We start from the raw sequence: 93,958 nt of genomic DNA on the forward strand, positions 1-93,958 counted from the left end.
CTTCGCCGAGGCGCCCCCGCAGTGGTGGCACCGCACTGTCGTCGGAACCCGTTTCTGGAGGCGTATTCATGTCACACCGTCCGCCGAGTTCTCTGCCCGGCCGCCGCGGGGTACTGCGCGGTTCGCTCGCCGCTTCGGCCGCGCTCGCGCTGCCCGCCGTGGGCGCCGCCGCCGCTCCGGCCTTCGCCCTGTCGGGTCGCCCGAAGGCGGCGTGGGGCGTTCAGGCAGGCGACGTAGGCGCGCACTCGGGGCTGATCTGGACGCGCTCGGACCGCCCCGCCCGCATGATCGTGGAGACCTCGGCGACGGAGTCGTTCCGCCGGTCCACCAGGTGGCACGGGCCGCTGATCGGCGCGGGCACGGACTTCACCGGCACCACCCGCCTGCGCGGCCTGCCGCCGGGCGAGCAGATCCACTACCGCGTGGTGCTCGCCGACCCCGACGACCCCCGCCGCACGGGAGAACCCGTCACCGGCACCTTCCGCACCACCCCCGTGGGCCGCCGCGACGGGGTGCGCTTCCTGTGGTCGGGCGACATCGCGGGCCAGGGCTGGGGCATCAACCCGGACATCGGCGGCTACCGCGTGTACGAGGACATGCGTGGCCTGAACCCGGACTTCTTCCTGTGCAGCGGCGACAACATCTACGCCGACGGCCCGATCCTGCCGAGCGTCACGCTGCCCGACGGCCGGGTGTGGCGGAACGTCACGACCGAGGAGAAGTCGAAGGTCGCCGAGACGCTGGCCGAGTTCCGCGGCGCGTTCCGCTACAACCTCCTCGACGAGAACGTGCGCCGCTTCAACGCGCAGGTGCCCTCGATCGTCCAGTGGGACGACCACGAGGTGCACAACAACTGGTACCCGGGCCAGATCCTGGACGACGCCCGTTACACGGAGAAGGACACGAACGTCCTCGCCGCGCGCTCCCTGCGGGCGTTCAGCGAGTACTTCCCCGTCTCCACGCTGCCGCCGGGCGACGACGAGGGCCGCGTGTACCGGGTCCTGCGGCAGGGGCCCCTGCTCGATGTGTTCGTGCTCGACATGCGCTCGTACCGCAACGCCAACTCCCCGGGCCGGCAGCCCGACGACGCGACCGGGATCCTCGGCGCGCGGCAGCTGGCCTGGCTGAAGCGTGAGCTGTCGCGGTCGCGGGCCGTCTGGAAGGTGATCGCCTCCGACATGCCGCTCGGCCTGGTGGTCGCCGACGGCGCGGTGAACTTCGAGGCCGTCGCGCAGGGCGATCCGGGAGCGCCGCTCGGACGCGAGCTGCAGATCGCGGAGCTGCTGCGGCACATCAAGCACGACCGGATCACGGGCACGCTGTGGCTCACCGCGGACGTGCACTACACGTCGGCGCAGCACTACGACCCCTCGCGCGCCGCGTTCCAGGACTTCGAGCCGTTCTGGGAGTTCGTCTCCGGCCCGCTGGCGGCGGGTGGTTTCCAGGCGGTGAAGCTGGACGGCACGTTCGGCCCCGAGCAGAAGTTCATCAAGGCGCCGGACCGGGCCAACACCTCGCCGATGGAGACCCCGCAATACTTCGGCGAGGTCGACATCGACGGCGGAAGCGGCGAACTGACCGTACGGCTGCGGCAGGAGGGCGGAGACGTGCTGTTCACGAAGGTGCTTCAGCCGGGGCGCGTCGGCCAGTAGAGGCGAAGGCGATACAAAGGGGACATAAGCAGTCTTTACCCATCGGTCACAAAGCGTTCGTGATCACGCAACACCGTTCCTTCACAGTGGCTGCATGAGTCCAGACATGTCTGATGTGAGGCGGACCAGGAACGGCCGCCCTGTCCACCACTGGCGGCGCGACGTCGTCGAGCTCGCCGCCCTGTTCACGGCCGTGGCCGTCGCGGACGCCGTGGCGAACCTCGTCGGTCACGGCCCCGACGGCCCCGCGCTGCTCGCCATCTCGGCGGTCGTGCTCCTCGCCACGGCCGGCTTCCACACATGGTGGGCACGCCGCCACAACCACGCACCCCCGACAGGCGATACCGACGCCCGACGGCTCCCCACGGAGCGCGCCGGGCAGTCGGAACAGCCCGACACAGAGGTCCCCACGGGCGCCGGCCCGCAGGCGACGGACCAGGCCGCGGCGACCTCGCTGTGGCGCATGCGGACGACGGTCCGTGACGAACCGGGGTCGCTCGCGGCCCTGTGCACGGCGCTCGCCCCGCTGCGGGTCGACATCCTCAGCCTCCAGACGCATCCGCTGGGCGAAGGCACCGTGGACGAGTTCCTGCTGCGCGCGCCGCTGGACCTGCCCGCCGCCGAACTCAGCCGGGTCGTCTCCCTGGCCGGCGGCTCCGGCACCTGGATGGAGCGCGCCGACGCCCACGACCTCGTGGACGCGCCCACCCGCATCCTCGGTCTCGCCACGCGCACGGCTCTGGACGCGGCGGAACTCCCGCTGGCGCTGCGCCAGTTGCTCGGCCGGTGCACCATCCGGTCGCTGCCGGCCACGACGATGAGCGGCGCAAGGACAGAGGCCGCGCCGGTGGAGGGGGCACTCGAAGGGACCGTGATCCGGCTCCGGGCCCCGGAAGGCGGCGTGATCACCGTGGAGCGGCCGTATCTGCCGTTCACGCCCACCGAGTTCGCGCGCGCCCGCGCTCTGGTCGAGCTGGACACGCGGCTCGGCCCGCGCATCCCGCGCAGCCAGGACGTCCTGACGCTTCCCGAGGGCAACGCGATCACCGTGCGCCGGGCCGACTCGAACGACGTGGAGGCGGCCAAGGCGATGCAGGAGCGGTGCTCCCGCGCGACCTTGAGCAAGCGCTACCACGGGCCCGTCGGCGACGCGGACCGCTACCTCAACCACCTGCTCAGCCCCCGCTTCGGCCGCACACTCGCCGCGCAGACCGCGTCGGGCCGCATCGTCGCCCTCGGGCATCTTCTGTGGGACGGCGACGAGACGGAGATCGCGCTGCTCGTCGAGGACGACTGGCAGCGCCGCGGCATCGGCACGGAGCTGCTCGGCCGCCTCGTGGCGATGGCGGCCGAGGCGGGCTGCGAGAGCGTGTACGCCGTGACCCAGGCGTCCAACACCGGGATGGTCGCCGCGATGCGCGGCCTCGGGCTGCCCCTCGACTACCAGATCGAGGAGGGCACGCTGGTGATCACGGCGCGCCTGGAGGCGACCCCGGTCAGGTCGCGGCTGCCGTACGACGCGCCCCGCGCGGCGTACGAGCAGGCCGACCGGCACTGAGGGCCGGGACCGGCCGGGACCGGCTCCCCACGAGCCGGCCCGGACCGGTCCCCTCCTTTTTCCGGCCGGTCCGGGCACGTTCGTCCACGTCACTCCGGCACCCGTAGGCGCCGTCCCGCCAGGTCACTCCGGCACCCGCACCCGCGCCTCGGTCGCACGCCCCGTACCACCGACCGGCGCCCCCAGCGCCCGGTCCAGGTCCGCCCACAGGTCCTCGACGTCCTCAAGACCCACCGACAGCCGCAGCAGCCGGTCGCTCACGCCGGCCGACCTGCGGTCGCCGGCGTCGACGATGCGGTGGCTGATGGACGCCGGGTGCTGGATGAGCGAGTCGACGCTGCCGAGGCTGACGGCCGGGGTGACCAGCCGGACCGTGCGGATCACCTCGTGCGGATCGCCCACGGTCTCGAAGGCGACCATCGCGCCGCCGATCCGCGGATAGTGCACGCGCGCGATCCGCGGGTCAGCGGACAGCCGCGCCGCCAGTTCGGCCGCCGTCGCGGACGCCGCCGTGACCCGCACCGGCAGCGTCGCGAGGCCGCGCAGCAGCAGATAGCCGGCGAGCGGATGCAGCACCCCGCCCGTCGCGAACCGCACCTGGCGCAGCTGTCGCGCGAACGCCTCGTCGCAGGCCACGACCCCGCCCATGACGTCCCCGTGCCCGCCGAGGAACTTGGTCGCGCTGTGCAGCACCAGCCGCGCGCCGTGCTCGGCGGGCCGCTGGAGCACCGGTGTGGCGAAGGTGTTGTCGGCGAGGAGCGGCACCGTTCCGCAGGCGTGGGCCACGGCCCGCAGGTCGAGTTCGGCGAGCGTGGGATTGGCGGGTGACTCCACCATCACGAGCCCGGTGTCGGGTCGGATCGCGTCCGCGATGCCCGCCGGGTCCACCCAGGTCACCTCGGTGCCGAGCGCGCCCGCGGTGAGCAGATGGTCGCTGCATCCGTACAGCGGCCTGACGGCGACGACATGGCGCAGCCCGCCGCCGGCGCGTACGAGCAGCACCGCGGTGAGCGCGGCCATGCCGCTCGCGAAGGCGACCGCGCTCTCGGTCCCTTCGAGCCGGGCGAGCGCGGTCTCGAAGCGGCCGACGGTCGGGTTCCCGAGCCGTGCGTACACCGGCGGGCCCTCGTCGACGACACCATCCGCCGCGAACGCGTCGATACGCGCGGCCTCGCCGCGGCTGTCGTACGACGGGTAGGTGGTGGACAGGTCGATGGGCGGGGCGTGCAGGCCGAGTCCGGCGAGGTCGTCACGGCCGGCGTGCACGGCTTCGGTGGCCAGGGCCCGCCGGCGAGCGGGGTCCGGGTGCGTCCCTGCGTACAGGTCGTTTTCCATGGAAGTCAGCCTGAACAACGGCCGGGGTCCGTGGGACGAACCCCGTGCTACGTTCGGCCGATGGCTGATTCCGTCGTACTCGATCCGGTTGACCTGCACATACTGCGCCTCCTCCAGAACGATGCCCGCATCACCTACCGGGACCTCGGCGCTCAGGTCGGCGTCGCGCCGTCCACGTGCCTCGACCGCGTGACGCGGCTGCGCCGGTCCGGCGTGATCCTCGGGCATCAGCTGCGGCTCGACCCGGCGAAGCTGGGCCGCGGGCTCCAGGCGCTGCTCTCGGTGCAGGTGCGGCCGCACCGGCGCGAGCTGGTCGGCCCGTTCGTGGAGCGGATCCGGGCACTGCCGGAAGCGCGGTCGGTCTTCCATCTGACGGGCCCCGACGACTACTTGGTGCATGTCGCCGTGGGCGGCGCCGCCGACCTCCAGCGTCTCGTGCTCGACGAGTTCACCGCCCGCCGCGAGGTGGCGCGCGTCGAGACCCGGCTGATCTTCCAGCAGTGGGAGTGCGGCCCGCTGCTGCCCCCGTCGGCCGACGCCGTCGGGGAATCTTGATGACGCGGCCCCCCGACCCGTACGACGATGGCGGCATGCCAGATTCGTCAGCCACCACAGCAGCCGTCACCGGACCGCTCCCCCGCGAGGTCGCCGACGCCTACGTCGACGAGCTCATCGCCCTCGATCCCGTCACCGGCACCTACCTCGGTGTGCCCGAGAGCCACAGCAAGCTGCCCGACCTGTCACCCGCCGGTCACCACGCGCTGGCCGATCTCGCGCGGGCGACCCTCGCGCGACTCGACGAGGCGGAGCGCAGGCCCGGCGCCGACAGCGCGATCGAGCGCCGCTGCGGCCGGCTCCTGCGGGAGCGCCTCACGGCCGAACTCGCCGTGCACGACGCGGAGGAGAACCTGCGGGCCGTCACCAACCTGGGCGGGCCCGTCCACAACGTGCGGGAGGTGTTCACCCTCACGCCGACCGCGACGGACGCGGACTGGGCGGCCGTCGCGGAACGGCTGCGCGCCGTGCCGGGTGCGCTCGCCGGATACCGCGAGACGCTGTCGCTGGGCCTGGAGAAGAAGCTCCACGGTGGACCGCGGCCGACCGCCACGTTCATCGAGCAGCTCACCGAGTGGGCGGGCGAAGGACGCGGCTGGTTCGAGGACTTCACCGCGGACGGGCCCGACGCGCTGCGCGCCGAGCTGGACGCGGCGGGCAGCGCCGCGACGGCCGCGGTGGTCGAACTGCGCGACTGGATGCGCGAGGTGTACGCGCCGGCGATCGAAGGCTCGCCCGACACGGTGGGCCGCGAGAGGTACGCCCGCTGGTCGCGCTATTACAACGGCACGGACCTCGACCTGGACGAGGCGTACGCGTACGGCTGGGCGGAGTACCACCGCCTGCTCGCCGAGATGAGGACCGAGGCGGAGAAGATCCTGCCCGGCGCCGCGACACCGTGGGTGGCGCTCGCGCACCTCGACGAGCACGGCACGCACATCGAGGGCGTGGAGGAGGTGCAGCGCTGGCTCCAGAGCGTGATGGACGAGGCGATCGAGGCCCTCGACGGCGCGCACTTCGAACTCGCCGAGCGGGTACGGAAGGTGGAGTCCCGGATCGCGCCGGCCGGCAGCGCCGCGGCGCCCTACTACACGGCGCCGTCCGAGGACTTCACCCGGCCGGGGCGCACCTGGCTGCCGACGATGGGCCAGACCCGGTTCCCCGTCTACGACCTGGTCTCGACGTGGTACCACGAGGGCGTGCCCGGCCACCATCTCCAGCTCGCGCAGTGGACGCACGTCGCGGACAGCCTCTCGCGCTACCAGGCGAGCGTCGGCATGGTCAGCGCCAACGCCGAGGGCTGGGCGCTGTACGCGGAGCGCCTGATGGACGAGCTCGGCTTCCTCTCGGACCCCGAGCGGCGGCTCGGATATCTGGACGCGCAGATGATGCGCGCGGCCCGCGTCATCGTCGACATCGGCATGCATCTGGAACTGGAGATCCCGGCGGACTCGCCCTTCCACCCGGGCGAGCGGTGGACGCCCGCCCTGGCGCAGGAGTTCTTCGGGGCGCACAGCAGCCGGCCCGCGGACTTCGTGGAGAGCGAGCTGACCCGCTATCTGTCCATCCCCGGGCAGGCGATCGGCTACAAGCTGGGCGAGCGCGCGTGGCTGCTCGGCCGGGCGGGCGCGCAGGCCAGGCACGGGGACGCGTTCGACGCGAAGGCCTGGCACATGGCGGCGCTCTCGCAGGGGTCGCTCGGCCTCGACGACCTGGTCGACGAGCTGTCGCAGCTGTAACTCGGCTCCGGGCGGCGGCACTTGGGGCTGCCGCCCGCACCGCGTTCCGCTCGCGGTCGCGCTCAGCAGCCGCAGTCGTCCGAGTCGACCGGCGCCGTCAGCGGGTCGGCTTCGCGCCGCGCGGGCCCCTCCCACGTCTCGTACGCGAAGCCCTCCCGGGCCCAGTATTCGAAGCCGCCGAGCATCTCCTTGACCTGGAAACCGAGTTCGGCGAGGGCGAGGGCCGCGCGCGTGGCGCCGTTGCAGCCGGGACCCCAGCAGTACGTGACGACGAGCACCGCCTTGGCGAGGAGCCGTTCGGCCTGCTCGGCGATGAGCGCGGTGGGCAGGTGGACGGCACCGGGTACGTGTCCCTGGTCCCACGACGCGGTGGAGCGGGTGTCGATGACGACGAAACCCGGGTCGCCGCCGGCCGTGAGCGCCGAGGCCACGTCGGACACGTCGGCGTGGAAGGCGAGGCTCGCGCCGAAGTAGGCGGCGGCCGCGGCGGGGGACGCCGGGGGCACGCGGAGCACGGCGTTGGGGGTGACGGTGGTGGTCGCGGTCATGATGTCGGCCTCCCGGGCGGATCGCTGGGGGCCGCACGACCGTGCCGCCCTCGACCAGAAATCTACGGACCCTGGCGATCTTCCTGAAGTGACGATCCCCGGCATCCCTCTTGATCGGCCGGGGATGTCCCTGCTATTTCTGCCTCATGACCGGTGAATCCCCGTACACCCCCGATGCCACAGACTGGCGCATTCTCGACGTCCTCCAGCGCGAGGGCCGGGCGAGCTACGCCGAGCTCGCGCGGGCCGTCTCCATGTCCGCGAGCGCCGTCACCGAGCGGGTGCGGCGGCTGGAGGAGGCCGGGGTGATCGCGGGCTACGCGGCGGTGGTCGTCCCGGAACGGATCGGCCTGCCCATCCTGGCGTTCGTACGGCTGCGTTATCCGAACGGGCACTACAAGCCGTTCCACGACCTCGTCGAGGTGACGCCGGAGATCCTGGAGGCGCACCACGTCACGGGCGACGACTGCTTCGTCATCAAGGTCGCCGCGCGCTCGATGCAGCACCTGGAGGAGGTGTCCGGCAAGATCGGCGCACTCGGTTCGGTGACGACCAGCGTGGTCTACTCGTCCCCGCTGCCCCGGCGCCCGCTCGGCCACTGACCCGCCGGCGGGCGCGTGCTCAGGACCGCTGCCGTACGACGGACCCCGACCGCCCCTTCACGACCTCCAGCTGCGCGTGCACGCGGCGCCGCAGGTCGGCGACATGGCTGACGATGCCGACGCTGCGGTCCCGCTCGCGCAAGGAGTCCAGGACGTCGAGCACCTCGTCCAGAGTCTGGTCGTCGAGGCTGCCGAAGCCCTCGTCGATGAACAGGGTGTCGAGACGGACACCGCCCGCCTCGTCCGTGACGACGTCCGCGAGGCCGAGGGCGAGGGCGAGCGACGCGAAGAACGTCTCGCCACCGGAGAGTGTCGCGGTGTCCCGCTCGCGCCCCGTCCACGCGTCGACGACGTGCAGGCCGAGGCCCGAACGGCCGCGCCCCGTACGGCCGTCGGAGTGCACCAGCGTGTAGCGGCCGGAGGACATGCGGGCCAGCCGCGCGGTCGCGGCGGCCGCGACCTGTTCGAGCCGCGCCGCGAGGACGTAGGACTCCAGGCGCATCTTGCGCTCGTTGTCCGCGGACGTACCGGCGGCCAGGCCTGCCATGCGCGCCACGCGGTCGTACGCGGCGCGCAGTGGCGCGAGCCGCCGGACGGCCGTGGCGCAGCGGACGGAGAGCCGGTCGATCTCGGTGCAGCGGCGGGCCGCGTCGTCGCGCGCGGACGCCGCCTCGCGCACCCGCCGGTCGGCCGCCTCTGCGGCGTGCTGCGCCGCGGGCACATCGGCGGGCGCCTGCCGGGCCGCCGCCGCGGTGTCGTCCTCGGCGAGCACGGCGCGCACCGCGGCCTCCTCGGACTGGCGGCCGTCGAGCCGGTGCTGGAGTTCCCGGTGCCGGTCGTCGTCCAGGAGGGCGGCGCCGGCGGCCTGCGGCGTGTCGAACCCGGCGCGGAACGCCGCGTCGGCGAGTCGCGCGTCGGCGTCCTTGAGCCGCTTGGCGCAGTCGTCGGCGGCGCGGGCCGCGTCCGCGGCGGCCGTGAGCTGCGCCGCGAGGCGCTCCAGCTGCGCGGCGCGCGCGCCGACACTGGCCTCCGTCCCGCGTGCTTGCGCCAAGTCGCCCTCCAGGGCGCCCTGTTCGCGGTCGAAGCTCTCGCGCAGGGTGGCCCGGGCGACCGCGCGACGTGCGGCTTCCTGCTGTGCGGCGAGTCTGCGGTCGTGCTCGCCCTCGGCCTGACCGAGGGCCTCACGCGCGGCGTGCAGCCCGGAGGCGAGGCCGCGCGCCTCGGCGTGTCGCGCGCGCAACTCGTCGGCGGCCTCGGCGAGTTCCAGGGCGGATGTCTCTCCGGCGGCGGCCGTGGCGGCAGCGAGGGACTCGCGCACCGCGGCGAGCCGGCTCTCCTGCGCGGTGCGCGCGTCGTCCGCGCGGCGGTACGCGGCGAGGGCGGACTCCTCGGCGTCGCGGCCGACGTGCTCCGCGGTCTTGCGCATGGGGTCGGGGTGCTCGGTGGACCCGCAGACCGCGCAGCTCTCGCCGGGGACGAGCTGCGCGGCCAGCTCGGCCGCGATCCCGTTCAGCCGCTGTTCCTTGAGGCCGAGCCACAGCTCATGGGCGGCCGCGGCGTCCTCGCGGGCGCGCAGGGTACCGGCCTGGGCCTCGGCGGCTTCGGCGGTGAGCCGGTCGCGACGCCGGGAGGCCTCCAACTTCTGCTGAGCAGGCTCCAGTTGACCCGCAAGGTGCTCGGCGCGCGTCGCGGCGTCCTGCGCGGACTCGACGGCTTCCTGGAGCGTGGCCCGGGCGCTGTCCCAGCCGTCGAGCCAGCTCACCGCGTCCTGGAGCAGTTCGTCGTCGGCCCGCTCCTCGCGGTCGAGTTCGTGGCGTTGCCCGGCGAGTTCCGTCAGGCGCAGCTCGGCGCGCCTGGCGGACTCCAGGCCACCGAGCTCCTCGGCCGCCTTCCGCGCGGCGGAGGCGAGGCCCGCCGCGCCGGCGCCGTCGAACGACTCGGGCAGCGCGGCACGCGCGCGTGCGTCCTCGCTCGCGGCCCTGCCGTTCTCCCTCTCCGCCGCCTCACGCAGCGCGAGGGCGGGCGCGACGGCCTCGGCCTTGCGGCCCCGCGCCATGCGCTCCTGGACCCGCCGGTACTCATCGGCCCGTTCCTCCAGCCGGGCGGCCCGCTCCCGAGCCTCCTCGAACCGCCGCTGCAGCCTCTGCACTTCTTGTACGCCGGTCAGGTCGCGCTGCGCCTCGGTGCGGGCCGCGTCGGCGGCGGTCAGCGCGAGGTGCGCGACGGTGAGCCGCTCGCGAGCGGTGGAGCGGGCGACGGCGGCCCAGGTGAGGACGGAGTCGGCGAGCCCGGGGTCGCCGGGCGCGGCGTCGGCGGCGGGCAGTTCGACGATGTTTCCGGCGGCCTGCTGCATGCGGTGGGCGTCGGCGAGCAACTCGGCGTCGGCCGCGCGCACTTCGCTCTCGGCGGCACGACGCTGCTCGGCGAGGCGCTGCTCGGCCGCGGCGAAGCGGCGGGTGTCGAAGAGCCGGCCGAGGAGCTTGCCGCGGGCTTCGGCGTCGGCCCGCAGGAACCGTGCGAAGTCCCCCTGCGGCAGCAGGACGACCTGGCAGAACTGTTCCTTGCTCATGCCGAGGAGCTGGCTGATCTCCTCGCCGATCTCCTGGTGGGAGCGGCTGAGGTCCTTCCAGGTGCCCGCCGTGGCGTCGTACTCGCGCAGCCAGCTCTGGGCCTTGTCCGTGGTGGTGCCGGTGCCGCGCTTCTTGGGGCGCTCCCACGGGGGCTGCCGGGTCAGCTCCAGGCGGCGTCCCGCGACGGTGAGGTCGAGGGTGACCTCGGTGCGCGTGCCGGGCGCGGCGTGGTCGCTGCGCAGGGACGTGCCCTGACCGCTGCCCTGCCGGGCGCCGGGGACCGAGCCGTACAGGGCGTAGCAGACCGCGTCGAGGACGGAGGTCTTGCCGGCGCCCGTCGGGCCGTGCAGGAGGAAGAGGCCCGCCGAGGACAGGTCGTCGAAGTCGACTTCCTGGCTCTCCCCGAAGGGTCCGAAGGCGGTGATCCGCAGCCGGTGGAGCCTCATCGGGCGACCTCGCGCCGGGTGTCGTCGATCCGTACGGCGTCGAGTGCCTCACGCAGCACGGCGCGCTCGCGCTCGTCGGGCCCGGCACCGCGCACGTGGGTCACGAAGTCCTCCGCGATCTGCTGGTCGTCGCGCCCCTTGAGCCGCTGCGCGTAGGAGACGTCGGGGTCCTCGGGGGCGCGCTGCGGGTCGAAGGCGAGGCTGAGGGTGTGCGGGAACCGCTCGGTGAGGCGGGCCATGGGGTCGTCGGGCCGGACCGGGTCGGTGAGGGTGGCCTCGACCCACGCTTCCTCGTGCGCGGCGAGGTCCGGGCGCGCGAGGAGGTCCGCGAGGTCCCCGCGGATCCGGGCGAGCGGCCTGGGCACCGGGCAGTCGACGCGCTCGGCGCCGGCGAACCCGTCCGCGTCCAGGTCGACGAGCCACATGCTCTTGCGGTGGTCGGCCTCGGAGAAGGAGTACGGGAGCGGCGAGCCGGAGTAGCGCACGCGCTCCGAGATGACCTGGCTGCCGTGCAGATGGCCGAGCGCCACGTAGTCGACGCCGTCGAAGACGCCGGACGGGACGGCGGCGACTCCGCCGACGGTGATGTCGCGCTCGCTGTCGCTGGCCTCGCCGCCGGTGACGAAGGCGTGCGCGAGGACGACGGACCTGGTGCCGGGCGGGCGCTCGGCCAGATCGGCCCGCACCCGGTCCATGGCGGCGGCCAGGACGGCCTCGTGGCCCGGCTTCGACACCGCGAACTCGTCCTTCACCAGCGCCGGTTCGAGATAAGGGAGCCCGTAGAAGGCGACGTCACCGGCGGCGTCGGGGATCAGTACGGGGGTGGCACAGGCGCCGGGGGCGGTGCGCAGGTGGATGCCGGCGCGGCCGATGAGCCCGGCGCCGACGCCGAGGCGGCGCGCCGAGTCGTGGTTCCCGGAGATCATCACCGTGGGGATGCCCTGCTCGGCGAGGCGGTGCAGGGCGTCGTCGAACAGCTCGACCGCGGCGAGAGGCGGCACCGCGCGGTCGTACACGTCGCCCGACACGACCACAGCGTCGACGTCCCGCTCACGCACAGTCGCGATGAGGTGACCGATGAACTCGGCCTGGGCACCGAGCATGTTCACACGGTGGAACGCCCGGCCGAGATGCCAGTCGGAAGTGTGCAGAATTCTCATGGCATGACCCTGACCTGCACGTTTACCCCTACTGCACCTCTAAAGCCAGCACGAACCAGCTTGAGGCTCGGCGTCAACGCTCGCCACGCTAACGCATGTCGCCCCCGGACCCACCACTCACCTCAGATCAGCCTGGTTATTGAGAATTCTCTCCCGATGCCACCCCTCTCAATGCCGCCCGAGTGCACGGACAACGCCGTCCTGGTCGTCTCCGAGCTGGTCACGAACGCACTGCGGCACGCGGGAGGGCTCACCGCCCTGCGACTGGCCTCGGATCGCACCACGCTGGAGATCACTGTGCGGGATCCCAGCCACGCACCACCGCGCGAGCGCCCGCCGGATCTCGACGGGGCCGGGGGCGGCTTCGGCTGGCAGCTGGTCCGCTTCCTCTCCCCTACGGTCGCCGTCACCCCCTCGCGCCACAGGGGTGAGAGCGTACGAACCGTCCTCGCTCGTTGCCCCGCGTCGTGGAGGGCCGGGGCGGCCGGACAGGGCGGCACAGAGCGGACATGGTGGCGAGAGCTTCACTGACCGAGGGGTGGCTGGGAAGGAGCGCACCGCTGCCCGTCCGGGCAAGGAGGCCGCCAAGCCGGTGCCCCACACCGGCGAGCGACAGCGCGCCACCGCGGACCGTCCACGTGCCGCGGCGCCTGCAGGAACCGCGCGTGGACATCGCCAAGGCCAAGGAGCGGCTGGCCACGGAACTGGACCACGACCCGAGGTCAGGGAACTCGCCGAGCACCTCGACATCAGCGAGGACGAGGTCACCGAAGGTGTCGTCGCGGCCAACGGATATTCCGTCATTCGGGTCGGCCCCGACAGGTCAGAGGAAGCGGCGCATCGGTATGACGGACGCTTCCTTGAAGCGCTGGAGGGGCGAGCGCCGCTTCCAGCGGCCGGGCCTGATGGGCTCGCTGTGTTCGAGGTCTTGCGTGAAATGGTCCTCGAGTATCGCGGTGAAGGCAGGGTCCAGGACGGCGAGCATGACCTCTTCGTCGTGATCCAGGGAGCGGCGGTTGAAGTTCGTCGAGCCGACGAGTGCCATGGTGCGGTCGATGGTGACGACCTTGGTGTGGAGCATCGTGGGCTGGTACTGGAAAATCTTCACGCCGCAGGCGGTGAGGTCCTCGTAGTAGTGCTGCCCTGCCAACTGGCAGACTCTTTTGTCCGTGTGCGGGCCCGGCAGCAGGATCTCGACCTCGACCCCACGGCGGGCGGCGGCGCACAGCAGCTCGATGAAGTACGCGTCCGGTGCGAAGTAGGCGGTGGCCAGCCGGATTCGCTCCTCCGCCGACTCCAGCACCACGCGGAACAGGGTCTGCATGTCCTGCCAGCCGAAACTGGCCGAGCCCCGCACCACCTGCACGACCGCCCCGCCCTGCGGGGTATGGGCGCTGAACCGGTCTCGGTCGTCGAAGAGTTCGTCGTGGCACTCGGCCCAGTTCTGGGCGAAAGCGGCGGCCAGCCCGTCCACGGCCGGCCCGCGGACCTGGACGTGGGTGTCACGCCATTCGTTCGGGTTACGAGCATCTCCGCACCACTCCTCGGCGATGCCGACACCGCCGGTGAAGGCCGTCTCCTCATCGACCACCAGCACCTTGCGGTGGCAGCGGTGATTCTGCTTCAGGGGTGACAGATACAGTGGCTTGCGGAACCAGGCCACCTGCACACCGGCCCGGTCCATCGAATCCAGCTGGTCCTTCTCGATGAGCCGACTGCCGAATCCGTCCAGCAGCAGACGCACCCGCACTCCTTCGCGCGCCCTCTCCGCCAGCGCGTCGGCGAACTGCTGGGCGATCTCGCCCTTCCAGTACACGAACGTCATCATGTCGACTGTGTGCCGGGCAGACCGGATGCTGCCCAGCATGGCGCCGAAGATCTCGTCGCCGTTGCGGAGCGGGACCAGCGCGTTGCCTTCGGTCGCCGCGATGCCTGTGAGTCTCTCCAGCCGCCGTCTGAGCCTCTGGGCGCGCTCATCGAGGCCGGCAGCGACGTTTCCCTCCCTCGGGTGCGAAACGCTGGCTGCTTCCGCTCGCTCGGGCAATTCTGCGGGAGCACTCTCTGTGTATGTCATGGGTGCACCTTCCTGGACGGCGGCTCAGAAGACAAAGTGGACGGTGAGCCCCAGGGATTGCGTGCGCCTGCGGGGGGGCATGGCAGCCATGACTGTGCATCGTGGTCTCCCTGCACCGCGCATGGCAGTTGTCTCCGGCAGGCAAGAGACGCATTGACCTTGTCGATCGCCGCCCAAGTTGAGCCGGCGCGAGCTCCAACAGCCCGAGGAGTACTCGACGGGGCTGACTCCGCACAGCGGCGCACGACGCCTCGGTACGGGACCGGTGGCTGCGTCCCGGACAGTGATCGTCAGCCTGCTCAGGTCAGGTCTTCGCTCGCGGGAGTGGGGAGCGGTGCGGGCACGCCGAGGGCGAGCAGCGCGGTGTCGTCGTCGAGTCCGTCGCCGAAGCCGGCGAGCAGGCCGGCCAGGGCGGTGATCAGGGCCTGGGGTCCAACTGCGGGTTGTTCGGCGGCGAAGGCCCGCAGGGCGTCGTCGCCGTAGAGCTCACGCTTGGGCCCGGTACGGGCTTCGGTCAGTCCGTCTGTGTAGAGCAGCAGGGTGTCGCCGGGGAACAGGTGAGTGTGAGCGGCTGTGAACCGTGCCTCGGGCAGGACACCAATGAGCATGCCGCTGGGGGTGGGCAGGTAGTGCGCGGTGTTGTCGGCCCGTTGGATCAGTGCGGAGGGGTGGCCGCCGGAGGCCAGGTGCACTCTGACGTGTCCGCCACTGGGGTGGAGGACGCCGAAGATGGCGGTGCAGTAGCGGGGATCACCGCTCCGGTACCGCTCGTTCAGCACGGTGTTCAGGGTGGTCAGCACGGCGACCGGGTCCGGGTCGTGCAGGGCGGCCGCCCTCAGTGTGTAGCGGGTCAGAGAGGTGACCGCGGCGGCCTGAGGGCCTTTGCCGCACACGTCGCCGAGGAAGAACGCCCACCGGTCCTCGCCGAGGGGGAACAGGTCGTAGAAGTCTCCGCCGAGCAGATCCGGAGAGGCGGTGTGGTAGTAGGAGTCGGCCTCCAGGCCCGGAACCATGGGCAGTTCTGCGGGCAGCAGGCTCTGCTGAAGGACGGCGAGAGCTTCCTGGAGCCGCTCACGGTCGGCCTCGGCCTGCCGGCGCGCCTCCTCGGCCACCTGGCGAGCGCGGAGCAACTCGGTCTCGTAGGCGCGGCGGTTGCGGGCGTCGAAGATGGTGGTGCGGACAAGCATCGGTTCGCCGTCGTGGCTGGTCTTCACCGTCGAGGTGACGAGCACCGGCATCCGCTGCCCGTTGGCGGTCTTGATGTCGAGGGCGATACCGCCGACCTCACCGTTCATCTGCAGCAGGGGGGCGAAGTGCGTCTCGTGGTAGAGCTTCCCGCCCACGGTGAGCAGATCGGTGAACCGCATCCGACCGACCACCTCCCGCCTGGACAGGCCCAGCCACTCCAGCAAGGTGGTGTTGATCTTCGCGATGGTGCCGTCCATCAGAGTCGACAGGTAGCCGCACGGAGCCTGCTCGTACAGCTCCTCTGCGCTGTCCTCCAGGAGAGCGGTGAAGGCCACACCCGTGGCCTCCGCACCAGGATCCCGCCCCTGGTCCGGATCATGGTCGGTGCGGCGGCACATCACCGGGCCACTCGCATGAAGTCGGCGATCGCCTCAGCAGTGGCCTGCGGTGCACTCAGCTGCGGGCAGTGCCCCGTCGCCTCCAGCGTGACCAGGCGGCTGCCGGGGATCGCGGCGTGGACGAAGGCGCCGACCTCGCGGGGGGCGATCACGTCCTGCTTGCATTCCAGCACCAGCGTGGGCACCGCGACCGTCTTGAGGTCATCACGGCTGTCGGACAAGAACGTCGTACGGGCGAAGACCCGGGCCATGTCCGGGTCGGTCGCGCAGAACGACGCAGTCAGCTCCTTGCCGAGTTCCGGTTGGTCCACGTTGCCCATGATCGCCGGGGCCATCGCCGCCGACCAGCCCAGATAATTCGACTCCAACGACTCCAACAACTCATCGATGTCGTCCGCGCTGAACCCGCCCCGGTACCCGTCCTCGTCGATGTAGCAGGGCGACGGAGCCACCATCACCAGCCGGGAGAACCGCTGCGGTGCCTTGGCCGCTGCGAGAACCCCGACCACGGCACTGACCGAATGCCCCACGAAGGTCACTTCCCGCAGATCGAGCTCCTCGCAGATCTCGAGCACATCCAAGGCGTAGCCTCCCAGCGTGCTGTAGCGCTGCTCACTCCAGGCCGAAGGGTCCGAGTGGCCGGAGCCCACGTAATCGAAGAGCACCACCTGGAAGCCCTCGGCCAGCATGGGGACCATCAGGCGCCACATGTTCTGGTCACAGCCGAACCCATGCGCCAGCAGGAGCACAGGCCCGTCCTTGCGGCCGGTGACGGTGACGTTGTTTCTGCGACGAATGTCTGTGCCCTCCGCTGCCCTCTCACTCGGAGCGAGCGCGCCGAAGCAGCCGCCCCGGCCCGAATCGGCGACCGATCCGAAATCGCGGCCACGGGGAGTGGTGAAGGAGTGATCGTCCGTAGGCATGGAGTCCATTAAGGGCCTTCCTTGATATGGCTTGCTCAAGGAATTCCCGCCGGACAAGAGCCGTGCCGGGATCCAGGAGCGAGCCGAATGGAATGCGAAACACATCTGAGCGCACACAGTGAATCCGATACAGACACGAGCGTGAAATCAAGGGTCTCGAAACGGGTGCAGATTCCGGGCAGCCCTCGACCCAGGACAACATCGGCAGGCGATGTTGTTCCTACGCGTGACTCCACCACGCGAAATTTCCCACAATTCGGGACCACGTCCCCAACGATTCCGCCTCCGGCGCCGCAGAGTGCGCGTCGAATTCAGGCGGGAACGATGTTCTCGGCGGTCAGGCCCTTCTGGCCCGGCACGATGTCGAAGGTGACCCTCTGACCTTCGAGCAACTCACGGAAGCCGTCGGCCGAGATGTTCGAGAAGTGGGCGAACACATCGGCACCGCCGTCACCCTGCTCGATGAAACCGAAACCCTTTGCCGCGTTGAACCACTTCACAGTCCCAGACGCCATGTAATATCTCCTTCGGGGCAGTACGGCAGGACCCGCAAATGCACGGATACCGGGCCGCCGCGATGACACCCCTCCCGGAATGACCGGAAACACAAAAGCGCTCCCAACGGCTGAAAGTACCGTCAGAGGCGCTTGAATTTTGGGAACCAATACTGCAACCGGGATCGACAGTAGCATGCCATAGCGGCACTGTGAATAATGCGATCCCGTTCTTCTCGTCGCGATAAAAACACTCCGGGCACGGTGCGCTAAATCCTCACCTCACGGCCGTAGCTATCGATCCGTCCGGAGCACAACATTCAGGTAAGCGCGGTCGCCGTTCACGAACGGCTCAGCGCCGCCACCGTCCATATCCCCCGCCACCGGGCAGAACGACCGTCACGTGCCGCCATGGATGCGGGATCCGACGGGACCCGGCCGCACTCCCTCAGGACATCGCGAACCGGCCCTTCACCCCACCACACCCGACACGAACCCGAACGCCTCAGCAGTGGGGCGTTCGCCGACACCGACTGCACCAAGCACGTCGGACCTCGCCGCGCTGGGGGTGCCCGGAACGCTCTGCGTTCCGGGCACCCCCAGCGCGGCGGAAGCCTCGAAGTCCCTGGGCCGTTGCGGCCTGCTAACCGTCTGCGGCCGGGGCCGTGGGGCTCGCTGCTTCCGCGGCGCGCCGGTATTCGGCGTTGATGCGCTGGGCTTCTTCGAGCTGGTCCTCGAGGATGACGATGCGGCAGGCAGCCTCGATCGCGGTGCCTTGGTCTACGAGTTCCCGGGCACGGGCCGCGATGCGCAGCTGGTAGCGGGAGTAGCGGCGGCGGCCACCCTCGGAACGGAGCGGGGTGATCAGGCGCGCTTCGCCGAGGGCTCGCAGGAAGCCCTGGGTGGAGCCGATCATCTCGGCGGCCCGGCCCATCGTGTAGGCGGGGTAGTCGTCGTCATCGAGACGGCCGAACGAGTCGTCTGCGGTCATTTGCACCTCTCTCATGGAACGCGTGGAGGGGCCCCGATGCCTTTTGGCACCAGGGCCCCGAAGGAACTGCTACACCATCTGCCGGCCCTGATACTGCGCCGGCCTTCTGTTTCCGCGTGCCCACCCGGGAGGGGGCGGGAACTGCGGGGATCGCGTTTGCTTGACCGGAGACCACCTCACTTTCGATGTCCTGCGGTACCCGGGCTCAAGACTTGCGCCCGGGCGATCCTGATGGCGCCTGGCTCCTCCGTTCTTCCCTCTGGGATCACTTACTTGTCGATTTGGTACTGCGTACCGCTGGTACTACGCACTGCGGTGGCCTGCGACAGCGCCACTATCCGACAGCCAGCCCCGTCGCCGCTCATGCATCTGCCCCGGCTCGGAACCCCGCTGTCGAACTTCCCGGTGCGCGCGCCCGCAGCCGACGCCTTCACCGAGGTACTGCTCACTGACTTCACTGCTGGGCACTGCCACTGGGCTACTGCACCCGGCAGCCCCTGATCACTGCGGGCCACCCGGTCCGGTCGTCAGCCCCGTCGCCCGTACTGCAACCGCTCCGGCTTCGGAACTCCACCACCGCACCGTCCTGCGAACGGCACTTGCGTGTACTGCTTCCCGGCAGTTCGTATCTGCCAGGCCCTGCTGTCTCCCTGGGTACGTGAGAAACCATAATCAGCACACTGGCCAATGTCTACTCCAGCGAGCGTAGATTTCTGGGTGTTCTCCAGTGAGGTAATCAGCGTCGACCAGCAACGGCGGCAGGAGCGAACCCGTTACCAGTACCGCATCGTGCACATAGGCCCGTCGGCGGTGTGCGAGATACCTCAGCGACAGCGGCCTTCGACAAGAAACACGGGGGGAAGGGACAGGCACCGGTACGCAGGAAACCTGATCTGCGCCCCGTTCCACGGACCGTCGGACATGACGGCCGGCTACTCGCGTCTCGACACCTGCTCCGCCGCTCACGCGCCCCGCCCGCCGGAGCCGCTCACGCGTCCCCGTACGCCTCTCCCCCGAGCTCGAACTCCGCGGTGCCGGCGGTGACATCGGCCAGCCACGCGCGGAACGCGTCCACGTCGGCGTCCGGCAGACCGATCTCGATCATGACCGCCTCCCCGTAGTGGACGTCACGCACCTCACGTCCCGTGGACCGAAGGTCGTTCTGCACCTTGCCGGCGCGCTGGTGGTCGACGGTGACGGTGGCGAGCCGGAAGCGGCGCCGGGTGAGCGTGCCCAGCGCGTCGAGCGCCTCGCCGACCGCTCCTCCGTAGGCGCGGATGAGGCCGCCCGCGCCGAGCTTCACGCCTCCGTAGTAGCGGGTCACGACGGCGACGACGTAGCGCATCTCGCGGCGGGTGAGCATCTGGAGCATGGGGACGCCCGCCGTGCCGCCCGGTTCGCCGTCGTCGCTCGCCTTCTGCACGGAGGCGTCGGCGCCGATCACGTACGCGTAGCAGTTGTGGGACGCGGTGGGGTGCTCCTTGCGGATGCGCGCCACGAAGTCCTGGGCCTCGCGCTCGGTGGCCGCGGGCGCGAGCGCGCACAGGAACCGGGAGCGGTTGATCTCGGTCTCGTGCACGCCCTCACGGGCCACGGTGCGGTACTCGTCCTGCATCCGGCCAGCGTATGCCGCGTGCCGGGGTTCGCTCGCCCCCGCCCGTCGCCCGGGTCACGCGGTGGTGAATACTCGCTCGTCGTCGCGGGAAGCCGCGGGGCGAACGCCCCGCGGCTTCCCGCGCGCATGCACCCCCGGGTCCGTACCGGCACGACAGAAAGCAGTTCCGCCCATGACCGGCACGCAGACCGATCGCGCCGAAAGCACGGCTGTCCGGCCGCCGTCCCCACGATGGCGGTCCTGGCTCCTCGAAGGTCTGAGCGAGACGACGGCCCGGCATCCGGGCCCGCACGGCACACCGCCGGACGAACACAAGGGCCACACCTGGTGGCGGGTGATGTGCCTGACGGGTGTCGACTACTTCTCGACCCTGGGCTACCAGCCGGGCATCGCTGCGCTCGCCGCGGGACTCCTTTCCCCGCTGGCCACCCTCGTCCTGATCGCGCTCACGCTCGGCGGCGCGCTGCCGGTCTACCGCCGCGTCGCCAAGGAGTCCCCGCACGGCGAGGGTTCCATCGCGATGCTGGAGCGGCTCCTTCCGTGGTGGGCGGGGAAGCTGTTCGTCCTCGTGCTGCTCGGGTTCGCCGCCACGGACTTCATGATCACGATCACGCTGTCGGCGGCGGACGCCGCGGCGCACGTCGTCGAGAACCCCTTCGCGCCCGCCTCGCTCGACGGCGCGAACACCTGGATCACGCTGTTCCTGGTGGCGGGTCTCGGCGCGGTGTTCCTCAAGGGATTCCGTGAGGCGATACGGGTGGCGGTCGTGCTCGTCGCCCTCTATCTCGTACTGAACGTGGTCGTCCTCATCACCGCCGCGTGGCACGTCCTGACCGAGCCGGTGAAGATCGGCAACTGGTGGGACGCCATGACCGCCGCGCACTCCTCGCCCCTCGCGATGATCGGCGTGGCCCTCCTCGTCTTCCCGAAGCTGGCGCTCGGCATGTCCGGCTTCGAGACGGGCGTCGCCGTGATGCCGCAGGTGCGGGGCGACGCCACGGACACGTACGAGCGGCCCGCGGGCCGGGTGCGCGACACCCGCAAGCTGCTCACGACGGCCGCGCTGATCATGAGCGGTTTCCTGCTGCTCTCCAGCCTCGCGACGACGATCCTCATCCCCCAGTCCGCGTTCGAGAGCGGCGGCCCGGCCAACGGGCGAGCCCTCGCGTTCCTCGCGCACCAGTACCTGGGCGAGGGCTTCGGCACGGTGTACGACGTCTCGACCATCGCGATCCTGTGGTTCGCCGGAGCCTCCGCGCTCGCGGGGCTCCTCAACCTCGTGCCGCGCTACCTGCCGCGCTACGGCATGGCCCCGGAGTGGACGCGCGCGGTCCGCCCGCTGGTGCTGCTGTTCATGACGATCGCGGTCTTCATCACGCTCTGGTTCAACGCGAACGTGGACGACCAGAGCGGCGCGTACGCGACCGGTGTCCTGGTCCTGATGCTGTCGGCATCGTTCGCCTCGACGGTCGCGGTGCGTTCGCGCGGGCGCAAGGCCGCGACCGTCGGCTTCGGGGCGATCACCGCCGTGTTCGGGTACACGCTCGTCACGAACGTCATCGAGCGGCCCGACGGCATCAAGATCGCTCTCCTGTTCATCGTCGGGATCCTCCTCACCTCCTTCGCGTCGCGCGTGCACCGCGCCTTCGAACTGCGCGCGGGCGATGTCACGTTCGACGAGACGGCGGCGCGGATCGTCGACGAGGCCGCGGGCCACGGTCCGCTGCGCATCATCGCGAACGAGCCCGACGAGCACTCCACGGCCGAGTACCGCGTCAAGGAGTACAGCCAGCGCGAGCAGACCCACATCCCGGACGGACGGCCCGTCCTGTTCCTGGAGGTCTTCGTCCACGACTCGTCGGACTTCACCGCGCCGGTGGAGGTCCATGGCGACGAGAAACACGGCGTACGCCGCCTGCGCGTCCAGGGTGCGGGCGTGCCGAACACCATCGCGGCCGTCCTGATGACCCTGCGGGCCCGCACGGGCGAGGTGCCGCACGCGTACTTCAACTGGACCGAGGGGCACCCCGTCAGCCATCTGCTGCGCTTCCTGGTGTTCGGGGACGGCGAGGTCGCGCCGGTCACCCGCGAGGTGCTGCGCCGCGCCGAGCCCGACACCACCCTGCGGCCCCGCGTCCACGTGGGCTGACCTGAGCGCCCATCGCTCCGGAATAGGATGTGGCGCCCAGCGTGCGGGACGGAGGCGACGGGACATGACGCGGGACGTACACGACGGCCGGCGGCCGCGGCGCCGGGGGCAGGGCGAGCTGGAGGCCCAGGTCCTCGCGGCGCTGCGCGAGGCGCCGGGTCCCGTGACGGCGGCCTGGGTCCAGGAGCGGGTCGGCGGCGGCCTCGCCTACACGACCGTGGTGACGATCCTGACGCGGCTCCTCGCGAAGAGCGCGGTGACCCGCGCCCGGGACGGCCGCTCGTTCCTGTGGACACCGGCCGCCGACGGGGCGGCGCTCGCCGCTCTGCGGATGCGCAAGGTGCTCGACGGCGAGACGAACCGCGAGGCAGTCCTCGCCCGCTTCGTCTCCGCCCTGCCGCCCGGCGACGGACAACTGCTGCGGGATCTCCTCGGACTTCCCGACCGACGGGACGCCCGGCCGGACGAAGCCCCGGTCCCACGCGAGGTCTGAAGCGCCACTGACCGGGGAATCCCGCAGCGCACCGCCCTGTTGACCACGGAGAAAGCCCGTCGACCCCAGGAGGCAGCGCATGTACGGCGATCAGGAGACGGTCCGCAGGATCCTCACGGAGCTCGGTGACACCTGGGCGGTCGTGGGCCTCTCCTCGAACCGGGCGCGCGCCGCGTACGGCGTCGCCGAGGTCCTCCAGCACTTCGGCAAGCGCGTCGTCCCGGTCCACCCGAAGGCCGAGACGGTCCACGGCGAGCAGGGCTACGCGTCCCTCGACGAGATCCCGTTCAAGGTCGACGTGGTCGACGTCTTCGTCAACTCCCACCTCGCGGGCCAGGTCGCGGACGAGGCCCGCGCGATCGGCGCGGAGGCGGTCTGGTTCCAGCTCGGCGTGATCGACGAGGCGGCGTACGACCGCACGCGCGAGGCGGGACTTGCGATGGTCATGGACAAGTGCCCGGCGATCGAGATTCCCCGCCTGGGCTGACCGCCACATCCCGGTGACTGCCGCGCGCGAAGCGCCGGTTACGCGTCGCGCTGCGGCAGCGTGGTCCCTGGCAGCTCGTACTCGTCGCGGCGGCCGCACATGCCGTAGCCACCGCGCCGGGTGGGACCCGTGTCGTACGAGGACGATCCCGTGAGGTAGGCGGGGTCGCCGGATTCGAGGGCCGCGAGCTGGGTGCCGGTGCGCTCGGCGGTGGCCAGTGCGCCGGCCCGCCACAGCTCGCGCCAGGCGGGCACCTTGTCCCGGACGAGGCGGGCGGCGGCGCGCTGGAATTCCAGGTAAGGGCCTGCGTCGCCGGCCAACAGCGCCTCGCGCAGGGGCAGATAGCCCTCCACGGCGAGGTCACGCCGCCGCCGCGCAGCCGCCGCCGCCAGGGGTCCCGTCCGCGCCGGAAGTGCCGCTGCGGCGGCATACCGCTCCGGATCGGCGAGCACGTCGGGCGGAAAGGTGAAGACCGCGTCCCCGGCCTCCGGCAGACTGCTGTTCTGCATCAGGACGGTGATGCGCAGGTCGCCGCCCTGCACCATCCGGTGCACGGTGCCCGGCGTGAACCACGCCACCGAGCCCGCCTCCAGAGGGACTTCGCGGTAGCCGCCGGGGCTGAGCGTCTGGACGGCGCCGCGGCCGCCGGTGACGACGTAGGCCTCCGTGCACACGAGGTGCAGATGCGGGGTGCCGCCGCACACACCGTCGGCGGCTTCCCATTCGTAGGCGTTCAGGTGGGAGAGGCCGATGGCGCCGGGCAGGGGATGCGGGAAGTCGGTCGACGGGAGGGCGGGTTCGGAGAGCATCTGGGGGCTCCTCATCCAGGCCGGTCGGGGCGGTGTGACACAGGGCGGGAAAGCGCTTGCCCTTGGGAGGGAGCCTAAGCGCCCCGGTCCTCACCGGCACGCGATCGGCTCGATCGCCCCCGGCCATCGCTCCACGCCGCCCCCGGTCCGCACATACGCGTCGGACTTGTCGGCGGAGAGCCACAGTTGGCGCCGCCCGTCGCGGTATCCGGTGTCCGTGGCCCCGTCCGGCAGCCGCGTCCTCGGCGCGTACGAGGAGTGCAGGAGTTCGCGGGGCAGCGCGTGTTCGGGGTCCCGCAGGTACTGGCGGTCCCCGAGGTGGAGGAACTCCGCGGACTGCCAGTCGCAGTGCTCCGGTCCGGTCGCGCTGAAGATCTCGGAGGCGGGAACGGCGCGCCCGTCGCGGTCCGCCCACACCCGGATGTCGAGGTGGGCGCGGTCCCGGCGGGCGAACTCGGACGGATCGCACTGGGCGTACGTCTCCATACCCCAGCCCGGCCTGCGCGGCAGGTCCTTGGCGACGATCACGGCCACACGGGTGCGGCCGGCCACGTCGTACGAGTACAGGACACGGCGGCCCGCCTCGCGCTCGACGCGATAGCCGCGCCGCGGCAGGGACCGGGAGAACTCGTCGGTCACCAGCGCGTTCAGGGCCTGGTCCGGCGAGTCCGCGCCGTCCGACGCGCCCCAGCCGTCGTCCCCGCCGCCGCCCTGATAGGGCCGGCCCGCGCATTCGAGGGCGAGGACGGCGGCGCCCCCGCCCTGGACGTTGTCCTCGTCACCGTCGATGTCGGGCGCCTTCGCCTTGAGAGGGCCGCGGTAGGGGGCGGCCGGTGAGGAGCCGGTCACCACCAGACCCTCGGGAACTGCCGTGCCGCAGGCCGCAGTCGACACCAGCGACACCGACGCCGCGGCCAGCACGGCCACCGTCCGGATTCTCATGCCTCGCCCCACCCGTTTCCCCGCCCCTGCCCCGCGCCGCTGCGCGGAGCCGCTCCTCAGACGCGGCGGCCTCCGGGTTCGTTCACCGGGGGCGGGGTCAGTTCACGCCGAGCCCTTCGAGGACCACCGCGCCGGGCAGGTCGAGGAATGCCTTGCCGGGCACGATGAGCTTGCCGCGGCGCGTTCCGCTGCCGATCAGGACATGCGGCCGGTCGACGACGGCCGCGTCCACGAGGAGCGGCCAGTCTGCGGGCAGCCCGATCGGGGTGATGCCGCCGTACTCCATGCCCGTGACTCCGGTGGCCGTCTCCATGGGGGCGAACGACGCCTTGCGAACGCCCAGTTGACGGCGCACGGCTCCGTTGACGTCGACCCTGGTCCCGGAGAACACCAGGCACGCGGCGAGTGTCGTCTCGCCGCCGCGCTTACCGGCGACGACGACACAGTTCGCCGAATCTTCGAGCAGCTCGGGGCCGTACCGCTCGACGAACGTGGCCGTGTCCGCCCACTCGGGCTCGGTGTCGACGTGGAGCAGCTGCTCCGCCGGGACCGTGCCGTGCCAGTTACGTACGGCGTCGGCCACCGGGCCTGTCAGCAGGTCGAGCGCCTCGACAGCGGGGCGGACGTGGTCGAAATCTCCGATGGGTGCGCGCATGGCCGCACGCTAACAGCCGTCCGGGACGGGGGATCCGGGCGTCTCAGCGTACGGGCGGCACCGACACGGCCATGGTCATCTCCATCGCCTCCGCGCCGTCGTTGCGGTAGAAGTGCGAGGCGTCGGCCTCGAACGAGACGCTGGATCCGGCCGGCACGCGGTACTCGGCTCCGTCCACGACCAGGGTCAGCTCCCCGGCCGTCACATGGAGCAGCTCCACCGTGCCGGCGGGGTGCGGGTCGGAGCCGCTGCCGTCGCCCGGTTCCAGGTGCCAGTCCCACATCTCCAGAGGGCCGGGCGCCTCGGTCCCGGCGAGGAGGCGGTTGTAGCTGCCGCCGTCCGTGCTCCACAGGCGTACGGCCTGCTCGGGCGGGACGATGCGGACCTTCGGGCCCTGTTCGTAGTCGAGCAGGGTGGTGATGCTGATGCCGAGCGCGTCACCGATCTTGACGACGGTGCCGATGCTCGGGTTGGTGCGGGCCTGCTCGATCTGGATGAGCATGCCGCGACTGACTCCGGCTCGGGTGGCGAGACCGTCGAGGGTGAAGCCCCGCTCGGTGCGCCAGCGCTTGACGTTGCGGCCGAGGGACTGGGTCAGCAGATCGAGGTCCGACACATTCCGTCCAATATTTTGGATGACAGCGTTCAATTGATTGAACTAACGTGTGGTGCAACAAAGCATTCACCGATGTTCACCACACTGTACTGCGAGGCCGACCATGACAGCACTCTTCGCCCTGGCCACCAGCCTCCTGTGGGGCCTGGCCGACTTCGGCGGAGGGCTCCTCACCCGACGCACACCCGCGCTCACGGTCGTGGTGGTCTCGCAGGGCATCGCCGTCGCCGTGCTCGGCGCGATCGTGGCCGCGACCGGCGCCTGGAGCGAGGCGGGATCGCAGCTCTGGTTCGCCGTCGCGGCCGGTCTCGTCGGCCCGGTCGCCATGCTCGCCTTCTACAAGGCACTCGCCCTCGGCCCGATGGGCGTCGTCTCGCCCCTCGGCTCGCTCGGCGTCACCGTCCCCGTGGCCGTCGGCCTGGTGCTCGGGGAGCGTCCGGGACTGCTCCGGTTCGCGGGCATCGGCGTGGCCGTCGCAGGGGTGGTCCTGGCCGGCGGGCCGCAGTTCAGAGGCGCGCCCGTGCAGCGCCAGGCCGTCCTGCTCACGCTGCTCGCGGCGTTCGGCTTCGGTGCGGTGATGGCCCTGATCGCGGAGGCCTCGACGACCGTGTCGGGTCTGTTCCTGGCGCTCTTCGTGCAGCGGGTGACCAACGTGGCGGCGGGTGGCACGGCCCTGTACGTGTCCGTGCGGCGCGGCGGCCGCGCCCTTCCCGAGGACGGCGGAATGGCGGTCGTCCGTTCGGCGCTCCCGGCACTGGCGTTCGTGGGCCTCGCCGACGTGGCGGCCAACGGCACGTACGCGATGGCCGCGCAGCAGGGCCCGGTCACCGTGGCCGCCGTGCTCGCCTCGCTCTACCCCGTCGTCACGGCGCTGGCCGCGCGCGGCTTCCTCGGGGAGCGGCTGCGCGGGGTGCAGGCCGCGGGGGCGGGCCTCGCGCTGGTGGGCACGGTGCTGCTGGCGACGGGTTAGGCGGTGCCCGGCTGTACGCCCTCTGCGACCTCCTCGCTCTCTTCCAGGCCGGCGAGCGCGAGGAGCTGCTCGGAGGTGACCCCTTCGGGGATCGGGGCGGGGGCGGGCGTGCGCAGCGGCGGCTGCCACCCGTTCCTCTCGTCCCAGCTCCGTACGACCCTGGCGGGCGCGCCGGCCACCACCACGTGGTCCGGCACCTCGCCTCGTACGACGGCACCGGCGGCCACCACGACGTTCCGGCCGAGCCGCGCCCCCGGCAGGATCACCGCGCCGGTCCCGATCCAGCAGCCGGGCCCGATCTCCACGGGCTCCATCCGTGGCCACTGCTTGCCGATGGGCTGATGCGGGTCGTCGTACGAGTGGTTGGTCGAGGTCACGTAGACGTACGGCCCGAAGTAGCAGTCGCTGCCGATCGTGACCGTCGTGTCGGCGATGACATGGCTGCCGCGGCCGAGGACGACGCCGTCGCCTATGCGCAGGATCGGCTCGGCCCCGAGGTCGAGGTCGGGCATCAGGCCGGCGGTGAGAGTGACCTGTTCGGCGATGATGCAGTGCGCGCCGAGATGGATCCAGGGCTCACCGAAGACCGTGCCCTGCGGGAAGGCCAGCTTGGTGCCGTGTCCGAGGGATCCGAAGCGGTAGCGGCCGGGATGCGCGGCGGTCACCGCGCCCGCGCGCTGCGCCAGGCGCCAGCCCGCCTGCACCGCGCGATGGGCCAGGCGTCCGGTGAAGTCGCGGGATGAGAACGCGTTCCAGTTCTTCGGCACAGCCTCACGTTACTCAGCCGTACGCCCCCGTGCAGAGCCCTGGCCTGTGATCTTCGCCCCACGCGGCACCTGCTCAGGGCCGTCCCGTACGGTTCGCTCTGGCGTGGCACAGTCGGTGCGGAAGACGTAAGAGGAGACACAGCGATGGGCCAGCAGGCACTCATCACCGGGATCGGCGGCAAGGATCCGGAGCTTGACGACGAGGCGTTCGCCGCGCCGACCTCCGTCGTGATCGGCGAGGTCACCCTGCACGCCGGGGCGAGTGTCTGGTACGGCGCGGTGCTGCGCGCGGACTGCGGCCCCATCGTGCTCGGCGCCGACAGCAACATCCAGGACAACTGCACCGTGCACGTCGATCCCGGCTTCCCGGTGACGGTCGGCGAGCGGGTCTCCGTGGGACACAACGCGGTCCTGCACGGCTGCACCGTCGAGGACGACTGCCTCGTCGGCATGGGCGCCACGGTCCTCAACGGAGCGGTGATCGGCGCGGGGTCCCTGGTCGCCGCGCAGGCCCTTGTCCCACAGGGGATGCAGGTCCCGCCGGGTTCACTCGTCGCCGGCGTGCCCGCCAAGGTGAAGCGGCCACTGACGGACGAGGAGCGGGCGGGCATCACCCTGAACGGCACGCTCTACGTGGACCTGGCGAAGGCCCACCGCGCGGCGCACGAGGACAGCTGACCGGTCCGGTCAGTCGGCGGCCGGGACCGGCTCCGCCTCGGCCGCCGCCTTCTTCGCCTTGCGCCTGACGATCAGCATGGAGGCCACGCCGATCAGCACGGCCGCGCCCAGCCCGTAGTACGAGAACCGCTTGAGCCAGTCCTCGGCGACCACGCCGATGTAGTAGATGACGGCGGTCGTGCCGCCGGCCCAGATGACACCGCCGAGCAGGTTCGCAGTGAGGAACTTCCAGTACGGCATGTGCAGCACGCCCGCGAGCGGGCCCGCGAAGATGCGCAGCAGGGCGACGAAGCGGCCGAAGAAGACGGCCCACATGCCCCACTTCTCGAAGGAGCGCTCGGCGGTCGCGACATGCGCCTCGCCGAAGTGGCGCGGGAACTTCTTGCCGAGCCAGGCCAGCAGGGGGCGTCCGCCCTTGCGGCCGATGGCGTAGCCGATGGAGTCGCCGATGACGGCTCCCGCACTGGCGCAGGCGCCGAGGACGATCGGGTTGACGTCACCGTTCTGGGAGGACAACAGGGCCGCCGAGACGAGGACGATCTCGCCCGGCAGCGGGATGCCGAGGCTCTCGAGGCCGATGACCCCGGCCACCAGTGCGTAGACGGCGACCGCCGGTACCGTGTCGAGCCACTCCTGGACGTGCAACGCCGATTCCTCCCGTGTCGGTGGGCGTGTGCCCGGCGCGCGCTCCCCCGGGTGCGCACGCCGGGCAGCCTACCCGTTCAGGGGAAACGGAGATGTCCGGCTCAGCTGTTGGGGCGCAGGGTCCAGACGACCGTCATTTCCCCGGTCACCGCACCGTCGGCGCGCTGGATCGCGACCGTCACCGGGAACTCGGGACGCTCCCCCGCGTCGAGCTCGGCGACCACGTCTTCGGCCGGACGCCCGAGCGTGGCCGTCGCCGTGACGGGGCCCATGGCGAGCTTCTTGTACGCGATGTCGGCGCGTACCGCGAGTGGCACCGCCCGCGACAGCTGGTCCCCGAAGGCGGCGAGGACGATCGCGCCGCTCGCGGACTCGCCGAGCGTGAACATGGCTCCGGCGTGGGGTCCGCCGACGTGGTTGTGGTACTCGCTCTGGTCCGGCAGGGCCACTACGGCCTTCTCCGGCGTGGTCTCGAGGAATTCGATGTTCAGGGTCCGGGCCATCGGCACGGTGGCGGCGAGCATCTCGCCGATCGACATCTGGTCAGCGCTCATGGCCCGAGATGTTACCCACGAGTAGCGACCTTGGCCATCCTCGGCCCGGCAGTGGCTCTATCGTTGCTCGCCATGTGGCCAGGAGAGCAGGGTCCCGGGGGCGAGCAGAACCCGCAGGGCCGCCAACCGAATCCGTACCAGCAGCCGAACCCGTATCCGCAGCAGTCCGGACAGGAGGTCTGGAACGCGCCCACGATTCCCGCGGGTTCACCCCAGCCGTCGCCCGACCCCCCGAAGCGGAGCCGGACGGCTCTCATCGCCGTCGTGGTCGCGGCCGTGGTCGTCGTCGCGTCCGCGGTGACCGCGGTGCTCGTCCTCGGCGGCGACAAGGACAAGAAGGACGACGAGGCCGGACCCGGCCCCACGAAGCCCTCGGCAGCCGCGTCGAGCGCGACCGGGAATCCGCGCGCGGGCGGCGCGGTCGAGCCCACCGTGGACGGCTGGAAGACGGTGCTGAACAGCGACCACGGCCTGGCGTTCGACGTTCCCGCCACATGGCTGGTGAAGTCGAACGGCTGGGTCAACTGGGTCTCCAAGGACGGCGACCCGGAGGAGAAGCCGCTCATCGCCATGAGCAACCCGGCGTTCCTCAACGAGAAGTGGTGCGTGTCCGACGACGACAAGGACGGCAACGAGGAGGAGACCTCCCTCGGCGCGACCGGGTCGCGGGGGAACAACGGGGCCAAGAGCACGCAGGACGCCGCCACCGCGGACGCCACGACGTGGGTCTACGGCGCGTACACGCAGCCCGACAAGAAGAGCATCACCACGAAGCCGGCGGAGTCGTACACCACTGCGTCCGGCCTCAACGGCAGCCTGGTGACCGCCTCTTCGACGGGCGTGACGCAGAAGAAGCACGGCAAGTGCTCCTCCGACGGCAAGGCCACCGTGTTCGCCTTCAAGGACGCCGACGGCGACTTCACGTCCTGGTCGTTCGTCGGGCCCACGGGCGTCAAGGGCGAGGTGCCCGACTCCACGGTCAGGAAGATCCTCAGCACCGTGCGGCTCGTGGACGTCAGCGACTCCTGACACGCGGCGCGGTGACGAGGCCGCCGGCGAACCGTTGCACGTCCGGTACAGGGCGACGGTGCCGGCGGTTCTCCGGCCCTCTATTGTTGTGCGCCATGTGGCCAGGACAGCAGCCGCCCGGGGGCGAGCAGAACCCGCAGGACCAGAACCCGTACCAGCAGCCGGGGTACCAGCAACAGCCCAACCCCTATCAGCAGCCGGGCTACCAGCAGCAGCCCAATCCGTACCAGCAGCAGCCCGGGCAGCAGCCTCCCGGGCAGTGGGGTGCCCCGACGGTCCCGATGGGCGCTCCCCAGCCGCCGAGCGGCAACGGCGGCGGCAACAAGACGAAGATCACCGCGATCGTCGCGGCCGCGGCCGTCGTGGTCGCCGCCGGCGTGACCGCGTTCCTCGTGATCGGGGGCGACAAGCAGGACAAGGCGGACTCGAAGCCGTCCAAGCCCCCCACGAAGTCCGCCTCCAAGGACCCGAGCCCCGACGCGAGCGACGACGTCAACCCGCGCGACCCGTCGAACGCGCCGAAGGCGACGATTCCGGGCTGGCAGGTCGTCGTGAACCCGAAGTACGGGACCGCGTTCGACGTACCGGCGGACTGGGTCGTCAAGTCGGACGGCCTGATCACCGGCTTCGAGGACGCGAAGGACGAGACCGGCAAGCCCCTCATCACGATGTCCGCACCCGCGTTCCTCAAGGAGAAGTGGTGCACGTCCGACGACGACAAGGACGGCACCGTGGACGACAGCGCCCTCGCCGGGGCGGGCACCAAGGGGCAGAACGGCGCGAAGAACACTCAGGACGTCGCGCGCAACGACTCGGCGTGGTGGGTGTTCGGCGGCTACACCGACCAGAAGAACTCCTCGAAGAAGCTCCTGACGATCGGTAAGCCGAAGGACTTCACGACCGACTCCGGCGTCAAGGGCAGCGTGGCGACGACCACGTCGTCCGGCGTGCCGAAGACGGGCAAGTGCGACACGGACGGCAAGGCCACCGTGTTCGCCTTCAAGAACTCCCAGGGCGACTTCGTCTCCTGGACGTTCTACGGCGCCAAGGGCGTGAAGGACGAGGTCCCGGAGGCCACGGTGCAAAAGATCCTCAGCACCGTCCGCCTCCAGGGCGAGCCCAGCGTGGACTGAGCGGCACACAGCACAGCGCCCGGCCCGCCCCGTGAAGGGCGGGCCGGGCGCTGTGGAGCAGCATGATTCGGTCAGCGCAGGTAGACCCGGTAGACCCATCGGCCGGAGATCGCGTCCTCGGTCACCTTGCAACTGCCGATACACACCCACGGGTTGCCGGAGCTGTTGGTGCAGGCCCAGTAGGCGTGCACCGAGTTGTTCTTGTACACGTAGTCGATCACGGCCGCGTTCGCGGAGATAGAGGAGTGGACCGGCACCTTCTCCTCGGCGACCGTGTAGTCGTGGCTCGCCGGTGCGCACGTGGTCGCGGCCGCCGAAGCGGGCGTCGCCGCCACGACGGGGAGGGCGGCGGCGCCGGCGAGCGCGGCCGCGGCCAGCAGAGACGAGAAGTACTTCCGCATTTCATCCCTTTCCTCGAGAACCAACAGGTTCCCGGGGCAGATTTATCGTGAACATGACACGAAATTCATGATCAATCTAGCGGAGCGACCCGCCAGTAACAATCACGTTCGGCGAGGCGGAAAGAATCTCGTTTGGCAAGTCGGACCCGCTGCGGCGATAGTCCCTCAGTGACCTCTCCCGCCGCCTCCCCACTCAGACCCCGCCGACCCGCGTGGGCGGGCCGCAACTACAGCCTGCTGGCGGTGGCGGCGTTCGTGACGACACTCGGCAGCAATGGGGCGCTGATCGCGTCCGCGTTCGCGGTGCTCGAGACGGGGGGCGACGGTGGGGACGTCGGCCTCGTCGCCGCGTCACGCACTCTGACGCTCGTGCTGTTCCTGCTCGTCGGCGGAGCCGTCGCCGACCGGCTGCCGCGCCACCACGTGATGGTCGCGGCCAACGCGCTCAACTTCCTGTCCCAGGGCGCCTTCGCGCTGCTCGTCCTGACCGGCAGGCCCGAGCTGTGGCAGATGATGCTGCTCAGCGCGCTGGGCGGCACCGGGCAGGCCTTCTTCAACCCCGCGGCCGAAGGCATGCTGATGTCGTCGGTCACCAAGGATCAGGCGAGCCGCGCCTTCGCCCTCTTCCGCATGGCGATGTCGGGCGCGGCCGTGGGCGGCGCGGCGCTCGGCGGCGCCATGGTCGCGGCCATCGGACCCGGCTGGGTGCTCGCCGTGGACGCGGTCGCGTTCGCCGTGGCGGGAGCTCTGCGCTCGTTCCTCGACGTCAGCCATATCGCGCCACGTGAACCCGGCGGAGGCCTGCTCGCCGATATGCGGGACGGCTGGCAGGAGTTCATCGGCCGGCCGTGGCTGTGGAGCATCGTCGCGCAGTTCTCCGTCGTGGTGGCGGTGGTCGGCGCCGCCGACGCGGTCTTCGGCCCGCTCGTCGCCCGCGACTCCCTCGGCGGACCCGGCCCCTGGGGGCTCGCCCTCGGCGCCTTCGGCGTCGGAACCGTCGCCGGGGCGTTCCTGATGATGCGGTGGAGGCCGCGGCGGCTGCTGCTCGCCGGGACCCTGTGCGTGTTCCCGCTGGCTCTGCCCTCGGCGGCGCTCGCGGTACCCGTGCCGCTCGAAGTGCTCATCTGCGTGATGTTCGTGAGCGGCGTGACGATCGAGGTGTTCAGCGTCTCGTGGATGACGGCGCTGCACCAGGAGATCCCGGAGGACAAGCTCTCCCGGGTCTCCGCGTACGACTGGTTCGGCTCCGTCGCGATGGTGCCGGTCGCCACGGCGCTCGCGGGACCCGCGGAGGCGGCCTTCGGCCTGGCGCCCGCGCTGTGGGGCTGCGCGGCGCTCGTCGTCGTGGCCACGGGCGCGGTGCTGTTCGTGCCGGAGGTACGCCGGCTGACGCGCCGCCCCGACGCCGCCGCACAGCCCGCGCCGGAGCTCGTCTCAGCCGATGCCGAAGGAGCCGCCGGGCGGCTGGGGTGACGGCACCGCGTCCTCGTCCCGTACGGGCTTCGCGCTGCCGGTGAAGCGGCGCAGCTGAGAGCCGTGCTCGACGCGGGCCGGGAACGCGTCGGCCGCGGCGCTGCGGGCGAGCGCCGCGATGTCGAGCTCCTCGTGGGAGGCCACGAGAACGGTGTTCCCGAAGCGCCTGCCGCGCAGCACGGCGGGCTCCGCGATCAGCGCGAGATGCTCGAACACCAGGGAGAACGTGGCGAGTTGGGAGCGGAGGAAGCCGAAGGGCGTGCCGTCCGCGAGGTTCGCCGCGTAGACGCCCGTGGGGCGCAGGACCCGCTCGGCGGCCTCGGCGTAGGCCACGGTGGTCAGGTGGGCCGGGACGCGGGAGCCGCCGAAGACATCCGCCACCAGCACGTCGGCGCTGTCCGCGTCGGCCGACTCCAGCCAGGTGCGGGCGTCGGCCCCGTGGACGGTGATCGCCGCGCCGTCGGGGACGGGCAGGTGCTCGGCGACCAGGGCGAGCAGCCCGCTGTCCGACTCGACCACGTCCTGGCGCGAGCCCGGCCGCGTCGCCGTCACATAGCGCGGCAGGGTGAGCGCGCCACCGCCGAGGTGCAGCACGTCGAGCGGCTTGCCGGGTTCGGCCACACAGTCGAGGACGTGGCCGAGCCGGCGCGCGTACTCGAATTCGAGGTGCTCGGGCGCGTCCAGGTCGACGTACGACTGCGGGGCCCCGTCGACCGTGAGCAGCCAGGCCCTGCGCCGGTCCACGTCGGGCATCAGCTTGGCAGTGCCGTGATCGACGGTCCTGGTCACGGGTATCGGCTCGTCCACGCGTCCATTGTGCCGGGTGGCCGGGGCATCGGACGCCGCACGACGTTCGCCACCGCCTTCCTCAGCCCCACACCTCCGCCACCTCCGCCACATGCGCCGCTGCCTGTTCCCGCCCTGCTCGGGCCGACGGTGCACGGTGGGACGGGTCGAGGCTGTTGTGTCCCATCGCCTTCCTCGTGGTGCGGTTCGGGGTGATGAGGGTGACCCTCGCCCCGCCAGCGCTGAGGCGTTCGGCCTGAGAGCGGGCCGATTCGAGGGTGCCGCCGCCCGCTGCGACCGGAGCGATGATCACGATGCGGTCGTGGCCTTCGGCGAGGTGTGCGTTGGCCGGGGAGCGGACGCCGCCGTCGATCCAGCGGGCGTCGTCGATCGTGACCGGCGGCCAGACGCCCGGCACGGCGCAGCTGGCCGCGACGGCGTCGACCAGGCCGACGCCGCTGCCCCGGTCGAGGACACGGAACTCGCCGGTCGTCGCCCGTACCGCCGTCACCAGGAACGGCCGCTCGGGCCAGCTGTGGGAGACGAGCCGCCCCGCGATGACCTCGCGGCGCGTCGCCTCGTCCGGGGTGTCGGCGGCCAGCGCGATGTGCCCCGCCTTGCGGCCGAAGTCCTCAGGGGTGCGGGAGGTGAGCGCGGCACGGGCGTGACGGAGGGTGGCGGCGGGACCCAGGTGTCCGGTGATCTCCCCGACGGGCGCGGCGAGTTGGCGTTCGTACAGCTCGGCGGGGGTCAGCCGGCCGGAGGTGAGCTGGGCGCCGACGACGGAGCCCGCGGAGGTGCCGATCACGGTGTCGGCGTCCCACAGACCGGCGCCGGCCTCGGCGAGTCCGTACAGGATTCCGGAGATCCAGCCGATGCCGGAGAGGCCGCCGCCCCCGAGTACGAGTGCCCTGCCCGCCACTTGAGACCTCCACAACGACGCCGGCGTCCAGTGTGGCCGACGTGCGACCGCCCGCCTCCCGCGGGGTGCGGGAGGCGGGCGGTGCGGTTCAGCCGACGGAGCTGACGGTGCCCGCGCCGACCGTGCGCCCGCCCTCGCGGATCGCGAAGCCGAGGCCCGCCTCCAGGGGCATGTCACGGCCGAGCTCGACCGTCATCGTGACGGTGTCCCCGGGCCGGGCGACGGCGCTCTCGCCGAGGTCGACGTCACCGACGACGTCCGCGGTCCGCAGGTAGAACTGCGGGCGGTAGCCGGTCGCGACCGGTGTCGTGCGGCCTCCCTCGGCCGCCGAGAGGACGTACACCTGGGCCGTGAAGCGGCGGCTCGGGCTGACGCTGGCGGGCGCCGCGACGACGTCGCCGCGGCGGACCGCGTCGCGGGGCACTCCGCGCAGCAGGAGCGCCACGTTGTCCCCGGCCTGCGCCTCCTCCATGGGCTTGCCGAAGGTCTCCAGGCCGGTGACCACGGTCGCCGCCGCGTCGGTGTCCGCGCCGAAGATCTCGACGCGGTCGCCGACGCGCACCCTGCCGCGCTCGACGGCCCCGGTGACGACCGTGCCGCGCCCGGTGATGGTGAGTACGTTCTCCACCGGCAACAGGAACGGCGCGTCCACATACCGCTCGGGCATGGGCACGTACGTGTCCACGGCGTCGAGCAGCGCGTCGATCGCCCCGGTCCAACGGGGGTCGCCCTCAAGGGCCTTGAGCCCCGAGACCCGCACCACGGGGACGGAGTCGCCGCCGTATCCGTGCGCGGAGAGCAGCTCGCGGACCTCCAGCTCGACGAGGTCGGTGAGCTCCTCGTCCCCCGCGTCCGCCTTGTTCAGCGCGACGACGATGTGGTCGACGCCGACCTGGCGGGCGAGCAGGACGTGCTCGGCGGTCTGCGGCATGATCCCGTCGAGCGCGGAGACGACGAGGATCGCCCCGTCGAGCTGCGCGGCCCCGGTGACCATGTTCTTGACGTAGTCGGCGTGGCCGGGCATGTCGACGTGCGCGTAGTGGCGGGTGTCGGTCTCGTACTCGACGTGCGCGATGTTGATGGTGATGCCGCGGGCGGCCTCCTCCGGGGCGCGGTCGATGCGGTCGAAGGGCACGAACGTGCCGGCGCCGCGCTCGGCGAGGACCTTGGTGATGGCGGCGGTGAGGGTCGTCTTGCCGTGGTCGACGTGCCCCATGGTGCCGATGTTGAGGTGCGGCTTGGTGCGCACGTATGCCGTCTTGGGCATGGCTGGGTGGTTCCTCCCGGAACGTGTTCCTCAGCGGAACAGGGTGTGATGGCCTCCTTGATGAGGCGGGGACCCCGGAGTGCTACCGACCCTCCCCCTGCGGGGTCCGCCGGAATGTCCGGAGAGGGTCAGCTTCGGGCGCCGTCTGCTGCGGCGGCCAGGAAGACGGCAGCCTTCGCAGCGTCCGCGACTGCGGACGTGGCTGCGGGGAAGGCGTACCGGAACATGACGCCGATCATGGCCTACCGAACGGCGCAGGTCGAATGGTTTTCCGGCGGGCGGCGCGGCCCGGTCTCCGTTGAGGCGTACGGGAGTTCAGGGGCCTTGGCAGGGGCCTCAGGGGCCGATGTTCTTCAGCGCCTCGCGGACCGACAGGGGGGCGAGGCGGTCCCGGTGGGCGGCGACGAAGGCGCGTACGGCGTCCGGGTCGGTCTTCGCGTACTCACGCAGGCACCAGCCGACGGCCTTGCGGATGAAGAAGTCGGGGTGCGGGGCCTGCCGCAGGCAGTAGCCGAAGAGGCGCTCCGTGTCGGTCGTCTCCTTGCGGCGGAGCTGGTGCAGGAGCGCGGTGCGGGCGATCCACAGGTCGTCGTCCTCGATCCACGCGTCCATGTCGTTCGCCAGGCGCGGGTCGGCCGCGACGAGCGCGCCGACGACGTGCGCGGCGAGCAGGTCGACGGTGTCCCACCACGGGACCGTCGACACGAGGTGCCGCGCGACGGGCAGGAAGCCGGATGAGCAGCGGCCCGCGTACCGGCGCAGATAGTCGGCCGCGAAGTACGCGTACTCGCGCTCGGGCAGCTCCCAGCAGCGCAGCGCGAGCGCGGCGCAGTCTGTCTCGTCGGGGCGCGGGGTCCCGGCCAGGACGGTGCGCGACAGGGCGCGGCGGACGGGAGTGGTGAGACCGAGGAAGGGGGCCACGTCCTTCATGTACGCGCGCATCTGCCCGGCCCGCTCGGGGTCGGCCGCCGTGGGGTACACGGCGGTGAGCCGCTCCAGCAGGGTGTCGGCCAGCGCGCTGCGCGGGACTGTGACGGTCATGCGACACAACCCTACGGCGACCGTACATATTGGTCGGTTAGTCTCCCCGAATGCCCGACACCGTCGCGACCCGTCCCGAGGGACTCGCCGCCGCCCGGCCGGCGGGCCTTGCCCTGCGCTGCACCAGAGTTCTGCTCTCGCCATGGTCGCGTCTGTCGCTCCTGGTGGCGCTGCTCGCCGCGGGCGGGGCCACGGTGCTGCTCCTCCAGCCGCAGAAACTGCTCGCGGACGGCTGGCCGCCCCATATGACCGGCACCGCCGCGGTCGTCCTGTTCGGTGTGGCGTACGGGCTGTGCACGGTGGCTTTCGTCCCGCGGCCGCTGCTGAATCTCGCGGCGGGCGCGCTGTTCGGTTCGCAGCTCGGCACCCTGGCGTCGCTCGGCGGGACGGTGCTCGGCGCCGGCGTGGCGTTCGGGCTCGGCCGGGTGCTCGGCCAGGAGGCGCTGCGCCCTCTCGTGCGTGGCCGCTGGCTGAAGGCGGCGGACGGGCAGCTCAGCCGCCACGGCTTCCGGTCGATGCTGGCCGCGCGGCTCTTCCCTGGGGTGCCGTTCTGGGCGGCCAACTACTGCGCCGCGGTCTCGCGCATGCGGTGGGCACCGTTCCTGCTGGCCACGGCGATCGGCTCGGTCCCCAATACGGCGGCGTACGTCGTCGCCGGGGCCAGGGCCTCGACGCCGACGTCGCCCGCGTTCCTGATCGCGATGGGGTTCATCGCGCTGACCGGGCTCGCGGCGGCGGTGGTCGCGTGGTGCAAGCGCCACAGCCTCCGCGGCTGACGTGCCCCTGAAAACTCAGGCCCTCGAAGACTCAGGGCGCCTGACGTCTCAGAGCGCTTCCAGGACGGTCGCGTTGGCGAGTCCGCCGGCCTCGCACATCGTCTGGAGTGCGTAGCGTGCGCCGCGGGCGCGCATCGCGTGGACGAGGGTCGTCATCAGACGGGTGCCGCTCGCACCGAGCGGGTGGCCGAGCGCGATGGCGCCGCCGTGCACGTTCAGTTTCGCCGGGTCGGCGCCGGTCTCCTGGAGCCAGGCGAGGACGACGGCCGCGAACGCCTCGTTGACCTCGAACAGGTCGATGTCGCCCAGGTCGAGACCCGCCTTGCGCAGCACCTTCTCGGTGGCGGGGATGACGCCGGTCAGCATCAGGAGCGGGTCCGAGCCCGTGACGGCGAAGCTGTGGAGGCGGGCGAGCGGGCGCAGGCCGAGCCGGGCCGCGTTCTCGCTCGTGGTGATGAGGACGGCGGAGGCGCCGTCGTTGATCGGGCTCGCGTTGCCCGCGGTCACCGACCAGTCGATCTGCGGGAAGCGCTCGCCGAAGTGCGGGTCGTAGTAGGCGGGCTTGAGCCCGGCGAGGATCTCGGCGGTGGTGCCGGGGCGCACGGACTCGTCGCGGGTGACGCCTTCGAGGGGTGCGACCTCTGCGTCGAAGAGCCCGCTCGCCCAGGCCTGGGCGGCCTTGCGGTGCGATTCGACGGCGTAGGCGTCCATCATGTCGCGGGACAGCGACCACTTGGCGGCGATCAGTTCGGCGCTGACGCCCTGCGGGACCAGCCCTTCCGGGTAGCGCTCGGCGACGCCGGGGCCGAACGGGTCGGCGCCCTCGGGCACGTTCGACCACATCGGTACGCGGCTCATGGACTCCACTCCACCGGCGATCACCATGTCGTAGGCGCCGGAGATGACGCCCTGCGCGGCGAAGTGCACGGCCTGCTGGGACGAGCCGCACTGCCGGTCGACGGTCGTGGCGGGCACGGACTCCGGGAAGCCCGCCGACAGGACGGCGTACCGGGTGGTGTTCATGGCCTGCTCCGCGACCTGGTCGACCGTCCCGCCGATGACGTCGTCGATCTGGGCGGGGTCGATACCGGCCCGGTGGACGAGGGTGCGCAGGGTGTGGGCGAGCAGTTCGACGGGGTGGACGTGAGCGAGCGTCCCGTTCGGCTTGCCCTTGCCGACGGGGGTGCGTACGGCTTCGACGATGACTGCGTCACGCATGGTGCGGGCCTCCTTGGCCGACGGGTCGGTGCCCGGCACCGATTACCGGTGAGTAGGAAAACTGAACTCACCATAGCTCCGCAGGTTGGAAAAGCAAACCCTCCTTTACACTGATGCGCATGCCAGCTGCCAAGGACCCGCGCCCCTGCTCGATCGCCGACACGCTGGCCGTGGTCGGCGAGAAGCACTCCCTCCTGGTCCTGCGCGAGGTCTGCCTCGGCAACGGACGCTTCGACCAGCTGGTGCGCAACATCGGGGCGCCGCGCGACATCCTGGCGACGCGCCTGCGCCGCCTCGTCGACGCGGGCATCCTCAAGAAGGTCGCCTACCAGGAGCGCCCGCAGCGCTTCGAGTACCGGCCCACCACGGCGGGGCTCGAACTGGAGCCGGTCCTCATGACCCTCATGGCGTGGGGCGACCGTCATCTGCGCGACGACGGCGACCGCCCCATGGTGATCGAGCACACCTGCGGCAGCGAACTGGTCCCCGTCGTGACGTGCTCCGCGTGCGGCGACCCCGTCCACCACGAGGATCTGAGCGCCCATCCGCAGGTCCCGGGCTGGACCAAGGCGGGCCCGGCCGCGGCGTAGCCGCCGCCCGAGTGAAGAGGCCCTGTGGTCGTCTCTTCACACAAGGGCGCTACGCTGCCCCACGGCGGGCGCCCTTGCACCCCCGTACCCCTTTGATCCGTACGGCCTCGCCCGCCCGTCCGTCCTTCCTCCGTGTCCGCCCCCTGGCCTGCGCGTCTGCGGTCAGCTCACGTCAGCACTTGGATCGCGTAACTTCATGTCTTGGTTCGAATCATTCATCCTCGGACTCGTCCAGGGGCTGACCGAGTTCCTGCCCATCTCGTCGAGCGCGCATCTGCGGCTGACCGCGGCGTTCGCGGGCTGGCACGACCCGGGAGCCGCGTTCACGGCGATCACCCAGCTCGGCACGGAGACGGCGGTGGTGATCTACTTCCGCAAGGACATCGTGCGGATCATCTCCGCGTGGTTCCGCTCCCTCACGAACAAGGCACTGCGCAGCGACCACGACGCGCAGATGGGCTGGCTCGTGATCGTGGGCTCGATTCCGATCGGCGTGCTCGGTGTCACGTTCAAGGACCAGATCGAGGGCCCTTTCCGCGATCTGCGCCTGACCGCGACGACCCTCATCGTGATGGGTGTCATCCTCGGTGTCGCGGACCGTCTCGCCGCCCGCGACGAGGTCGGCGGCAAGCACCGCGCGGTGCGGGAGCGCAAGGGCCTCAAGGACCTGAGCGTCAAGGACGGCCTGATCTACGGCCTCTGCCAGGCCCTGGCCCTGATCCCCGGAGTCTCGCGCTCCGGAGCGACCATCAGCGGCGGCCTCCTCATGGGGTACACCCGTGAGGCCGCGGCCCGATACTCGTTCCTCCTCGCGATCCCCGCGGTCCTCGCATCCGGGCTCTTCGAGGTGAAGGACGCCGGGGCGGACGGTTCCGTCTCCTGGGGCCCGACCATCTTCGCGACGATCATCGCTTTCGGGGTCGGGTATGCCGTCATCGCATGGTTCATGAAGTTCATCTCGAGCAAGAGCTTCATGCCGTTCGTCTACTACCGGATCCTGCTCGGCATCGTGCTGATCGCGCTGGTGACGGCGGGCGTCCTGAGCCCGCACGCCGGGGAGTCGGCGGGCTGACCCCGCCCGGCCGGAGCCGGACGGGACCACCCCTCGCTCACTTCTCCCGCGCCTTCTCCCACGGCCAGCGCGCGTCGCCGCCCCGCTCGATGAGCGGAATCAGGCGGAACGCCTGGTCGGTGAGGCCGCCGAACGCGTGCCGGTGTGCGCCGCCCGAAGGGGTCGCACCCACCTTGTATCCGGCCATGTTCCACATGTAGACGGGCACGTCCCTCGGGACGAGCGCGTCGATCTCGGTCTCGGCCATGCCGCCGTGGCCCTGGGCGTTCGACGGGAACCAGCCCGGCCGGGTCTGTTCGTCGGTGACGACGATCACCCGGTCGTGCCCGGTGAAGTGCTTCTTCACCGCGGTCGGGATGTCCGTCCCGGAGATCTGCCCGAACTTCTCGACGAGCCGCAGCACGCTGCCCTCGCGCGGGTGGTCCAGGCGCCGGCTCTCCATCCCGAACTCGACGAGCGTCGGCACCTCCGCGCGCATCGCGAGGGCGGCGCCGAACACCGCCGCCTGCTCCGCGAGCGGGATGTCCGAGCGGTACGGCGTCGAGAATCCGTAGCCGGGGAACATCGACGGCGACCGGTCCACCAGGATCAGCGAGCGGCCGGGCAGCGCGGGCACACCGGCCAGCGAGTGAGCGAGCGCCCTCTCCAGAGCGTGCCCCCAGCGCAGCGACGGGGCGTGCTTGTACGCGGCCCAGAAGCGGAACGGGAACATACGCGAGCGGCGCACCTCGTCCGGGTCGGCGAACCGCGCCGCCACCCGCTGCGCGACCTCGTCCGAGACACCGGCCTCGTCGAAGTTGCGCAGGTTCCGGGCGAGAGCCATCAGGCCCATGGACGGGATGATCGCCTCCCACGCCGCCGCGTCCATCGGCCGCTGCAGCCAGCCCGCCACGGACTCCCACGTCATGCCCGCCTCGGCGAGCCGGCTGGTGTCCGTGGTGAGCAGCGTGTGGCGCTCCTGAACCGGTACGCGCATCAGCCGCTCGCGGGCGCGCAGGGTGCCCAGCCGCTCCGGGATCTCCTCGGCGCTGCCGTGCCGGCGGTCGAGGGCGTGCTGGAACAGGTCGCCCTGCCACGGCTTGTCGGCGGCGGGGGCCGGGTGCGTGAGGTTGAGGACGTCACCGAACCGGTAGCCCTTGGAGTCGGTGTCGTACTTGAGGAGGGAGCGCTCGTTGTAGAGCCGCTGGACGGCGTCGGCGATGCCGCGCTTGACGGGCTTCGGCAGGCGCCGGCCGTAGCGCCCGGTCCAGTAGCCGAGCAGTTCCCCCGGCTCGTCGGCGCGCTGGAGGACGGCGTCGACGACCTGCCGGGAGTGGCCGGGCTCGCCCGCGTCGATGCGGGCCCTGACGAATTCGGCGGCGCCGACGAGCGCGGCGGTCCGCATGTTCCCCTCGCCGCGCAGCCAGCCGAGCAGGCCCGCGGTCCACTCGGGGTCCTCCACGGCGAGCTGCCGTACGAGGGTGCTGTACCGGTCGTCGCGGTCGGCCGCGGACTCGTAGAAGGCGTCGGTGGCGACGAGATTCGAGACGGCGAGGAGGAACAGTTCACTGTGCGCGTCGCGCAAGTACCCGCTCGCGCCCTCGTACGTGCGCGCCCGCTCGCCCGTCACGGTGGCGATCGGCGACCGGCCCACCGGGCGGGTGCCGCGGGTGTTGAAGCGTGCCATGAGGCGGCCCCTCTCCGTGGAGGGGAGGCACCGCGTGCGGGCATGCCGAATCGGGGCGCGGCCCTGCTGGGTGCCTCCCGAGATCAAGTCGGTCCGCGGCGTGCGTTCACCACAAGAAGTAGCCGCGGACCTGCGCACCGGGAGGTGCGTGACGTGTGCTGCCCAGAGATCAAGATCGGTGCAGGTACAAGGTGCTCTACCGACTGAGCTACGCCGACCCGAAGCCGACGACGGGACTCGAACCCGCGACCACCCCATTGACAGTGGAAGTAACCCGCTCCTTCGCACCTGGGCATGCTGCAACTGTAGTGACGGGACACGACGCCGCCACCTGGTTTTTTCGCCGGGCCGGTCCGAACACGATCCCCCCAGAGGGCACTTGCCGGTGACCGACGGCCAAGTGATCGATGTTTACGATCACTTGGAGAATATGTTCCGTCGCTTAGGGTTCCCAGTAGGCGGCACGCACCCTAGCCTTACCGCATGCCGCTTAAGTGTTCGGATTCCGCGCGGTCTGCTGAGGAAGTCAACGAGCAGATCCGCGGGTTGTGGTTGCGCGCGGGTGGCCGGCTCTCCACCGAGCAGCGCGCACAGTACGCACGGCTCGTCACCGAGTGGGCGATCGCGGTCCGTACGGAGGTCGTCGAGGCCGCGGCCTGACGACCTGTCAATCCCCTGCCCTACCGGTTTGCCGGTCCGTGTCGGCCGGTCAGCGGACTTCGGCGTTCCAGCGCCAGGAGGTGAGCCGCTCCCTGCCGGGCAGTTCACCGCGCCCCGTCGCCCACAGCAACGTACGCCAGGGGTCGTCGCCCTGCGGTGCGTCGGGGAACAGGCGGGCGAGCGCCCGGGCGCAGAGGCCGGCGGGCGGGTTCCAGTCGAGGCCGAGGCCCTCGGCGATGTCCTGTGTGTGGACGAGTGTCTCCACGACGCCCATCGCGCCGAAGCCCGCGGGGTCCGAGAGGCCGAACACGTGGTGGGAACGGGTGTCGGGCTCAGCCGTCCGCACCATCGCGACCAGCAGGGCGCCGCTCGCGTCGAGCACCTGGAGCAGTCCCGCCGGGCCCGCGTCGCGGTTCGCGAAGATGACGTTCGCGGGACCGCCCGGCCTGCGGCGCGTCCAGTCGAACGGCACCTCGGTGTCCAACGGCGGCTTCGACGGGCCGAGTTGGGCCGCGTACGCGAACAGGTCGTCGGCCAGATGCTCGGCCGTCTCCCAGCAGTCCCACTCCAGCGAGCCGGCCTTGGCGCTCCAGTCGGCGGCCGGGGCCCGGCCGAAGGTGTCGACCGCGAGTCGCACGGAGTGCGCGAGGTCGTCGGCGGCGGTCTGTGAGGTGCTCTGCGGGGACATGCCGAGAAGGTATCAATGATCACTGTCGCGGCCTCTCCCCCGTCGCGCCCCTTGGATCTGCGGTGCCGGTACCCAAGACTGACTCAATGACACAGCGCGTAGAACTCGCCACCGTGATGGACCGACTCGCCATCGAGGAGCTGATCACCGACTACGCGGTGTCCGTGGACGACGGGGACTGGACGGCGTACCGCGGACTCTTCGGTCCGGACGGGCGCGCCGACTACCGGCGGGCCGGCGGCATCGAGGGCAGCGCGGCCGAGATCACCGAGTGGCTGACCCGGACGATGGAGCTGTTCCCGATGCGCCAGCATCTGATCGTCAACCGGCGCCTGCGCTTCGGCCGCCTCGACAACGACACCGGCGACACGGCCGACGTGCAGGCGGACTACATCAATCCGATGCGCTTCGCCGGCGCCGGCGCCGGTACCGCGTCGGATGCACCCTCCGGCGCACCCGACTTCGTGTGCGGCGGCCGCTATGCCTTCGCCCTGGTGCGGACGCACGCCGGCTGGCGGCTGCACGGGGTGACGGTGCACGAGAAATGGCGCCGCACCGAGGGCGCCGCGGCGGCCACCGCTTCCTGACGCGCGTGCCCTTCCGGCGCCCGCGGTCCACCGAGCCGTGCACCGTGCGCCCACCGATGCCCACTGTCAAAGATCGTCCCCGGCGCGCACACTGAACGTACGTACCGGGCGTCGGACGACGAGGGAGGCGACGCATGGACGGGTCGGACGAGAACGGTCGGTCGCACTCGTCGAGTACGACGCAGGCGTGGCAGTTATGGCCGGTGTCGGCGGTGCCGGCGTCGTGGGTGGCGCCCGCCGTGTCGTGGAAGGACATCGCTCCCCGTCTCGCGGCGTCCTCTTGGTGGCGCGGTGTCGCCGCCGTGTCCGCGGGCGCTCTGCCCGCCCTGGCGTTCCCCGCGCCGTCGCTGTGGTGGCTCGCGTACGTCGCGCTGGTGCCGTGGATGCTGCTGGCCCGTTCGGCCCCTACACCGCGCCGCTCGGCCCTCGACGGCTGGCTCGGCGGGCTCGGGTTCATGCTGTCGGTGCACCACTGGCTGCTGCCGAGCCTGCATGTGTTCACCGTCGTGATCGCGGCGCTGCTCGGCGCGCTGTGGGCGCCCTGGGGCAGGTTGCTGCGGCGGCTGCTCGGCGGCACGCCCACGCGCGGGCAGGTGGCGGCCGCTCTGGTCGCGGTGCCGTCGGCGTGGGTGATGGTCGAACTGGTCAGGTCCTGGCAGGGGTTGGGCGGGCCGTGGGGGCTCATCGGGTCGAGCCAGTGGCAGGTGCAGCCCGCCCTGCGGGTCGCGTCGGTGGGCGGGGTGTGGCTGGTCAGCCTGCTCGTCGTGGCGGTGAACACCGCCGTCACGGTCCTCCTCGTGGCGCGCGGTTCCCGTACCCCCGCCGTGGCGGGGCTCTTGGTGACGGCCACGGTGACGACGGTCTCCTGGGCCTGGGCCCCGCGCCCCGAACCGGCGGGCCGGGTCGGCGTCGCCGTCGTCCAGCCGGGCCCCATAGGCGGCGCCGACAGCGCGGAGAAGCGCTTCGACCGGGAGGAACAGCTGACCCGTGGTCTGGCCGGGCAGGGCGTCGACCTGGTGGTCTGGGGCGAGAGCAGTGTCGGCTTCGACTTCACTCAGCGGCCGGACCTGGCACGCCGGATCGCGGTGCTCTCCCGCGAGGTGGGCGCGGACATCCTGGTGAACGTGGACGCGCGGCGCGTCTCCCCCGGCGGTGCCCCCGGCATCTTCAAGAGCTCGGTCCTGGTGGGCCCGGACGGCCCCACGGGGCAGCGCTACGACAAGATGCGGCTCGTCCCCTTCGGCGAGTACATCCCGGCACGTGCCCTGCTCGGCTGGGCCACGTCGGTCGGCAAGGCCGCGGGCGAGGACCGGGTGAGCGGGACCCGGCAGGTCGTGATGGACGCGCGGTCCGCACGGGACAGCGACCTGCGGATCGGCCCGCTCGTGTGCTTCGAGTCGGCGTTCCCCGACATGACGCGGAGCCTCACGCGCGACGGGGCGCAGGTGCTGCTCGCGCAGTCCTCGACGTCGACGTTCCAGCACAGCTGGGCGCCCGAACAGCACGCGTCGCTCGCGGCCGTCCGCGCCGCGGAGACGGGCCGTCCGATGGTGCACGCGACGCTGACCGGGGTGTCCGCCGTGTACGGCCCGGACGGTTCACGCGTCGGCCCCTGGCTCGGCACGTCGGCGAGCGCGGCCCGCGTCTACCAGGTGCCGACGGCGCACGGGACGACGCTGTACGTGCGGTTCGGGGACTGGCCGGTGCACGCGGCCGTCACCGTGCTCGCCCTGCTGGGCGCGTCCGAGGCCGTCCGCCAGTTCAGGCGGCGAACCGCTGCACCTCACGTACAACCTGCTCGCACAGCACATGCGTCTCCAGCGCGTCCTTGGCACTGAGGATCTTGCCCGCGCGCACGCCGTCGAGGAAGCCCAGGACCACCTGCTCGATGCCGCGCTGGCGGGCCACCGGCACCCAGTCGCCGCGGCGGCGCACGGTCGGCTGGCCCTTGTGGTCGATGACTTCGGAGAGGTTGACGACCTGCCGCTTGGTGTCCTGCCCTGAGACCTCGAGGATCTCCTCGGTCGAGCCGCTGAGCCGGTTCATCACGCCGATCGCCGTGAAGCCGTCCCCGCCGAGCTGGAGCACCACGTGGTGCAGCAGGCCGTCCTCGACCCGGGCGCGCACGGACACGTCGTCGATCGGTCCGGGCACGAGGTAGCGCAGGGTGTCGACGACGTGGATGAAGTCGTCGAGGACGAGCGTGCGCGGTTCCTCGGGCAGCCCGATCCGGTTCTTCTGCATCAGGATCAGCTCGCGCGGGTGCTCGGCGCACTGCGTGTAGCCCGGCGCGTGACGGCGGTTGAAGCCGACGGCAAGGCTGACCCCGCGCTCCTCGGCGAGCTGCACGAGGCGTTGCGAGTCGGCGAGTTCGTAGGCGAGCGGCTTGTCGACATAGGTGGCGACGCCCGCTTCGAGCAGCCGGGTCACGATCTCGGGGTGGACGGCGGTCGGCGCGTGCACGAACGCCGCGTCGAGCCCCTGCGCGAGCAGCGCGTCCAGGTCGGTGTGCCGCTGCTCGGCTGGGATGTGGTGCGTGTCCCCGACCCGCTGGAGCGTCGCGGGTGTACGGGTCTGGAGGTGCAGCTCGACCCCCGGCAAAGTGGTGAGCACCGGCAGGTACGCCTTCTCCGCGATGTCTCCGAGTCCGATGCAGCCGACCTTCACGTCCGTGTTCTCCTCGCCCCGGGCCGCCTGTGTCCGGCTAGGCCCTCCGTGTCTGGGCAGCATACGGCCGCTGCGGGGGCCGCCAGTCCGCGATCTCGTCGAATCCGCGCAGCATGACGGCGGGTCCGGTCTTGTCGAGGGCGGCGATGAGTGTGTTGCGCAGCGCCATCGCCGGCCGGTTCCTGAGCAGGTTCACCCGGCCGACGCCGACGGCCTTGCGGGCGATGGCGGTCGTACGCGGCCTGCGTGCTGCGGTGTAGGCGGCCAGGCCGAGGGCGTCGGGGTGCTCGGGGTCGGCGTGGTGGGCGAGGACGACGGCGTCCTCGATGGCCTGGTTGCCGCCCTGGCCGAGGGTCGGGGGCATGGCGTGGGCCGCGTCACCGAGGAGTGCGATCCGGCCGCGGTGGAAGGCCGGCAGGGGTTCGGTGATGTGGTGGACGTCGTGACGCAGGATCTCGTCGGGCGCGGCCGCGCCGATGATCGCCGGGATCGGGTCGTGCCAGTCTCCGAAGCGGCGCAGCAGCTCGGCCTTCTCGCCGTCGGGGGCGTGTTCGCCGGCCGGGGCGACGGCGGCACCGTAGGCGTAGACCGTGCCGTCCGCGAAAGGGTGCGTGCCCCAGATCCGGCCGCGTCCCCAGGTCTCGTGCTGGGCGAAGGGCCTGCCGAGGGGCGGGACGAGGAGGCGCCAGGTGGTGAACCCGGCGTAGACCGCGCCGGGGTGGGCGGGGAAGAGGGCCGTGCGCACGGCGGACCTGATGCCGTCGGCGCCGACGACGAGTTCGGCCTCGCACGCGCCTTCCGGGGTGGTCACCCGGGCGGGGCGGGCCGGGTCGCCCGCGACGCCGGGGTCGGCGAGGGCCGCCGCGGACGCGGTGCGTACGACTCCGTCGGGGAGCCGGGACGCCAGCTTGTCGATCAGGGTCGCCCGGTGCAGGAGCACGAGGGAGCCGCCGAAACGCTCGGCGGCGGCTTTCGCGTCGGAGCGGGAGAGCCAGCGGCCGTTCGGGGTGCGCAGGCCGCCCTCGCCCTCCCAGGCGGCGAGGGACCGGATCTCGTCGCCGAGGCCGATGACGTCCAGGGCCCGCTGCGCGTTGGGGGCGAGGGAGATCCCCGACCCGACGGGCTTCAGCTCGGCGGCCCGCTCCAGGACGGTGACGTGCCAGCCGCGCAGGTGGAGCGCGACGGCCGCGGTGAGGCCGCCGATGCCGCCGCCCACGACGACGGCGCGGGGGCGCCGCCCGCGGCCGGCGGCGGCGCTCCGTGCTGTCGGTCGCGCGGGCGCTGCCGATCGCGTCGGCGTCTTGCCCGTCGAGTCGGTCGGTTCGGTGGGAACCGTTGATTCCGTCGGTTCGGCAGTCATGCTTCGCGCCCCTTACGTCACGTCCACAACGCCCGGCTCGGCCTGTCAACGCTCACTACACCTGTAGTGCGCTTGGCCTCGACGGTACTACACCTGTAGTTACGGCGGTAGGTTGTGACCATGTCCGTACGCACCAGCACCGTTGGCCCCACCGGCGCCACCGGCGCACCTCGCGCCGAAGTCATCGCCGACGCCGCGCTCGATCTGCTCGCCGAGCGCGGGATGCGGGGCCTGACGCACCGCGCGGTCGACGAGGCGGCGGGCCTGCCGCAGGGATCGACGTCGAACTACGCCCGGACCAGGCTCGCCCTCCTGGAGGCGACGGTCCGGCGCCTCGCCGTGCGCGAGTCACGGGTGCTCGCCGTGGACGAACTGCCGGATCCGGCCGGCGGGATCGACTCGCTCGTCGACGGTATGGCGCTCGCGCTGCACCGCTATCTGACGAACCACCCTCAACTGCTCATCTGCCGTTACGAGTTGGCGCTGGAGGCGACGCGGCGGCCGGAGCTGCGGGCATTCTTCGACGCGACGGGAGCGCAGTTCCACGAACCACTGACCGCGCTGCTGCGGGCCGCGGGGTCCCGGGATCCCGAGCGGCACACGCTGTCCCTGGTGGCCTGGTCCGAGGGGATCATGTTCTCGTGCGTGGCCGGGGCGTTCCACGCGTCGGCCCCGGACCTGGCGGGACTGCGGGAGGGGTTCGCGGAGCTGCTGCGCGGGATGCTCGACGCGTCGCCGTCCTGACCTGCGCGTCACCCGTGCGGGGCATCATCGGCCGACGGGCCCGCCAGGGGGCTCCGCAGCCGCCAGAGTGACGCGGGTGCATCGATCGACGACCTCAGCAGCGCTTCTGCTCACGGTGGCGGCCACGGCCGCCGCGGTGTCCGGTTGCGTGAGCGTACGGCAGCCGGAGCCTCCGGCCGCTTCCTCCGGCCCGTCGGCCGTCCCGGCGGCGCCCCGCCCCGACGGTCGGGCGAAGCCCCAGGTCGTGCAGGCGCCGGTGCGGGAGGCACTGGACAGGATGGGCCGGACGCCACCGCCCCACTCACCCTCGCCCGAACCCACGCGTCCACCACGCCCGCCCCAGCCCCCACGCCAGGAGGCACCCCAGCGGCCCGGCCCCGACCGCGCGGCCCGCCCGGCAGCACCTCCGCCGCGCCACCCGCACACGGCGGCCCCCGCGGCACCGGAAGTGCCGGGCGATGTGTGCGCACTGGGCAACCAGTACGGCAAGTGGAACCCGGACAGCCCAGAGGCCCGTATCTGCCGGGAGACGTACGGAGGATGAGGCGGACGGAGGACGTGAGGCGTGGAGGCGGATGACGCGGGGCGGCGAATCAAGCGGAGGCCGGTGAGGCATCAGGCGGCGGCCGCTGAGGAGCTGGCCGCCTACGAACTCCGTCTCGGCGGCCCCAGCGGCTCGCCCCCCGCGGGACCGCGCCCCGGACCCTCGCCACCCCCGGGCGGCATCGCCGCGACCCGCTGTTCCAGCCGGGCGATGGCCGCCCGTACGCCGTCCCCGTAACCGTCGTCCCCGAGCGCGCCCACCACGGCGCGCGCCTGCGTCAGATGGCTGCGGGCCGCATCGCCTCGGCCCAGCTTCACGTAGTCCGCCGCCAGATTGAGATGCAGCGAGGGGTAGAGCGCGCGGACCGCGAGCGACTGCTCGTGGCGTGCGAGCCGGGCCTCGCTCAGGCCCTCGGCGGCGGACAGGGCCCGCAGGTCCCACGCCAGCTCGTGGTCCGGGTCGTCCTGAGTGTCCGCCATGTAGTGCGCGAGCGTGCACCGGTGGAGGGCGTCGCCGTCCTCCCCGATCTCCGCCCACAGGCCCAGGTACCGGTCCCTGGCCTCCTCGCGGTCACCGGCGTGATGGAGCATGATCACCTGCCCGATCCGGGTCATCATGGCGTCATCCGCCGCCTGCTCCCGCTGCTCAGCCACAGGTCCTCCACGCTCGTATGCCGATCGTCCAAGCTGATAACGATTCCGACGCTATAGGCAGCCACTGACAATCCAGGTCAGGCGCGGGCGGGGGTCCCTCCGGGGACCGGGCGCTCACGGCCCCGGAGGGACGCGCACTTGGAGAGGCGCGCGCCCAGGAACGTCCGCCGAGGAACGTCCGCCCAAGAACGTCAGCCCAGGTTCGGAATGCGCCAGTCGATCGGCGTGTGACCCTGCACGGCCACCGCCTTGTCGATCTGCGTGAAGGGATGCGAGCCGAAGAACTTCTTCGCGGAGAGCGGCGAGGGGTGCGCGCCCTTCACGACGATGTGGCGCTCCTCGTCGATCAGAGGGAGCTTCTTCTGCGCGTAGTTCCCCCACAGGACGAACACGGCCGGGTCGGGCCGGTCGGCCACCGCGCGGATCACGGCGTCGGTGAACTTCTCCCAGCCCTTGCCCTTGTGCGAGTTGGCCTCGCCGGCCCGCACCGTCAGCACCGCGTTCAGCAGGAGGACGCCCTGCTCGGCCCACGGCATCAGATATCCGTTGTCAGGGACCGGGTGGCCGAGTTCCTCCTTCATCTCCTTGTAGATGTTCCGCAGGGAGGGCGGCGTCTTCACGCCGGGCCGCACGGAGAAGCACAGACCGTGCCCCTGGCCCTCCCCGTGGTACGGGTCCTGGCCGAGGACAAGGACCTTGACCTGGTCGTACGGGGTCGCTTCGAGCGCCGCGAAGACCTCCTCGCGCGGCGGGTAGACGGGACCCTTCGCGCGCTCCTCCTCGACGAACTCGGTGAGCTCCTTGAAGTAGGGCTTCTGCAGCTCCTCGCCGAGGACGCCGCGCCAGGACTCGGGCAGCATCGCGGTGTCGGTCACGTCAACAACCTCCGGGGTACGGTCACTTCACGGCCGTACGAGGCACGGCCGATGCACACCCCAGAACCTACCCGCGGCCACTGACAACGGGCCCCGGCGGCCCGCCTACCAGCTGGTCTTACGATGCAGCTCCCACATCATCATGATCGTCGACGGGTCGAGGGCCCGCTCGCCGCCCGCGATCTCCTCGCTCGCCGCGACGTACTGCTTGCCCTGCCACAGTGGCAGCAGCCGGGCGTCGTCGACGAGGATCTGCTGGGCGCGCCTGAACTGGCTCACCACGGCGGCACGGTCGGCCTCGCGACGTGACTGCGGCAGCAGGTCGTCGGTGATCTCCTTGGACGCATACGGCGTACCGAGCGCGTTCTGCTGACCGACGAAGGGCGCGATGAAGTTCTCCGCGTCCGGGAAGTCGGGGAACCAGCCGCGTCCGAAGACGGGGTACTCGCCCTTGCGGTACCCGGCCTCGAACGTCTTCCAGGGGCGTCCCTTGACTGTGACGTCGAAGAGGCCGGACGCGTCCAACTGCCGCTTGAGCTCGGTGAACTCGGCGCCGGTCGCGGACCCGTAGCGGTCGGTGGCGTACCAGAGGGTGAGCGGGACCGGGTCGGTGATGCCCGCCTTGGTGAGGATGTCCCTGGCCTTGGCCGCGTCCGGGTTGCCGAAGTCGTCGAAGAAGCCGGTCGTGTGCCCGGTCAGGCCCCTCGGGACCATCGAGTAGAGCGGTTCGACGGTGTCCTGGTAGACCTTGTGGGCGATCGCGCCCCGGTCGACGACCTGGGCGAGGGCCTTGCGGACGGCCGGCTTTCGGGCCCAGGGGTCCTTGGGGTTGAAGACCAGGTAGCTGATCTCCATGCCCGCGCCCTCGACGAGCTGGATGCCGTCCTTGGCCTGCTTGCCCTGAAGTCCCACGACGTCCGACGCGGCGAGCCCGCGGAACGTGGCGTCGATCTTCTTGGCGCGCAGGGCACCGACCATCGAGGCCGAGTCCTTGAAGTAGCGGATGGTGACGGCGCTGTTCTTCCGCTCGGCGAACCCGTCGTAGTGGTCGTTCTTGACGAGGACCGCCTTGTTGCCGTCGGTGTACGCGTCGAGTGCGTACGGCCCCGAGCCGGCGATCTTGCCGTCGTCGCGGACCGCGTCGGCCGGGTACTCGGCCGGGTCCACGATGGACATCGCCGGTGTCGCGAGCACGAAGGGGAAGGTCGCGTCGGGCTTGTTCAGGTTGAAGGTGACGTCCCGGTCGCCCTCGGTCTCGACCGACTTCAGGCTGCCGAGGAGCCCCTTGGGGCCGCCCTTGACGTCGATCCTGCTGATGCGGTCGATGGAGAACTTGACGGCCGCCGCGTCGAGTTTGTCGCCGTTCGAGAACTTCATGCCCTCGCGCAGCTTGCAGTGGTAGACGCGGTTGGAGGAATCGGTGAACTCGCAGCGCTCGGCGGCGTCGGGCTTCGGCTCGAAGGCGCCGGAGGGGAAGCTGACGAGGGTCTGGTAGACGTTCCTGAACAGCTCCCAGGAACCGTCCCAGGACGCGGCCGGGTCGAGGGTGCTCGGCGCGCTGGTGGTCCCCACGACGATGGGGTCGGTGTCGTCGGACTCTCCTGAGGACACCAGTCCGCATCCGGCGAGGAGCGATATGCACGTTATCGCCGCCAGTTGACGGGGGCCCTGGATCCAGTTGAACACGTGCGCGCTCCTCGATCGGCCATGCCACGGATCGGCAGACCATACCGCAGTGCCCCGCCGGGCCGACGAGGCGCTCCCGGCAGGGCACTTGACGTGGAGGCTTTGTCAGCTGACGCCCGCGTTGAGGAAGATCCCGCCGTCCACGACGAGGGTCTGCCCGGTGATCCAGTCGGACTGCTGCGAGGTCAGGAAGGCGGCGGCACCGCCGATGTCCTCGGGCACACCGAGCCGGGCCAGCGGGTAGGCGGCCGCGGCCTCCTCCTCGCGCCCCTCGTAGAGGGCCTGCGCGAACTTCGTCTTGACGACCGCCGGGGCGATGGCGTTGACCCGCACCTTGGGCGCGAACTCGTGCGCGAGCTGGACGGTCAGGTTGATCATCGCCGCCTTGCTCATGCCGTACGCGCCGATGAACGGGGACGGGGCGAGGCCCGCGACGGAGGCGATGTTGACGATCGCGCCGCCGTTCTCGCCCTGCCAGGCCTTCCACGTCTGCTGGGCGAAGCCGAGCGCGGAGACGACGTTGGTCTCGAAGACCTTGCGCGCCACGTTCAGGTCGAGTTCGGCGATGGGGCCGAACACCGGGTTCGTACCGGCGTTGTTGACCAGGAAGTCGACGCGGCCGAAAGCCTCCATGGTGCGCTCGACGGCGGCGGCCTGGTGCGCCTCGTCGTGGGCCTTGCCGGCGACGTAGATGACGCGGTCGGCGCCGAGATTCTCGACGGCCTCCTTGAGGGCGTCCTCGCCACGTCCGGTGATGCACACGCGGTCACCGCGGGCGACGAGCGCCTCGGCGACGCCGTAGCCGATGCCGCGGCTCGCGCCGGTGACGAGGGCGACCTTGCCGGAGAGCTCCGGGAGCTGGGATGAAGTCATGTCCGTTTCCCCCGGCCCTAGTTGAGCGGTCCGCCGGCGACGTACATGACCTGGCCGGAGACGAAGCCGGCCGCCTCACCGGTGAAGAAGGCGATGGCGTTGGCGATGTCGTCGGGCTTGCCCACGCGCTGGACGGGGATCTGCGTGGCGGCGGCGGCCTGGAACTCCTCGAAGCCCATGCCGACGCGCGCGGCGGTGGCGGCCGTCATCTCGGTGACGATGAAGCCGGGGGCGACGGCGTTCGCGGTGACGCCGAACTTGCCGAGCTCCTTGGCGAGGGTCTTGGTGAAGCCCTGCAGGCCGGCCTTGGCCGCCGAGTAGTTGACCTGGCCGCGGTTGCCGAGCGCCGACGACGAGGACAGGTTGACGATGCGGCCGAACTTGGCGTCCACCATGTGCTTCTGGACGGCCTTCGACATCAGGAACGCGCCGCGCAGGTGCACGTTCATGACGGTGTCCCAGTCCAGGGCGCTCATCTTGAACAGCAGGTTGTCGCGGAGCACGCCCGCGTTGTTGACGAGGATCGTCGGCGCGCCGAGCTCCTCGGCGATGCGCGCGACCGCGGCCTCGACCTGCGCCTCGTCGGCGACGTCGCAGCCGACCGCGAGGGCCTTGCCACCGGCGTCAGTGATCTTCTCGACGGTGTCCTTGCAGGCGGCCTCGTCGAGGTCGATCACGGCTACGGCGCGACCTTCGGCGGCCAGACGTACGGCGGTAGCGGCGCCGATGCCACGTGCGGCACCGGTGACGATCGCGACGCGCTGCTCAGTGGTGGACATGCTCTTCGGTCTCCTCGCCCTAGAGTGCGGTCCTCACGTCCCAACTCGGTGAGCGACCGCTTAGTACCCTGTGGACGTGACGCTAGAAGTCCTGGCACCCGGTGTCAACGTACCCACCGGGTGCCACTGATCACTCACCGCGAAGAGCCCACCACGAGGTCACCTCACGAGGAGGTCGAGAAGCCTGTTGACCTCGGCCTCGGGGTCCTCGGTGAGACCGGTGTGCACGGGTCCGGGCTGCACGACCGTGGAGCGCGGCGCGACCAGCCAGCGGAAGCGCCGGCCCGCGTCGTCGTCCGCCGCCTGCCCCGCGTCGCCGCCCCCTCGGCAGTGGCTCTCGACGGCGGCGAGCGAGGCGCGGACGCCGCTCACGTCCGCCTCGGGGTCGAGGGCGCGCAGCTTCGCCTCGTCGAGGTGAGTGAGCGCGCGGACGTAGGACTTGGCCCGGCAGTAGACGACCACACCGGCGTTGATCTGCTCCCCGCGCTCGACGCGCGGGACGACGCGCAGCAGCGCGTACTCGAAGACGTCTCTGGTGGTCGTGGTCACCGGGTACCGCCCTTCACGTTCGCCGCGCCGGTCAGCCAGCCCGGGGTGCGCGGGACGCGGCCGGGGTCCGGTGCGGGCAGGCCGATCCGCTCATGGATGGTCGCCGCGCGGGGCAGCAGCACGGCGGCGTACGCGCGCCGCACCGCGTCCGGGTCGTCGAAGCCCGGCTCGTCGGCGAGCCAGGCGTCGGGGACGTCGGCGGTGACTTCGGCGAGGAGTTCCTCGGTGAGCCGGGGCGCGAACTCCGCCGCTGCTGCCGCGACATCGGGCGCGAAGGGAGCGAGGGCGTGGTCGGAGGCGTCGTACGGGCGGGCCGCCGCGGCCTCGGCCCCGCGCCAGTTGTGGTGCCAGATCATGCTCGCACCGTGGTCGATGAGCCACAGGTCGCCGTGCCAGACCAGCATGTTGGGGTTGCGCCAGGACCGGTCGACGTTGTTGATCAGGGCGTCGAACCAGACGACTCGTCCCGCCTCAGCGGGAGCGACCTCGTAGGCGAGCGGGTCGAAGCCGAGCGCGCCGGAAAGGTAGCGCATCCCGAGGTTGACACCGCCGCTCGACTTGAGGAGGCCCTGCACCTCCTGGTCGGGCTCGCCGAGGCCGATCACGGGATCGAGTCCGATCCGTACGAGCCCGGGTACCCGGAGTCCGAGCCTTCGCGCGAGCCCCCCGCAGATCACCTCCGCGACGAGCGTCTTGCGGCCCTGTCCCGCACCGGTGAACTTCATGACGTACGGGGCGAGATCGTCGGCCTCGACGAGCCCGGGGAGCGATCCGCCCTCCCTCATGGGGGTGACATAGCGGGTCACGGTGACTTCACTCAGCAATTTTCCAGCCTCTACAGCCCGCTAGCCTTGTAATCAACGGCCAACTCCCGACGTGCACATCCCACCGGAGCCGACCGCGACCAACCCTGGGGAGAATCTGGGGAGTTCGGGCCGGCATGCCCCTCCCCCTGCCTTCCCAGCAGTCCGCCAATGACGGTGCGCCCCTCATTTCCTGCCTCCGGCGTGAAATGAGCATAGTAACCGAGCGTGATGGCCGACGAGGAGTGCCCGAGCCACTGCGCCGACGTCACGACGGACTCTCCCCGCCTCGAGCATGACCGAGGCGTAGGTGTGCCGCAGCACATGGAAGCCGTCATTCGGCGCTGCCTCCCACCGTCAAGGCTTCGCGCCTCGGCGCGTGGCGGGCGGTGGGAGCCTGCGTCGTCGGGGCCGAACGGTTCACTTTCCTGCGCTTGCCTGTGAGCCGCGCAAGGAGCGGAACGCGGCGCGGAGTTCGTCCGTGAAGAGGTCAGGGACCTCCCAGGCCGCGAAGTGGCCGCCGTTGCCGACCTGGTGGTAGTAGAACAGCTTGTGGTAGGCGCGCGAGGCCCAACTCCGCGGCGCCTGGTAGATCTCGCCGGGAAACACCGTGATGGCGGCGGGGAGGGACACCGACACGGCATTGAAGTTGTTGGCGTTGTTCTCCCAGTACAGGCGCGAGGAGGAGACCGCGGTGTTCGTGACCCAGTAGAGCGTGATGTCGTCGAGCATCTCGTCCTTGGTCAGGACGCGCTCCGGTTGGCCGCCGCTGTAGGTCCAGGCGGCGAACTTGTCGTACATCCAGGCGGCCAGTCCCGTCGGAGAATCCGTCAGTCCGTAGCCCTCGGTCTGGGGACGGGTGACCATCATGGCCGAGTAACCGGACCCGGTCTTGTAGAAGGCGGCCAGCTTCTCGTACGCGGCCTTCTCCTCCGGGCTCAGACCGCCCGGTACCGGGTCGCCGCAGGCTAGTTTCTCGGCTATGTCCGGCGGGACGGTGGCCGGGAAGTTCACATGGATGCCGAGCAGTCCCGGAGGCCGCTGTACGGCCATCTTGTCCGATATCACGGCGCCCCAGTCGCCACCCTGGGACACGTAGCGCTCGTATCCCAGTCGCTCCATCAGCACGGCCCAGGCGCGGGCGATGCGGTCGGGGTTCCACCCCGTGGTGGTCGGCCTTTCCGAGAAGCCGTAGCCGGGCATCGACGGTATGACGAGGTGAAAGGCGTCCTCGGCGCGTCCCCCGTGGGCCGTCGGGTTGCTGAGCGGCTCGATGACCTTCAGGAATTCCAGGATGGAGCCGGGCCAGCCGTGGGTCAGGATGATGGGGAGCGCGTTCGGATGGCGGGAGCGGACGTGGATGAAATGTATGTCCAGTCCGTCTATCTCCGTCATGTACTGCGGCAACGAGTTGAGTTTCTCCTCGATGTTCCGCCAGTTGTAGGTCGTCGCCCAGTAGTGGGCGAGTTCCTTCATGGTGGCCAACTGGACACCCTGGGACTGATCGCGAACCGTTTCCCGGTCGGGCCACCGTGTCGCGATGACACGCCGACGCAATTCGGCGAGATCCCTCTCCGGAATGTTCACGCGGAAGGGACGGATGCTCTGCCGCTCGCCCGCGGTGGCCGGCTTTCCGATGTTTTCCTTCCCGGTGTACGGCCGGCTCTGCAGCCCCAGAGACCCTGTCGCTGCCGCGGTGACGGCGGCGGCCGTTGCGGAGATGAACGTTCGGCGAGAGTGGGCACGGAGGAATTCGGGCATGACGGATCTCCTTGGTGCATCCCATCGATTCCGGAGGCGCCGAGTGCGCGAAAGGGCTGCATCCTCCACGACCGGTCTGCTCGTCGGTCTGAACGAGGATCGATGCCCGCGGGATCTCAGCTCTGAAGTCGCGTGCCCCGGGGTCACTCACGCGATACGATCGTCACTTTAAGTAACGGTACCTAGCTTGGAGTAATCGTGCAACTCGGGAGTGTGGGTTGCCCATGGGGGGCGGGTGCGATGCGTGGTCATCAACCCGGCCCATCTGTGCGGCCACTCCCTCGAGGCGATTGCGGCGGCACGGATTGCCGCTGAACACCCGGACACCGTTGCCCGATTGGTCCTGGTCGGCGGTCCAGAGATCACACCGTGGAACACGTCGCCACAGCGGCTTCGACGCGAACGCCATCACCCCGGCCGGCTGCTTCGCGCGATCCGCGACCTTCCCGATCGCGCCGGGTGGTTCTCTACATGCTGAAGGCTCTGGAAACCAGCGACCTCTCACGCGTGGGGCGCTCAGCTTGCCCCTCTGCAGAGCGGTGGGTCAGGTGAGCGCCGAGAAGTCGCTCATCGACGAGTTGGCGGAGCTCGCGGTGCGCCCGGTTGGCTTGACGACACCAGGAAAACCAGCCATTGTGGACTAAGACGACCGGTCATATTGACCGAATGTGACGTCTGCTCGCGGACGGCATTCGCGGACGGCATTCGCGGGCGGATCCGGCGTGCGAGCCACCTACGAGCAAGGAGTGCCATGTCCACGTACCGAGCGTTCGAGGTCACGGGGGCGCGGAAGTTCGAACTGGTGGAGCGTGAGAAGCAGGAGCCACCGCTGGGGCATGTGCGCCTGCGGGTCGAGGCATGCGGCGTCTGCCACTCCGATGTGGTGGCCGTCGAGGGGATGCGGCCCGACCCGTCCTCGCCGGTGGTTCCCGGGCACGAGGTCGTCGGCGTGATCGACGCGGTCGGTCCCGGGGTGACGACATGGCGGGTCGGTGAGCGGGTGGGCGTGGGATTCCTGGGCGGCCAGTGTGGCGTGTGCGAGTTCTGCCGGCGTGGCGACTTCGTCAACTGCGCGGACCAGCCGCAGACGGGCAGTGACGTCGACGGCGGGTATGCGGAGTCGATGATCGCCAGGGCCAGCGGCCTGGTCCGGATTCCTGAGGGGATCGGCTCGATCGACGCGGCGCCGCTGCTGTGCGCGGGACTGACGATGTTCAGTGCGCTCCGGCAGATCGAATCCGTCCCGGGCGCGCTGGTGGCCGTGCAGGGAATCGGCGGCCTTGGGCACCTGGGCGTGCAGTACGCGAACAAGCTCGGGTTCCGCGTCGCCGCGATCGCCCGGGGCACGGGGAAGGCGGAGTTGGCCAAGCGGCTCGGCGCCGACCACTACATCGACAGCTCCACCGAGGACGCCGGCGCGCAGTTGCAGAAGCTGGGCGGCGCGGCCGCGGTCGTCGCGACTGCCGCGAGCGGTGCCTCGATGTCGCCGCTGGTCACCGGACTGGCGCCGCGCGGCCGCATGGTGGTCGTCGGTGCCGCCGTCGACCCGGTCCAGGTGCAGACCACGGACTTGATCTTCGGCACCCGCACGGTCACCGGAAGCCTGACCGGCAGTTCCATCGACAACGAGGACAGCCTCCGGTTCGCCAAGGCCCGAGATGTCCGCCCGATGACCGAAGTCATGCCGCTCACCCAGGCGCCCGAGGCGTACGAGCGCATGATGTCCGGCGAAGCCCGTTTCCGTATCGTCCTGAATGTAGCGGTCCGACAATGAATGGGAACGGTGACCTCAAGGGTCTGACCATCGCCACACATGGCGGCCTCGACCGCTAGGACTCAATCGCGGCAGGGTGCTCGGTGGTCGCACTCTCGGGTCGTGGAACCGAAGAAGTACCCCGCACGCTCAGGCGAGCAGGGTGCCGAACGCCGTGTCGAAGAAGACCTCGTAGGAGTCTTCCGAATGCTCGGACCGGGCGGAGATGAGCGTCCCCTCCCAGGCGTTGAGGATGAACCGGGCGAGCGCCTTCGCGTCTGTGGTCGCCGCGACCTGGCCCGACTCCTGCGCCTGGGCGATCGCAACCGTGAGAGCCTGCGCCCAGCGCTCCAGGCTGACCCGTACCGCCTCGCGGATCACAGCGCTGTGGTCGGCCATCTCTGTGCCGAAGCCGCCGATGAGGCAGCCGCGCGAGAAATCCCGGCCGGTGTTCTCGTCACGGAGGAATTCGAAGTGCTGTCGCAGCCGGAGCAGCGGATCGACCGACGCGTCGGTGAGTTCCGAGAGTCGGCGGCTCTCACCGTACCGCTCCAGGGCCACCACGGCCAGCGCCTCCTTGCTCACGAAGTGGTTGTAGAACGACCCCTTCGGGACACCCGCGCTGTCGGTGATGTCCTTGACGCCCGCTGCGTTGAACCCGCGCGCGTGGAACTGCTCGACCGCCGCGTTGACGATCTCCTCACGCACACTCCTTCTGCCCACCAGGAGACTCCTTCCTGGCAATATGACCAACCATCTTAGAACATTACCATGCATGTTTTGTCGCCATTAGGCAGAAAATGACGGGGGGCCGAACACATCGTGCGGTCAACTCGCCTTGAGGACCCGAACGGCTCGTAGCAGCCCTACGACTGCATGACGACGGCCCCGTGGACTGCGCGCTCGGGCCGGTTGCTGCGGTGCCCCCTTCGACCGCGTCCGCGCCTCGCCACTCCTCGCGTCGACGAGCCAGAGCCCCGGACGCCCGTTCACACACCGCCACACCCCGGAAACGCCGACGTCCGGGTGACCATCCCGCAGAGCGGGCTCCCGCGGCGGTAGTTCTACGACTGAACGCTTCACAGGTGGCGGCCGCGCGGGCGCAGAACTGTTGAGGCCCCACCCCCGGAACCGCGCAGTTGTGAAAGGAACCCCAAGTGCCCGTACCTTCCACGATCGACCACCACGCCACCGGCTACAGCCTCGCGCACGCCTACTCCCTGGCCCAGTTGGCGGATCTGGCCTACAAGAGCGAGCCCGTCATCGAGGAGACGGCCCGGCAGTGGGGTTTCGACCGGGTACGTCATCACCACACCCGGTTCACACCGCCGTTCCCGTTGCAGGACACGCAGGCTTTCACCGTGGCCGGCGACCACATGATCATCATCGCGTTCCGGGGAACCGAACCGGCCCAGATCCGCGACTGGCTCTCCGATGCCACGACCCCGCCGTGGCCGGGGCCGGCGAAGACCGGCTACGTCCACTACGGCTTCGGTGAGGCGCTTCAATCCGTCTACCCGGCCGTGCAGGACACTCTCGCCGAGTTCCGTACCAACGGGCAGAGCGTGTGGCTGACCGGCCACAGCCTCGGCGGCGCCCTGGCCATGCTCGCCGGCGCCCGCCTCCACCTCGAAGACCCGAAGCTGACCGCCGACGGCATCTACACCTACGGCCAGCCCCGCACCTGCGACCGTCTCCTCGCCGCGGCCTGCAACAAGGGCCTGGCCAAACGCATCCACCGCTTCGTCAACAACAACGACATCGTCCCCCAGCTCCCACCCGAGCCCGCCTACACCCACGTCGACACGTTGCGCTACATCGACGCCTCCGGAAAGGTACGGGAGCCCATGACGCTCCTGGCGGGACTGACGGACCGGGCCAAGGGACTGACGGCCGACCCGTTCGCCCCGGCCGGCGACGGCGTCCGCGACCACTCGATCCTCAAATACATCGCCGCGCTCAAGAACAACCTCGGCTGAGCTCAACCCCGTTGCGCCGAGTGCTCGTGACCGACGACCTGCTCCACCAGTTCGTCGAAGCGAGGACATCAATGCAGGTCAGCAGCTTGGAGCCACCCGTTACGGCAGGTCACCGGGTTCGCTGGTCTCCTCGGCGACAACTGACCATGGCGGAGCCGGCCGTTTCAGAGCAACCGTCCACGCTGGATCACTCAGCGTGCGATGGACAGCGGTCGCCTTCGTGTCACCGCTGCCCGGTATGCATTGCCCCAGGTTGGGCGACGCATCATCGCCGTACGAAAGTCCGTCCGGCCTTGAACGTTCCGGCCTCGCGGCCCGTACGAGTTTGGGCCACCCCCTCTTGAACCGAAGGGAAACACCAGTAATGACCGCTTCGCAGGAGTCCGTGTCCGCCCCGACCCGCCGCACCGTCGTCGCGGCCGTGGGAGCCGCGGGCATCGCCGCCGCGCTCACCGCGTGCGGGAGCTCGGACGACTCGTCGTCCACCGAGCCGGCGGGGAACGGGGCCAAGGACGGCGCGGCCAAGGACGAGGCCGGAAAGGACGGGGCAGGAAAGGAACTCGCCAAGACCTCGGACATCCCCGTCGGCGGCGGAAAGATCTTCGGTGACGCCGGCGTGGTGGTCACGCAGCCGAAGAAGGGCGAGTTCAAGGCGTTCACGAACATCTGCACCCACAAGCAGTGCCCGGTCTCCGCGATCGACGGCGGCACGATCAACTGCCCCTGCCACGGCAGCAAGTTCTCCATCGAGGACGGCAGCGTGAAGCACCCGCCCGCCGCGCAGCCCCTGGCCGCCAAGGAGATCACCGTCTCGGGCGACTCGATCACGCTCGCGTAGCGACGCAGGCTCACCGGCCTCGGCGCGGGCGCTTCCAGCAGGTGAGCACGTCCTGTGTGGATGTCACGGTGGCGACGAGGGCGAGCGTGTTGCGGATCATCGCGGGGGTGTAGTCGGCAGGCACCCCCGCGATGGCGTCGGCGGGCACGGCGACGGTGTAGCCGCGGTTCACCGCGTCGAAGACGGCGTTCGGTATGGCGACGTTCGCCGAGACTCCGGTGACGATCAGCGTCCGGCAGCCGAGGTTGCGCAGCAGGGCGTCCACGTCGGTGCCCGCGATGGGCGAGAGGCCGTGCAGCCGGCGTACGACGATGTCCTCGTCCGCCACCTCGACGGGTGGCGCGATCCTGACGGATTCGGTGCCGGAGATCTGCTGCACGGGCAGCCGCGCGGCGGCACGGAACAGCCGTCCGTTGAGGTTGGCACCACGCCCGTCGGGCCGCCGCTCCGCCACCGCGTGCAGGACCTGCACGCCGCTCTCGTGGGCGCCCGAGACGAGTCGTGCCACATTGCCGAGCGCCCCGGACGACCTGACCTCCTCGGCGAGTTGGGGCAGGGCGCTGTCCGGTCCGACGACCCCCTGCTGGCACTCCACGGTCAGCAGCACCGTGGTGGCAGGATCGAGCAGTTCGGCGAGCTCTTCGTACGACGGCACGGGGTCCCCCTGTCGCAGGCGTCCTGAGCGGCGAGAGATTAGCCACCATTGCGCCATGGGGGAAGACACCGCATGCTTCTGATCTGACATACCGTCAGCCACAAGCCCGCGAAGGGGAGTACGCATGGCCGTCACACAGCGTCGGGGCCGCAGGATCATGATGACGCCGGCCGAGCTGGACGAGTTCCTGCAGTCCCAGCGCACCTGCCGCGTCGCCACGGTCTCGCGCGACGGCTCCCCGCACGCCAGCACCCTGTGGTTCGTATGGGACGGCGCCTGCCTGTGGCTGTACTCGATCACGCGCAGCCGCCGCTGGGCCGATCTCCTCAAGGACCCGCGGATCGCCGTCGTGATCGACGCGGGCGAGGAGTACGGGGAGCTGCGCGGCGCCGAGCTGTCCGGCACGGTGGAGTTCGTCGGGGAGAGCCCGCGCACCGGCGAGCCCGTACCCGAACTCGACGTCCCCGAGCGGCTGTTCGCCCGGAAGAACTTCGCGATGGACGAGATGGTCCACGACGGCCGGCACGCCTGGGCCCGGCTCACACCGGACAAGATCGCGTCGTGGGACTTCAGGAAGCTGGCGTCGCTCTAGCTCTCACTCGGGGAGCCTCCTCCTGGGGCGACGTCCCCGCCCAGGCTCGCGCCCACGCTCCGGAGTTCCTTCACCGCCGCCCTGATCGACGGCCGTCGGTCCGCGTCGGCCCGCCACACGACGTAGACGTGGCGGCGTACGCGCCGGCGCACCGGCACGGTCACCACCCCGTCCGGCACCGGATCGCGCCCGAGAAGCGGGGCCACGCACACACCGAGCCCGGCGGCGACGAGAGCGAGCTGGGTGTGGGTCTCGGCGGCGCGATGGGCGATGCGGGGCTCGACGCCCTTGGCGCGCAGCGTGAAGAGCAGCCACTCGTGGCAGAACTCGCCCTCGCCCCACGTGATCCACTCGTCGTCGGCGAAGTCCTCCAGGCCCACCTCGCGGCGCCCGGCGTGGGGGTGGTCCGCCGGCATCGCGACATCGGCGGGGTCGTCGAGGATCGCCGCCTTGACGAGGCCGTCGGGGAGCGGCATCGGCTTGTTGTACCAGTCGAGCACGACCGCCAGGTCGAGGTCGCCGCGCACGACCGCGGCGACCGCCAGTTCCGGCTCCAGCTCCTGCGAGCGCAGCCGCAGCCCCGGGTGCTTCGCGCGCAGGGCGGCGAGGGCGCGCGGGAAGAGTCCGCGGGCCGCCGTCGGGAACGCGGAGATCCGCAGCTCCCCCACGACCTGCCCGCGGTGCGCCTCCAGGTCGGACTGCGCGAGTTCGACCTGGGACAGGATCCGCCCTGCGTGCTCGGCGAGCAGCCGCCCGGCGTCGGTGAGGCGCACTCCCCTGCCGTTCTTGGCGAGCAGCTGCTGCCCGACCTCGCGTTCCAGCTTGGCCATCTGCTGCGAGACGGCGGACGTCGTGACGTGCAGACCTGCCGCGGCGCCGCTGACGGACCCGTGGCGGGCGAGTGCGTCGAGGGTGCGCAGGCGCTCCAGGTTCAACATGTAAGCGATGCTAAGCGATATCAGGCAACAGATCTCGCTTGTACTAAGAGGTTGTGGGGCGGCATCGTTACGCCCATGAGCACCGTCGCCTCCTCGTCGCCTCCTGCGACTCCGTCCCCCGCGCCTTCCGGCATCCCGTCCGAGTCCCCTGCCGCCACATCTTCCGAGAGCTTTGCCGAGACCTCTGCCCAGCCCCCTGCCGCCACGTCTCCCGAGACCTCTGCCGAGTCCCGTGCCGTCGCGCGGCCGCGCCGCGCTCTCGACTGGCGGGTCCGCTTCGGCGTCCTGTCGCTGATCTGGGGCTTCAGTTTTCTCCTCATCAAGGTCGGCACCGAGGGCTATGCGCCGTTCCAGGTGACGCTGGGCCGGCTCGCGTTCGGTACGGCGGTGCTCGCCGTGGCCATGGCCGTGAAGCGTCAGCGGCTGCCGCGCGGCATCCGGACGTGGGGGCACATCACGGTGGCGGCGCTCCTGCTGAACTCCCTGCCGTTCTCGCTGTTCGCATTCTCCGAGCAGACGATCCCGTCGACACTCGCCGGCATCTGCAACGCGACGTCACCGCTGTGGGGTATGGCCCTGTCGCTGGTGGCGCTCTCCGAGGACCGGCCCACGCGCCGCCGGGTCGCCGGGCTCGGCATCGGCTTCCTGGGTGTGCTCACGGTCCTCGGGGTGTGGCAGGGCTTCCACGGCCTGGACCTGGGCGGCACGGCGATGGCCCTGCTCGCCTCGCTGAGCTATCCCGTCGGCTGGATCTACCTGCGCCGCACGCTGGCGGGGACCGGCCACTCGAACCTCTCGCTCTCCGGCGCGCAGCTCCTGATGGCCACGATCCAACTGGCCGTCGTCACACCGGTGTTCACGACGCTCCCGGCTCACTTCCCGATCGTTCCCCTGCTCGCGATCGTCGCCCTGGGCGCGCTCGGCACCGGACTCGCCTTCCTCATCCAGTACGGCCTGGTGGCAGAGGTCGGCCCGACCACGGCGCAGATGGTCACGTACTTCATCCCGGTGATCGCGACGGCCGCGGGAGTCGCTCTGCTCGGCGAGTCCCTGACCTGGTCCACGCCGATCGGCGCGGTGATCGTGCTCGCGGGCGCGGCGCTCACCCAGTCCCGTGCGCGCGCCCCTCGGCCTTAGGGGCTCCCGTTCGGATCAGGCCGGGCTCGCGGGGCCTGGCCTGATCCGAACGAAAGACCCTGGCGCTCAGCCGTAACGGCGCGCGGGAGCCGGCCCGGTGGCGGACGCGACGGCGTCGGCCACCGGGCCGATGTCGTCCGAGCCGAGCGTGGACACGGTGATCCGCACCCCGGGTGCCGCCCCCATCCGGAAGCGCGCCCCGGGCGCGACGGCCCACCCGGCGTGCAGCAGCCGCGCGACCGCCCCCGTCTCGTCCGGCACGGGCACCCACACGTTCATGCCGCTGCGCCCGTGTGCCTCGACCCCGCGCTCGGCGAGGGCCGCGATGAGCGCGTCGCGCCGTCGCCCGTACGACGCGGCGACGGCACCGGTGTCCACCGCCCCCTCGGTCCACAGCCGCGCGACGGCCCGCTGAAGGATGCGGCTCACCCAGCCGGGGCCGAGGCGCTGGCGCCCCTGGACCCGGTCGACCGTGACGGCGTCACCCGTCAGCACGGCGATCCGCAGGTCGGGCCCGTGGGCCTTGGCGGCGGAACGGACGAACGCCCAGTGCCGCGTCACACCGGCCAGCGGATGCAGGGGCAGGTCGACGATCCCGTGGCCGTGGTCGTCCTCGATGAGCAGTACGTCCTTGTGGGCAGCCAGGACTTTGCGCAGCGCACGCGCGCGTGGCGCGGTGACGGCGGCGCCGGTGGGGTTCTGGGCGCGATCGGTGACCACGAGGGCCCGCGCCCCGGCGCTCAGGGCACGCTCCACCTCGTCGGGCAGCGGCCCGTCGTCGTCCACGCCGACCGGCACCGTGCGCAGCCCGAGCGCCGGGACCAGGTCGAGCAGGCTGCCCCAGCCCGGATCCTCGACGGCGACGGCGTCGCCCGGCTTCAGGTGCGCGGCAAGGACCCGCTCGATGGCGTCGAGGGAGCCCGACGCGGCGGCGACAGGACCCTCGGGGACCCCGTCCTCGTCGAAGGCCACGCGCGCGTGGCGTGCCAGCTCCGGCTCCAGAGGCCCGTCTCCGTAGAGGACGGGCGCCTTGTCGCCCTGCGCCGCCGCCCAGGCGAAGGCCTCGGCGAGCGGAGGCAGCAGGGCCGTATCGGGGTTGCCGTTCGAGACGTCGCGCACCCCGGCCGGCACATCGACGCGGATCCGCTCGCGGGCCGTCGTGGCCGGCTTGGACCGCACGCGGCTGCCGCGGCGCCCGGCGGTCTCGATCACTCCGCGCTCACGCAGCGTGCGATAGGCGGCCGCGACCGTATTGGGATTGACCCCGAGGCGCTGGGCCAACTCCCTCATCGGCGGCAGAAGTTCCCCTGGCTGCAGGTCACCTCCGCCCACCGCTCGCTCCACGCTGGCGGCGATATCCGCTGCACGCCGTCCTTCGATCGGATACTCTCCTAGCACAAAGCAGATTATGCACTAGTGCAATGGAGATTGCAATGAGCGTGGCATCCGAGCCCGGCACCGTCGCTTCCGGGGACGCCTCCGCCTCCTACCCGGCGACCGACCGCACCGTCCCGGCCCGCATGCGCGAGCGGACGTACTACGACCGTGAGCTGGTCCACTCGATACTCGACGAGGCGTACATCTGCCACCTCGGGTTCGTCCGTGACGACTCCCCCGTCGTCCTTCCGACCCTGTACGGCCGCGTCGGCGAGAGCCTCTACGTGCACGGTTCGACGGGGGCGCGTGTCCAGCGCATGGCGGGCGTCGCCGACCCCGGTCTCCAGGTGTGCCTGACGGTCACCCATGTCGACGGTCTGGTGCTCGCGCGCTCCGCCTTCCACCACTCGCTCAACTACCGCTCCGTGGTGGTGCACGGCCTCGCCCACCAGGTGACCGACCGCGACGAGAAGCGCACGGCGCTCGACGCGATCGTCGACCACGTGGTGCCGGGCCGTTCCCAGGACTCGCGTCCCGGGAACGACAAGGAACTCGCGGCGACGTCCGTCCTGCGCCTCGACCTCGCGGAGGTCTCCGCGCGGGTCCGTGCCGGCGGCCCGAACGACGACGACGAGGACCTCGGCCTGCCCTACTGGACCGGCGTCGTCCCGCTGACCAAGGGCCACGGCGCACCGATCCCGGCCGACGACCTCGCCCCGGGCATCGCGGTGCCGGACTACCTGACGGTTCTGTAGGGCGCGCTCCTACGGCATTTTCAGGGCGGACCTTCCCCGGTGAGCGTCGGCACGCGCACCGGGGAGCCCCGGTCCGGCTACCTCGCTCGCGCCTCGGCCACGGCGAGCCCGGTCACCGCGGCCAGCATCAGGAGTGTGCCCGCCACCGTCGGCACGGTCAGCCGCTCGCCGAGGAGCGCGACGGCGATGACGGCGGCGCTCACCGGTTCGAGCAGCATGATCACCGAGACGGTCGCGGACCTGACGACCGCGGCGCCCGAGAAGTACAGGGCGTAGGCGAGCGCAGTAGGTACTGACGCGATGTAGACCAGCATCCCCAGCACCTGGAGCGGCTGGGAGGTGTGCGGCACCAGGCCCTCCAGGGCGCCGAGCGGCAGCAGACTCGCCGCGGCGACGGCGAACGTCAGGACGGACGTGTCGAGTTGATCGCCGGAGCGGCCGTCCCGCCCGAACCACCGCGTCAGCAGTGTCATCACGGCGTACCCGGCCGCGGAGACCAGGGCCCAGGCGACCCCGGCGGGACGCACGGCCGCGCCCCCGCCGCCCAGCACGAGCACGGCGAGGCCGGCGAGCGCGCCCAGGACGGCCAGCAGCCCGCCGCCACCGAGTCGTTCGCCCATGAGCAGGCGCGCGCCGAGGGCGATGAGTACGGGTCCCGCGCCGAGAGTGACCACGGTGGCGACGGCGAGTCCGGTCGCCTGGACCCCCGCGAAGTACGCGGTCTGGAAGACGCTCAGGGCGATCCCGGTGACGGCGATCCGCACCGCTCTGCGCCGGCGCGGTTCGGCCACGGGCCGGGTCCGGCGCGGTCGCAGGGTCCGCGCCACGAGCAGCAGGGCGAGACCGCCCGCGCAGCGCCAGAACGACAGGGCGGCGGGGCCGAGGTCGCTGGCCCGGAAGACCAGCGAGGCGGCCGCGCCCGCGGTGCCCCAGGCGGCGCCTGCGACGACGAGGTAAAGGAGCCCGCGCCCTAGGGGCAGCAGCGGCGCTGCCCCTGCGGGCGACGTGATGGACGAGCGGTCGGCTGAGTCAGCCGCGACAGTGTGCGACACGTGGTTCTCCACGAAGAATGGCCTCCGCGCCCCATGGACGGGGGCGGGGCAGGGACACGGACTGTCGTCTGCGGGCAGCCGTGACCCGCTCGGGGCGTCCCGAGCCGGATCTTCGTCAGATGGGCCGCCGGAGGGCGATGCTCCGGGCGGCCACCGCCCGCGTTACGCGGCCGGGGGCGGAAGCACGAGTGCGCGCGAATGCATGAGCATGATCAACACCTTAGTTCGCGCTGCCGCGACGCGACAACGCCTCGTCCGGGGTCTGCGGGGAGTCGGCGGACTGCTGCGCCGCCTCGTCCGAGGCGGCCTTGTCCTGGAAGGCCTCACCGGCGCCGGCGACGGCGACGACCTCGGGCTTCGCCGGAGCCGACGACTGCGCGATGAACGCTCCGACCAGGACGACCGCACCGCCCACGATCTGCGGCGCCGACAGGTGCTCGCCCAGGAGCACCCAGGCCAGCACGGTCGCGATGACCGCTTCCAGGCAGGCCACGACCCCGGCCACCTGGGGCGAGAGCCGGCGTACGGAGAGGACTCCGGTGACGTAGGCGATGACCGTCGCGATCAGGACGATCCAGCAGAGCAGCAGCCACGCGGGCACGGAAGTGCCGTTCATCGAGGCGCTGCCGGCGAGCACGGACCAGTCCATGCCCCAGGGGCGCGCCACGACCGTCAGGACGAGGGCGCCGACGAGCAGCCCGTACGCGATCACACCGAGCGGGTCCGGCGCCCGGTCCCCCGCGTCGGTGCCCTGGTCGGACAGGACGAAGTAGCCGACCTGGCAGCAGGCGGCGGCGAGCGCGAGCAGCAGGCCGATCAGGTCGACGCTGAGGCCCGCCCACACCTCGACGACGCAGGCGAGACCGCCCACGGCGAGGACCACGCCGAGCGCGGCGGCGCGCGTCACGGGCCTGCGCTGCACGAACCGCACCCAGCCGAGGACGAGCGCGGGGGCGAGGTACTCGATGAGGAGCGCGACGCCGACGGGGATACGGGAGATCGCGGCGAAGTAGCAGGCCTGGACACCGGCGACGGCCAGCAGGCCGAAACCGGCGAGCAGCGCGGGCCGCTGGACGACCAGGGAGCGGTGCCGCCAGGCGACGGGCAGCATGACGAGCGCGGCGCCCGCGACGCGCAGCCACACCACGTGGAGCGGGTCGAGACCCGCCTCGATCAGCGGCTTCGCCGCCACTCCCGAACCGCCGAAGGCGAGCGCCGAGACAAGGGCGAGCCCCAGTCCGACACCTCGCCCGCGGTTCGCCTGAATCCCCTGAGACGCATGCACCGGCACATCATGACAGCCGACGTCATGACCGTCATCCCCGATGACCCCTGTCTCACGTGCCGGACGCGACGGGCATGACGAACGGGGGCGCGGCCTCAAGAGCCGCGCCCCGAACAGAGCCGAGCATCAACTCGAAGGCCCCGCCTCGAACAGGACCACCCTCAACACCGAGCCGAACCTCAGCGCGAAGCCAGGCCTCAACCAGTGACCGCCCGCCTCAGCACCCGGCCTCGACATGCCGCCGGAGGCCCTCCGCATCGACACCGGCCCGTCCGAGCACCTCGACCGCACGGCATTCGCGGTCCGCCGCGAGCGCGGTGAGGAGATCGATCCCGCGCGCACGCGGGTCGCCGCGACGCTCGGCGCGGTCGAGCGCGGCTTCCATCGCGGCCGCCGCGGCGGGCGACCAGCCGAGCCCCGTCACGACGGGCACGGCGCCCGAGTCCTCGACCGTGCCCTGCCACTGGAGCCCGTACCCGATGCTCCGCTGCACGAGATAGCCGAGGAGCCGGGCGAGCTGCGGTCCGCCGTCGAACGCCTCGCGCACCTGCGGGTCGGTCTCCAGGAGCGAGTGCAGGAGGTGCGCGGTGTCGATCTGACGGTCCCCGTCACGCACGGCTCTGCGGCGCGCGCCGGCCACCACCGAGGCGAGCTCGGGACTGAGCCTGGCGTCAACATCTGTACGACTGTGGCCGCTTGCCGCGGCCTCGGACGGGGTAGGGCTTTGCACATCTCCCACCTCATCAGCCCCTGTCCGGCCGGGCATCCCCGGCGGGAAGCATTTCCACGTCCGACACAAGGTGGGCACGCCTGACCGGGTTCTCCTCCTTACGGATGAGATCGCGCCCTTTTTACCCGCAGGGGCGCGCCGCCTTGCATCGCGCCCTTCACGCAACCGCAGACATACCGGAACTCGTCCTTCACAAGTATGGAGAGCAGGTGCTGGCTCGTGGCCCTGCCAGCGATCGACGGCAGGCAGTACGTGTACCGGGTGTACGCACCCGACGACGCGCTGCTCGCCGACCTGTTCTGGGACGCCTGGCACTGCCACGACGAGGGGCCGTTCCCGCGGGCGTCGGACCTCTTCGACGCGGCCGTCATCGAGAAGCTCGACTGACCCCGTGCACTCCCGCCACTTTCTGACAGTTCATCAGTATTGAATGTTCGCGGCCCTGAGGCTACTTTCCGCGACACCACGGCTGCGCCCGCCGCAGCTCTCGTCGAGAAGGGGTGGCCGCATGGCCGAAGTCAGCGCGGAAGCACGGATCGGAGCACCCGCGGAGAAGGTCTGGGCCCAGCTCACCGACTTCACCGCGTACGGGGAGTGGAACGCCACGCACACGAGCTTCCCGAAGGGCGCCCCCACGGCGCTCGAAGTGGGGGGCACCTTCGAGGAGAACATGAAGCTCATGGGCTTCCCCGCGGAGGTGACCTGGACCGTCGAGGACCTGGAGACCACCCGCACCCTCGCCATCCGGGGCAAGGGGCCGATGGGCGTCAACGTCGGCACGCGCTACACCCTGACCGCGGACGGCGACGCCACGACGGTCCGCATCGACGGTGAGTTCACCGGCGCCGCGATGTCCCTGATGGCGGGCAAGCTCAAGGACTCGGCGACGGCCGCGCTCAACGAGTCACTGCGAAAGCTGGCCGGCCTCGTCGCCTGAGACGCGGGCGAACACGCGAAGACGCCCCGCACGCTCGTGCGGGGCGCCTTCGTCTGCCGGTACGGGGCATCGGCCCCGGCGGACCTCAGTCCTCGTCGGCAAGGATCAGGTACAGCTTCTTGCGGGCGTCGTTGATGACGGTCAGCGCCTTCTCGCGCTGCTCCTTGCTGCCGGTCTTCCAGACCTGCCCGAACGCCTCCATCAGACCGAAACCGGCCTGCCGGATCTCGTTCAGGGTGTCCCAGTCGACCCCGCGCCCGGCCTCTTCCCAAGGGGCGTCGGGTCCCTCGTCGGCCGCGGAACGGCCCGACTCGGTGAGCGAGAACAGCTTCTTGCCGCCCTCGCTCTCGCTGACGATCAGCCCCTCGTCCTCGAGCAGCTGGAGGGTCGGATACACCGAACCCGGGCTGGGCTTCCATGCCCCGCCGCTGCGCTCGGCGATCTCCTGGATCATCTCGTAGCCGTGCATCGGACGGTCCTTCAGGAGGGCCAGGATCGACGCGCGTACGTCGCCGCGCCGTGCCCTTCCGCGAGGTCCGCCGCCCCGGCCGCCACGCCCGCCGCCCCAGGGTCCGGGGCCGAAGCCCGGCCCGAAGGGGCCGAAGGCGGCGCGCCGTCCTTCGAAGCCGCCCCGACCGGGATGGCCGGGCCCGCACTGTCCATGTCCGTGTCCGTGTTCATGCTCGTAGCCATGGGAACGCATCGCAATCATTCCTTCCATCGTTGATCGGTCGCGATGCGTCAACGATATATCGGGACTGTTCGGCTGGCAACCCCCTGCCGGTCCAGCTCTCCCGAATTGGCCTTGGCCCGCGCGTTCGCCGTCCCCATAGCGTCAGCCCATGCGCATTCGAATCGTGGACGCCTTCACCGACCGCCCCTTCGCCGGCAATCCGGCCGGCGTGCTGCTCCTCGACGCCTTCCCTGACGACGCCCGGCTCCAGGACATCGCCGCCGAGGTCAACCACGCCGAGACGGCCTTCGCCCACCCGCTGCCCCCCGGCGGCGACGCCGACTGGGCGCTGCGCTGGTTCACCCCCAAGACCGAGGTCGACATGTGCGGCCACGGCACCCTGGCCACCGCGCACGTGCTGCACAGCACCGGCGCGGCCGACGAGCCGGTCCGCTTCGCCACCCGAAGCGGCGTGCTCGTCGCGACCCCGCGCGAGGACGGCACGATCACACTCGACTTCCCCACCGCGCCCCTGACCCGTGTCGACAGCCCCGAGGGCGTCGCGGCCGCCCTGGGCGCCGAGCCTCTCTCGGTCCACGACCCCGGCCGACAGGTCGGCGACCTGCTCGTCGAGCTCGCGGACGAGAAGACCGTGCGCGCCCTCACGCCCGACCTGAAGGCACTCGCCGCCCTTTCTGAGGCCGGCGTCATCGCCACCGCCCGCGCCGCGGACCCCGACGGCGGCTACGACTTCGTCTCCCGCTGCTTCTTCCCGCGCCTCGGCATCGACGAGGACCCGGTCACCGGCAGTGCCCACACGGCTCTCGCGCCGTTCTGGTCAGCACGCCTCGGCCGCGCCGAACTCACCGGCCTCCAGGCCTCCGCCCGCACGGGCCTCGTCCGCACCGAACTGCGCGGCCCCCGCACCCTGCTGACCGGCCGCGCCGTCACGGTCATCGAGGGCGACCTGCTCGCCTAGCACGCCGCAGGGGGCGTACGAAGATCTCGTACGCCCCCTGTGTCCGGCACCCTGCACCAGGCACCGCCCCGACCTCACGCCGTGGGCAGCCACCCCACCTTCCCCGCGAGCAGCGCGTATCCGACGAACGCACCGATGTCGAGCAGCGAGTGCGCCACCACCAGCGGCCCGACCCGCCCCCACCGCCGGTACAGATACGCGAAGACCAGGCCCATCGCGAGGTTCCCGAAGAAGCCACCGATGCCCTGGTAGAGGTGGTACGAGCCGCGCAGCACCGAACTGGCCACGATCGCCGTGCCCGGCGTCCAGCCCAACTGCCCCAGCCTGCGCAGCAGATAGCCGACGACGATCACTTCTTCCAGGACGGAGTTCTGGATCGCCGAGAGGACCAGGACCGGGTACTTCCACCACACGTCGGGCAGCGCCTCCGGCACCACCGTGAGGTTGAAGCCGAGGCCCCGGGCCGCCAGGTAGAAGGCGATGCCCGTGCTGCCGATGACCGCCGCGATCACCGCACCGCGGGTCGCGTCGAAGACCGGTCTCGTACGGTCGAAGCCGATCGTCCGCATCCCGGCGCCCTCGCGCAGCAGCAGATGCGCGACGAGCGCGACCGGGACGAGCGCGCTCGCGATCCCGAACAACTGCCATGCCAGATCGAGCCACGGCCGCCCGGGAGCCGCCGAGGCGTTCAGGGTCGCCGCCTGGTCCTTCAGACCCCCCGGTTTGGTGACCGACCCGACGAAGCTGATCAGCGCGGACACTCCGCTCGCACCGAGTGAGAGCGCCAGAACGAGCAGTGTCTCGTTCCGGAGAATCCGTCGCGAGAGCCGCTCTCTCGGAAAAGAATCAGCCACCGCACCCGCCTCCGCCTGCACACCTGCCTCCAGTTGAGTAATCCCGCCTCATCCCCCACGCCGCCCCGCTAGGGTCTCGAATACAGGTACGAAGATCGCGCGCGACAGGCCGGGGGGACGAAGGCCGTTCTTTGGTGTACCTCTCCCCTTCCGTCGGGCCGGGCCGAAGGAAGGGCACCACCGCATGGGACGTCACAGCTTGCCCGACGAGTATGGGACGGACGCGGTCGGCCCCCGCACACGCACGCGCGGCCGGACCATGGCCATTGCCACGGCGCTGGTCCTCGTGGTCGCCGGGGGCACGGCTCTGGCGGCCAGGAGCGGCCTGCTCTCCTTCGGCGGGACCTGCGACGGCAGGACGGTCCACCTCGACGTCGTCGCCTCGCCCGACGTCGCACCCGCGCTGCGCGACGCCGCGGACCTCGCCCGCAAGAAGCATCTGACCTCCGACGGACAGTGCCTCGACACCCGTGTGCAGGCAGGCGACTCGTACAAGATCGCCGATTCCCTGCGGAAGGGCGGGAAGAGCACCGCGCAGTACGAGGCCTGGGTGCCGGATTCGAGTCTGTGGATCCAGCGCGCCGGCCTCGGCGGAAACGCCACCCCGGTCACGGCGATGGGCAACATAGCCTCCTCCCCCATCGGCATCAGCATGGTGCCGTCGTCCGCGAAGAGCATGGGCTGGCCCGCGAAGCAGTACACCTGGGCGCAGTTGACCGGCGCGGCCATGGAGGGCGACAAGCTGCGGCTGGGGACGGCCGACCCCGCGCGGAGCGCGACCGGTCTCCTCGCCCTGACGCAGCTGGGCGCCTCCGCCAAGAAGTCCGGGTCGGGGGACGACACGCAGGCCGCCGCCATGGCCAAGGCGCTCTCGCAGCGCACCACCGACAGCGACGGCCGGCTGACCGACACCCTCGCGCGCGACTCCTCCGGCACCGAGCAGGGCAATCCGCGCCGCAACCAGGCGCTGATCCTCTCCGAGCAGTCCTCGTTCCGGTACAACGCGACCGCGGGCGACAAGGACGGGCTCGACCTCTTCTACCCGAAGGACGGCTCGCCGCAGCTCGACTACCCGTTCGCCCTGGTCGACGAAGGCACCGAGACGACGGACGAGCGGCGGGCGGCGATCCGCCTCATGACCCTGCTCGGCGAGGACGCCGGCCTCCGGATTCTGGACGGGCACGGCTTCAGGACGGACGACGAGGAGCCCTCGGACGCGCTGGTCGCCGGGGCGGGCGGCCGCAGTCCGCAGCCGTACGCGACGCCGGACTCCGAGCCGCCCACGGACCAGGAGCTCCAGGAGACCCTCGGCATGTGGACGATCACGGTGCAGAGCGCACGGATCACCGTGGTCGTGGACGCCTCCGCCTCGATGGCGAACCACGTGCCGGGCCGCGACCAGTCCCGCATGGAGGTCACGAAGGCGTCGATGCTCCAGGCGCTCGCCACGTTCACACCCGAGGACGAGATCGGCCTGTGGGAGTTCGCCACCCTCCTCGACGGGAACCGCGACTACCGCAAGCTCGTACCCACCGGACGCCTCGGCGACCGCAAGGGCGGCGGCACCCAGCGCGACAAACTTTCCGAGGCCTTCAGCGGCCTCCAGCCCGTCCCGGGCGGCGCCACAGGTCTCTACGACACGACGCTGGCCGCCTACAAGGAGGCCACCTCGTCCTACCGGAGCGGCAAGTTCAACGCTCTCGTGGTCGTGACCGACGGTGCGAACCAGGACCCCGGCTCGATCTCACGCAGCAGCCTCGTCTCGCGGCTCCAGAGCCTCGCCGACCCGCAGCACCCGGTACCGCTCATCGCCATCGCGGTCGGCCCGGACGCGGACAAGGACGAGGTCGAGCAGATCTCGGGGGCCACCGGCGGCTCCGGTCACCAGGTCAGCGACCCGGCCCAGATCCACGCGGTGATCCTCAAGGCGATCGTGGAGGCGGGCGCCAAGGGCTGACAGAGCTGGCTGGGCTGGCTGGCTGGCTGGCTGGGCTCAACCGTCATACCCGTCAGCCCAGTTGCACCGCCGGCGCCGGGAGTCCCACCGGCCAGGTGTGCACCGGGTCCCCGACGTGCATCAGCTCGCAGTAGCGCCGGGTGGTCGCCGCGAGCGCCGCGTCGCGCTCCAGGCCGCTCTCCAGCGCGCGGTGGAAGGTCGCCGCCTGCCACGAGGCCCCGTTGACCCGTCGCCGGCAGCGCTCCTCGATCACCCCGAGGTAGAAGTCACGGTCGGCCGCCTCGACCCCCCAGGCGTCGAGCCCGGCGGCGGCCAGCGGCAGCAGCTCGTCCCTTACGAGTGTCACGGCGGGCACCTTCTCGACCCCGCCGAAGCGGCCCCGGCGCGGCCAGTCCAGGCGCGCGTCGATCCCGTGCCGGCACGCCTCGTCGAAGTTGCGGGCCGCGGCGTCGAAGGGCAGCCGGGTCCAGACCGGGCGGGCGTCCTCGGCGAGGGCGCGTACGACGCCGTAGTAGAAGGCGACGTTCGCGATGACGTCGGTGACGGTGGGGCCCGCGGGCAGGACGCGGTTCTCCACGCGCAGGTGCGGCTTTCCGTCGGCAACGCCGTACACGGGCCGGTTCCAGCGGTAGACGGTGCCGTTGTGCAGGACGAGCTCCCCCAGCGCCGGCACTCCGCCGTCGTCGATGACGCGCAGCGGCTCCTCCTCGTCGCACAGGGGCAGCAGCGGCGGGAAGTAGCGCAGGTTCTCCTCGAAGAGGTCGTACGCGCCGCTGATCCAGCGCTCGCCGAACCAGGTGCGCGGCCGCACCCCCTGGGCCTGGAGCTCGGGCGGGCGGGTGTCGGTCGACTGCTCGAACAGGGGCGGCCGCGATTCACTCCACAGCTCATGTCCGAACAGGAACGGCGAGTTGGCGCCGACCGCGACCTGCACGGCGGCCACCGCCTGCGCGGCGTTCCACACATCGGCGAAGCGGGCGGGCGTGACCTGGAGGTGCAACTGCACGGAGGTGCACGCCGCTTCGGTCGCTATGGACCTCGAGCTGCAGCGCAGGTGCTCCACCCCGTCGATGTCGAGCACGAAGTCCTCGCCGCGCGCGGCCACGATCTGGTCGTTGAGGAGGGTGTAGCGGTCTACGTCCGACAGGTTCGCGGAGACGAGATCATCGGGCACGAGTGTCGGGAGAATACCGATCATCACGATCCCGGCGTCCACCTCGTTCGCTTTCCGGTGGGCATAGGCGAGGCCCGTCCTGAGCTCCTCGGCGAGCCGGTCGAGAACGCGGCCCTCCAATCGGTGAGGGGCAATGTTCACTTCCAGATTGAACATACCGAGTTCGGTCTGGAAATCGCGGCTCGCGATGCGCTCGAGAACTTGCGCATTCATCATTTTCGGCATGCCGTCGGGCCCAGCGAGATTCAACTCGATCTCCAGGCCCATCAGATTCCTCGGACGGTCGAACCGCTGCTCTTCCAGGAGCCTCGCGAGCCCCGCCAGACACTGCTGCAACTTCCTGCGGTAGTGCCGTCGATCGGACAGGTCGAACGCGCCCGCCACGACCTTCTCCCCCATGGAAGCATCCCTCCTCGCTTGGGCGGCCCGGCCACCCGGCCGCTGTGTCTCGGTGGATGATGCCCAGGCAATGTGATCGATAACGCCCCGCTCCCCGCCGTCGGCGAGTAGGCTCACAGCAGTTGTCACGGGGCACATTCACGAGGCATGCGGCATGTCGAAGACCAGGTTCCACCTAGCCTGGTGATAAACACCGATGAGAATCGGCCGTCCGCTCGCCGTGAAGATTACGAGGTCACGGATCGGGCCGCGCAAAAAATCGGTAGATTCACCTCATCTCGGCGACCGAATAACGCCTTGCCGAGCATTTTGGCGACCGCTAGCCGAAACACTGCGTGAACACGTGTCGTATAAACTCCGCGAACGAGGCAGAGAGTTGGCGCTCGCGGTACCTGCCCCGCCCCCTCTGGCCCGGTCAGCAGACAGCGCCGTCCGCTCGTCCCGCCACGCTCTCGATCCACTGTGCCTGTCGAATGAGAGGCGACCCACCATGCCGCTGCATGTCCCTCCTGCTCCCGCGCCTGCCCTGCGCACCGTCCTCACGGCCCTCGGTTCCCCCACCGCAGTCCGCGAGGCCCGCACCCCTTCCCTGCGCTCCGCCCAAGGACCGGCGAGCCCCGAACTCCCGTTGCCCGTCCACGTACTGGACCGGGTCACGGGCAGCGCGGGCCCCTCACCGACCCGGCTCGCCGGCTGGCGCTTCCTGATCCGCTGCGGAGAGCGGGCGGTCGCCGCCGCCGACACGATCCTGACCGCCGACGGCTGGGCGTTCTCGCACTTCTTCGAGGGCCCCTACGTCGCGGCCACCGAACGCGCGCTGCGTCAGGCCGAGTCCCTGCCCGCTGCCTACCAGCCGCGCCTGCTCTCGGTCCCGGAGCTGTACATGCTCACGCTGTGGCTGCACGGGGACTGCAACGCCGACGCCTCCACGGGACATCCCGCGGCCAGTGACCTCCTGGTCCCGCTCGCGCCCGCGCCGCCCGGCATCGCCGCCCACCGCCCGCACCGGGTCGCCGAACTGCTGCCCGTTCTCACCCATCGACTGACCCCGGCGCCCCTCCTGGGCTCACCCGCCTGACGCAACCGGGTCGTCTGACGCGCCCGCGCCCCGCTGCCGACGCCAACCGGTCGCGGGGCGCAGCCGTGCCCTCGCCCGCCCGTCCGGACTAGCCCGGTCAGGCCACCTCGAACCACCCGAAGGGACAGTGGAGTTGGGGTGAACCGTCCGCACGGGTGACGCGTCCTCATCCAGTGAGGACCGCTGCGACGAAATACCTGCGGATTCACGCCCGTGGGGCAACACTGGGTTCCGGACCGACCGACAAACGGGGGGCGGCCATGAACAACGCTTCGAGCCGCAGGACAGACCGCGACATCGCACCTATCACCGACATCACTCCACAGGGAAAGATCCCATCAATGTGCCAGCACCAGCCGCCGTGCCCGTCCGCAGACTCCGCCGACCGGGAGGCCGCGCTCCCTGTGGCCCACCACCCCGAACAGGGCTGGAGCCTGCTCTGCAACGGCGTCCTGCTCTTCGAGGACACCGGTGAGCTGCTGCCCAACGGCCAGATCATCGCTCCGCACCGCCCGGTGCACGTGACCGCGGCCTGAGCGGATCCGGACGCCGACGGCGTCCCCAGTACGAAAGGGCCGGCCCCGGGAGAACCCGGAACCGGCCCTGACGCATGTCAGCGTGTGTATCAGTCCTCGTACGCGTCCATGGGCGGGCACGAGCAGACGAGATTCCGGTCGCCGTACGCCTGGTCGATGCGGCGCACCGGCGGCCAGTACTTGTCGGCGGCCACGACACCGGCGGGGAAGACGGCCTCCTCGCGGGTGTACGCGTGCTCCCACTCGCCGCCGAGCGCGGCCGCGGTGTGCGGGGCGTTGCGCAGCGGGTTGTCCTCGGCGGGCCACCGGCCCGAACCGACCTTCTCGATCTCCCCGCGAATGGCGATCATCGCCTCGCAGAACCGGTCCAGCTCGGTCAGGTCCTCGCTCTCGGTCGGCTCGATCATGAGCGTCCCGGCCACCGGGAACGACATGGTCGGCGCGTGGAACCCGTAGTCGATGAGGCGCTTGGCGATGTCGTCGACGCTGACTCCGGTCGCCTTCGAGATCGGGCGCAGATCGATGATGCACTCGTGCGCGACGAGGCCGCCGGGGCCCGTGTACAGCACCGGGAAGTGCGCCTCGAGACGCTTGGCGATGTAGTTGGCGCTGAGCACCGCGACCTGCGTGGCCCGCTTGAGGCCCTCGCCGCCCATGAGACGCACGTACGCCCACGAGATCGGCAGGATGCCCGCGGAGCCCCACGGCGCCGCGGAGATCGGACCGACGCCGGTCTCGGGACCGGCTGCGGGCTGCATCGGGTGGTTGGGCAGGTACGGCGCGAGGTGCGCGCGGACACCGACCGGGCCGACGCCCGGACCGCCGCCGCCGTGCGGGATGCAGAACGTCTTGTGCAGGTTGAGGTGCGAGACGTCGCCGCCGAAGTGGCCCGGCTTGGCAAGGCCCACCAGGGCGTTCAGGTTGGCGCCGTCGACGTAGACCTGACCGCCGGCGTCGTGCACCTGCGCGCAGATGTCGGCGACGTGCTCCTCGAACACGCCGTGCGTCGACGGGTAGGTGATCATCAGGACGGCGAGTTCGTCGGCGTACTGCTCGATCTTGGCGCGCAGGTCCACGACGTCGATCTCGCCGTCGTCGGCCGTCTTCACGACGACCACCTTCATGCCGGCCATCACGGCGCTCGCGGCGTTCGTGCCGTGCGCGGACGACGGGATGAGGCAGACGGTGCGCTGGTCGTCGCCGTTGGCGCGGTGGTAGCCGCGGACGGCGAGCAGACCGGCCAGCTCGCCCTGCGAACCCGCGTTCGGCTGGAGTGACACGTTGTCGTAGCCGGTGACCTCCGCGAGGCGCTCCTCCAGCTCACGGATGAGCGTGAGGTAGCCCTGCGCCTGCTCGGCGGGCGCGAAGGGGTGCAGCTGGCCGAATTCGGGCCAGGTGACCGGCTCCATCTCCGTCGTCGCGTTGAGCTTCATCGTGCAGGAGCCCAGCGGGATCATGCCGCGGTCGAGCGCGTAGTCACGGTCGGCCAGCTTGCGCAGGTAGCGCAGCATCGAGGTCTCGGAGCGGTGCGCGTGGAACACGGGGTGCGTCAGGTAGTCGTCACCCCGCAGAAGGCGCGCGGGCAGCGTGTCCTCGGCCGCGGCGTCGAGCGCCTCGACATCGGCGTCGACACCGAACGCGGTCCAGACGGCGCCCAGTTGGGTACGCGTCGTGGTCTCGTCGCACGAGATCGACACGTGGTCGGCGTCCACGAGGTGGAGGTTGACGCCCCCTTCGCGCGCGGCGCCCACGATCTCGGCGGCCCGGCCCGCGACCTTCACGGTCAGGGTGTCGAAGTACGCACCGTGGACGACCTCGACCCCACCGGCCTTGAGGCCCTCGGCGAGCAGCGTCGCGTACCGGTGCGTGCGCCGCGCGATGCCCTTGAGGCCGTCGGGCCCGTGGTAGACGGCGTACATGCCGGCCATGACGGCGAGCAGCACCTGAGCGGTACAGATGTTGCTGGTGGCCTTCTCGCGCCGGATGTGCTGCTCACGGGTCTGCAGGGCGAGGCGGTACGCCTTGTTGCCGTCGGCGTCGACGGAGACGCCCACGAGGCGACCGGGCAGGCTGCGGGCGAACTTCTCGCGGACGGCCATGTAGCCGGCGTGCGGACCGCCGAAGCCCATCGGGACACCGAAGCGCTGCGTCGTACCGACGGCGATGTCGGCGCCGAGCTCGCCGGGCGAGGTCAGTAGCGTGAGGGCGAGCAGGTCGGCGGCGACCGTGACGACGGCACCCAGCTCGTGGGCCTGCTCTATGACCGGCTTGATGTCGCGCACAGCGCCCGAGGCGCCCGGGTACTGGATCAGGACGCCGACGACGCCGCGCTCGGCGACCTCGGCCGGGATGCCCTCGGACAGGTCCGCGACGACGACCTCGACACCGGTCGGCTCGGCGCGCGTCTGGATCACGGCGATGGTCTGCGGCAGCGCGTCCGCGTCGACCACGAAGGCGCCGTTCTTGACCTTGCCGATGCGCCGGGACAGTGCCATGGCCTCGGCGGCGGCCGTGCCCTCGTCGAGCAGCGAGGCGCCAGAGGTCGGCAGACCGGTCAGCTCGGCGACCATCGTCTGGAAGTTGAGCAGCGCCTCGAGCCGGCCCTGCGAGATCTCCGGCTGGTAGGGCGTGTACGCCGTGTACCAGGCCGGGTTCTCCATGACGTTGCGCAGGATGACGGGCGGCGTGAACGTGCCGTAGTAGCCGAGTCCGACCATCGAGTCGAGGACCTGGTTGCGGTCCGCGAGGGAGCGGAGCTCGGCGAGCACCTCGGCCTCGGTGCGGGCCCCGGGAAGATCGAGTGCCTCGGCGCTCTTGATCACGTCCGGCACCGCGGCCGCCGTCAGCTCGTCGAGCGAGCCGTACCCGACCTGCGCGAGCATCTTGGCCTGCGCTGCTTCATCCGGACCGATATGGCGCTGCTCGAAGGGGATTCCCTGCTCCAGCTGGGAGAGCGGAATACGGTTGGCGGTCATGGCGGAGGCCTCCTGGTCATTGCGACCTGCGAGGGGCACCACGGCGCGGGTGCCCGAACGGCCTCCCCCTCTGTCATCTCAACCTGAGAGCTTCACCGGCGTGCCCCCCATCACGAAGGGCATGCCGACTTTCACCGTCGGTGAGAGCGGAGGCCTGAACGCCCGCCCTGCTTTCCAGAGTGACCTCGTCCGTGCGGTACAGGGGCCTGAGAGATTCCGGGGAGGAGTTGCTCCTTCGGCGCCTCCGGTGTCATCCGGAGGACTCTCCCGCACGGGGTCAGCAGCCATCGCCAGCGTACCAGCGGCAACAATGCCCCCAGCTTCGAGTGGCCGCCTTCCCCAATGTGCACTTTGGTAGTGCTTACGGATGAGTTGCGAGCAGCTGGAGGGCCCCGTGCAGACCGATGTCGATCCGCGCAACCTGATCGGCCGCAAGGCGTTCGACCGCAACGGAGCCAAGATCGGGACCGTCGACGAGGTCTACCTCGACGACGCGACCGGCGTCCCGGAGTGGGCGGCGATACGCACAGGCCTGTTCAGCCGGGACGCCTTCGTCCCCCTGGAGCCGAGCGAGCTGGTGGAGGGCACCCTGCGGATCCCCTTCGAACGCTCCTTGATCAAGGACGCCCCTGACTTCGGGGTCGGCCGTCATCTCTCCCCCGAACAGGAGCTGCAGCTCTACCACCACTACGGTCTCGACATCACGGGCCCGAACGACCCCGAGCCCCCTCAGGACCGCGACTTCGGCAAGATCGCCGGCAACTCAGACGACACCTGACCCGGCATCCGGCTCCCGTGCCGGGATGCGCTCGGCCCCGTCCTCTACCAGCGGCAGCGGCTCCGCGGGGACGAGCGCGGGGTCGTCGGTGCGGAACGTACGCACCCGCCCCGGCCGCGAGTACGGCGTCTCGAAGCGCACCGTCACCCGCCCGAGCCCGCTGCCCTGCACCCACCCGTGCCCGAACCCCTCGTGCCGTACGTCGTGCCCGGCCACCCAGCGCCGGTCCGCGGCTTCCACGACCTCTTCCGCGGCCGACTGCCCCTCTTCCCCCGCACCAGCCGCCCCTTCCGCCTCACCCTCACCCTCACGCTCGGCCGCGTGCGCATCGGCCTCGGCCTGCGCCCGCGCCTGCGCGAACAGGTCCTCCTGTGTGTAGTCGGCCAGACCGGTCACCCCCACGCCGAGCAGCCGCACCCCGCCCGTCGTGTCCACGGACTCCAGGAGCCGGGCCGCCGCCTCCCGCACCACGGCGGGGTCGTCGGTGGGCCCGCGCAGGGTCTCGGATCTCGTCAGCGTGGAGAAGTCGTAACGCCGCACTTTGAGGACCACGGTCCGCCCGGACCGCTCCGCCCCCCGCAGCCGCTGCACGCACCGCTCGGCAAGCCGCTGCACCTCCGTCCGCACCCGCACCCGGTCATGGATGTCCACGTCGTACGTGTCCTCGACCGACACCGACTTGGCGTCCCGCTCGGCCACCACAGGCCGGTCGTCGTGCGCGAGGGCCATGGCGTAGAGCGACGCCCCGTGCGACTTCCCCAGCAGCCGTACCATCTCGTCCTCGCCGGCCTCGGCGATCTCCTCGACGGTGATGATGCCGGCGCGTCTGAGATGGTCGCCGGTCGCGGGCCCCACGCCGGGCAGCGTGCGCACGGACATGGGCCCGAGCATCGCGCGCTCGGTGCCGGGCGCGATCAGCACCAGCCCGTCCGGCTTCGCCTCCTCGGACGCGATCTTCGCCAGCATCTTCGACGCCGCGATCCCCACCGACCCGGTCAGCCCGGTCACGGCCCGGATCTCCTCCCGCAGCCGCTCACCGACGAGCCGCGCCGAAGCGGCGTCCCAGGCCACCTCACCGGCCTCCAGATCGACGAAGGCCTCGTCAAGGCTCAGCGGCTCCACCAGCGGCGACAGCTCCCGCAGCAGCCCCATCACCTGCTCGCTGACCTCCCGGTAGAGCCGGAAGCGCGGCACGAGATAGGCGGCATTGGGCGCGAGCCTGCGCGCCTGCCCGATCGGCATCGCCGAGTGCACCCCGAACACACGGGCCTCGTACGAGGCGGTGGCCACCACCCCACGAGGCCCGATCCCGCCCACGACCACGGCTTTCCCGCGCAGACTCGGCTTCGACGCCTGCTCCGCCGAGGCGTAGAAGGCATCCATGTCGAGATGCAGGATCGTGGGCGCGGTTCTCACATGTCCGATGCTGCCCTACAGCACTGACAATCCCCCGGCGGGCGCAGCGGCCCGGCTCACACCGCGCGGTTGCGCCGTCTCGCCAGCTCGTCAGCCGGGTTGTTCCCGTGGAGGGTCTCGCCGGTGTCGATGCGCTCCCCGTGCAGCTGCGACAGGGCGCTCTCGACGTCCCGCCACACCACACCGACGGCGATGCCGAAGATCCCCTGACCGCCCTGGAGCAGATCGTGGACCTCCGCCGGCGAGCTGCACTCGTAGACCGTGGCGCCGTCGCTCATGAGGGTCAGCCGATCCAGATCGCTGAAGCCGCGCTCCCTCAGATGCTGCACCGCGGTGCGGATGTTCTGCAGTGAGACACCGGTGTCCAGGAACCGCTTCACGATCTTCAGGACCACGACGTCCCGGAAGCTGTAGAGCCGCTGGGTCCCCGACCCGTGAGCTGGGCGCACACTCGGCTCGACCAGTCCGGTCCTCGCCCAGTAGTCCAGCTGCCGATAGGTGATACCGGCCGCCGCGCACGCGGTGGGTCCCCGGTATCCGACCTGCTCGGGCGTCGCCTCATCAGCCCTCTGGGCGATCACCGGCAACACCGTCGGCCGACGCGGGATGTGATCGGCCGCGTGGCCGTGAAGCGAGTACGGGCCGCTCTCCGCCGGACTGTGTCCGACGCCCCCAGCCGTACCGTCGCCGCTGCTTCTCACGCCGACCTCCTCTTTGACCTGCCTTCTCGACGGTAGGCAGTCACCAGGGGTGCGTCAACGATCGCCACACTCGGCACGCCGAGTGATAATCACCCTACGAGTGGTTTCCCGTACCTCACCGCGGGGAAAGGCTAGCCGAATGGTCCGGCCGTGCCCCCGGCGCGGCGGCGGCCGCCTTCCGACGACCGCTCGCGTCACTGACTGTTGGTCCCGAAGTCCTCGGGCGAGATCTGGTCGAGGAATTCGCGGAACTTCTCCACCTCGTCCTCCTGCTCGTCCGGGATCGCGATCCCGGCATCATCGAGCACACCGTCACTGCCGTAGATCGGCGTGCCGGTGCGCAGCGCCAGCGCTATGGCGTCCGACGGGCGGGCACTGACCTCGACCCCGCTCGAGAACACCAGTTCCGCGTAGAAGACGCCTTCGCGCAGGTCCGTGATGCGTACTTCCGTGAGCTCCTGCCCGACCGCCTCCAGCACGTCCTTGAAAAGGTCGTGCGTCAGCGGGCGTGCGGGGGCCATGCCCTGCTGTGCGAAGGCGATGGCCGTCGCCTCCCCCGGTCCGATCCAGATGGGGAGGTAGCGGTCGCCTCCCACTTCACGCAGGAGCACGATCGGTTGGTTGGAGGGCATTTCGACCCGGACACCTACGACGTCGAGCTCGTTCACACAGCAACCCTAGGACGTGCCCGGCAGGTTTGGGTAGTCGGGCACCCGTCGATCGCCGGTCACACACCGCGCGAGCGCCCCTCGGATCAGGGCAGACGTACGCCGAGCGCGGTCTGCACAAGAGCCCCGTGGAGCTTCACGGTCAGCCCCGCCAGCTCCTTCGCGCGGGCCTGGGCGTGCGCCCTCGTCTGGGGATTGCGGTGCCGTCGCAGCGGCGCGACGACCTGGTCGACCAGACCGGCCTCCCGGTCGGCCGCGGCCTTCATGGCCCGCAGATGCCGCGGCTCGATCCCGAAGCGGCCCAGTTCCATGACCAGCTCGGCGACCGTGACCGCCTCCGCGTCGTATCCACCGTCGGGCAGGGGCGCGATCAGGCCGTACGACTCCCACTCGTCGAGCTCGGGAGACTCGATCCCGGCGGCGGCAAGCAGCTCGTCACGGCCCACACGGGCCACTGTCGGCCCTTCGCCGCCCTCCGGGGCCCCGCCGTCCTCACCACCACCCGGCCGCCCCGGAGAGGGCAGCGTGATCGCTTCCCCCCGCTCCAGGGCGTCGAGCTGTTCCTTGATGACCTTCAGCGGCAGGTAGTGGTCCCGCTGCATGCGCAGTACGTGCGCGAGTCGCTCGACGTCGTCCGGGCTGAACTTGCGGTACCCCGAGGGGGTGCGCTGCGGCTCGATCAGCCCCTCCGACTCCAGGAACCTGATCTTGGAGATGGTGACTTCGGGGAACTCGTCGCGCAGCACGTTCAGCACGGTGCCGATGCTCATCAGCCGACTGTCCGTGAGGGCGATGCCGTGACCGGCACCGCCCTTCGGTGTTTGAAGCATGGACCTTCCTGACAGGTCAGATGCCCCGCTGGCTCGCGTAGAAGACCAGCCGGTACTTGCCGATCTGGACCTCGTCGCCGTTCGACAGCACGACCGAGTCGATCCGCTCCCGATTGACGTACGTGCCGTTGAGGCTGCCCACGTCGCTGACGGTGAAGGCGCCGTCAGCCCCGCGACGGAACTCCACGTGACGGCGCGAAACAGTCACGTCGTCAAGGAAGATGTCGCTCTGCGGGTGCCGCCCCGCCGTGGTCAGTTCGCCATCGAGGAGGAAGCGGCTGCCCGAGTTCGGACCGCGTCGCACCACCAGGAGCGCCGAGCCGAGCGGCAGGGCGTCGACGGCGGCCTGAGCCTCCGGGGAGAGCGCCGGCGACAGCGTCTGACCGGTGACTTCAGCGTCGTAGGCCTCAAGGCCCGAAATGGAAATCGTCGAGGTCGTCTCGGACGGACGCTCGGCTCCGGCGCGCAGAGGCGCACCGCAGTTGGAGCAGAACCGACTCGCCTCGGCGTTGCGGTTTCCGCACCTCGTACACACCTGTGCCGACATGGACGGATCCTCCTGCCGCGGCTGCCCCGCGGGGGCATGGGACGCATACGGATCGGGGGCAAACCCTCCACCCGCACTTGAGGTTGACGGATCCCCGAAACCTATGCGGCCGGACGCGGCAGGGTCAACAGCCGACGCGCCCTGTCCGCCCGAAATGTCACCACCCTGCGGACCGACCTGATCACGGAACAGCGGACGCTCCGTCCCCTGCACCTCCGCGTCCTGGCTACGCGGTGCACGATGACGGGCAGTGGCATTGGCATTGCCGCTGTCCTCACGTGCGCTCTTGCCGAACAACTTCGCAAACAACTTCACGGGCGATTCCCCTTGACCGAAACAGACCCGCCCGTGGGGCAGGACGAACCCTGATTGCACACACCGCCGTACCTCGGCGACACAGACACCCTCACAACGTCCGTATCCGCCAAACAGTTTCCACCACGCACCCCACTTACAGTGCGCCGACCCCCCGCAACCTCATGCCCTTGCCGGACCACCCTCATACGCCCCCGCCTCACTGGGACGACGACTGAGCGTAGTCAGGCCGCTTCGCCGGTCGCAAGGCGTCCACGACGATCTTCTGCGCCTGTGCCACGGTAACGGTGGCCTGCTCCTTCTCCAGAGTCTGGACCACCCCACCAGGGATGTTGAGCGCCGGCTCCAGGTCCTGCGGCTTGCCGATGACCTTGAAGACGAACGGCTCGCCGATCTTGTGACCGTCCACACTCACCCGTCCGCCGCTCGCGTCCGTCAAATACGTGTCGGCCACGACCCGGACATCGTTCACCTGGATCGCCTCGGCACCCGCGGCGCGCAGTTCCTGGATCGCATCGAGCAGCATGTCCGCCTGCACCGCGCCCTTCTTGTCGCTGATCGTCAGCGTGATCCCGGGGCCCTGCGCCGCCACGGTACCCGCCAGAATGCCGAGTTGCCGTTCCCTCTCGACCGTCTGTTTGCGGGCCTCCTCGGCCTGGTCCGAGCTGTTCTCCAACTCGGTGCGCTGCCCCTCGAGACGCTGCTTCTCATCTCCCAGACGCTGAGTACGGTCATCCAGTTCATCGAGAATGCGTACGAGATCTTCCTGACGTGCGCCGCGCAGCGCGCTGCTGTCGCTGTTGGACCGCACCTGGATGGCCAGACCCAGGCCCAGGACGAACAGCAGGAGGGCGACGATGAGTTGCGCGCGGGAGACTCGCGGCGGCCACAGCCCCTTCGCCAGTCGCTGACGTCCGGTCAGTGACGGGGCCTTCGTCTCCGCGGCCGGCGCTTCCGCGCCGTCCGAGTCGTCCCCGCCGGCCGCGCCGTCCACCGCTTCGGCGGTCACCTCGTCCGGCAGTTCCTTGCGCAGGCGGTGCTGCTCGTCGTTGTTCTTGTTCTTGTTCTCGTCCTCGGACATCTGCCTCACGCCCGGAAGATGTGCCGTCGGATGGCGGCCGCGTTGGAGAAGATGCGGATACCGAGCACCACGACGACGCCGGTGGACAGCTGCGCGCCCACGCCCAGCTTGTCTCCCAGGAACACGATCAGGGCCGCCACGACGACGTTCGACAGGAACGACACGACGAAGACCTTGTCGTCGAAGATCCCGTCGAGCATCGCCCGCAGGCCGCCGAACACCGCGTCGAGGGCCGCCACCACGGCGATCGGAAGGTAGGGCTCGACCACCGCCGGAACCTCGGGCCGGACGAACAGTCCGACCACGACTCCCACGACGAGGCCCAGTACGGCGATCACGATGTGCCCTTCTCTGTTCTCGGCTGTGCTGTACGTACGGTCACGCTCGGCGCTGCGGGCAGGCGGACGTCGTCCTGGGCGGAAATGCTGGTCCGGATCCCGAAGTTCTCCTGCAGCGCGTGCAGGTACAGGCCGTCAGGGCTGTTCTGGAACCGGGTGCTCAGCCGCTGGCCGTCCCCCACCGCGAGCACCGTGTACGGCGGCACGAGCGGTCTGTTGTCGACCAGTATCGCGTCACCCGCCGCGCGGATCGCGGACAGGGCCGTCAGCCGCTGTCCGTTGATGGCGACGGCCTCGGCACCGGACTGCCATAGCCCGTTGACGACCCGCTGCATGTCCCGGTCGCGCACCCGCCCGGTGTCCGAGAAGCCGGCGCTCTCGCGCGGCCCTCCGCCGCCCTGGTCGGCTTCCTTGGCGTCGTCGACGACCAGCTTCACTCCCGGGCCGTGCACCGCCGTGGCCCCGGAGAGCAGACCGACCAACTCGCCTTTGTCGCCGCCGTGTTTCTTCAGCGCCTCACGCTGGCGGTCGCTCACGTCGTTGCGGAGCGTGTCCACCTGACGCTCGAGCTTGTCCGCGGCGTCCGTCTCCCGGTCGATACGGGCGATGAGCTCCTCGCGCTCCTTCGCCACGACCGGCGCCGCGACCCGCGCCTGCGCCGCGCCCACCGTCACCACCAGCGCCGCGAGGACGAGCCCCGCAGCGAGCCCGAGTTTGGCCCGCAGAGTACGCGGCATGCCGCCGCTGCCCTCGGCCTTCTTACGAGCCGCCGCCTCCGCATATCCGTCGTCGAGGCTGTGGTCCATCACGTTCGTCAGCAGCGACATGGAGGCATCGGGGCGCCTCGGGCTCACGGGCCGTGAGGGACTGCTCCGATCGGGGGGCTGCTGCGGCATGCCGCACATCGTCGCACGTGGTGGCCTCTACCTCCGAATGGCCCCACCGGTGTGCCGGTCGGCGCCCGTGACGGGCACCGACCGGCGCCTGCGACGGCTCAGTGACCAGCGCTGTCGACGACTGCCGCCCACTCGTCGAGCAGCTGCTGGGCGGACGCGTCGTCGGGCCCCTCGGCCCACAAATGGGTGACGGCCTCGGCCGGGTCGGGCAGCACCATCACCCAGCGCCCGTCCGCCTCGACGACCCGCACACCGTCGGTCGTGTCGACGGACCGGTCGCCGGCCTCCTCGACGACCCGCCGCATCACGAGCCCCTTCACCGCCCACGGAGTCGCGAGGTCCCGCTTGAGCACATGCGCCCGCGGGATCCGCGCATCGATCTGACTCAAGGTCAGCTGCGTCCGCGCCACGAGCCCGATCAGCCGGACAAAGGCGGCGGCACCGTCGAAGACGGAGCTGAACTCCGGAATGATGAACCCGCCGCGACCGTCACCACCGAAGATCGTTCCCTCGTCCCGCCCGACGCGTGTGAGGTCGTCGGGCGACGTGGTCGTCCACTCCACCTGCGTCCCGTGGTACGCGGCCACCTGCTCGGCGATACGCGTCGTCGTCACCGGCAGCGCGACCCGGCCACTGCGCCGCTCGGCGGCCACCAGGTCGAGCATGACGAGCAGCGCACGGTCGTCCTCGACGATCCGGCCCTTCTCGTCGACCAGCGACAGCCGCTCGCCGACCGGGTCGAACCGGACGCCGAACGCGGCCCGCGCGGACGCCACGATCTCCCCGAGACGCACAAGCCCGGAACGGCGCGCGTCCAGCGTCTCGGTGGGCCGGGACTCGTCGAGGCCCGGGTTGATCGTCAGCGAGTCCACGCCGAGCCGCCCGAGGAGGCTGGGCAGCACCAGACCGGCGCTGCCGTTCGACGCGTCGACGACGACCTTGAGCCCCGCCTCCGCAATCCCCGTCGTGTCGACATTCCGCAGCAGGGAACCGGTGTACGAGTCGAAGACGCTCGACGGGAAGTGCAGATCGCCGATCTCTCCGGGGAACGCCCGCCGGTACTCCTGCCGCGCGTACACCCGGTCCAGCTTCCGCTGGCTGGCCTGCGAGAGGTCCGCTCCCCGCTCGTCGAAGAACATGATGTCGACGGAGTCCGGCACTCCTGGTGTCGTACGGATCATGATCCCGCCGGCGCTGCCCCGTGCGGTCTGCTGCCGTGCGACAGGCAGCGGCACGTTCTCCAGGTCTCGTACGTCGATGGCGCTCGCCTGCAACGCGGAGATGACCGCACGCTTCAGAGCTCGCGCACCACGCGAGTGGTCACGGGCCGTGGTGACGGTCGAGCCCTTCTTGAGCGTCGTGGCGTACGCCCCCGCGAGCCGCACGGCAAGTTCGGGAGTGATCTCCACATTGATGATGCCGGAGACACCGCGGGCTCCGAAGAGATGGGCCTGGCCCCTGGACTCCCAGATCACCGAGGTGTTGACGAAGGCGCCGGCCTCGATGGTCTTGAACGGATAGACCCGGACGTTGCCCTGGATAATCGATTCCTCGCCGACGAGGCACTCATCGCCGATGACGGCGCCGTCCTCGACGCGGGCGGCCCGCATGATGTCGGTGTTCTTGCCGATCACGCAGCCGCGGAGATTGCTGTGCGGCCCGATGTACACGTTGTCGTGGACGACGGCCTTGTGCAGAAAGGCGCCGCTCTTCACGACGACGTTGGAGCCGATCACGGTGTGCTCGCGCAGCTCGACGCCGGCTTCGACCTTCGCGTAGTCGCCGATGTACAGCGGACCACGGAGCACGGCGTCCGGATGGACCTCGGCCCCTTCCGCGACCCACACGCCGGGCGAGATCTCGAATCCGTCGATCTCGACGTCGACCTTGCCTTCGAGTACGTCGGCCTGCGCCTTGACGTAGCTCTCGTGCGTGCCGACATCCTCCCAGTAGCCCTCGGCGATATAGCCGTAGACCGGCTTGCCTTCCTTCATGAGCTGCGGGAAGACATCACCGGACCAGTCGACCGACACATCGGCCTCGACATAGTCGAATACCTCGGGCTCCATGACGTAGATGCCCGTGTTCACGGTGTCGGAGAAGACCTGGCCCCAGGTGGGCTTCTCCAGGAAACGCTCCACCTTGCCCTGTTCGTCGACGATGGTGATGCCGAATTCAAGGGGGTTGGGAACGCGGGTCAGGCAGACCGTGACCAGCGCGCCCTTTTCCTTGTGGAAATTGATGAGGTCGGTGAGGTCGAAATCGGTCAGAGCGTCACCGGAGATCACAACGAAAGCGTCGTCCTTAAGTGCTTCCTCTGCGTTCTTCACGCTGCCGGCTGTGCCGAGTGGCTTCTCCTCATTGGCATAGGTGAGCTCCATTCCGAGCTCTTCGCCGTCCCCGAAGTAGTTCCTGACGAGCGACGCCAGGAACTGCACGGTGACTACGGTCTCGGTGAGCCCATGCCGCTTGAGCAACCGCAGCACATGCTCCATGATCGGCCGGTTCACGACCGGCAGGAGCGGCTTGGGCATACTCGAGGTCATGGGGCGAAGGCGTGTACCTTCGCCTCCAGCCATTACGACGGCCTTCATGTCGGAAGCGTCCTCCTTGAAGAGACGACTGTCTAGCCGACTTCGCCCGTCCGGATGGGCCCGCTGATCTCAGAGTGCGGGCCAACCTGGCCTCGAATACCGCCACATGGCGAGCTCAATCGGCCGTGGAGTCCGCCTTGACCAGTCGGCGGACCTGTACTACGTAGAGGATCCCTGCCCACCAATAGAGCGTTGTACCCCATCCTGCGAACGCCCATCCGAAAATAGCAGCGAGCGTGTTGATCCAGCCACTTCCGTCGCTCAGGAGCAACAGGGGGAACGCATACATGAGGTTGAACGTCGCGGCCTTGCCGAGGAAGTTCACCTGCGGCGGCGGATAGCCGTGCCGGCGGAGGATGCCCACCATCACCAGGAGAACGAGTTCCCGGGCAAGCAGTATGGCCGTCAACCAGATCGGCAGAATCTCGCGCCAGGTGAGTCCCACCAGCGTGGACAGAATGTAGAGCCGGTCGGCGGCAGGATCGAGGAGCCGGCCGAGGTTGCTGATCTGATTCCAGCGCCGGGCGAGCTTCCCGTCGAGATAGTCGCTGACGCCGCTCAGCATCAGGACCAGAAGGGCCCAGCCATCGCTTTTGGGCCCGCCGAACTCGGGCCTGAGGATGAGCCACAGGAACAGCGGTACGCCAAGGAGCCGCGCCATGCTGAGGATGTTCGGGATGGTGAGCACCCGGTCCGTCTGGACACGGGTCTCCTGGACCTCCACCCGGGGGCCTCCTGTGGGGAAACGAGCCAACGATGCCCCCTGACCTTACCCTCAGCCCACATGGGGCCGCGCAGAGGGGTGCACAAGCATTGCCGCACAACTAGGTGCACAACGCAGAAAACCCCCGTAACAGGATTCTCATCCGTTACGGGGGTTTTCTTCAAAATTAGTTCGGCGGCGTCCTACTCTCCCACAGGGTCC

Annotated in this window: 90 protein-coding genes, 2 pseudogenes and 1 riboswitch; of the genes and pseudogenes, 35 read left to right on the forward strand and 57 right to left on the reverse strand. The window is 70.7% G+C overall.

The window, feature by feature from the left end; genetic code table 11:
* The first annotated feature begins 68 nt into the window (after nucleotides 1–68).
* Nucleotides 69–1,652, forward strand: a complete 1,584-nt coding sequence (locus tag ACIPWY_RS22405; RefSeq protein WP_362908896.1) for an alkaline phosphatase D family protein — start codon at nucleotides 69–71, stop codon at nucleotides 1,650–1,652.
* 106 nt (nucleotides 1,653–1,758) lie between these two features.
* A complete protein-coding gene (locus ACIPWY_RS22410; protein ID WP_362908897.1) occupies nucleotides 1,759–3,210 on the forward strand; it encodes a GNAT family N-acetyltransferase in 1,452 nt (483 codons plus the stop codon).
* A 123-nt stretch (nucleotides 3,211–3,333) separates the two neighbouring features.
* On the opposite strand, the gene ACIPWY_RS22415 is transcribed toward ACIPWY_RS22410, so the two are convergent.
* Nucleotides 3,334–4,545 carry a PLP-dependent transferase gene (locus ACIPWY_RS22415; RefSeq protein WP_362908898.1) on the reverse strand — a complete coding sequence of 404 codons (1,212 nt, stop codon included), beginning with the start codon at nucleotides 4,543–4,545 and terminating at the stop codon, nucleotides 3,334–3,336.
* 60 nt (nucleotides 4,546–4,605) lie between these two features.
* On the opposite strand from ACIPWY_RS22415, the gene ACIPWY_RS22420 reads away from it, so the two are divergent.
* Nucleotides 4,606–5,100: an Lrp/AsnC family transcriptional regulator gene (locus tag ACIPWY_RS22420; RefSeq protein WP_362908899.1), complete on the forward strand. Its 495-nt coding sequence runs from the start codon at nucleotides 4,606–4,608 to the stop codon at nucleotides 5,098–5,100.
* A gap of 35 nt (nucleotides 5,101–5,135) precedes the next feature.
* Complete coding sequence (locus tag ACIPWY_RS22425; protein WP_401534565.1) at nucleotides 5,136–6,839, forward strand: DUF885 domain-containing protein; 1,704 nt, start codon at nucleotides 5,136–5,138, stop codon at nucleotides 6,837–6,839.
* A 62-nt stretch (nucleotides 6,840–6,901) separates the two neighbouring features.
* Here ACIPWY_RS22425 and ACIPWY_RS22430 read toward each other — a convergent pair whose 3' ends face one another.
* The gene (locus ACIPWY_RS22430; RefSeq protein WP_401534567.1) at nucleotides 6,902–7,387 is read right to left on the reverse strand and encodes a rhodanese-like domain-containing protein; all 486 of its coding nucleotides are present in this window, start codon (nucleotides 7,385–7,387) and stop codon (nucleotides 6,902–6,904) included.
* Between the two features lie 146 nt (nucleotides 7,388–7,533).
* Here ACIPWY_RS22430 and ACIPWY_RS22435 point away from each other — a divergent pair, with 146 nt between their 5' ends.
* On the forward strand, nucleotides 7,534–7,989 hold the full coding sequence (locus tag ACIPWY_RS22435) for an Lrp/AsnC family transcriptional regulator (RefSeq protein ID WP_383895223.1): 456 nt from the start codon (nucleotides 7,534–7,536) through the stop codon (nucleotides 7,987–7,989).
* Between the two features lie 19 nt (nucleotides 7,990–8,008).
* On the opposite strand, the gene ACIPWY_RS22440 is transcribed toward ACIPWY_RS22435, so the two are convergent.
* Complete coding sequence (locus ACIPWY_RS22440; protein ID WP_401534570.1) at nucleotides 8,009–11,005, reverse strand: AAA family ATPase; 2,997 nt, start codon at nucleotides 11,003–11,005, stop codon at nucleotides 8,009–8,011.
* Complete coding sequence (locus ACIPWY_RS22445) at nucleotides 11,002–12,165, reverse strand: exonuclease SbcCD subunit D (RefSeq protein ID WP_362908904.1); 1,164 nt, start codon at nucleotides 12,163–12,165, stop codon at nucleotides 11,002–11,004. The genes ACIPWY_RS22440 and ACIPWY_RS22445 overlap by 4 nt, the downstream gene beginning before the upstream one ends.
* A 156-nt stretch (nucleotides 12,166–12,321) precedes the next feature.
* Here ACIPWY_RS22445 and ACIPWY_RS22450 point away from each other — a divergent pair, with 156 nt between their 5' ends.
* Nucleotides 12,322–12,696, forward strand: coding sequence for an ATP-binding protein (locus tag ACIPWY_RS22450; RefSeq protein WP_401534573.1), 375 nt, complete (start codon nucleotides 12,322–12,324; stop codon nucleotides 12,694–12,696).
* Nucleotides 12,697–12,794: 98 nt separating this feature from the next.
* A pseudogene (locus tag ACIPWY_RS22455) lies at nucleotides 12,795–12,964 on the forward strand (sigma-70 domain-containing protein); the annotation flags it as partial.
* Between the two features lie 24 nt (nucleotides 12,965–12,988).
* On the opposite strand, the gene ACIPWY_RS22460 reads toward ACIPWY_RS22455, so the two are convergent.
* The 6 genes from ACIPWY_RS22460 to ACIPWY_RS22485 all read right to left on the reverse strand — a co-directional run bounded on the left by ACIPWY_RS22460 (nucleotide 12,989) and on the right by ACIPWY_RS22485 (nucleotide 19,848).
* Complete coding sequence (locus tag ACIPWY_RS22460; protein ID WP_401534576.1) at nucleotides 12,989–14,239, reverse strand: phosphatidylserine/phosphatidylglycerophosphate/cardiolipin synthase family protein; 1,251 nt, start codon at nucleotides 14,237–14,239, stop codon at nucleotides 12,989–12,991.
* Between the two features lie 299 nt (nucleotides 14,240–14,538).
* Complete coding sequence (locus tag ACIPWY_RS22465; RefSeq protein ID WP_393702853.1) at nucleotides 14,539–15,825, reverse strand: SpoIIE family protein phosphatase; 1,287 nt, start codon at nucleotides 15,823–15,825, stop codon at nucleotides 14,539–14,541.
* Nucleotides 15,825–16,757: an alpha/beta fold hydrolase gene (locus tag ACIPWY_RS22470; RefSeq protein ID WP_393702855.1), complete on the reverse strand. Its 933-nt coding sequence runs from the start codon at nucleotides 16,755–16,757 to the stop codon at nucleotides 15,825–15,827. The genes ACIPWY_RS22465 and ACIPWY_RS22470 overlap by 1 nt, the downstream gene beginning before the upstream one ends.
* A 302-nt stretch (nucleotides 16,758–17,059) precedes the next feature.
* Complete coding sequence (locus ACIPWY_RS22475) at nucleotides 17,060–17,263, reverse strand: cold-shock protein (RefSeq protein WP_393702857.1); 204 nt, start codon at nucleotides 17,261–17,263, stop codon at nucleotides 17,060–17,062.
* Nucleotides 17,264–17,885: 622 nt separating this feature from the next.
* The gene (locus ACIPWY_RS22480; protein WP_393702859.1) at nucleotides 17,886–18,233 is read right to left on the reverse strand and encodes a MerR family transcriptional regulator; all 348 of its coding nucleotides are present in this window, start codon (nucleotides 18,231–18,233) and stop codon (nucleotides 17,886–17,888) included.
* Nucleotides 18,234–19,221: 988 nt separating this feature from the next.
* The gene (locus tag ACIPWY_RS22485; RefSeq protein ID WP_362910020.1) at nucleotides 19,222–19,848 is read right to left on the reverse strand and encodes a YigZ family protein; all 627 of its coding nucleotides are present in this window, start codon (nucleotides 19,846–19,848) and stop codon (nucleotides 19,222–19,224) included.
* A 172-nt stretch (nucleotides 19,849–20,020) separates the two neighbouring features.
* Here ACIPWY_RS22485 and ACIPWY_RS22490 point away from each other — a divergent pair, with 172 nt between their 5' ends.
* From ACIPWY_RS22490 to ACIPWY_RS22500, 3 genes are all read left to right on the forward strand, one after another.
* On the forward strand, nucleotides 20,021–21,997 hold the full coding sequence (locus ACIPWY_RS22490) for an amino acid transporter (RefSeq protein WP_362910018.1): 1,977 nt from the start codon (nucleotides 20,021–20,023) through the stop codon (nucleotides 21,995–21,997).
* Between the two features lie 64 nt (nucleotides 21,998–22,061).
* Complete coding sequence (locus ACIPWY_RS22495) at nucleotides 22,062–22,490, forward strand: BlaI/MecI/CopY family transcriptional regulator (protein WP_393702862.1); 429 nt, start codon at nucleotides 22,062–22,064, stop codon at nucleotides 22,488–22,490.
* A gap of 79 nt (nucleotides 22,491–22,569) precedes the next feature.
* Nucleotides 22,570–22,977 (forward strand): CoA-binding protein, encoded by a 408-nt coding sequence (locus ACIPWY_RS22500; protein WP_393702864.1) that lies wholly within the window; start codon nucleotides 22,570–22,572, stop codon nucleotides 22,975–22,977.
* Between the two features lie 38 nt (nucleotides 22,978–23,015).
* Here ACIPWY_RS22500 and ACIPWY_RS22505 read toward each other — a convergent pair whose 3' ends face one another.
* The 4 genes from ACIPWY_RS22505 to ACIPWY_RS22520 form a co-directional block, all read right to left on the reverse strand.
* On the reverse strand, nucleotides 23,016–23,786 hold the full coding sequence (locus ACIPWY_RS22505; protein ID WP_393702866.1) for a cupin: 771 nt from the start codon (nucleotides 23,784–23,786) through the stop codon (nucleotides 23,016–23,018).
* A gap of 90 nt (nucleotides 23,787–23,876) precedes the next feature.
* The gene (locus tag ACIPWY_RS22510; protein ID WP_393702868.1) at nucleotides 23,877–24,728 is read right to left on the reverse strand and encodes a hypothetical protein; all 852 of its coding nucleotides are present in this window, start codon (nucleotides 24,726–24,728) and stop codon (nucleotides 23,877–23,879) included.
* A 97-nt stretch (nucleotides 24,729–24,825) separates the two neighbouring features.
* Nucleotides 24,826–25,383 carry a YbaK/EbsC family protein gene (locus tag ACIPWY_RS22515; protein WP_393702870.1) on the reverse strand — a complete coding sequence of 186 codons (558 nt, stop codon included), beginning with the start codon at nucleotides 25,381–25,383 and terminating at the stop codon, nucleotides 24,826–24,828.
* 43 nt (nucleotides 25,384–25,426) lie between these two features.
* On the reverse strand, nucleotides 25,427–25,999 hold the full coding sequence (locus ACIPWY_RS22520; RefSeq protein ID WP_362910006.1) for an XRE family transcriptional regulator: 573 nt from the start codon (nucleotides 25,997–25,999) through the stop codon (nucleotides 25,427–25,429).
* Nucleotides 26,000–26,102: 103 nt separating this feature from the next.
* Here ACIPWY_RS22520 and ACIPWY_RS22525 point away from each other — a divergent pair, with 103 nt between their 5' ends.
* On the forward strand, nucleotides 26,103–26,969 hold the full coding sequence (locus tag ACIPWY_RS22525) for an EamA family transporter (protein ID WP_393702872.1): 867 nt from the start codon (nucleotides 26,103–26,105) through the stop codon (nucleotides 26,967–26,969).
* On the opposite strand, the gene ACIPWY_RS22530 is transcribed toward ACIPWY_RS22525, so the two are convergent.
* Entirely contained in the window at nucleotides 26,966–27,736 is a 771-nt protein-coding gene (locus ACIPWY_RS22530) for an acyltransferase (protein ID WP_393702874.1), read from the reverse strand. The two genes, ACIPWY_RS22525 and ACIPWY_RS22530, sit on opposite strands and share 4 nt — an antisense overlap.
* Before the next feature lie 144 nt (nucleotides 27,737–27,880).
* On the opposite strand from ACIPWY_RS22530, the gene ACIPWY_RS22535 reads away from it, so the two are divergent.
* The gene (locus tag ACIPWY_RS22535) at nucleotides 27,881–28,414 is read left to right on the forward strand and encodes a gamma carbonic anhydrase family protein (RefSeq protein ID WP_362910000.1); all 534 of its coding nucleotides are present in this window, start codon (nucleotides 27,881–27,883) and stop codon (nucleotides 28,412–28,414) included.
* A gap of 9 nt (nucleotides 28,415–28,423) precedes the next feature.
* Here the strand turns inward: ACIPWY_RS22535 and ACIPWY_RS22540 are convergent, their stop codons facing one another.
* The gene (locus ACIPWY_RS22540; RefSeq protein WP_362909998.1) at nucleotides 28,424–29,059 is read right to left on the reverse strand and encodes a DedA family protein; all 636 of its coding nucleotides are present in this window, start codon (nucleotides 29,057–29,059) and stop codon (nucleotides 28,424–28,426) included.
* Between the two features lie 101 nt (nucleotides 29,060–29,160).
* Nucleotides 29,161–29,598: a DUF4442 domain-containing protein gene (locus ACIPWY_RS22545; RefSeq protein WP_362910030.1), complete on the reverse strand. Its 438-nt coding sequence runs from the start codon at nucleotides 29,596–29,598 to the stop codon at nucleotides 29,161–29,163.
* Nucleotides 29,599–29,685: 87 nt separating this feature from the next.
* On the opposite strand from ACIPWY_RS22545, the gene ACIPWY_RS22550 reads away from it, so the two are divergent.
* Entirely contained in the window at nucleotides 29,686–30,642 is a 957-nt protein-coding gene (locus tag ACIPWY_RS22550; RefSeq protein WP_393702877.1) for a hypothetical protein, read from the forward strand.
* Between the two features lie 95 nt (nucleotides 30,643–30,737).
* Entirely contained in the window at nucleotides 30,738–31,775 is a 1,038-nt protein-coding gene (locus tag ACIPWY_RS22555; RefSeq protein WP_393702879.1) for a hypothetical protein, read from the forward strand.
* A 71-nt stretch (nucleotides 31,776–31,846) separates the two neighbouring features.
* On the opposite strand, the gene ACIPWY_RS22560 is transcribed toward ACIPWY_RS22555, so the two are convergent.
* A complete protein-coding gene (locus ACIPWY_RS22560) occupies nucleotides 31,847–32,176 on the reverse strand; it encodes a hypothetical protein (protein WP_393702881.1) in 330 nt (109 codons plus the stop codon).
* 168 nt (nucleotides 32,177–32,344) lie between these two features.
* Between ACIPWY_RS22560 and ACIPWY_RS22565 the strand changes: the two genes are divergently transcribed.
* Entirely contained in the window at nucleotides 32,345–33,649 is a 1,305-nt protein-coding gene (locus ACIPWY_RS22565) for an MFS transporter (RefSeq protein WP_362909990.1), read from the forward strand.
* On the opposite strand, the gene ACIPWY_RS22570 is transcribed toward ACIPWY_RS22565, so the two are convergent.
* From ACIPWY_RS22570 to ACIPWY_RS22585, 4 genes are all read right to left on the reverse strand, one after another.
* Nucleotides 33,611–34,456 carry a spermidine synthase gene (locus ACIPWY_RS22570; protein WP_393702885.1) on the reverse strand — a complete coding sequence of 282 codons (846 nt, stop codon included), beginning with the start codon at nucleotides 34,454–34,456 and terminating at the stop codon, nucleotides 33,611–33,613. The genes ACIPWY_RS22565 and ACIPWY_RS22570 overlap by 39 nt on opposite strands.
* A 61-nt stretch (nucleotides 34,457–34,517) precedes the next feature.
* Complete coding sequence (locus ACIPWY_RS22575; protein WP_393702887.1) at nucleotides 34,518–35,357, reverse strand: patatin-like phospholipase family protein; 840 nt, start codon at nucleotides 35,355–35,357, stop codon at nucleotides 34,518–34,520.
* An 88-nt stretch (nucleotides 35,358–35,445) separates the two neighbouring features.
* Nucleotides 35,446–36,624, reverse strand: a complete 1,179-nt coding sequence (gene tuf / locus ACIPWY_RS22580) for an elongation factor Tu (RefSeq protein WP_362909984.1) — start codon at nucleotides 36,622–36,624, stop codon at nucleotides 35,446–35,448.
* A 336-nt stretch (nucleotides 36,625–36,960) separates the two neighbouring features.
* Nucleotides 36,961–37,665, reverse strand: coding sequence for a DNA alkylation repair protein (locus ACIPWY_RS22585; protein ID WP_401534595.1), 705 nt, complete (start codon nucleotides 37,663–37,665; stop codon nucleotides 36,961–36,963).
* A 50-nt stretch (nucleotides 37,666–37,715) separates the two neighbouring features.
* On the opposite strand from ACIPWY_RS22585, the gene ACIPWY_RS22590 reads away from it, so the two are divergent.
* Nucleotides 37,716–38,441: a TVP38/TMEM64 family protein gene (locus ACIPWY_RS22590; RefSeq protein ID WP_362909980.1), complete on the forward strand. Its 726-nt coding sequence runs from the start codon at nucleotides 37,716–37,718 to the stop codon at nucleotides 38,439–38,441.
* 48 nt (nucleotides 38,442–38,489) lie between these two features.
* Here ACIPWY_RS22590 and ACIPWY_RS22595 read toward each other — a convergent pair whose 3' ends face one another.
* Nucleotides 38,490–39,659, reverse strand: coding sequence for a thiolase family protein (locus tag ACIPWY_RS22595; RefSeq protein ID WP_362909979.1), 1,170 nt, complete (start codon nucleotides 39,657–39,659; stop codon nucleotides 38,490–38,492).
* A 119-nt stretch (nucleotides 39,660–39,778) separates the two neighbouring features.
* Between ACIPWY_RS22595 and ACIPWY_RS22600 the strand changes: the two genes are divergently transcribed.
* Together ACIPWY_RS22600 and ACIPWY_RS22605 are read left to right on the forward strand one after the other, a co-directional pair.
* A complete protein-coding gene (locus ACIPWY_RS22600; protein WP_362909977.1) occupies nucleotides 39,779–40,249 on the forward strand; it encodes a helix-turn-helix domain-containing protein in 471 nt (156 codons plus the stop codon).
* A 196-nt stretch (nucleotides 40,250–40,445) separates the two neighbouring features.
* Nucleotides 40,446–41,321, forward strand: coding sequence for an undecaprenyl-diphosphate phosphatase (locus ACIPWY_RS22605; RefSeq protein WP_362909975.1), 876 nt, complete (start codon nucleotides 40,446–40,448; stop codon nucleotides 41,319–41,321).
* A 37-nt stretch (nucleotides 41,322–41,358) separates the two neighbouring features.
* Here ACIPWY_RS22605 and ACIPWY_RS22610 read toward each other — a convergent pair whose 3' ends face one another.
* Nucleotides 41,359–42,987, reverse strand: a complete 1,629-nt coding sequence (locus ACIPWY_RS22610) for a TROVE domain-containing protein (protein ID WP_401534601.1) — start codon at nucleotides 42,985–42,987, stop codon at nucleotides 41,359–41,361.
* A 483-nt stretch (nucleotides 42,988–43,470) separates the two neighbouring features.
* Here ACIPWY_RS22610 and ACIPWY_RS22615 point away from each other — a divergent pair, with 483 nt between their 5' ends.
* Nucleotides 43,471–43,647: a hypothetical protein gene (locus tag ACIPWY_RS22615; RefSeq protein WP_362909971.1), complete on the forward strand. Its 177-nt coding sequence runs from the start codon at nucleotides 43,471–43,473 to the stop codon at nucleotides 43,645–43,647.
* 49 nt (nucleotides 43,648–43,696) lie between these two features.
* On the opposite strand, the gene ACIPWY_RS22620 is transcribed toward ACIPWY_RS22615, so the two are convergent.
* The gene (locus tag ACIPWY_RS22620) at nucleotides 43,697–44,335 is read right to left on the reverse strand and encodes a maleylpyruvate isomerase N-terminal domain-containing protein (protein ID WP_362909969.1); all 639 of its coding nucleotides are present in this window, start codon (nucleotides 44,333–44,335) and stop codon (nucleotides 43,697–43,699) included.
* An 86-nt stretch (nucleotides 44,336–44,421) separates the two neighbouring features.
* On the opposite strand from ACIPWY_RS22620, the gene ACIPWY_RS22625 reads away from it, so the two are divergent.
* A complete protein-coding gene (locus ACIPWY_RS22625; protein WP_393702894.1) occupies nucleotides 44,422–44,922 on the forward strand; it encodes a nuclear transport factor 2 family protein in 501 nt (166 codons plus the stop codon).
* Nucleotides 44,923–45,056: 134 nt separating this feature from the next.
* Nucleotides 45,057–46,760, forward strand: coding sequence for an apolipoprotein N-acyltransferase (lnt, locus tag ACIPWY_RS22630; RefSeq protein WP_393702896.1), 1,704 nt, complete (start codon nucleotides 45,057–45,059; stop codon nucleotides 46,758–46,760).
* Here the strand turns inward: lnt and ACIPWY_RS22635 are convergent.
* A complete protein-coding gene (locus tag ACIPWY_RS22635; protein WP_362909963.1) occupies nucleotides 46,684–47,589 on the reverse strand; it encodes a Gfo/Idh/MocA family oxidoreductase in 906 nt (301 codons plus the stop codon). The genes lnt and ACIPWY_RS22635 overlap by 77 nt on opposite strands.
* Before the next feature lie 37 nt (nucleotides 47,590–47,626).
* Nucleotides 47,627–48,949, reverse strand: a complete 1,323-nt coding sequence (locus tag ACIPWY_RS22640) for an FAD-dependent monooxygenase (RefSeq protein WP_362909961.1) — start codon at nucleotides 48,947–48,949, stop codon at nucleotides 47,627–47,629.
* A gap of 120 nt (nucleotides 48,950–49,069) precedes the next feature.
* Here ACIPWY_RS22640 and ACIPWY_RS22645 point away from each other — a divergent pair, with 120 nt between their 5' ends.
* Nucleotides 49,070–49,693 carry a TetR/AcrR family transcriptional regulator gene (locus tag ACIPWY_RS22645; RefSeq protein WP_393702899.1) on the forward strand — a complete coding sequence of 208 codons (624 nt, stop codon included), beginning with the start codon at nucleotides 49,070–49,072 and terminating at the stop codon, nucleotides 49,691–49,693.
* A 645-nt stretch (nucleotides 49,694–50,338) separates the two neighbouring features.
* On the opposite strand, the gene ACIPWY_RS22650 is transcribed toward ACIPWY_RS22645, so the two are convergent.
* The 9 genes and pseudogenes from ACIPWY_RS22650 to ACIPWY_RS22690 all read right to left on the reverse strand — a co-directional run bounded on the left by ACIPWY_RS22650 (nucleotide 50,339) and on the right by ACIPWY_RS22690 (nucleotide 58,216).
* A complete protein-coding gene (locus ACIPWY_RS22650; RefSeq protein WP_362909957.1) occupies nucleotides 50,339–50,890 on the reverse strand; it encodes a hypothetical protein in 552 nt (183 codons plus the stop codon).
* Between the two features lie 191 nt (nucleotides 50,891–51,081).
* The gene (gene ung, locus ACIPWY_RS22655) at nucleotides 51,082–51,765 is read right to left on the reverse strand and encodes a uracil-DNA glycosylase (protein ID WP_362909955.1); all 684 of its coding nucleotides are present in this window, start codon (nucleotides 51,763–51,765) and stop codon (nucleotides 51,082–51,084) included.
* 105 nt (nucleotides 51,766–51,870) lie between these two features.
* Nucleotides 51,871–53,451, reverse strand: a complete 1,581-nt coding sequence (locus tag ACIPWY_RS22660) for an ABC transporter substrate-binding protein (RefSeq protein WP_362909953.1) — start codon at nucleotides 53,449–53,451, stop codon at nucleotides 51,871–51,873.
* 105 nt (nucleotides 53,452–53,556) lie between these two features.
* The gene (locus tag ACIPWY_RS22665) at nucleotides 53,557–54,324 is read right to left on the reverse strand and encodes an SDR family oxidoreductase (protein ID WP_362909951.1); all 768 of its coding nucleotides are present in this window, start codon (nucleotides 54,322–54,324) and stop codon (nucleotides 53,557–53,559) included.
* A 17-nt stretch (nucleotides 54,325–54,341) separates the two neighbouring features.
* Complete coding sequence (gene fabG, locus ACIPWY_RS22670; RefSeq protein ID WP_362909948.1) at nucleotides 54,342–55,103, reverse strand: 3-oxoacyl-ACP reductase FabG; 762 nt, start codon at nucleotides 55,101–55,103, stop codon at nucleotides 54,342–54,344.
* A 159-nt stretch (nucleotides 55,104–55,262) separates the two neighbouring features.
* Nucleotides 55,263–55,652, reverse strand: a complete 390-nt coding sequence (locus tag ACIPWY_RS22675; RefSeq protein WP_383895125.1) for a DUF3037 domain-containing protein — start codon at nucleotides 55,650–55,652, stop codon at nucleotides 55,263–55,265.
* Nucleotides 55,649–56,476, reverse strand: coding sequence for a HipA family kinase (locus tag ACIPWY_RS22680; RefSeq protein ID WP_362909944.1), 828 nt, complete (start codon nucleotides 56,474–56,476; stop codon nucleotides 55,649–55,651). Before ACIPWY_RS22680 ends, ACIPWY_RS22675 begins: the two co-directional genes overlap by 4 nt.
* 11 nt (nucleotides 56,477–56,487) lie before the next feature.
* A pseudogene (locus tag ACIPWY_RS22685) lies at nucleotides 56,488–56,812 on the reverse strand (tyrosine-type recombinase/integrase); the annotation flags it as partial.
* Nucleotides 56,813–56,875: 63 nt separating this feature from the next.
* A complete protein-coding gene (locus ACIPWY_RS22690; RefSeq protein WP_401534614.1) occupies nucleotides 56,876–58,216 on the reverse strand; it encodes an epoxide hydrolase family protein in 1,341 nt (446 codons plus the stop codon).
* Nucleotides 58,217–58,967: 751 nt separating this feature from the next.
* Between ACIPWY_RS22690 and ACIPWY_RS22695 the strand changes: the two genes are divergently transcribed.
* Nucleotides 58,968–59,990 (forward strand): alcohol dehydrogenase catalytic domain-containing protein, encoded by a 1,023-nt coding sequence (locus tag ACIPWY_RS22695; RefSeq protein WP_401534617.1) that lies wholly within the window; start codon nucleotides 58,968–58,970, stop codon nucleotides 59,988–59,990.
* Between the two features lie 129 nt (nucleotides 59,991–60,119).
* Here the strand turns inward: ACIPWY_RS22695 and ACIPWY_RS22700 are convergent, their stop codons facing one another.
* Nucleotides 60,120–60,692, reverse strand: a complete 573-nt coding sequence (locus ACIPWY_RS22700; protein WP_401534620.1) for a TetR family transcriptional regulator C-terminal domain-containing protein — start codon at nucleotides 60,690–60,692, stop codon at nucleotides 60,120–60,122.
* 434 nt (nucleotides 60,693–61,126) lie between these two features.
* Here ACIPWY_RS22700 and ACIPWY_RS22705 point away from each other — a divergent pair, with 434 nt between their 5' ends.
* Together ACIPWY_RS22705 and ACIPWY_RS22710 are read left to right on the forward strand one after the other, a co-directional pair.
* Nucleotides 61,127–61,948, forward strand: coding sequence for a lipase family protein (locus ACIPWY_RS22705; RefSeq protein WP_362909938.1), 822 nt, complete (start codon nucleotides 61,127–61,129; stop codon nucleotides 61,946–61,948).
* 364 nt (nucleotides 61,949–62,312) lie between these two features.
* Nucleotides 62,313–62,786 (forward strand): Rieske (2Fe-2S) protein, encoded by a 474-nt coding sequence (locus ACIPWY_RS22710; RefSeq protein ID WP_390018916.1) that lies wholly within the window; start codon nucleotides 62,313–62,315, stop codon nucleotides 62,784–62,786.
* A 10-nt stretch (nucleotides 62,787–62,796) separates the two neighbouring features.
* On the opposite strand, the gene ACIPWY_RS22715 is transcribed toward ACIPWY_RS22710, so the two are convergent.
* Entirely contained in the window at nucleotides 62,797–63,441 is a 645-nt protein-coding gene (locus tag ACIPWY_RS22715; RefSeq protein ID WP_362909934.1) for a cysteine hydrolase, read from the reverse strand.
* 124 nt (nucleotides 63,442–63,565) lie between these two features.
* Here ACIPWY_RS22715 and ACIPWY_RS22720 point away from each other — a divergent pair, with 124 nt between their 5' ends.
* Nucleotides 63,566–64,033, forward strand: a complete 468-nt coding sequence (locus tag ACIPWY_RS22720) for a pyridoxamine 5'-phosphate oxidase family protein (RefSeq protein WP_393702914.1) — start codon at nucleotides 63,566–63,568, stop codon at nucleotides 64,031–64,033.
* Here ACIPWY_RS22720 and ACIPWY_RS22725 read toward each other — a convergent pair.
* On the reverse strand, nucleotides 64,030–64,971 hold the full coding sequence (locus ACIPWY_RS22725; RefSeq protein WP_389551404.1) for a LysR family transcriptional regulator: 942 nt from the start codon (nucleotides 64,969–64,971) through the stop codon (nucleotides 64,030–64,032). The two genes, ACIPWY_RS22720 and ACIPWY_RS22725, sit on opposite strands and share 4 nt — an antisense overlap.
* Before the next feature lie 75 nt (nucleotides 64,972–65,046).
* Here ACIPWY_RS22725 and ACIPWY_RS22730 point away from each other — a divergent pair, with 75 nt between their 5' ends.
* Nucleotides 65,047–66,108, forward strand: coding sequence for a DMT family transporter (locus ACIPWY_RS22730; RefSeq protein WP_393702916.1), 1,062 nt, complete (start codon nucleotides 65,047–65,049; stop codon nucleotides 66,106–66,108).
* Nucleotides 66,109–66,174: 66 nt separating this feature from the next.
* On the opposite strand, the gene ACIPWY_RS22735 is transcribed toward ACIPWY_RS22730, so the two are convergent.
* Nucleotides 66,175–67,506, reverse strand: a complete 1,332-nt coding sequence (locus tag ACIPWY_RS22735) for an aminotransferase class I/II-fold pyridoxal phosphate-dependent enzyme (protein ID WP_393702918.1) — start codon at nucleotides 67,504–67,506, stop codon at nucleotides 66,175–66,177.
* A gap of 35 nt (nucleotides 67,507–67,541) precedes the next feature.
* Here ACIPWY_RS22735 and ACIPWY_RS22740 point away from each other — a divergent pair, with 35 nt between their 5' ends.
* Complete coding sequence (locus ACIPWY_RS22740) at nucleotides 67,542–68,240, forward strand: pyridoxamine 5'-phosphate oxidase family protein (protein ID WP_362909924.1); 699 nt, start codon at nucleotides 67,542–67,544, stop codon at nucleotides 68,238–68,240.
* A gap of 77 nt (nucleotides 68,241–68,317) precedes the next feature.
* Here ACIPWY_RS22740 and ACIPWY_RS22745 read toward each other — a convergent pair whose 3' ends face one another.
* The 3 genes from ACIPWY_RS22745 to ACIPWY_RS22755 all read right to left on the reverse strand — a co-directional run bounded on the left by ACIPWY_RS22745 (nucleotide 68,318) and on the right by ACIPWY_RS22755 (nucleotide 71,307).
* Nucleotides 68,318–69,250, reverse strand: coding sequence for a DMT family transporter (locus ACIPWY_RS22745; RefSeq protein WP_393702959.1), 933 nt, complete (start codon nucleotides 69,248–69,250; stop codon nucleotides 68,318–68,320).
* A 262-nt stretch (nucleotides 69,251–69,512) separates the two neighbouring features.
* A complete protein-coding gene (locus tag ACIPWY_RS22750) occupies nucleotides 69,513–70,583 on the reverse strand; it encodes an EamA family transporter (RefSeq protein ID WP_362909922.1) in 1,071 nt (356 codons plus the stop codon).
* Between the two features lie 211 nt (nucleotides 70,584–70,794).
* A complete protein-coding gene (locus ACIPWY_RS22755) occupies nucleotides 70,795–71,307 on the reverse strand; it encodes a Clp protease N-terminal domain-containing protein (RefSeq protein ID WP_393702923.1) in 513 nt (170 codons plus the stop codon).
* 198 nt (nucleotides 71,308–71,505) lie between these two features.
* Here ACIPWY_RS22755 and ACIPWY_RS22760 point away from each other — a divergent pair, with 198 nt between their 5' ends.
* Both ACIPWY_RS22760 and ACIPWY_RS22765 read left to right on the forward strand, forming a co-directional pair.
* On the forward strand, nucleotides 71,506–71,694 hold the full coding sequence (locus ACIPWY_RS22760) for a hypothetical protein (protein ID WP_362909918.1): 189 nt from the start codon (nucleotides 71,506–71,508) through the stop codon (nucleotides 71,692–71,694).
* A 121-nt stretch (nucleotides 71,695–71,815) separates the two neighbouring features.
* A complete protein-coding gene (locus ACIPWY_RS22765) occupies nucleotides 71,816–72,244 on the forward strand; it encodes an SRPBCC family protein (protein ID WP_401534630.1) in 429 nt (142 codons plus the stop codon).
* Between the two features lie 85 nt (nucleotides 72,245–72,329).
* Here the strand turns inward: ACIPWY_RS22765 and ACIPWY_RS22770 are convergent, their stop codons facing one another.
* Nucleotides 72,330–72,947, reverse strand: a complete 618-nt coding sequence (locus tag ACIPWY_RS22770) for a PadR family transcriptional regulator (RefSeq protein ID WP_393702926.1) — start codon at nucleotides 72,945–72,947, stop codon at nucleotides 72,330–72,332.
* A 139-nt stretch (nucleotides 72,948–73,086) separates the two neighbouring features.
* Between ACIPWY_RS22770 and ACIPWY_RS22775 the strand changes: the two genes are divergently transcribed.
* Nucleotides 73,087–73,896 carry a PhzF family phenazine biosynthesis protein gene (locus ACIPWY_RS22775; protein ID WP_393702928.1) on the forward strand — a complete coding sequence of 270 codons (810 nt, stop codon included), beginning with the start codon at nucleotides 73,087–73,089 and terminating at the stop codon, nucleotides 73,894–73,896.
* Nucleotides 73,897–73,970: 74 nt separating this feature from the next.
* Here the strand turns inward: ACIPWY_RS22775 and ACIPWY_RS22780 are convergent, their stop codons facing one another.
* Nucleotides 73,971–74,771: a CPBP family intramembrane glutamic endopeptidase gene (locus ACIPWY_RS22780; RefSeq protein WP_362909911.1), complete on the reverse strand. Its 801-nt coding sequence runs from the start codon at nucleotides 74,769–74,771 to the stop codon at nucleotides 73,971–73,973.
* Between the two features lie 163 nt (nucleotides 74,772–74,934).
* On the opposite strand from ACIPWY_RS22780, the gene ACIPWY_RS22785 reads away from it, so the two are divergent.
* Entirely contained in the window at nucleotides 74,935–76,707 is a 1,773-nt protein-coding gene (locus ACIPWY_RS22785; RefSeq protein WP_393702930.1) for a substrate-binding and VWA domain-containing protein, read from the forward strand.
* A 52-nt stretch (nucleotides 76,708–76,759) separates the two neighbouring features.
* On the opposite strand, the gene ACIPWY_RS22790 is transcribed toward ACIPWY_RS22785, so the two are convergent.
* Nucleotides 76,760–78,280 (reverse strand): glutamate--cysteine ligase, encoded by a 1,521-nt coding sequence (locus ACIPWY_RS22790; RefSeq protein ID WP_393702932.1) that lies wholly within the window; start codon nucleotides 78,278–78,280, stop codon nucleotides 76,760–76,762.
* A 490-nt stretch (nucleotides 78,281–78,770) separates the two neighbouring features.
* Here ACIPWY_RS22790 and ACIPWY_RS22795 point away from each other — a divergent pair, with 490 nt between their 5' ends.
* A complete protein-coding gene (locus ACIPWY_RS22795) occupies nucleotides 78,771–79,358 on the forward strand; it encodes a hypothetical protein (protein WP_362909905.1) in 588 nt (195 codons plus the stop codon).
* A 341-nt stretch (nucleotides 79,359–79,699) separates the two neighbouring features.
* On the forward strand, nucleotides 79,700–79,894 hold the full coding sequence (locus ACIPWY_RS22800) for a DUF5999 family protein (protein ID WP_362909903.1): 195 nt from the start codon (nucleotides 79,700–79,702) through the stop codon (nucleotides 79,892–79,894).
* An 89-nt stretch (nucleotides 79,895–79,983) separates the two neighbouring features.
* On the opposite strand, the gene gcvP is transcribed toward ACIPWY_RS22800, so the two are convergent.
* Nucleotides 79,984–82,869: an aminomethyl-transferring glycine dehydrogenase gene (gcvP, locus tag ACIPWY_RS22805; protein WP_393702934.1), complete on the reverse strand. Its 2,886-nt coding sequence runs from the start codon at nucleotides 82,867–82,869 to the stop codon at nucleotides 79,984–79,986.
* 184 nt (nucleotides 82,870–83,053) lie between these two features.
* Nucleotides 83,054–83,149: riboswitch (glycine riboswitch) on the reverse strand.
* Nucleotides 83,150–83,263: 114 nt separating this feature from the next.
* Here gcvP and ACIPWY_RS22810 point away from each other — a divergent pair.
* Complete coding sequence (locus tag ACIPWY_RS22810) at nucleotides 83,264–83,647, forward strand: PRC-barrel domain-containing protein (RefSeq protein ID WP_362910024.1); 384 nt, start codon at nucleotides 83,264–83,266, stop codon at nucleotides 83,645–83,647.
* Here the strand turns inward: ACIPWY_RS22810 and ACIPWY_RS22815 are convergent.
* The 10 genes from ACIPWY_RS22815 to ACIPWY_RS22860 all read right to left on the reverse strand — a co-directional run bounded on the left by ACIPWY_RS22815 (nucleotide 83,633) and on the right by ACIPWY_RS22860 (nucleotide 93,757).
* The gene (locus ACIPWY_RS22815) at nucleotides 83,633–85,063 is read right to left on the reverse strand and encodes a DNA polymerase IV (protein ID WP_393702937.1); all 1,431 of its coding nucleotides are present in this window, start codon (nucleotides 85,061–85,063) and stop codon (nucleotides 83,633–83,635) included. The genes ACIPWY_RS22810 and ACIPWY_RS22815 overlap by 15 nt on opposite strands.
* Before the next feature lie 56 nt (nucleotides 85,064–85,119).
* The gene (locus ACIPWY_RS22820; RefSeq protein WP_362909897.1) at nucleotides 85,120–85,764 is read right to left on the reverse strand and encodes a MerR family transcriptional regulator; all 645 of its coding nucleotides are present in this window, start codon (nucleotides 85,762–85,764) and stop codon (nucleotides 85,120–85,122) included.
* 194 nt (nucleotides 85,765–85,958) lie between these two features.
* Nucleotides 85,959–86,432, reverse strand: a complete 474-nt coding sequence (locus ACIPWY_RS22825) for a bifunctional nuclease family protein (protein ID WP_100597640.1) — start codon at nucleotides 86,430–86,432, stop codon at nucleotides 85,959–85,961.
* 86 nt (nucleotides 86,433–86,518) lie between these two features.
* On the reverse strand, nucleotides 86,519–87,262 hold the full coding sequence (locus ACIPWY_RS22830) for a MerR family transcriptional regulator (RefSeq protein ID WP_362909895.1): 744 nt from the start codon (nucleotides 87,260–87,262) through the stop codon (nucleotides 86,519–86,521).
* A 16-nt stretch (nucleotides 87,263–87,278) separates the two neighbouring features.
* Nucleotides 87,279–88,124 carry an FHA domain-containing protein gene (locus tag ACIPWY_RS22835; RefSeq protein ID WP_393702940.1) on the reverse strand — a complete coding sequence of 282 codons (846 nt, stop codon included), beginning with the start codon at nucleotides 88,122–88,124 and terminating at the stop codon, nucleotides 87,279–87,281.
* A 199-nt stretch (nucleotides 88,125–88,323) separates the two neighbouring features.
* Nucleotides 88,324–89,205: a DUF881 domain-containing protein gene (locus ACIPWY_RS22840; protein ID WP_362909891.1), complete on the reverse strand. Its 882-nt coding sequence runs from the start codon at nucleotides 89,203–89,205 to the stop codon at nucleotides 88,324–88,326.
* A gap of 5 nt (nucleotides 89,206–89,210) precedes the next feature.
* Nucleotides 89,211–89,543 carry a small basic family protein gene (locus ACIPWY_RS22845; RefSeq protein WP_100597644.1) on the reverse strand — a complete coding sequence of 111 codons (333 nt, stop codon included), beginning with the start codon at nucleotides 89,541–89,543 and terminating at the stop codon, nucleotides 89,211–89,213.
* Entirely contained in the window at nucleotides 89,540–90,448 is a 909-nt protein-coding gene (locus ACIPWY_RS22850) for a DUF881 domain-containing protein (RefSeq protein ID WP_383895052.1), read from the reverse strand. Before ACIPWY_RS22850 ends, ACIPWY_RS22845 begins: the two co-directional genes overlap by 4 nt.
* Nucleotides 90,449–90,537: 89 nt before the next feature.
* On the reverse strand, nucleotides 90,538–93,033 hold the full coding sequence (locus tag ACIPWY_RS22855) for a mannose-1-phosphate guanyltransferase (protein ID WP_362909887.1): 2,496 nt from the start codon (nucleotides 93,031–93,033) through the stop codon (nucleotides 90,538–90,540).
* Between the two features lie 115 nt (nucleotides 93,034–93,148).
* Nucleotides 93,149–93,757 (reverse strand): CDP-alcohol phosphatidyltransferase family protein, encoded by a 609-nt coding sequence (locus ACIPWY_RS22860; RefSeq protein ID WP_362909885.1) that lies wholly within the window; start codon nucleotides 93,755–93,757, stop codon nucleotides 93,149–93,151.
* Nucleotides 93,758–93,958 lie beyond the last annotated feature (201 nt).

Source organism: Streptomyces sp. NPDC090032, assembly GCF_044748025.1.
GTDB lineage: Bacteria > Actinomycetota > Actinomycetes > Streptomycetales > Streptomycetaceae > Streptomyces.

Coding starts and splice junctions, on each gene's coding strand:
- ACIPWY_RS22405 (WP_362908896.1), top strand. CDS start 69: ATGTCACACCGTCCGCCGAGTTCTCTGCCCGGCCGCCGCGGGGTACTG.
- ACIPWY_RS22410 (WP_362908897.1), top strand. CDS start 1,759: ATGTCTGATGTGAGGCGGACCAGGAACGGCCGCCCTGTCCACCACTGG.
- ACIPWY_RS22415 (WP_362908898.1), bottom strand. CDS start 4,545: ATGGAAAACGACCTGTACGCAGGGACGCACCCGGACCCCGCTCGCCGG.
- ACIPWY_RS22420 (WP_362908899.1), top strand. CDS start 4,606: ATGGCTGATTCCGTCGTACTCGATCCGGTTGACCTGCACATACTGCGC.
- ACIPWY_RS22425 (WP_401534565.1), top strand. CDS start 5,136: ATGCCAGATTCGTCAGCCACCACAGCAGCCGTCACCGGACCGCTCCCC.
- ACIPWY_RS22430 (WP_401534567.1), bottom strand. CDS start 7,387: ATGACCGCGACCACCACCGTCACCCCCAACGCCGTGCTCCGCGTGCCC.
- ACIPWY_RS22435 (WP_383895223.1), top strand. CDS start 7,534: ATGACCGGTGAATCCCCGTACACCCCCGATGCCACAGACTGGCGCATT.
- ACIPWY_RS22440 (WP_401534570.1), bottom strand. CDS start 11,005: ATGAGGCTCCACCGGCTGCGGATCACCGCCTTCGGACCCTTCGGGGAG.
- ACIPWY_RS22445 (WP_362908904.1), bottom strand. CDS start 12,165: ATGAGAATTCTGCACACTTCCGACTGGCATCTCGGCCGGGCGTTCCAC.
- ACIPWY_RS22450 (WP_401534573.1), top strand. CDS start 12,322: ATGCCACCCCTCTCAATGCCGCCCGAGTGCACGGACAACGCCGTCCTG.
- ACIPWY_RS22460 (WP_401534576.1), bottom strand. CDS start 14,239: ATGACATACACAGAGAGTGCTCCCGCAGAATTGCCCGAGCGAGCGGAA.
- ACIPWY_RS22465 (WP_393702853.1), bottom strand. CDS start 15,825: ATGTGCCGCCGCACCGACCATGATCCGGACCAGGGGCGGGATCCTGGT.
- ACIPWY_RS22470 (WP_393702855.1), bottom strand. CDS start 16,757: ATGGACTCCATGCCTACGGACGATCACTCCTTCACCACTCCCCGTGGC.
- ACIPWY_RS22475 (WP_393702857.1), bottom strand. CDS start 17,263: ATGGCGTCTGGGACTGTGAAGTGGTTCAACGCGGCAAAGGGTTTCGGT.
- ACIPWY_RS22480 (WP_393702859.1), bottom strand. CDS start 18,233: ATGACCGCAGACGACTCGTTCGGCCGTCTCGATGACGACGACTACCCC.
- ACIPWY_RS22485 (WP_362910020.1), bottom strand. CDS start 19,848: ATGCAGGACGAGTACCGCACCGTGGCCCGTGAGGGCGTGCACGAGACC.
- ACIPWY_RS22490 (WP_362910018.1), top strand. CDS start 20,021: ATGACCGGCACGCAGACCGATCGCGCCGAAAGCACGGCTGTCCGGCCG.
- ACIPWY_RS22495 (WP_393702862.1), top strand. CDS start 22,062: ATGACGCGGGACGTACACGACGGCCGGCGGCCGCGGCGCCGGGGGCAG.
- ACIPWY_RS22500 (WP_393702864.1), top strand. CDS start 22,570: ATGTACGGCGATCAGGAGACGGTCCGCAGGATCCTCACGGAGCTCGGT.
- ACIPWY_RS22505 (WP_393702866.1), bottom strand. CDS start 23,786: ATGCTCTCCGAACCCGCCCTCCCGTCGACCGACTTCCCGCATCCCCTG.
- ACIPWY_RS22510 (WP_393702868.1), bottom strand. CDS start 24,728: ATGAGAATCCGGACGGTGGCCGTGCTGGCCGCGGCGTCGGTGTCGCTG.
- ACIPWY_RS22515 (WP_393702870.1), bottom strand. CDS start 25,383: ATGCGCGCACCCATCGGAGATTTCGACCACGTCCGCCCCGCTGTCGAG.
- ACIPWY_RS22525 (WP_393702872.1), top strand. CDS start 26,103: ATGACAGCACTCTTCGCCCTGGCCACCAGCCTCCTGTGGGGCCTGGCC.
- ACIPWY_RS22535 (WP_362910000.1), top strand. CDS start 27,881: ATGGGCCAGCAGGCACTCATCACCGGGATCGGCGGCAAGGATCCGGAG.
- ACIPWY_RS22545 (WP_362910030.1), bottom strand. CDS start 29,598: ATGTCGATCGGCGAGATGCTCGCCGCCACCGTGCCGATGGCCCGGACC.
- ACIPWY_RS22550 (WP_393702877.1), top strand. CDS start 29,686: ATGTGGCCAGGAGAGCAGGGTCCCGGGGGCGAGCAGAACCCGCAGGGC.
- ACIPWY_RS22555 (WP_393702879.1), top strand. CDS start 30,738: ATGTGGCCAGGACAGCAGCCGCCCGGGGGCGAGCAGAACCCGCAGGAC.
- ACIPWY_RS22560 (WP_393702881.1), bottom strand. CDS start 32,176: ATGCGGAAGTACTTCTCGTCTCTGCTGGCCGCGGCCGCGCTCGCCGGC.
- tuf (WP_362909984.1), bottom strand. CDS start 36,624: ATGCCCAAGACGGCATACGTGCGCACCAAGCCGCACCTCAACATCGGC.
- ACIPWY_RS22585 (WP_401534595.1), bottom strand. CDS start 37,665: ATGACCGTCACAGTCCCGCGCAGCGCGCTGGCCGACACCCTGCTGGAG.
- ACIPWY_RS22590 (WP_362909980.1), top strand. CDS start 37,716: ATGCCCGACACCGTCGCGACCCGTCCCGAGGGACTCGCCGCCGCCCGG.
- ACIPWY_RS22595 (WP_362909979.1), bottom strand. CDS start 39,659: ATGCGTGACGCAGTCATCGTCGAAGCCGTACGCACCCCCGTCGGCAAG.
- ACIPWY_RS22600 (WP_362909977.1), top strand. CDS start 39,779: ATGCCAGCTGCCAAGGACCCGCGCCCCTGCTCGATCGCCGACACGCTG.
- ACIPWY_RS22605 (WP_362909975.1), top strand. CDS start 40,446: ATGTCTTGGTTCGAATCATTCATCCTCGGACTCGTCCAGGGGCTGACC.
- ACIPWY_RS22610 (WP_401534601.1), bottom strand. CDS start 42,987: ATGGCACGCTTCAACACCCGCGGCACCCGCCCGGTGGGCCGGTCGCCG.
- ACIPWY_RS22615 (WP_362909971.1), top strand. CDS start 43,471: ATGCCGCTTAAGTGTTCGGATTCCGCGCGGTCTGCTGAGGAAGTCAAC.
- ACIPWY_RS22620 (WP_362909969.1), bottom strand. CDS start 44,335: ATGTCCCCGCAGAGCACCTCACAGACCGCCGCCGACGACCTCGCGCAC.
- ACIPWY_RS22625 (WP_393702894.1), top strand. CDS start 44,422: ATGACACAGCGCGTAGAACTCGCCACCGTGATGGACCGACTCGCCATC.
- lnt (WP_393702896.1), top strand. CDS start 45,057: ATGGACGGGTCGGACGAGAACGGTCGGTCGCACTCGTCGAGTACGACG.
- ACIPWY_RS22640 (WP_362909961.1), bottom strand. CDS start 48,949: ATGACTGCCGAACCGACGGAATCAACGGTTCCCACCGAACCGACCGAC.
- ACIPWY_RS22645 (WP_393702899.1), top strand. CDS start 49,070: ATGTCCGTACGCACCAGCACCGTTGGCCCCACCGGCGCCACCGGCGCA.
- ACIPWY_RS22665 (WP_362909951.1), bottom strand. CDS start 54,324: ATGACTTCATCCCAGCTCCCGGAGCTCTCCGGCAAGGTCGCCCTCGTC.
- fabG (WP_362909948.1), bottom strand. CDS start 55,103: ATGTCCACCACTGAGCAGCGCGTCGCGATCGTCACCGGTGCCGCACGT.
- ACIPWY_RS22690 (WP_401534614.1), bottom strand. CDS start 58,216: ATGCCCGAATTCCTCCGTGCCCACTCTCGCCGAACGTTCATCTCCGCA.
- ACIPWY_RS22695 (WP_401534617.1), top strand. CDS start 58,968: ATGTCCACGTACCGAGCGTTCGAGGTCACGGGGGCGCGGAAGTTCGAA.
- ACIPWY_RS22710 (WP_390018916.1), top strand. CDS start 62,313: ATGACCGCTTCGCAGGAGTCCGTGTCCGCCCCGACCCGCCGCACCGTC.
- ACIPWY_RS22720 (WP_393702914.1), top strand. CDS start 63,566: ATGGCCGTCACACAGCGTCGGGGCCGCAGGATCATGATGACGCCGGCC.
- ACIPWY_RS22725 (WP_389551404.1), bottom strand. CDS start 64,971: ATGTTGAACCTGGAGCGCCTGCGCACCCTCGACGCACTCGCCCGCCAC.
- ACIPWY_RS22730 (WP_393702916.1), top strand. CDS start 65,047: ATGAGCACCGTCGCCTCCTCGTCGCCTCCTGCGACTCCGTCCCCCGCG.
- ACIPWY_RS22740 (WP_362909924.1), top strand. CDS start 67,542: ATGAGCGTGGCATCCGAGCCCGGCACCGTCGCTTCCGGGGACGCCTCC.
- ACIPWY_RS22760 (WP_362909918.1), top strand. CDS start 71,506: ATGGAGAGCAGGTGCTGGCTCGTGGCCCTGCCAGCGATCGACGGCAGG.
- ACIPWY_RS22765 (WP_401534630.1), top strand. CDS start 71,816: ATGGCCGAAGTCAGCGCGGAAGCACGGATCGGAGCACCCGCGGAGAAG.
- ACIPWY_RS22770 (WP_393702926.1), bottom strand. CDS start 72,947: ATGCGTTCCCATGGCTACGAGCATGAACACGGACACGGACATGGACAG.
- ACIPWY_RS22775 (WP_393702928.1), top strand. CDS start 73,087: ATGCGCATTCGAATCGTGGACGCCTTCACCGACCGCCCCTTCGCCGGC.
- ACIPWY_RS22785 (WP_393702930.1), top strand. CDS start 74,935: ATGGGACGTCACAGCTTGCCCGACGAGTATGGGACGGACGCGGTCGGC.
- ACIPWY_RS22790 (WP_393702932.1), bottom strand. CDS start 78,280: ATGGGGGAGAAGGTCGTGGCGGGCGCGTTCGACCTGTCCGATCGACGG.
- ACIPWY_RS22795 (WP_362909905.1), top strand. CDS start 78,771: ATGCCGCTGCATGTCCCTCCTGCTCCCGCGCCTGCCCTGCGCACCGTC.
- ACIPWY_RS22800 (WP_362909903.1), top strand. CDS start 79,700: ATGTGCCAGCACCAGCCGCCGTGCCCGTCCGCAGACTCCGCCGACCGG.
- gcvP (WP_393702934.1), bottom strand. CDS start 82,869: ATGACCGCCAACCGTATTCCGCTCTCCCAGCTGGAGCAGGGAATCCCC.
- ACIPWY_RS22830 (WP_362909895.1), bottom strand. CDS start 87,262: ATGCTTCAAACACCGAAGGGCGGTGCCGGTCACGGCATCGCCCTCACG.
- ACIPWY_RS22840 (WP_362909891.1), bottom strand. CDS start 89,205: ATGTCCGAGGACGAGAACAAGAACAAGAACAACGACGAGCAGCACCGC.
- ACIPWY_RS22850 (WP_383895052.1), bottom strand. CDS start 90,448: ATGTGCGGCATGCCGCAGCAGCCCCCCGATCGGAGCAGTCCCTCACGG.
- ACIPWY_RS22855 (WP_362909887.1), bottom strand. CDS start 93,033: ATGAAGGCCGTCGTAATGGCTGGAGGCGAAGGTACACGCCTTCGCCCC.